This window comes from Aquiflexum lacus, from assembly GCF_015476655.1.
In the GTDB taxonomy this organism is placed as follows: domain Bacteria; phylum Bacteroidota; class Bacteroidia; order Cytophagales; family Cyclobacteriaceae; genus Aquiflexum; species Aquiflexum lacus.
The window spans coordinates 230,686-346,028 of the sequence record NZ_JABFHF010000002.1 but is presented as its reverse complement, the minus strand read 5'-3'; the positions used below and the strand labels follow the sequence as shown (position 1 = coordinate 346,028).

Annotated in this window: 119 protein-coding genes, 5 tRNA genes and 1 riboswitch (2 of these 125 only partly in view); of the genes, 35 read left to right on the top strand and 89 right to left on the bottom strand. The window is 40.0% G+C overall.

Annotated features, from left to right (window positions below; all coding sequences use genetic code 11):
* Window positions 1-641, bottom strand: partial view of an AraC family transcriptional regulator gene (locus tag HMJ38_RS03660; protein ID WP_194973007.1) — the 5' portion only. 208 nt of this gene lie to the left of the window's left edge; the window shows 641 of its 849 coding nt (coding positions 1-641); the start codon lies at window positions 639-641; the stop codon falls past the left edge of the window.
* 125 nt (window positions 642-766) lie between these two features.
* Here HMJ38_RS03660 and HMJ38_RS03655 point away from each other — a divergent pair, with 125 nt between their 5' ends.
* Together HMJ38_RS03655 and HMJ38_RS03650 are read left to right on the top strand one after the other, a co-directional pair.
* Window positions 767-1,570: a phytanoyl-CoA dioxygenase family protein gene (locus tag HMJ38_RS03655; RefSeq protein ID WP_194973006.1), complete on the top strand. Its 804-nt coding sequence runs from the start codon at window positions 767-769 to the stop codon at window positions 1,568-1,570.
* 53 nt (window positions 1,571-1,623) lie between these two features.
* A complete protein-coding gene (locus HMJ38_RS03650) occupies window positions 1,624-2,400 on the top strand; it encodes a phosphatidylinositol-specific phospholipase C/glycerophosphodiester phosphodiesterase family protein (RefSeq protein WP_194973005.1) in 777 nt (258 codons plus the stop codon).
* A 173-nt stretch (window positions 2,401-2,573) separates the two neighbouring features.
* On the opposite strand, the gene HMJ38_RS03645 is transcribed toward HMJ38_RS03650, so the two are convergent.
* Complete coding sequence (locus tag HMJ38_RS03645) at window positions 2,574-3,050, bottom strand: cupin domain-containing protein (protein WP_194973004.1); 477 nt, start codon at window positions 3,048-3,050, stop codon at window positions 2,574-2,576.
* Between the two features lie 658 nt (window positions 3,051-3,708).
* Complete coding sequence (locus tag HMJ38_RS03640) at window positions 3,709-4,356, bottom strand: peroxiredoxin (protein WP_194973003.1); 648 nt, start codon at window positions 4,354-4,356, stop codon at window positions 3,709-3,711.
* A gap of 577 nt (window positions 4,357-4,933) precedes the next feature.
* Between HMJ38_RS03640 and HMJ38_RS03635 the strand changes: the two genes are divergently transcribed.
* Entirely contained in the window at window positions 4,934-5,842 is a 909-nt protein-coding gene (locus HMJ38_RS03635; RefSeq protein ID WP_194973002.1) for an alpha/beta hydrolase, read from the top strand.
* A 194-nt stretch (window positions 5,843-6,036) separates the two neighbouring features.
* On the opposite strand, the gene HMJ38_RS03630 is transcribed toward HMJ38_RS03635, so the two are convergent.
* From HMJ38_RS03630 to HMJ38_RS03605, 6 genes are all read right to left on the bottom strand, one after another.
* Window positions 6,037-7,500: a sulfatase-like hydrolase/transferase gene (locus tag HMJ38_RS03630; protein ID WP_194973001.1), complete on the bottom strand. Its 1,464-nt coding sequence runs from the start codon at window positions 7,498-7,500 to the stop codon at window positions 6,037-6,039.
* A gap of 129 nt (window positions 7,501-7,629) precedes the next feature.
* Window positions 7,630-8,400, bottom strand: coding sequence for a 3-ketoacyl-ACP reductase (locus HMJ38_RS03625; RefSeq protein ID WP_194973000.1), 771 nt, complete (start codon window positions 8,398-8,400; stop codon window positions 7,630-7,632).
* A complete protein-coding gene (locus HMJ38_RS03620) occupies window positions 8,397-9,842 on the bottom strand; it encodes an oxidoreductase (RefSeq protein WP_194972999.1) in 1,446 nt (481 codons plus the stop codon). The genes HMJ38_RS03625 and HMJ38_RS03620 overlap by 4 nt, the downstream gene beginning before the upstream one ends.
* Complete coding sequence (locus tag HMJ38_RS03615) at window positions 9,839-11,218, bottom strand: glycoside hydrolase family 88 protein (RefSeq protein ID WP_194972998.1); 1,380 nt, start codon at window positions 11,216-11,218, stop codon at window positions 9,839-9,841. The genes HMJ38_RS03620 and HMJ38_RS03615 overlap by 4 nt, the downstream gene beginning before the upstream one ends.
* Complete coding sequence (locus HMJ38_RS03610) at window positions 11,215-12,621, bottom strand: sodium:solute symporter family transporter (protein ID WP_194972997.1); 1,407 nt, start codon at window positions 12,619-12,621, stop codon at window positions 11,215-11,217. Before HMJ38_RS03610 ends, HMJ38_RS03615 begins: the two co-directional genes overlap by 4 nt.
* Window positions 12,618-12,830 carry a hypothetical protein gene (locus HMJ38_RS03605; RefSeq protein ID WP_194972996.1) on the bottom strand — a complete coding sequence of 71 codons (213 nt, stop codon included), beginning with the start codon at window positions 12,828-12,830 and terminating at the stop codon, window positions 12,618-12,620. Before HMJ38_RS03605 ends, HMJ38_RS03610 begins: the two co-directional genes overlap by 4 nt.
* 223 nt (window positions 12,831-13,053) lie before the next feature.
* Here HMJ38_RS03605 and HMJ38_RS03600 point away from each other — a divergent pair, with 223 nt between their 5' ends.
* Entirely contained in the window at window positions 13,054-13,845 is a 792-nt protein-coding gene (locus tag HMJ38_RS03600) for a 3-keto-disaccharide hydrolase (protein ID WP_194972995.1), read from the top strand.
* Here the strand turns inward: HMJ38_RS03600 and HMJ38_RS03595 are convergent.
* A complete protein-coding gene (locus HMJ38_RS03595) occupies window positions 13,823-14,776 on the bottom strand; it encodes a DMT family transporter (RefSeq protein ID WP_194972994.1) in 954 nt (317 codons plus the stop codon). The genes HMJ38_RS03600 and HMJ38_RS03595 overlap by 23 nt on opposite strands.
* Before the next feature lie 307 nt (window positions 14,777-15,083).
* Between HMJ38_RS03595 and HMJ38_RS03590 the strand changes: the two genes are divergently transcribed.
* Window positions 15,084-15,692 carry an alpha-ketoglutarate-dependent dioxygenase AlkB family protein gene (locus HMJ38_RS03590; protein ID WP_194972993.1) on the top strand — a complete coding sequence of 203 codons (609 nt, stop codon included), beginning with the start codon at window positions 15,084-15,086 and terminating at the stop codon, window positions 15,690-15,692.
* Between the two features lie 119 nt (window positions 15,693-15,811).
* Here HMJ38_RS03590 and HMJ38_RS03585 read toward each other — a convergent pair whose 3' ends face one another.
* The 11 genes from HMJ38_RS03585 to HMJ38_RS03535 all read right to left on the bottom strand — a co-directional run bounded on the left by HMJ38_RS03585 (window position 15,812) and on the right by HMJ38_RS03535 (window position 25,487).
* Complete coding sequence (locus HMJ38_RS03585) at window positions 15,812-16,606, bottom strand: helix-turn-helix domain-containing protein (RefSeq protein ID WP_194972992.1); 795 nt, start codon at window positions 16,604-16,606, stop codon at window positions 15,812-15,814.
* 144 nt (window positions 16,607-16,750) lie between these two features.
* Window positions 16,751-17,458: a gluconate 2-dehydrogenase subunit 3 family protein gene (locus tag HMJ38_RS03580; protein WP_194972991.1), complete on the bottom strand. Its 708-nt coding sequence runs from the start codon at window positions 17,456-17,458 to the stop codon at window positions 16,751-16,753.
* A 10-nt stretch (window positions 17,459-17,468) separates the two neighbouring features.
* On the bottom strand, window positions 17,469-19,211 hold the full coding sequence (locus HMJ38_RS03575) for a GMC family oxidoreductase (protein ID WP_194972990.1): 1,743 nt from the start codon (window positions 19,209-19,211) through the stop codon (window positions 17,469-17,471).
* 231 nt (window positions 19,212-19,442) lie between these two features.
* Window positions 19,443-19,949 (bottom strand): DUF6398 domain-containing protein, encoded by a 507-nt coding sequence (locus HMJ38_RS03570; RefSeq protein WP_228779860.1) that lies wholly within the window; start codon window positions 19,947-19,949, stop codon window positions 19,443-19,445.
* A 65-nt stretch (window positions 19,950-20,014) separates the two neighbouring features.
* A complete protein-coding gene (locus HMJ38_RS03565) occupies window positions 20,015-20,854 on the bottom strand; it encodes an agmatine deiminase family protein (protein WP_194972989.1) in 840 nt (279 codons plus the stop codon).
* Window positions 20,855-21,047: 193 nt separating this feature from the next.
* Window positions 21,048-21,302, bottom strand: a complete 255-nt coding sequence (locus HMJ38_RS03560; RefSeq protein WP_228779859.1) for a nucleotidyltransferase family protein — start codon at window positions 21,300-21,302, stop codon at window positions 21,048-21,050.
* 141 nt (window positions 21,303-21,443) lie between these two features.
* Window positions 21,444-22,421 (bottom strand): ABC transporter ATP-binding protein, encoded by a 978-nt coding sequence (locus tag HMJ38_RS03555; RefSeq protein ID WP_194972987.1) that lies wholly within the window; start codon window positions 22,419-22,421, stop codon window positions 21,444-21,446.
* A 14-nt stretch (window positions 22,422-22,435) separates the two neighbouring features.
* Window positions 22,436-22,810: a DUF2442 domain-containing protein gene (locus tag HMJ38_RS03550; RefSeq protein ID WP_194972986.1), complete on the bottom strand. Its 375-nt coding sequence runs from the start codon at window positions 22,808-22,810 to the stop codon at window positions 22,436-22,438.
* 68 nt (window positions 22,811-22,878) lie between these two features.
* On the bottom strand, window positions 22,879-23,022 hold the full coding sequence (locus HMJ38_RS25740; RefSeq protein ID WP_194972985.1) for a DUF4160 domain-containing protein: 144 nt from the start codon (window positions 23,020-23,022) through the stop codon (window positions 22,879-22,881).
* Between the two features lie 295 nt (window positions 23,023-23,317).
* Window positions 23,318-24,352, bottom strand: coding sequence for an iron ABC transporter permease (locus HMJ38_RS03540; protein ID WP_194972984.1), 1,035 nt, complete (start codon window positions 24,350-24,352; stop codon window positions 23,318-23,320).
* Window positions 24,342-25,487: an ABC transporter substrate-binding protein gene (locus HMJ38_RS03535; RefSeq protein ID WP_194972983.1), complete on the bottom strand. Its 1,146-nt coding sequence runs from the start codon at window positions 25,485-25,487 to the stop codon at window positions 24,342-24,344. Before HMJ38_RS03535 ends, HMJ38_RS03540 begins: the two co-directional genes overlap by 11 nt.
* A 123-nt stretch (window positions 25,488-25,610) precedes the next feature.
* Window positions 25,611-25,830, top strand: a riboswitch (cobalamin riboswitch).
* A gap of 222 nt (window positions 25,831-26,052) precedes the next feature.
* Between HMJ38_RS03535 and HMJ38_RS03530 the strand changes: the two genes are divergently transcribed.
* The gene (locus tag HMJ38_RS03530) at window positions 26,053-27,963 is read left to right on the top strand and encodes a TonB-dependent receptor (protein WP_228779858.1); all 1,911 of its coding nucleotides are present in this window, start codon (window positions 26,053-26,055) and stop codon (window positions 27,961-27,963) included.
* Complete coding sequence (locus HMJ38_RS03525; RefSeq protein ID WP_194972982.1) at window positions 27,960-29,012, top strand: YncE family protein; 1,053 nt, start codon at window positions 27,960-27,962, stop codon at window positions 29,010-29,012. The genes HMJ38_RS03530 and HMJ38_RS03525 overlap by 4 nt, the downstream gene beginning before the upstream one ends.
* Window positions 29,013-29,184: 172 nt before the next feature.
* Here the strand turns inward: HMJ38_RS03525 and HMJ38_RS03520 are convergent, their stop codons facing one another.
* The 6 genes from HMJ38_RS03520 to HMJ38_RS03495 form a co-directional block, all read right to left on the bottom strand.
* Window positions 29,185-29,505, bottom strand: coding sequence for a nucleotidyltransferase domain-containing protein (locus tag HMJ38_RS03520; protein WP_194972981.1), 321 nt, complete (start codon window positions 29,503-29,505; stop codon window positions 29,185-29,187).
* Window positions 29,502-29,921, bottom strand: a complete 420-nt coding sequence (locus tag HMJ38_RS03515) for a nucleotidyltransferase substrate binding protein (protein ID WP_194972980.1) — start codon at window positions 29,919-29,921, stop codon at window positions 29,502-29,504. Before HMJ38_RS03515 ends, HMJ38_RS03520 begins: the two co-directional genes overlap by 4 nt.
* A 109-nt stretch (window positions 29,922-30,030) precedes the next feature.
* Window positions 30,031-30,954, bottom strand: coding sequence for an aspartate carbamoyltransferase catalytic subunit (locus HMJ38_RS03510; protein WP_194972979.1), 924 nt, complete (start codon window positions 30,952-30,954; stop codon window positions 30,031-30,033).
* A gap of 8 nt (window positions 30,955-30,962) precedes the next feature.
* Window positions 30,963-31,505, bottom strand: a complete 543-nt coding sequence (gene pyrR / locus HMJ38_RS03505) for a bifunctional pyr operon transcriptional regulator/uracil phosphoribosyltransferase PyrR (protein WP_194972978.1) — start codon at window positions 31,503-31,505, stop codon at window positions 30,963-30,965.
* An 80-nt stretch (window positions 31,506-31,585) separates the two neighbouring features.
* Window positions 31,586-33,205: a transcriptional regulator gene (locus HMJ38_RS03500; protein ID WP_194972977.1), complete on the bottom strand. Its 1,620-nt coding sequence runs from the start codon at window positions 33,203-33,205 to the stop codon at window positions 31,586-31,588.
* A complete protein-coding gene (locus HMJ38_RS03495; RefSeq protein ID WP_194972976.1) occupies window positions 33,202-33,609 on the bottom strand; it encodes an EVE domain-containing protein in 408 nt (135 codons plus the stop codon). Before HMJ38_RS03495 ends, HMJ38_RS03500 begins: the two co-directional genes overlap by 4 nt.
* Before the next feature lie 153 nt (window positions 33,610-33,762).
* Here HMJ38_RS03495 and polX point away from each other — a divergent pair, with 153 nt between their 5' ends.
* The 3 genes from polX (at window position 33,763) to HMJ38_RS03480 (ending at window position 36,520) form a co-directional block, all read left to right on the top strand.
* Complete coding sequence (gene polX / locus HMJ38_RS03490) at window positions 33,763-35,424, top strand: DNA polymerase/3'-5' exonuclease PolX (protein WP_228779869.1); 1,662 nt, start codon at window positions 33,763-33,765, stop codon at window positions 35,422-35,424.
* Window position 35,425: 1 nt separating this feature from the next.
* On the top strand, window positions 35,426-35,713 hold the full coding sequence (locus HMJ38_RS03485) for a hypothetical protein (protein ID WP_194972974.1): 288 nt from the start codon (window positions 35,426-35,428) through the stop codon (window positions 35,711-35,713).
* A gap of 138 nt (window positions 35,714-35,851) precedes the next feature.
* Window positions 35,852-36,520 carry a YiiX/YebB-like N1pC/P60 family cysteine hydrolase gene (locus HMJ38_RS03480; RefSeq protein ID WP_228779856.1) on the top strand — a complete coding sequence of 223 codons (669 nt, stop codon included), beginning with the start codon at window positions 35,852-35,854 and terminating at the stop codon, window positions 36,518-36,520.
* On the opposite strand, the gene HMJ38_RS03475 is transcribed toward HMJ38_RS03480, so the two are convergent.
* The 4 genes from HMJ38_RS03475 to HMJ38_RS03460 form a co-directional block, all read right to left on the bottom strand.
* Window positions 36,490-37,623 (bottom strand): ATP-binding protein, encoded by a 1,134-nt coding sequence (locus HMJ38_RS03475; protein WP_194972972.1) that lies wholly within the window; start codon window positions 37,621-37,623, stop codon window positions 36,490-36,492. The two genes, HMJ38_RS03480 and HMJ38_RS03475, sit on opposite strands and share 31 nt — an antisense overlap.
* 249 nt (window positions 37,624-37,872) lie before the next feature.
* Complete coding sequence (locus HMJ38_RS03470) at window positions 37,873-39,168, bottom strand: putative oxidoreductase C-terminal domain-containing protein (protein WP_228779854.1); 1,296 nt, start codon at window positions 39,166-39,168, stop codon at window positions 37,873-37,875.
* An 85-nt stretch (window positions 39,169-39,253) separates the two neighbouring features.
* The gene (locus HMJ38_RS03465; RefSeq protein ID WP_194972971.1) at window positions 39,254-40,624 is read right to left on the bottom strand and encodes a Gfo/Idh/MocA family protein; all 1,371 of its coding nucleotides are present in this window, start codon (window positions 40,622-40,624) and stop codon (window positions 39,254-39,256) included.
* 24 nt (window positions 40,625-40,648) lie between these two features.
* Window positions 40,649-41,620, bottom strand: a complete 972-nt coding sequence (locus tag HMJ38_RS03460) for a DUF6807 domain-containing protein (RefSeq protein ID WP_194972970.1) — start codon at window positions 41,618-41,620, stop codon at window positions 40,649-40,651.
* Window positions 41,621-41,785: 165 nt separating this feature from the next.
* Here HMJ38_RS03460 and HMJ38_RS03455 point away from each other — a divergent pair, with 165 nt between their 5' ends.
* The gene (locus tag HMJ38_RS03455) at window positions 41,786-42,631 is read left to right on the top strand and encodes a ThuA domain-containing protein (protein ID WP_228779853.1); all 846 of its coding nucleotides are present in this window, start codon (window positions 41,786-41,788) and stop codon (window positions 42,629-42,631) included.
* Between the two features lie 114 nt (window positions 42,632-42,745).
* Here the strand turns inward: HMJ38_RS03455 and HMJ38_RS03450 are convergent, their stop codons facing one another.
* The gene (locus HMJ38_RS03450) at window positions 42,746-45,025 is read right to left on the bottom strand and encodes a xanthine dehydrogenase family protein molybdopterin-binding subunit (RefSeq protein ID WP_194972968.1); all 2,280 of its coding nucleotides are present in this window, start codon (window positions 45,023-45,025) and stop codon (window positions 42,746-42,748) included.
* A gap of 29 nt (window positions 45,026-45,054) precedes the next feature.
* A complete protein-coding gene (locus tag HMJ38_RS03445; protein WP_194972967.1) occupies window positions 45,055-45,510 on the bottom strand; it encodes a (2Fe-2S)-binding protein in 456 nt (151 codons plus the stop codon).
* A gap of 243 nt (window positions 45,511-45,753) precedes the next feature.
* Between HMJ38_RS03445 and HMJ38_RS03440 the strand changes: the two genes are divergently transcribed.
* The 4 genes from HMJ38_RS03440 to HMJ38_RS03425 all read left to right on the top strand — a co-directional run bounded on the left by HMJ38_RS03440 (window position 45,754) and on the right by HMJ38_RS03425 (window position 49,395).
* A complete protein-coding gene (locus HMJ38_RS03440) occupies window positions 45,754-46,623 on the top strand; it encodes a hypothetical protein (RefSeq protein ID WP_194972966.1) in 870 nt (289 codons plus the stop codon).
* Between the two features lie 226 nt (window positions 46,624-46,849).
* Window positions 46,850-46,923 (top strand) — tRNA-Asn (locus HMJ38_RS03435).
* Between the two features lie 118 nt (window positions 46,924-47,041).
* Window positions 47,042-47,827, top strand: coding sequence for a Fic family protein (locus HMJ38_RS03430; protein WP_194972965.1), 786 nt, complete (start codon window positions 47,042-47,044; stop codon window positions 47,825-47,827).
* Between the two features lie 527 nt (window positions 47,828-48,354).
* Entirely contained in the window at window positions 48,355-49,395 is a 1,041-nt protein-coding gene (locus HMJ38_RS03425) for a Fic family protein (protein WP_194972964.1), read from the top strand.
* A 147-nt stretch (window positions 49,396-49,542) separates the two neighbouring features.
* Here HMJ38_RS03425 and HMJ38_RS03420 read toward each other — a convergent pair whose 3' ends face one another.
* On the bottom strand, window positions 49,543-51,636 hold the full coding sequence (locus HMJ38_RS03420; RefSeq protein WP_228779852.1) for a penicillin acylase family protein: 2,094 nt from the start codon (window positions 51,634-51,636) through the stop codon (window positions 49,543-49,545).
* Window positions 51,637-52,007: 371 nt separating this feature from the next.
* On the opposite strand from HMJ38_RS03420, the gene HMJ38_RS03415 reads away from it, so the two are divergent.
* The 4 genes from HMJ38_RS03415 to HMJ38_RS03400 all read left to right on the top strand — a co-directional run bounded on the left by HMJ38_RS03415 (window position 52,008) and on the right by HMJ38_RS03400 (window position 55,987).
* On the top strand, window positions 52,008-53,165 hold the full coding sequence (locus HMJ38_RS03415) for a Fic family protein (RefSeq protein WP_194972963.1): 1,158 nt from the start codon (window positions 52,008-52,010) through the stop codon (window positions 53,163-53,165).
* Window positions 53,166-53,615: 450 nt separating this feature from the next.
* Window positions 53,616-54,227 (top strand): ATP-binding protein, encoded by a 612-nt coding sequence (locus HMJ38_RS03410; protein ID WP_394355053.1) that lies wholly within the window; start codon window positions 53,616-53,618, stop codon window positions 54,225-54,227.
* Window positions 54,228-54,435: 208 nt separating this feature from the next.
* Window positions 54,436-54,879: a helix-turn-helix domain-containing protein gene (locus HMJ38_RS03405; protein WP_194972962.1), complete on the top strand. Its 444-nt coding sequence runs from the start codon at window positions 54,436-54,438 to the stop codon at window positions 54,877-54,879.
* A gap of 196 nt (window positions 54,880-55,075) precedes the next feature.
* Window positions 55,076-55,987 (top strand): Abi family protein, encoded by a 912-nt coding sequence (locus HMJ38_RS03400; protein WP_194972961.1) that lies wholly within the window; start codon window positions 55,076-55,078, stop codon window positions 55,985-55,987.
* A gap of 101 nt (window positions 55,988-56,088) precedes the next feature.
* Here the strand turns inward: HMJ38_RS03400 and HMJ38_RS03395 are convergent, their stop codons facing one another.
* Window positions 56,089-57,513: a Gfo/Idh/MocA family oxidoreductase gene (locus HMJ38_RS03395; protein ID WP_194972960.1), complete on the bottom strand. Its 1,425-nt coding sequence runs from the start codon at window positions 57,511-57,513 to the stop codon at window positions 56,089-56,091.
* 271 nt (window positions 57,514-57,784) lie between these two features.
* Between HMJ38_RS03395 and HMJ38_RS03390 the strand changes: the two genes are divergently transcribed.
* The 4 genes from HMJ38_RS03390 to HMJ38_RS03375 all read left to right on the top strand — a co-directional run bounded on the left by HMJ38_RS03390 (window position 57,785) and on the right by HMJ38_RS03375 (window position 61,982).
* Window positions 57,785-58,858 (top strand): metallophosphoesterase, encoded by a 1,074-nt coding sequence (locus tag HMJ38_RS03390; protein WP_194972959.1) that lies wholly within the window; start codon window positions 57,785-57,787, stop codon window positions 58,856-58,858.
* 31 nt (window positions 58,859-58,889) lie between these two features.
* Window positions 58,890-59,828: a metallophosphoesterase family protein gene (locus HMJ38_RS03385; protein ID WP_194972958.1), complete on the top strand. Its 939-nt coding sequence runs from the start codon at window positions 58,890-58,892 to the stop codon at window positions 59,826-59,828.
* A gap of 250 nt (window positions 59,829-60,078) precedes the next feature.
* Entirely contained in the window at window positions 60,079-61,017 is a 939-nt protein-coding gene (locus HMJ38_RS03380) for a phosphatase domain-containing protein (RefSeq protein ID WP_228779850.1), read from the top strand.
* 77 nt (window positions 61,018-61,094) lie between these two features.
* Window positions 61,095-61,982 carry a diacylglycerol/lipid kinase family protein gene (locus HMJ38_RS03375; RefSeq protein WP_194972956.1) on the top strand — a complete coding sequence of 296 codons (888 nt, stop codon included), beginning with the start codon at window positions 61,095-61,097 and terminating at the stop codon, window positions 61,980-61,982.
* A 31-nt stretch (window positions 61,983-62,013) separates the two neighbouring features.
* On the opposite strand, the gene HMJ38_RS03370 is transcribed toward HMJ38_RS03375, so the two are convergent.
* On the bottom strand, window positions 62,014-62,532 hold the full coding sequence (locus HMJ38_RS03370) for a hypothetical protein (protein ID WP_194972955.1): 519 nt from the start codon (window positions 62,530-62,532) through the stop codon (window positions 62,014-62,016).
* A 210-nt stretch (window positions 62,533-62,742) separates the two neighbouring features.
* On the opposite strand from HMJ38_RS03370, the gene HMJ38_RS03365 reads away from it, so the two are divergent.
* The 4 genes from HMJ38_RS03365 to HMJ38_RS03350 all read left to right on the top strand — a co-directional run bounded on the left by HMJ38_RS03365 (window position 62,743) and on the right by HMJ38_RS03350 (window position 65,676).
* Window positions 62,743-63,360 (top strand): TetR/AcrR family transcriptional regulator, encoded by a 618-nt coding sequence (locus HMJ38_RS03365; RefSeq protein ID WP_194972954.1) that lies wholly within the window; start codon window positions 62,743-62,745, stop codon window positions 63,358-63,360.
* Between the two features lie 122 nt (window positions 63,361-63,482).
* Window positions 63,483-64,262, top strand: coding sequence for an SDR family NAD(P)-dependent oxidoreductase (locus tag HMJ38_RS03360; protein ID WP_194972953.1), 780 nt, complete (start codon window positions 63,483-63,485; stop codon window positions 64,260-64,262).
* 4 nt (window positions 64,263-64,266) lie between these two features.
* Window positions 64,267-65,067 (top strand): hypothetical protein, encoded by an 801-nt coding sequence (locus tag HMJ38_RS03355; RefSeq protein WP_194972952.1) that lies wholly within the window; start codon window positions 64,267-64,269, stop codon window positions 65,065-65,067.
* A 12-nt stretch (window positions 65,068-65,079) separates the two neighbouring features.
* Window positions 65,080-65,676, top strand: coding sequence for an SRPBCC family protein (locus HMJ38_RS03350; RefSeq protein WP_194972951.1), 597 nt, complete (start codon window positions 65,080-65,082; stop codon window positions 65,674-65,676).
* Between the two features lie 32 nt (window positions 65,677-65,708).
* Here HMJ38_RS03350 and HMJ38_RS03345 read toward each other — a convergent pair whose 3' ends face one another.
* Window positions 65,709-65,960, bottom strand: coding sequence for a hypothetical protein (locus HMJ38_RS03345; RefSeq protein ID WP_194972950.1), 252 nt, complete (start codon window positions 65,958-65,960; stop codon window positions 65,709-65,711).
* Between the two features lie 302 nt (window positions 65,961-66,262).
* On the opposite strand from HMJ38_RS03345, the gene HMJ38_RS03340 reads away from it, so the two are divergent.
* The 3 genes from HMJ38_RS03340 (at window position 66,263) to katG (ending at window position 69,328) form a co-directional block, all read left to right on the top strand.
* The gene (locus HMJ38_RS03340; protein ID WP_194972949.1) at window positions 66,263-66,637 is read left to right on the top strand and encodes a hypothetical protein; all 375 of its coding nucleotides are present in this window, start codon (window positions 66,263-66,265) and stop codon (window positions 66,635-66,637) included.
* Window positions 66,638-66,748: 111 nt separating this feature from the next.
* Complete coding sequence (locus HMJ38_RS25505; protein ID WP_262892867.1) at window positions 66,749-66,874, top strand: hypothetical protein; 126 nt, start codon at window positions 66,749-66,751, stop codon at window positions 66,872-66,874.
* 201 nt (window positions 66,875-67,075) lie between these two features.
* Entirely contained in the window at window positions 67,076-69,328 is a 2,253-nt protein-coding gene (katG, locus tag HMJ38_RS03335; protein WP_194972948.1) for a catalase/peroxidase HPI, read from the top strand.
* A gap of 392 nt (window positions 69,329-69,720) precedes the next feature.
* Here the strand turns inward: katG and HMJ38_RS03330 are convergent, their stop codons facing one another.
* Entirely contained in the window at window positions 69,721-71,043 is a 1,323-nt protein-coding gene (locus HMJ38_RS03330) for a prolyl oligopeptidase family serine peptidase (protein WP_194972947.1), read from the bottom strand.
* A 306-nt stretch (window positions 71,044-71,349) separates the two neighbouring features.
* Between HMJ38_RS03330 and HMJ38_RS03325 the strand changes: the two genes are divergently transcribed.
* From HMJ38_RS03325 to HMJ38_RS03310, 5 genes are all read left to right on the top strand, one after another.
* Complete coding sequence (locus HMJ38_RS03325; protein ID WP_194972946.1) at window positions 71,350-72,672, top strand: aminotransferase class I/II-fold pyridoxal phosphate-dependent enzyme; 1,323 nt, start codon at window positions 71,350-71,352, stop codon at window positions 72,670-72,672.
* A gap of 90 nt (window positions 72,673-72,762) precedes the next feature.
* Window positions 72,763-73,923: a hypothetical protein gene (locus HMJ38_RS03320; protein ID WP_194972945.1), complete on the top strand. Its 1,161-nt coding sequence runs from the start codon at window positions 72,763-72,765 to the stop codon at window positions 73,921-73,923.
* Between the two features lie 70 nt (window positions 73,924-73,993).
* Window positions 73,994-74,833, top strand: a complete 840-nt coding sequence (locus tag HMJ38_RS03315) for a DUF6340 family protein (protein ID WP_228779849.1) — start codon at window positions 73,994-73,996, stop codon at window positions 74,831-74,833.
* Between the two features lie 3 nt (window positions 74,834-74,836).
* A complete protein-coding gene (locus HMJ38_RS25255; protein ID WP_228779848.1) occupies window positions 74,837-75,055 on the top strand; it encodes a hypothetical protein in 219 nt (72 codons plus the stop codon).
* Window positions 75,056-75,264: 209 nt separating this feature from the next.
* On the top strand, window positions 75,265-75,906 hold the full coding sequence (locus tag HMJ38_RS03310; protein ID WP_194972944.1) for a hypothetical protein: 642 nt from the start codon (window positions 75,265-75,267) through the stop codon (window positions 75,904-75,906).
* 61 nt (window positions 75,907-75,967) lie between these two features.
* Here HMJ38_RS03310 and HMJ38_RS03305 read toward each other — a convergent pair whose 3' ends face one another.
* The 51 genes from HMJ38_RS03305 to HMJ38_RS03055 all read right to left on the bottom strand — a co-directional run.
* The gene (locus HMJ38_RS03305; protein WP_194972943.1) at window positions 75,968-79,204 is read right to left on the bottom strand and encodes a S41 family peptidase; all 3,237 of its coding nucleotides are present in this window, start codon (window positions 79,202-79,204) and stop codon (window positions 75,968-75,970) included.
* Between the two features lie 158 nt (window positions 79,205-79,362).
* Window positions 79,363-80,640, bottom strand: coding sequence for a phosphopyruvate hydratase (gene eno / locus HMJ38_RS03300; RefSeq protein ID WP_194972942.1), 1,278 nt, complete (start codon window positions 80,638-80,640; stop codon window positions 79,363-79,365).
* A gap of 22 nt (window positions 80,641-80,662) precedes the next feature.
* Window positions 80,663-81,760 (bottom strand): glutamine-hydrolyzing carbamoyl-phosphate synthase small subunit, encoded by a 1,098-nt coding sequence (gene carA / locus HMJ38_RS03295; protein WP_194972941.1) that lies wholly within the window; start codon window positions 81,758-81,760, stop codon window positions 80,663-80,665.
* Window positions 81,761-81,889: 129 nt separating this feature from the next.
* Window positions 81,890-82,414, bottom strand: a complete 525-nt coding sequence (gene rplQ, locus HMJ38_RS03290; RefSeq protein ID WP_194972940.1) for a 50S ribosomal protein L17 — start codon at window positions 82,412-82,414, stop codon at window positions 81,890-81,892.
* A 5-nt stretch (window positions 82,415-82,419) separates the two neighbouring features.
* A complete protein-coding gene (locus tag HMJ38_RS03285) occupies window positions 82,420-83,409 on the bottom strand; it encodes a DNA-directed RNA polymerase subunit alpha (RefSeq protein WP_194972939.1) in 990 nt (329 codons plus the stop codon).
* A 31-nt stretch (window positions 83,410-83,440) separates the two neighbouring features.
* The gene (rpsD, locus tag HMJ38_RS03280; protein WP_194972938.1) at window positions 83,441-84,043 is read right to left on the bottom strand and encodes a 30S ribosomal protein S4; all 603 of its coding nucleotides are present in this window, start codon (window positions 84,041-84,043) and stop codon (window positions 83,441-83,443) included.
* Between the two features lie 20 nt (window positions 84,044-84,063).
* Window positions 84,064-84,462 (bottom strand): 30S ribosomal protein S11, encoded by a 399-nt coding sequence (rpsK, locus tag HMJ38_RS03275; RefSeq protein WP_194972937.1) that lies wholly within the window; start codon window positions 84,460-84,462, stop codon window positions 84,064-84,066.
* A 16-nt stretch (window positions 84,463-84,478) separates the two neighbouring features.
* Window positions 84,479-84,856: a 30S ribosomal protein S13 gene (rpsM, locus tag HMJ38_RS03270; RefSeq protein WP_084118501.1), complete on the bottom strand. Its 378-nt coding sequence runs from the start codon at window positions 84,854-84,856 to the stop codon at window positions 84,479-84,481.
* A 5-nt stretch (window positions 84,857-84,861) separates the two neighbouring features.
* The gene (rpmJ, locus tag HMJ38_RS03265) at window positions 84,862-84,978 is read right to left on the bottom strand and encodes a 50S ribosomal protein L36 (protein WP_014772314.1); all 117 of its coding nucleotides are present in this window, start codon (window positions 84,976-84,978) and stop codon (window positions 84,862-84,864) included.
* 94 nt (window positions 84,979-85,072) lie between these two features.
* Window positions 85,073-85,291 (bottom strand): translation initiation factor IF-1, encoded by a 219-nt coding sequence (gene infA / locus HMJ38_RS03260; RefSeq protein ID WP_040480068.1) that lies wholly within the window; start codon window positions 85,289-85,291, stop codon window positions 85,073-85,075.
* A gap of 2 nt (window positions 85,292-85,293) precedes the next feature.
* Window positions 85,294-86,067, bottom strand: a complete 774-nt coding sequence (gene map / locus HMJ38_RS03255; RefSeq protein WP_194972936.1) for a type I methionyl aminopeptidase — start codon at window positions 86,065-86,067, stop codon at window positions 85,294-85,296.
* Window positions 86,064-87,386: a preprotein translocase subunit SecY gene (gene secY, locus HMJ38_RS03250; protein ID WP_194972935.1), complete on the bottom strand. Its 1,323-nt coding sequence runs from the start codon at window positions 87,384-87,386 to the stop codon at window positions 86,064-86,066. Before secY ends, map begins: the two co-directional genes overlap by 4 nt.
* 4 nt (window positions 87,387-87,390) lie before the next feature.
* Window positions 87,391-87,837 (bottom strand): 50S ribosomal protein L15, encoded by a 447-nt coding sequence (gene rplO / locus HMJ38_RS03245; protein ID WP_194972934.1) that lies wholly within the window; start codon window positions 87,835-87,837, stop codon window positions 87,391-87,393.
* A 2-nt stretch (window positions 87,838-87,839) separates the two neighbouring features.
* Window positions 87,840-88,019, bottom strand: coding sequence for a 50S ribosomal protein L30 (rpmD, locus tag HMJ38_RS03240; RefSeq protein WP_194972933.1), 180 nt, complete (start codon window positions 88,017-88,019; stop codon window positions 87,840-87,842).
* Between the two features lie 4 nt (window positions 88,020-88,023).
* Entirely contained in the window at window positions 88,024-88,542 is a 519-nt protein-coding gene (gene rpsE / locus HMJ38_RS03235) for a 30S ribosomal protein S5 (RefSeq protein ID WP_194972932.1), read from the bottom strand.
* A 6-nt stretch (window positions 88,543-88,548) separates the two neighbouring features.
* Entirely contained in the window at window positions 88,549-88,899 is a 351-nt protein-coding gene (rplR, locus tag HMJ38_RS03230; protein WP_194972931.1) for a 50S ribosomal protein L18, read from the bottom strand.
* 5 nt (window positions 88,900-88,904) lie between these two features.
* Window positions 88,905-89,462 carry a 50S ribosomal protein L6 gene (gene rplF / locus HMJ38_RS03225; protein ID WP_194972930.1) on the bottom strand — a complete coding sequence of 186 codons (558 nt, stop codon included), beginning with the start codon at window positions 89,460-89,462 and terminating at the stop codon, window positions 88,905-88,907.
* Window positions 89,463-89,471: 9 nt separating this feature from the next.
* Window positions 89,472-89,867, bottom strand: a complete 396-nt coding sequence (gene rpsH, locus HMJ38_RS03220; protein ID WP_194972929.1) for a 30S ribosomal protein S8 — start codon at window positions 89,865-89,867, stop codon at window positions 89,472-89,474.
* A gap of 85 nt (window positions 89,868-89,952) precedes the next feature.
* On the bottom strand, window positions 89,953-90,222 hold the full coding sequence (gene rpsN / locus HMJ38_RS03215; protein WP_009183368.1) for a 30S ribosomal protein S14: 270 nt from the start codon (window positions 90,220-90,222) through the stop codon (window positions 89,953-89,955).
* 2 nt (window positions 90,223-90,224) lie between these two features.
* Entirely contained in the window at window positions 90,225-90,785 is a 561-nt protein-coding gene (gene rplE, locus HMJ38_RS03210) for a 50S ribosomal protein L5 (protein ID WP_194972928.1), read from the bottom strand.
* On the bottom strand, window positions 90,778-91,122 hold the full coding sequence (gene rplX, locus HMJ38_RS03205) for a 50S ribosomal protein L24 (protein WP_228779847.1): 345 nt from the start codon (window positions 91,120-91,122) through the stop codon (window positions 90,778-90,780). The genes rplE and rplX overlap by 8 nt, the downstream gene beginning before the upstream one ends.
* 2 nt (window positions 91,123-91,124) lie before the next feature.
* On the bottom strand, window positions 91,125-91,493 hold the full coding sequence (gene rplN, locus HMJ38_RS03200; RefSeq protein ID WP_084118513.1) for a 50S ribosomal protein L14: 369 nt from the start codon (window positions 91,491-91,493) through the stop codon (window positions 91,125-91,127).
* Window positions 91,494-91,495: 2 nt separating this feature from the next.
* Window positions 91,496-91,759: a 30S ribosomal protein S17 gene (gene rpsQ / locus HMJ38_RS03195; RefSeq protein WP_194972927.1), complete on the bottom strand. Its 264-nt coding sequence runs from the start codon at window positions 91,757-91,759 to the stop codon at window positions 91,496-91,498.
* An 8-nt stretch (window positions 91,760-91,767) separates the two neighbouring features.
* Window positions 91,768-91,962 carry a 50S ribosomal protein L29 gene (rpmC, locus tag HMJ38_RS03190; RefSeq protein WP_194972926.1) on the bottom strand — a complete coding sequence of 65 codons (195 nt, stop codon included), beginning with the start codon at window positions 91,960-91,962 and terminating at the stop codon, window positions 91,768-91,770.
* An 8-nt stretch (window positions 91,963-91,970) separates the two neighbouring features.
* Window positions 91,971-92,390: a 50S ribosomal protein L16 gene (gene rplP / locus HMJ38_RS03185; protein ID WP_194972925.1), complete on the bottom strand. Its 420-nt coding sequence runs from the start codon at window positions 92,388-92,390 to the stop codon at window positions 91,971-91,973.
* 22 nt (window positions 92,391-92,412) lie between these two features.
* A complete protein-coding gene (gene rpsC / locus HMJ38_RS03180) occupies window positions 92,413-93,150 on the bottom strand; it encodes a 30S ribosomal protein S3 (protein ID WP_194972924.1) in 738 nt (245 codons plus the stop codon).
* Window positions 93,151-93,159: 9 nt separating this feature from the next.
* Complete coding sequence (gene rplV, locus HMJ38_RS03175) at window positions 93,160-93,549, bottom strand: 50S ribosomal protein L22 (RefSeq protein WP_194972923.1); 390 nt, start codon at window positions 93,547-93,549, stop codon at window positions 93,160-93,162.
* 2 nt (window positions 93,550-93,551) lie between these two features.
* Window positions 93,552-93,830 (bottom strand): 30S ribosomal protein S19, encoded by a 279-nt coding sequence (gene rpsS / locus HMJ38_RS03170; protein ID WP_009034213.1) that lies wholly within the window; start codon window positions 93,828-93,830, stop codon window positions 93,552-93,554.
* A gap of 2 nt (window positions 93,831-93,832) precedes the next feature.
* The gene (rplB, locus tag HMJ38_RS03165) at window positions 93,833-94,657 is read right to left on the bottom strand and encodes a 50S ribosomal protein L2 (protein ID WP_194972922.1); all 825 of its coding nucleotides are present in this window, start codon (window positions 94,655-94,657) and stop codon (window positions 93,833-93,835) included.
* Between the two features lie 13 nt (window positions 94,658-94,670).
* Entirely contained in the window at window positions 94,671-94,958 is a 288-nt protein-coding gene (rplW, locus tag HMJ38_RS03160) for a 50S ribosomal protein L23 (RefSeq protein WP_194972921.1), read from the bottom strand.
* Window position 94,959: 1 nt separating this feature from the next.
* Complete coding sequence (gene rplD / locus HMJ38_RS03155; protein ID WP_194972920.1) at window positions 94,960-95,592, bottom strand: 50S ribosomal protein L4; 633 nt, start codon at window positions 95,590-95,592, stop codon at window positions 94,960-94,962.
* A 4-nt stretch (window positions 95,593-95,596) separates the two neighbouring features.
* On the bottom strand, window positions 95,597-96,229 hold the full coding sequence (gene rplC, locus HMJ38_RS03150; RefSeq protein WP_194972919.1) for a 50S ribosomal protein L3: 633 nt from the start codon (window positions 96,227-96,229) through the stop codon (window positions 95,597-95,599).
* Between the two features lie 254 nt (window positions 96,230-96,483).
* A complete protein-coding gene (gene rpsJ / locus HMJ38_RS03145) occupies window positions 96,484-96,789 on the bottom strand; it encodes a 30S ribosomal protein S10 (protein WP_009183381.1) in 306 nt (101 codons plus the stop codon).
* A 12-nt stretch (window positions 96,790-96,801) separates the two neighbouring features.
* Window positions 96,802-98,919 (bottom strand): elongation factor G, encoded by a 2,118-nt coding sequence (fusA, locus tag HMJ38_RS03140; RefSeq protein ID WP_194972918.1) that lies wholly within the window; start codon window positions 98,917-98,919, stop codon window positions 96,802-96,804.
* 6 nt (window positions 98,920-98,925) lie between these two features.
* Window positions 98,926-99,393: a 30S ribosomal protein S7 gene (rpsG, locus tag HMJ38_RS03135; protein WP_194972917.1), complete on the bottom strand. Its 468-nt coding sequence runs from the start codon at window positions 99,391-99,393 to the stop codon at window positions 98,926-98,928.
* A gap of 19 nt (window positions 99,394-99,412) precedes the next feature.
* Complete coding sequence (rpsL, locus tag HMJ38_RS03130; RefSeq protein ID WP_075349317.1) at window positions 99,413-99,823, bottom strand: 30S ribosomal protein S12; 411 nt, start codon at window positions 99,821-99,823, stop codon at window positions 99,413-99,415.
* A 100-nt stretch (window positions 99,824-99,923) separates the two neighbouring features.
* Window positions 99,924-100,247 (bottom strand): DUF3467 domain-containing protein, encoded by a 324-nt coding sequence (locus tag HMJ38_RS03125; protein WP_194972916.1) that lies wholly within the window; start codon window positions 100,245-100,247, stop codon window positions 99,924-99,926.
* 67 nt (window positions 100,248-100,314) lie between these two features.
* The gene (gene rpoC, locus HMJ38_RS03120; protein ID WP_194972915.1) at window positions 100,315-104,628 is read right to left on the bottom strand and encodes a DNA-directed RNA polymerase subunit beta'; all 4,314 of its coding nucleotides are present in this window, start codon (window positions 104,626-104,628) and stop codon (window positions 100,315-100,317) included.
* 48 nt (window positions 104,629-104,676) lie between these two features.
* Window positions 104,677-108,552 carry a DNA-directed RNA polymerase subunit beta gene (rpoB, locus tag HMJ38_RS03115; protein ID WP_194972914.1) on the bottom strand — a complete coding sequence of 1,292 codons (3,876 nt, stop codon included), beginning with the start codon at window positions 108,550-108,552 and terminating at the stop codon, window positions 104,677-104,679.
* A gap of 155 nt (window positions 108,553-108,707) precedes the next feature.
* A complete protein-coding gene (gene rplL / locus HMJ38_RS03110; RefSeq protein ID WP_194972913.1) occupies window positions 108,708-109,091 on the bottom strand; it encodes a 50S ribosomal protein L7/L12 in 384 nt (127 codons plus the stop codon).
* A gap of 48 nt (window positions 109,092-109,139) precedes the next feature.
* A complete protein-coding gene (gene rplJ / locus HMJ38_RS03105; protein ID WP_194972912.1) occupies window positions 109,140-109,676 on the bottom strand; it encodes a 50S ribosomal protein L10 in 537 nt (178 codons plus the stop codon).
* Between the two features lie 2 nt (window positions 109,677-109,678).
* The gene (gene rplA, locus HMJ38_RS03100) at window positions 109,679-110,377 is read right to left on the bottom strand and encodes a 50S ribosomal protein L1 (RefSeq protein ID WP_194972911.1); all 699 of its coding nucleotides are present in this window, start codon (window positions 110,375-110,377) and stop codon (window positions 109,679-109,681) included.
* Between the two features lie 12 nt (window positions 110,378-110,389).
* Window positions 110,390-110,833 carry a 50S ribosomal protein L11 gene (gene rplK, locus HMJ38_RS03095; protein WP_194972910.1) on the bottom strand — a complete coding sequence of 148 codons (444 nt, stop codon included), beginning with the start codon at window positions 110,831-110,833 and terminating at the stop codon, window positions 110,390-110,392.
* Window positions 110,834-110,836: 3 nt separating this feature from the next.
* The gene (gene nusG, locus HMJ38_RS03090) at window positions 110,837-111,394 is read right to left on the bottom strand and encodes a transcription termination/antitermination protein NusG (RefSeq protein WP_194972909.1); all 558 of its coding nucleotides are present in this window, start codon (window positions 111,392-111,394) and stop codon (window positions 110,837-110,839) included.
* 16 nt (window positions 111,395-111,410) lie between these two features.
* Entirely contained in the window at window positions 111,411-111,599 is a 189-nt protein-coding gene (gene secE / locus HMJ38_RS03085; RefSeq protein ID WP_194972908.1) for a preprotein translocase subunit SecE, read from the bottom strand.
* Between the two features lie 17 nt (window positions 111,600-111,616).
* Window positions 111,617-111,687 (bottom strand) — tRNA-Trp (locus HMJ38_RS03080).
* Window positions 111,688-111,800: 113 nt separating this feature from the next.
* Window positions 111,801-112,988 (bottom strand): elongation factor Tu, encoded by a 1,188-nt coding sequence (gene tuf, locus HMJ38_RS03075; protein WP_194972907.1) that lies wholly within the window; start codon window positions 112,986-112,988, stop codon window positions 111,801-111,803.
* Window positions 112,989-113,049: 61 nt separating this feature from the next.
* Window positions 113,050-113,121, bottom strand: a tRNA-Thr gene (locus HMJ38_RS03070).
* A gap of 32 nt (window positions 113,122-113,153) precedes the next feature.
* A tRNA-Gly gene (locus tag HMJ38_RS03065) sits at window positions 113,154-113,226 on the bottom strand.
* Between the two features lie 50 nt (window positions 113,227-113,276).
* Window positions 113,277-113,359: transfer RNA gene (locus HMJ38_RS03060), tRNA-Tyr, on the bottom strand.
* A 152-nt stretch (window positions 113,360-113,511) separates the two neighbouring features.
* On the bottom strand, window positions 113,512-115,343 hold the 3' portion of the coding sequence (locus HMJ38_RS03055) for a M1 family metallopeptidase (protein WP_194972906.1). 763 nt of this gene lie beyond the right edge of the window; only the last 1,832 of its 2,595 coding nucleotides appear in the window; its start codon lies off the right edge, out of view; the stop codon is at window positions 113,512-113,514.

The following is a 115,343-nucleotide window of genomic DNA, read 5'->3' as shown; positions in this document are numbered from 1 at the left end:
TTGCACCAACTGCAGAAATAGGTGGGAGTCATATGCATCATCATCGCCATGGTATCCAATTCCAAGTGCTCGTGATAATGTTCATGCAAAAACTTCTTTACCTGCTCCATCCTACCCAGTTCTTTGGAAATCGTATTTTGAGTTTGAATTTCAATATTTGATAAACGAACCTTTTCTGAAATGGCTAAAATTTCCAGAATTTCAAAAAGCAAATACAATTGCCGGTTGGAAGTTAAAAACTCAAATTCCATCATCCTTTTGACCAACCCATTATCCGGAGAAGGAAAATGAAAACCATTTTTAGCCTGATTCATAAATTCACTCAGATTTCTTAGTTCAGGAAAAAAGTTGGTCAGGAGAATTGGGAACTGAAAGACCAATGCTTTTTGAATTTTTCCAACTTGTTCTCCTTGGGAAACCCAAGAATGGGGCAAATTTTCACCCAACAATACCAAATCACCTTCTTTAAATGAGCTGATATTATCCCCGACATATCTGATACCCCTACCCTGAATGATATAGGTCAACTCTACTTCAGGATGATAATGCCATTGATGTGGAAATCCCTCAGTTTCCAGTTTCAGAAATTGAAATGATTTCTGAAGGGATAAATCCGGAATCAGTTCGAGTTTTGGTTTCATTGACTTATTTTACTATTATTTTTCAATAACCTCTCTACAATAGTGCAATATACGTTAACAAAAGCATAAAATCAGCTAAATAAAATTCTAGCAACTGTGGTAATTTTGTAAAAAAACAATCGACTATGAACTTTCCCCTTCTCCAAGAAACCTATCCTGTCTCAGACGAAGCCAAGGCTTTTTATCAGGAAAACCGCTTTATCAAGCTTAAAAATGTATTGAGTCCTGAGGTGATCGCCCATTTCAATAAGGTTATCAGCAAGGAGGTGGACAACCTGAACAAGCAGAAAGCGCCTTTAGATGAAAGGGACACTTACGGCAAAGCATTTTTGCAGATTTTTAACCTTTGGAGAGAAAATGAGGAAGTAGCCAAATTGGTCTTGAGCAAAAGGTTGGGACAGATCGCTGCAGACTTGATGGATTGTGAGAAAGTCAGGATTTACCACGATCAGGCATTGTTCAAAGAGCCGGGCGGGGGAATCACTCCCTGGCATGCAGACCAATATTATTGGCCGATCGATACGGACAGGACCATCACTGCTTGGATTCCTTTGCAAGAGACTCCTTTGGAAATGGGGGCATTGGAATTTTCTGCAAAAAGCCATCAGATTGTATTTGGAAGGGAATTGGCTATTGGGGACGAATCAGAGGTTCAGATCAAGAAAAATCTCCGCATCAATAATTTTGAGCATGTCATTGAGCCCTTTGATTTGGGCGAAGTGAGTTTCCATTCAGGCTGGGTATTTCACAGGGCCGGAGCCAATCAAACCGATCAGGTCAGAAAAGTAATGACCATTATCTACATGGATGCCAAATCCAAACTAAAAAACCCCGAGAACGACAATCAGATCAACGATTGGAATACTTGGTGCCCAGGGGCAGAGATAGGGAAGGAGATCAATAGTCCATTAAATCCAATTGTAGCATAAGTAGTAAATATTACTGATAATTAACTTTCAAAAGTATTTTCTCATTTTTGGATATGAAAAAAATCTATCTTCTTATCCTTTGCTCTTTTTTGAATTTTCATTTTTCAATAGCACAGGAATACAAACCCTTTAAACTCCATTCCCACAACGACTACCTTAGAAAGGTTCCGTTTTGGGAAGCATTCGGAGCGGGTTGTGCCTCCATCGAAGCTGACGTGATTCTTCAGGACGGAGAATTAATGGTAGCCCATGAAAGGGCAACAATTAAAAAAGAAAGAACTTTGAAAAGCTTATACCTTTCTCCTATCCAAAAGGCTAAGGAACTTGGTCTAGTAGATGAGTTTGGATTTCACTTAATGATTGACATCAAAACCGAAGCCTATGCTACTTTGGAGGTATTGATCAAACAGCTGAATGAATTTGAACCGATGTTATATTCACCCGCCAATCAAAACGGGTTGAAGATCATCGTGTCAGGAAACAGGCCGAAAGTGGAAGATTATAATGATTATCCCTCTTGGATACTTTTTGATTATCAAAGTAGAACCTTGAATGATCAACTTCCTTGGGAAAAGATCGGAATGGTCAGTTTGAATTTCCGGCAGTTTTCTGTTTGGAACGGAGAAGGAAGTATTGTCGAACGGGAAAAGGAAAAGCTGATTTCCTTTATTCAACAGGTACATAACTTTGGAAAACCGGTAAGATTTTGGGGTACTCCCGATTCACAATCAGCTTGGAAAGCATTTTATGACCTTGGCATAGACTATATCAATACGGACATGCCCTACGAAGCAAATCAATACCTGAGCAATCTGGATAAAAACATATGAAAGCCAATAAGAATTCAATGTACATTTCAAAGTTGCCGATTTCAGTGAATATCTATTAAATCAGTGTCATCTGCGTGCAATAAAATACGGATAAATTAGGCCAGACAGATAGTTTCAGAAAACAGTAGATTCGACCAAATCAATTGTCTTCACTTGTTTGACTCCTATGCCAATTAAGTTAATTTCTCAATTATGTTACCATGTTCCGGCCATTTTTCCAACAATTCCTCAGCACCATACAACTTAAAATCCCTGAAGTCAAAACCGGGGGCAACCATACAGGAAACCAAAGCATAAGAATTCTCCTCTTCCACAGATGAACCAAAAATTACACCTTCCGGAACCAATTGCTGGGGTTGGTGGCCTTCCTGATCAACCGGCCCAACCAATAATTTTTCATACCCATTGTCAGACAAGAGGTGGACAGTAAGCGGGCTTCCCTCATGGTGGAACCATATCTCTTCACCTGCAATGCTGTGGAACTTGGAAACATTTTCTGAAGTCAAGAGGAAGTAGATAGAAGTCATCAATGATCTTTGGCCATTCGGGGTTTCAATAGCTGATTTTGCCCGGTAAGTTTCTGAATAAAAACCTCCCTCAGGATGAGGTTTCATGTTCAATGTTTCAACAAGTTGTTGGATGCGATTCATATGCAAGTGTTTAAAGGTTGAAGATACCATAATTTCCAAAAAAGAACCCAAACTGTTTCCGACTGCATAAGACTCTAAACATGTGGATAACTTTGTGATTTTAACTTTAAAAAAGTGGAAAAATTGTGTGTAAATAAAGTGTGAAAATATTGCTAAGATTACTGGATATATAGTAGCTTTGACTATATCAAGTGAGAGATAAAAGACTGAAAGTAAAATTTCAGGCAATGATCCAAAACTCGTGATGAAAGTGCAAATGGGCTGATACTTCAAAGTTGAAAGTCTGAAATGGTTTACCACAGAAACACTGTAATCAAGGCGCAAAATCGAAAGGTGGAGATTGCTAGAGTTTGAAATCTAATGTTAAGTACTCGGGCAACTGAGGAAAAAGTCACAATAACTGCAGCTTGGCGTAATTTGAGGACTACGGTTTTCAATTTATGGAGCGGGAAAAATTCGAAAGGATTTTTCCCGCTTTTGTTTTCCTACCTACCTGATGCTTAAGCTTCAATAGCCCTTGTGAATAAGATAAGATCTCAAAAAAAGAAAAAAGGGCTATTATAGTCAAATAACATGTATTCCTTTGATGCGATAAGAGAAAATTGAAAAAGCCCCACAAACCATGGTTCGTGAGGCTTTTTTTTAAATCAATAGGAATCTAAATATCTTTTTTAGCGAGGTAGAAATCTACCATTTCGTAATCACTTGCTTCTCTTTCGATCATTTCGGCTACAGTTTTTGGCGGCGGAACAATCACTTTCTGACCAGGTCTCCAATCCAATGGCATGGCTACCTTATATTTATCTGCAGTCTGAAGGGCTATCAAAACTCTTTTGATTTCATCCATATTCCTACCAACATTCAAAGGATAGTACATGATCAGTCTTATTTTTCCGGTCGGATCTATAAAGAATACTGCTCTCACCGCAGCAGTTTCGCTTTCTCCAGGTTGCAACATACCGTAGAGTTTTGAAACTTTCATGTCGATATCAGCAATGATCGGAAATTCAAACAATACCCCTGTATTCTTCTTCACATTGTTTACCCAGGCAATATGAGAGTGAATGGAATCAATGCTCAATCCAATCAACTTGGCATCATGCTCATCAAAGAATTTTTGTTCCAAAGCAAAGCCGCTCATTTCAGTGGTACAAACAGGAGTGAAATCGGCGGGATGAGAAAACAGAACGGTCCAGCTGTCTTTAATGTATTCCGAAAACTGCTTTGGACCTGTTGTTGTCATCGCTTTAAAATCAGGTGCCTGATCCCCAATTCTTGGCATAGTAATTACTTCTTGTTCGTTCATGATTATATATTTTTTTATCCTTTACTAAAATTTTGATATACAAATATCAGAATAACTAATCTTTATAAAGGAGACAAAAGTCACAATGGGAATTAAAATTCCATAGATTAAATCTATGATTCATGCATGTGGACAACTATGTGATTTCAGCTGGATATTAGTGGGAAAGTTGTTGAAAAATAACTTTGTAATAAATAGTATTTCAGTCAATTAACATCTAAATTTGAATATATTAAGTGAGAGATAAAAGACTGAAAGTAAAATTTCAGACAATGATCCAAAACTCGTGATGAAAGTGCAAAGGGGCTGAAACTTTAGGGTTGAAAGTCTGAGACGGTTTACCGCAGAAGTACTGAATTCAAGCCTCGAAACCGAAAGGTGGAGATTGCTAGAGTTTGAAATCTAAAGTTAGGCACTCGGGCAACTGGGGAAAAGTCATAATAACTGTAGCTTGGCATGGTTTGAGGACTATGGTTTTCAAGTCATGAAGCGGGAAAAATTCGAAAGAGTTTTTCCCGTTTTTGTTTTATGACTACTTCATAAAGATTTGATCCATGCAAAAAGCCAACAATACTCCATGAAAATAAAGGCAATATCCCACTTCAAAGACGAAATCAAGGATAAACAATATTTTGAACAATGGGTAAAACAACTTGAACTAGCAAACCAAAGAAAGTATGAGCGCATCGAGGTCAAAACATCACTTGGAATCACCCAAGTCTGGGGTTTAAATTCCGCTGATCAGAAACTGGAGACTTTGGTGATTTTCCCCGGCGCCAGGACGACAGCTTTGATTTGGGATTTTGATAGAGGCTTAGATCACCTAAACCAAAAATTCAGAATCTTTTTAGTGGAAACCAATGGTTTGCCAAATCTGAGCGATGGGGCCACTCCGGATATCAAGTCTTTGGATTATGGCGCTTGGGCCAATGAAGTTTTTGACAAGTTAGAAATTGAAAAAGCATTTATTGCCGGGGCATCATTTGGAGGATTGATCTGTATGAAACTTGGAATTACAAATCCTGAAAAAATAAAAGCAGCATTTCTTCTTAACCCCGATTGCCTTCAATTTTTTTCTCTTGGAATGAAAAATCTCTACTATAACATTTTACCCATCCTGAACCCAAAACCACAAAATGTCCTGAAATTTTTGGACAAGGCCATTTTTGCAAAACCAAACCATCAACTCTCTCCTTATGCAGAAAAAATGCTGGTGGATTATGAGGTATTTGCCATCAGTCGCTATAAAGACAATACCCAGAAACCTTACTACATGAACCAAGAACTGGCAAAAGTAAAAGTTGACACTTACCTCCTTCTCAGTGACAAAGACTTATTATTTCCATATCAAAAATCCATTGAAAATGCCAAAAAACACATCAAACCTCTGAAAGACATTAAGATCTTTCAAAATGTGGGGCATGGCATAGAAACCTACCCCATGGCCATGCAGTATATCGGGGAAAGAATTAAGGAGATATCTTAGACCAAAGCTGTTTGTTGATTTTTTTAAAAGTCCGGACTATAAAACCCTACCATTAAAGCATCAATAATCTTATTAGCTTGAGCTTTCAAAATAAAGGGAAAGATTAACAGAAAAAAAATAGCTATGAACCGTATCCTAATTTTCATTTTTCAGTGTTTTGGATCAAGAGATTACCAAAGAAAATAGATTCTTCTCTACTTTGAATCAAAGTACTTCTCCAGTGTATAAGAGGGTTGCCATTGGTCAGGTTTTCTTTTCAATGTATCCGGATTATATTCTAATGGTAATATTTGGGATGCTTTCAATTTGGCAGTATCACCCGATTCTCTCTGCCAAACTTCCATTAGGTCCATTAACTCTCCAATTTTATTTTCATATTGAATGTTCCCAGCTAGATTTTTCATTTCGTGAGGATCATCCGACAAGTTGAATAATTGGGGATAATCCCTTTCAGGATACCTGATAAGCTTCCATTCTTTATCCCTTACAGCCCGTACCGTATGTCGGTATGCAGTAAATATGGAAGATCTAACTTCATTGATGGTTCCGTTTAAAACATCCACCAAACTGAACCCGTCAATCCCCTCCGGAGATGGAACTCCTGCCAATTCCGCCAAGGTAGGATATAAATCATATAAGTAAACAAATGCATCAAACTGCGCATTTTCGGGAATTCCAGGGCCTTTGAGTATGACCGGGACTTTGGTACTGTGTTCATAAAGATTCTGCTTGCCCAACAATCCATGGCTCCCTATCGCGAGGCCGTTATCGGCAGCATATACAATGATGGTATTGTCATATAGCCCATTCTTCTTCAATACCTCCACAATATCCCCGATCCGGTCATCCAAATGGTGGATCAACGCATAATAGTCAGCTAAGATATCCTGAATGACTTCGGGCTGCCTTGGCCACGAAGTCAGGTTCTCATCCCTCACAGTCAAGTCATCAAAAGCAAATGGATGGTAAGGCATATAATTGGCCGGCAGTGGCAGGGAATCTTTCAGGTACTTACCAACATATTCCGGTGCAGGAGAATATGGGTCATGGGGCACAGTAAAAGAAACATAACAGAAAAAGGGTTTTTCCTCACCTGAAGAAGAATACTCTTCTATAAATCCAATTGCTGCATCGGCAAATAGATCAGTTGAAAAACCCCTCTTGGTCGGTTCTGAAAGAATGCCATCTTCAGAAAGTTCTCTGACCGCAACATTGAAATGATCTGCCATGCCACCTAAATAGACCCGGCTGCCCTTTTGAAAGGAGGCCTCAAAAGCTTCTTTTTCATTATGCCATTTCCCGGTTCCAAAAGTTACATAGCCATGATTACCAAACCGCATCGGCATGGTCTCCACATCCTTGAGGCGGTCATATACATGAAATAGACTTTTCCCGCTCAAAAGCATTGCCCTACTAGGTGCACAGATGGCGCCATGATGACCTCCCATTACATAAGCATTGGTAAAATAACTTCCCTCCTTGGCCAATTGGTCAATATGGGGAGTTTGGATATGTTTGTTACCACTGATACCCAAGGCATCTGCCCTTTGGTCATCTGCAAAAAGAAATAAGACGTTTGGCTTGATAGTTTCTTTTTGGGTACAGGAAAACATCAAAATTAAAAGGGTAATGAGTATAGATCCGGTAAATGCTTTCATGGAATTATGTTTAGGGGCTCAGTCTTTGCCAATTTTGTTTTGTCCCTGCTAATATTGCTTAAAGAAACACATGTTTTGAGCGACATAAGACAGGGATTTTTTCAACGGTAAAAACAATGTCCTCCCCAATTACAACCGCTCCACCGTCAAGCCCCCATCCACTGAAATTACCTGTCCTGTGGCATAAGGCAAATCTCCTTTGGCAAGGGCAGCCACCACTCTCCCCACGTCATATGGTAAGCCCATCCGTTTTTCCAAGGTCAGACCATTTTGAATTCTTTCCTCATAAGAAGATTTAACTTTTTCAGTCATATCTGTTTCTATGACTCCAGGACGGACTTCATATACCGGAATATTTTTCTCAGCCATTCTGACTGCCATCAGTTTGGAAAACATGGACAAGCCTGCTTTGGAAATACAATAAGCTGCCCTATTGATCGATGCCATTGAAGCGGATACAGAAGTGATGTGGATAATGGAAAAGAAATCGGATGGATTTGTATGCTTTTGTTCCAGCATCCATTGGGCTAAAGATTGCGTCAGAAAAAAAGTGCCTCTCAGATTGATATCCATCAATTCATCAAAATCTTCAGGAGTGACTTCCAAAACGTCAGCCCGGACTTTTGGGGCTACTCCGGCATTATTGACCAAAATATTCAGCTTTCCAAATCGCTCCTTCGCTGTTTCGAGTATCCCTTTACGGTCAGCTTCCAAAGCTATATTTCCCTTAGCATAGCAAACCTCCACTTCCATTGATCGGAGATTTTCGAGAACTGGTTCTACTTCAATCTCTTCCCTCACCCCGTTCAAAATAAGATCATGTCCTTTGGCAGCAAGCTCCTTCGCAATACCCAAACCAATCCCTCTTGTTCCACCGGTTACCAATGCCACAGGCCTCATGACTCTTTGATTTTTTTAAGTTCCTCGTGTATTTCCATCTGCTTGTAATAAGGGTCTAAGGGGAAGCAACCTGAAATCATCCCGTTTCTGGGCGCTGTAGTACAATCGGAAAATGTCCTGCAAAGCTTTTGCCTTTTCAGTCCTTTTCCACTAAGGACATCATCGGGCAACTCAGGATAACTCAATACCATCCTGCCCAAACCAATAGAATCTGCCATTCCCCTGAGCAATACTTCCTGTGCCACCATAGGCAGCCATTCCTGTAAATAAGAATAAGCTGAACCTACCACATAAAAATCAGAGAAGGCTTTTTTGATTTTTCCCGTGACATCTATCTGCCTCGCTACGCCATGAAGTGGATCTTCGGGAGGGAGGTAACCATCAGAAGGAGGGAAAAGCGCTGGCCTCTGGATATGCGGATTGTAATATGGACTGCCTGCTGTGGTACAGACCAATTCTATGTCAAGTTTTTGAAGCACTTTCAGAAAATCATAGGGCTCCATAAGATTGATGTTTATTCCTGAGGAATCCGAACCAAAAGCAAAAGGATAAGGTGATTTCATGGCAGGCACACCCGTTCCATCCTCACTTTTTTGAAATGGCATCCAATCAAATATGCTTACCCTCACCCCTATGTCCAAGCCCGGTGCTTTGGCCCGTATGCCATTCACTACCTCGATCAGAAATCTGCTCCTGTTCTCTATACTTGTACCATAGTCTCCCTCCCTGTGGATTGCACTCAAAAATTCATGTCCCAAATAGCCATGGCAATGTTTGATATCTACAAAATGGAAACCTGCCTTTTGTGCCAACACAGCTGCCTTCACGTAATCATCCACCAACCTCTTAATCTCTGCATCTGTCATAACAGGATAGTCTTCGGGAAGCCCAAATTTCTGATTCAAAAAAGGATGAGGATAAAGTATCTTTGGCTCCATCTTATCCTGATGATTGGGTTTGGAAAATCTTCCTGAATGTGTCAGCTGTAAGCCTACTAAAAAATCGTCTGTGCTACCAAAGGCTTCCTGATGCTCTTGCATCAACAAATTATAAAGGCCCTCAAAATCTTTCAGGTTTTCTTCATTGAGCAGCAATTGGTGAGGATTGGCCCTTCCGTCATGACGCACAGCTACTGCCTCACAGCCCCATAGCAATTTGGCACCACTTCGGGCAAAATTCTGCCAGCGTCTCAGAGTATGTTCTGTAGGTTTGCCATCGGCAGTACCATCCCAACCTTCCATGGGCAGGATACAAAATGAATTGCCGATCAATCTTCCCGAACGAAGCCTGTGTCCTTTGGAAAGCGGGGTCTGATTTCCTGATAAGGGTTGATTTGGCAAAGGGAGATTAATTCCTTCTTTGTTGAGATATTCCCTAAACTGCTCCAATGTTTTCAATTGGGCAATCCTGGTGTATTTGGGTTTATTTTTACCTTCACTCATGGTGCGATGCAGTTAAAGTAACTGTAATATTTCTCTTCATTAACATTCCTTTGGATCAACAAGGCCAGTTCCCTAGCATGGAAATCCCCCCACATAGAAGATTCTCCGTAGGGGACTTTCCCTTTTTCCGGTACATAGTCCCAACCATTGGGCCTATGGTATATGGAATGTAAGACCAAACCCTGATGATCTGAGGCAATGGAAAGATAGGGTTCTTGAAACAAACCTTTTGCAATCTGATAGCCTGCCTTCAAGTATTTTTCTGACTTCTCTTTATCCTTAGATTTTAGCCAATTCCCAATCCTAAGCAATCCTTGGGCAGTAATACATGCCGCTGAACTGTCTACCGGTTCAAAGGCATTAAATGGATCAGATGGCCTGTTCAGGTAATCTCCCATTTGAAACAAATGAGGTGCTCCGGTATCCCAATAAGGAATGCCATCGGTTGGGGTATATTTCAGGTAAAAGTCTGCGGTGGCCAAAGCTGCATTTTCAAGAGTCTTGGTTAATTCTTCTTTGGAAATGATAGCCGCATAATCCTCTTCTGGAAGTCGATCCAATATTTCCAAAGTCTCCCCCAAACCACAAATAGCCCAAGCCAAGCCCCTTGTCCAGGTACTGAAGCCTGTATAGCCTTGTTGGGAATTGGGGCAGCGGTAGTTGCCATCGTTGGTATTGAATATGATCTCATGGGCAGTCCTGCCGGGAACATCATATTCATCTCGGCCTTCACCATAGTAAATGGAATACTTCACCGTGGCCAGCAAATGTTGGATAGCTCTTTGCAATAGGTTGATCTTTTTGTCATTTTCTCCCTGAAGCACATGCCCTAGCATATGGGAAAGAATAACAGCTCTGCAGGTCCTGATAGTATCTACAAAAAGAGAATGTGGGCCGTTAAAGGAATAAATATAGCCTCCCCCGGGAATCATCGTCCATCTTAAAGCCTGTACTGCGCCACTGACTTTAACGGCAAGTTTGTAATATTCTTTTTCCCAATTTGAAGCATCCAATTTCCCCTCCTCAATCATCCGCAGCAGACTGCCATAGGTACTGACATTGTTGAAACCATGGTCATGAACCCCTGTATGCGTTAGGTGAGGTGTCATTTTATGCAAAGTGTTTTGCCTTCCCAACTCTAGGAACTTATCATCCCCTGTAGCATCAAATTGTAGCAAAGCAGAACCAAACTGAAATCCCTGCGTCCATTCCGTCCAACCTCGGGTGACGTATTTTCCTTTTTCAGTAAAAACGGGAGCTCCTTTGGCGGTATCAAATGACTTTTCGATCATCAGGATTTTTTGTCCGGAGAGTTCCCAAAATCGATTCAGGTTGATTTCATTAATGGATTTTTCTATGCTTAGGTCAAGTTTCATTCGCCTCGGTTTACTTTGAGTTGATGCCTGATCATGATCAATGCTGTCAATATAAACAGCACACAATAGAGGAAGAAATCAAGGTTCATTCCCCAAAACTGATTAGGTACCAATTCAATAATTGAAAATATAAAATAAAGTAGTGCCAGAAAAGAAAGCCAAAGAAGTTCTTTCGGAGGTTTAGCGAAAATCACTGCACCCAAAATTGCCGGAGCGACCATGGAAGTACCCGTGAAACTCACTCTCGCCAACAAAACAAGCTCGTCACTCATATAGGTAGAAAACACCAATACGATCAAGGAAAACACAAAAACAGAACTTTTGGTAATCATCATAATCCGTCTATCCGAGCCTGTCAGGAGTGATCGGAGTTCTGTTCCCAATGCAAAAATCTGGGCATTGGTCGTAGAAAGACAGGCTGCAAACAGCCCTACCACTGCCAAAGCCGCTACGGGAACTGCCTGATCAAATAACAAGGCTTGGGAAAGAAATTCAGCAGTGCTGGCATCGGGATATTTGACCGCTCCATACAACCCAATTGAAGCAGTTGGTAAAATAACCAAAATGGCAAAGATCCCCACGGCATAAGCCATTTTATGTACAGATTTCAAGTCTTTCATTACGACCAACCTTGTGGTAAACTGAGGCTGGGAAACAGGAATCAATACGATAGCTATGGCAGATGCAATCAGAAACTGAGAACTGAACAATCCTTTGGGACCGGGCAGGGAGGTCAATGATGGATTGCGCTCAGCTACCGTGGCCATGGCGTTTTGTAGTCCTCCGCTCATCTCAAGGCATGCCGCACCAATGATCCAAATGACAGTTAACAAGATCACTCCCTGAATGGCATCGCTGTACATAATGGCTTTTAACCCCCCAATAGCCGCATAGGCCAACATGATGGCAACCATCATGGCTGACCATGACCAATCCGGCAGAAAATCGGGAAAAGCCGCATTTAAAAAGATCGAAATCCCACGAATCTGAATGGCCACATAAGGTATCAAAAAGATGAAAGCACTGGCAAATATCAGGTAACCGGCAAAGCTGCTGTCATAACAGGTTTTCATCAATCCGGCGACACCTTTATATCCTCTATTTGCCGCCCTTTGTCTCAACTTGTATCCAAACCAGATCAGGAAAAACACCATCAGCGCATCAGAAAAAGCCAAAAATACCCATGCTCCTACCCCATGTACCCTGAAGAAATCCGGCATGCCCATAAAGGTGAAGGCACTGAACAAGGCCGCAGAAAAGGTCAGGAAACCGAGAATTGCACCAATATTGGATCCCGCAAAGATAAATTCGTCAGATGTCCTATCCTTTCTGTATGATTTATAAGAAGCATAGACCAAGGAAGCCAAGAAGATGGCAAAGAAAAATATCAGCCAGCCTGTCATTGTTCTTTGGAGTCATGAAATGGGAAAAATCTTGAACCGAGGAATGTGGCCAATACCAGTAATACCGTCACCAAAAACCCTGTCCAAAAAACATAAGGAATGTTCCATAATTCCGGGCTGTGTTTGTTTTCACGAAAAAGAAAGGCAAATGAGCCAACTGTAATGAGCAATACAGCAAGCACAATAAGGTTCCAGATTTTGGGCTTCATAGGTTGGGGTTTATTGTTTGATTGAAGAGGTAAAATACTAAAGCGCTTTCAGATTCCTTTGATTTGGGTGGATATTTTTCATTTATCTTTGGGAATCTGAGATGTCTGTGAGAAATAAAACAGCCCAAACTTACTTCTTTGCACTTTTGATAAAAAAAGGTGACTTTTAAATCTTCAATTTTAAACTCATCGGTAACCTACTTTCGAAGCAACCTCTCAATTCATGAAGAAATCCTCCTCCTTAATTTGCTTATGCATACTTTTTGTTATAGGCTGTAGACCGGATTCCTCCCAATCAGACTCAAATGACGACTGGCAAATTCTCTTCAACGGCAAAGACCTTGATGATTGGGTAGTGAAAATCCACCATCACGAAGTGGGTGATAATTATGCCAATACATTCAGGGTAGTTGATGGTATCATTCAGGTTAATTATGATGATCATGACACATTCGACAACCGATATGGACACCTGTTTTACAAAGAACCTTTTTCATCATATCATTTGAAATTCCAATACCGATTTACCGACCAATGGATGGAAGACGCCCCAAGTTACACCTATAGAAATAGTGGTATTATGTTCCATTCCCAAGATCCAAACACTATTTTGAAGGAGCAAGATTGGCCGATATCTGTTGAGTATCAAATGCTGGCCCGTGAGGTGGATGGAGTGGCACGTCCGACGGGAAACATGTGTTCCCCTGGCACGGAAATATTCTATGAAGGAAAATTATATCCCGGGCATTGTCTCAATTCTTCCTCACCTACATTTGAATGGGATGAATGGGTCAAGGCAGATTTGATCGTTTATGGGGACTCTCTGATTATTCATATGGTCAATGGGGATACGGTGCTACGTTATTCCAAACCGCATATTGGAGGCGAGGTGGCCAACAGATATGATCCATATGTCAAAATTGATGGGAAAGCCCTGACATCAGGATATATCGGATTACAGGCTGAGGGACAAGGGGTAGAGTTTAAAGAAATCAAGTTACAGAAGCTGGATTGATATCAGTTGGATTGGCTTGCTTTTCTTCAGGTTTTTTTGACAAAGTCAAAATAGCAACGGTTATCAAAATAAAAAACGTTCCCAACCAATCCATAGCCGTAAAGGTCACTCCCAACCACGCCACAGCTACCAATGCCGCTGACAATGGTTCGACAGAACAGAGCAAACTTGCCGTCTGCGCACCGATGAGGGTCAAAGAATACAGAAAGATGGAAAATGAAATCACCGTCCCAAATACAATGATGTAGGAAAAAGCACCAATAGTTCCCATATCCCATGTTCCTGAAACCATCCACGGTTTGGTAAACAGCGAAAACAATATACCTCCGATGAACATGGCCCAACCTGTAACTGTGGGTGCAGAAAATTTTCGAAGCATTTGAACCGGCTGAATGGTATATACAGCCAAAGCTATCGCCGACAAAATCCCCCAAAACAAAGCCTTTTCAGAAATAACCAAAACCTGAAAACTTCCATGGGTGACCAATAAAAAAGTGCCTGCCAAGGCCAGAAACAAAGCCGAATATTCCATCAACGATGGCCACCTTCGGTTTTTGAGAGCATAAAAACCTACTACAAAGACAGGTCCTATGTACTGAATGACGGTAGCTGTGGCTGCGTTGGAAAGGTTGATACTGTAAAAATAGGTGTACTGTACTGTCACCATCCCAAATATGGCGAATATCAATAATTGGATGATATCTTTATGGTTTTTCCAGATCTGAAACGCATCGCTGTTCTTTCTGAATATGGCAAATAATATCAAGATGCTTCCTGCCAATAGCATGCGCCAAGAAACCAACCACGCAGGGTCCATGTCTTTTTGCTCAAAAAGATATTGGGCACACGTTCCTGAAATCCCCCAAAAGATGGCAGCCGAAAGGGCCATAATAAAACCTGAAACACTTCTGGAAGCAGTAAGTCGGGGCATAGGTTTGAGCGCTGATAATCAATGAAAAAGCGAATGTAGCGAACAGGATGATAATTTTTGAAAAAACCAGTATTCATTTTTTTTTATCTACCTTTTTTATTCAAAATACAATAAACCACATTTACAAAACTTTCGATGCCAAAATGGGTTTCTCTTATTCAAGGGTACAAGGTTCCTTGATACATAGAGTAGGCTTTAGCACCCCTTAATTCTTCTGGAGAAGCTTTGGTTCTTGGTTCTAAGATCTCGGCTCTCGCCTCTCGAATCTACAATTTCACCATTTCCAAAATCTCATTACCTTAGTACCATGGATCTATTTACCCCTCATTTAGACAAAACCAAAAACTGGCTACCCAAAGACGGCATTGTCAATTATTATGGAAAAACATTCAGCCAAATAGAGGCTGATTTTTACTACGAAAACCTTTTGAATACCATTGAATGGAAAAACGATGAGGCCTATATTTTTGGGAAAAAATATGTAACCAAACGGAAAGTCGCCTGGTATGGGGACCAGGATTTTGAATACACCTATTCCAATGCAACTAAGCGGGCACTGTCTTGGACCAAGGAACTTTTAGAACTTAAAAAAGCCATCGAAAAGGAAAGCGGAGAAACCTTTAACTCTTGTCTTCTCAATCTCTACCATACCGGCGAAGAGGGCATGGCTTGGCACAGCGATGGGGAAAAAGACCTAAAAAAAGACGGGGCTATCGCATCAGTGAGTTTTGGGGCAGAGCGTAAATTTTCCTTTAAGCACAAGGAAAGCAAAGAGAAAGTCGAATTGCTTTTAGAGCATGGAAGTTTGCTCGTGATGGCCGGCAAGACCCAAACCCATTGGCTCCACCGCCTTCCACCCACTAAGCTTGTCAAAAGACCAAGGGTTAATTTGACTTTTCGGACAATTGTAACCTGAATCTCAAAGGACATGAGCAGAATTAAATTTCAGTTCAGTCTAGCAAAAAACTAAAAAGATACTTGGCCAAAGGAGGGATATTTGTGATGAAGATCTTGGATGATACAAAGCGATAACATTTATCCTTTCAACTCGCCCTCTTCATCCACCTCAAAAACCCAAACATAGTCTTTGCAGTCGTTGGACACATTAGGAGTTTCACAAGATTGTTGGGTTCCTTCAATAACATATCCATTATCATCAGGTAGTTTTGAAATGGTTTTTCCATACTCATTGAAAAATCCACCATAAGTTTTTTGCCAAACAAGGCCCCCTTTTGAATCAATCTTCAATAGTAGCACATCATAATTCCCCGCTCCAAATGAACTGGTAGAACCTAACACCAAACATCCCCCATCTTCTGTGGAAACAATCTCTCCTGCCCTGTCATAGCTGGTACCACCAAATGTATTTTGCCAAAGAATTTCTCCATCCTTGTCTTTCTTGGTTACTTCGATGTCACAGACGGTTTCTGTACCGCAGTTTATGGTGGCTACGGAATACTGACCTTCATTTAGTGATAAGACTATATTTGATTTGGCAGGAAGCCATAGGTAGAGCATTAGCGCGATAATTGGCATCAAAGTAAATCCAATAATTTTTTTACTTGAAGAATTTCCCAATAATGGAATGAGCGTAGTCATAATAGATTTTGATAAATTGAAGTGAAAAGGTTTCTTATTCTGTGAATTCAAATCTTCCAAATCAATCTCCAAGGCCTTGCTTAACATTTTCAGTGAATAGGCACTTGGATTGACTTCTGTATTTTCTATTCGCTGCATGGTACGGATGGAAAGCCCGCTTTGCTCAGCGAGATCGGCTTGCGTGAGGCCTTTTTCTTTCCGTAAGGATTTGATTTTTTCTCCTAATTTCACTTTTCAAATATCAAACTAACCAACCAAAAAGTTAACGACAGAAAGACGTCATGTTTACGTCATCTTAACAATTTCAATTATGGAATCAGTAGAGATTGGGTTTTTTTGTAGAAAATAAAAGATTATTTGATATGGGTGATAAAATTACCCAATCAAATTGCCTTCATCATCCCATTCTGCAATTTTTCCCCTTTCATCAGGTTTCAAATATTGTGACAGGTACTTTTCTTCATAGGCAAAGCCATGTTTCTTCATAACTTCATCCGGCACACCATCCCATACATTTGGAGTATTTCCTTTGTAACCCAAATATTTGAAACCGATTTCTGAAGTGAAATATCCGGTAGATGTCAGGTTTCTCAGCATGTTGAAAAACTTCACCCCACCTTCCATTTCCGGTTTGGCTTTGTCAGGCCAGGCAATCAGATCTATGATTTCCATCCTTTCGGATTCTGAAAGTTCGAGAAACTTCTTTCCATAACTGTCATCGCTATAGTGGTCCAACCACATCAGTCCACCCCTCATAGGTGTCTGATAAGGGGTATAATCCTTCATCATAAATTCGATAAAGTCAGGAACACCGGCATCGGTAGCACTTCCGGATTCACTGTCAGCAGGCATGATGATATCTACCAATACATCCAGTTTTTTTCTTTCCTCTTCGGTAAAGAATGTTTCTGAAAGGAGGCGTTGATCATATGCTATTTCTTCTGCTGTTCTTCCTCCCGGCGTACCTCCGGCGATTTTTGGTGAAAAATCAGCTGTTTTGTCTTCAGGAGCACAATTGGTCAAAAGGAATCCTGATGCCAATGATCCGGTAAAAAGGAGTTTTAGATTTTCTCTTCTGTTCATGGCTACCTTATTAAATATTTTTCTTTTTCAATTCACTGACTATAAAATCGGAAGTCCTCCACGCAAGGGCCAAAATGGTCCATGTTGGGTTTTTGTCTGCTTGGGATACAAAAGGACCTGCATCAACCACAAAGAGATTATTGCAGTCATGCGCCTGACAGTTGCTGTTCAGGACTGAGGTGGCCGGATTGTCTCCCATCCTGGTGGTTCCTACCTCATGGATAATTCTACCAGGTCCAGCTAGACCATATTTGGATTCAGGTCCGGGCTTATTTCCTAACAAGACTGCACCGGCATTGGTGAGGATTTCCTCAAAAGTATCCTGCATGTGTTTGGCCTGCTTGATTTCCTGGTCAGTCCAATTGTAGGTAAATTTGAGTACAGGAATTCCGAATTTATCCACCACATTGGGGTCAATTTCGCAATAATTACTGTATTGCGGGATGCTTTCGCCTCTACCTGACATACCCAAAGTGGAACCATAATAACGTCGGATATCTTTTTTAAGACCCTCGCCGTAGCCGCCGTTTGGACTTGGATTGCCGAATTCATCTTTGATGTGTTTTCTCATGGTATCCATGGCAAAACCTATCCCATAGGATGGCATGGACATGCCGCCCCAATATTCAATATGGTATCCTCTTGCAAAATCAAGTTTTTTATTGTCCAGCCACCAAGGGGTATATACATGCATACCGCCGACACCATCCTCATTGTATCTTTCCCTGTCAATGAGGTCGGGCATGATGGCCATCCTATCCGCGCCGGTGGAGTCGTGAAGATACCTACCTACCATACCGCTGCTGTTTCCTACACCATTGGGATGGGTTTTGGATTTGGAGTTCATCATGATTCTGGCAGATTCGCAGGCAGACGCACCTAATACTACCACTCTTGCTCTGAGTTTATATTCCTTCATGTCAACCTTACTAACATAGGAAACGCCAGTCGCTTTTCCTGAATCATCAGTGGTGACAGCCCTTACCATGGCGTTTGTATAAAGTTCTACTTTGCCTTTGGCCATGGCTGGTTTGACCAATACAGTTCCTGAAGAAAAATCCGCATAGGCCTGACAGGCACGGTTGCATTGGTTGCAGAAAAAACAAACTCCTCTCTCATTGTTGACAGGACGAGTCAGCATGGAAAGGCGGGAAGGAATAACTGGGATATTGGCTTTTTTGGCTCCTTTTGCAACAAACATTTCATGAAGTCTGGGCTTGGGGGGAGGTAAGAAAAACCCATCAGGTTCGTTGTAAATACCTTCTTTGGTACCAAAAACTCCAATCAGTTTATCGACCTTATCATAATACGGCTTGACATCATCATAGCCTATGGGCCAGTCATCTCCCAAACCGTCGATGCTACTTCTTTTGAAATCATTGGGGCCAAACCTTAGGGAAATCCTCCCCCAGTGATTGGTGCGGCCCCCCAACATTCTGGAACGGAACCAATCGAAAGAGGTGCCACTTGACCTAGTATAGGGTTCTCCGGCTATATCCCATCCTCCAATGGCCTGATCAAAATCACCAAAGGGTCGGGTCGGTGTACCACTTCCTCTTCGGGGAGATTCCCACGGATATCGCAACTGCGTCCGGTCCTCTTCCTTGGCAGGGTCAAAATCACCACCTGCTTCCAATACCGCCACTGATAAACCTGCTTCCGAAAGAATCTTAGAAGCCATGCCCCCACCGGCACCGGAACCCACTATGATGACATCATAGGCCTCTCCGGATGATTTGATCTCAAAACTCATGTTTTTTAATTTTTTTAGGTTTGTACGACAAGTTAAATAAAAAAATTTAAAAGTTCCAAATTGGAAATTTAATCAAGTTAATAAACAATTGCGGTACTTTCCCTTGGCTTGGAAAATACTTTGATGATTGGTGTAGTGGAAAAGTTTTAGGCGAAAAGTTGGGGATAATATATCGATTTGAGGATTATCAGAGGATTACTACCGTAGGGTTGTTTATTATAATTTCTCACATTAGGGTTGCCTTATTTTAAATTCAATATCCCCACCTTTAGCTCTTGCCTCTCTGACCTTAAGTTGCAAATCATCGGGTAGAGAATCTATTGGTACAATAAATCCATCGAATTTGACCAGTTCATTAAATGGATTCGATTCCTTCATTCTTTGTGTAGAAAATTCCGGGCTGTAATGCCACATGCCAAACAAATCCTTGATTTCTCTCGCTTTATTGGATACTGTTGAATTTTTGGTTCCAAAGTATTCGCTGATTTGTTCAGCCGTCAAATAGGGTTCAAAGGATTTGTCAAATAAAAAATTTATCGAACCGATAGCATGAACAACTGCTGCTGCCCAAATCTCAGGTTTTCCTCTTTGGAAAGGTACATCTCTTTTTCGGCCAAGTTTTTTAATAAGCTTTTCGCACAACTGTAAATAGTCATCATTCAAATTTTGTCTGCAAAATGCTCCTGTCATTTCTAAGAGCTCTGCTTCTCTTTGTTTTATTTCTGGTTTAGTCATCATTTAATAATGAACAAATCGTTGAATATCGTTTATTTTGTCACTTTATCAATAATACGGATTTTAGTTTATTTTTTTATGTTCCACGTCAAGCAATTGATTATTCCAGTGTCCTTTGCAGGTTGATTACTTTTGATAGTAATTATGTCCTTATTGGGAAAAATCTCTTTTGCCTTTTCAATTGCTTGGTTGTTTGTTTTTTTATCAAAAATTGGCAGAAAAATGTGGTCTTTAAGTTCAAGGTAGTTGAGATAAAGTCCTGCGGCATCATTTACATCTTCATTGTCATAAATGTCAAACGGAAATACAGTCCATTTTAATCCTGCATTATTCAGCGCTCCCAAGAAGTCAATGTAATCCTTCTGCTCCTCTCTGCTAAAGTCATTAATCAAAACAGTGTCATTGGATATGAATCTTGCCATTCCGTCTGAATGCCCAAGCCAATCGTCTTTCTCTACTGGAACAAAAAGAATCTCATTTATTTCAAGTAAGTTTTTCAGTTGTTCAATAAGTTCGAGTTCTGGAATGCTCTTGTTTTCTATAAAAACCTTGGTGGTCATAAGAACTTTATTATCCCATTTTGAAATGTTTCCACCATCTAAAATAATGTCAGATTTGGTGGTTTCAATGCCAATCGCTTTACAAATTGCATCAGCGTCTGATATAGTCCTTGACCACTTTTTTGTTGAGGTTAAATAGTCAGGTCTATAAGTAAATCTCACAAACGTTTTATCCGACACCTGGATTGGCATATAATCCACAGCCCAAACATCTTTGGTGTTTGGAAGTATCCCAAACGGAATTTCAGCTTGTTCAAGTTTGAATACAAATTCTTTAGCAAACTCAGGGTACTTGTTTGATAGGGTGTCGGCTAAAAAGACGAAATTTGTTTGAGAATCGGTTATCATTGTTTCCAAATAATATTAGCTCGTTCAGTTGAATAACCTTGTTCAATCAGAGCATTATATATTTGGTCGGGGTTAATTGATAAGTCTAGTTTATTCATAATGTGATTTTTAAATAGCTCTTACTGTCAGGTATTTTATAGAATGGCCCTTAGAGATAGCTAAAATATAACTTGGAGTAGTGAAGTTTCTTGTTTCACTTCGCAAAATTAACTTGTTCTAGGATTTTGTCTTTAATCTGGGCTTTGAGGGCATTTTTGGTAAACAAATCAACTTTCTTATTGAAAATATTTTCCAAAAAAAGTTCAAGTGTGAAAAACTTCCATCCAATAGGTTTCTCAAATTCCACTAAAATGTCAATGTCACTTTCTTCTGAATTTGAATTGTCAGCATATGATCCAAATAAACCAATTTCTTTAACTGAAAAATCTTTGATTAGAATTGGTTTCAATTCAGCCAGTTTAGATAATATTTCGGCTTTTTTAACCATAGTCCAAATATAATTAATTTAGAATGCCTGTTTCTCTGTTTTTTAGGTTGTATTTGGCAATGGTGTTTATAATGTCGGGAATATCTACCCCAACTCCCCCTTCTAATCCAAAAACTCCAACAATCCCCCAATCCCCAAAAACTCCTTTTCCATCTCCCCCTGTTTCAATAAAATCCGCAATGGATTCTCCTCAACTCGGATTTGTACAGTTTGAAGCTTGTCGATTGAAATGTGCTTTTTCAGCGCAGCCTGAACCCATTGTACTGTGGCTTCAGGCCCTTCGATCTGAATAGCAAATTCGTCAATTTTAGGCTGTACTTTTCCGCTTTTGGGATTAAAAGAGAGTCGATCTGACGGCAGTAAAAGATTGATCTGACCATTGATTATCAGGTCTTCAGGCAGGCCTGTGACCAAGGGCTGTCCACACTGCATCAACCAAAAAACATCAGCTGCTTCTATAGCGATTTCCAGGTCATGGGTCACCACCAAGACGGCTTTTTTGGATTCCTTGGCGATTTTTCTGAGAAGGTGCATGATTTCAAATCGGTTGACCAAATCCAAGTGGGCAGTAGGTTCATCCAAAATGAGGATTTCCCCATCCTGGGCCATTGCCCGTGCAATCATCGTTTTTTGCAACTGTCCGTCACTACATTCACTCAAAGGCTGATTGCGGATATACCCGATATGGGTCTGGGAAATGGCCTGTTCCACCTTGTTTTGGTCTTCAATGGATAACTTCCCCAACCAACCTGTATGCGGAATCCGTCCCAAAGCCACCAATTGCCCAACGGTAAGATTTCCCGTGGTTATTTTCTCAGTCAGGACGACTGCGATTTTTTTTGCCAGGGCTTTTTGGGAATAGAATGTCAAAGGCTTCCCCTCCAAAAAAATCTCGCCACCCAGTGGAGACACCTGCCCCATAATGGTCTTGATCAAAGTTGATTTCCCCACCCCATTTGGACCTAGAAGGCAGGTCAGTTTTCCTTTTTCAAGGTTGAAATTCAAGTCTTCAGCAATTGCTTTAGACTTTTTGCCAGATTGATACCCTATATTAAGATTTTTACTTTGTAAATTAACCATGTTGGGGCATATAGCTAATAAGAAAGTGCCACATCAGAATGTGTCAGTTCATATTGTAAAAGTCCCCTCAAACTTAAATCTTCATCCAGTTTTTCCCAATGAACACCATCTTTGCTTATAAAGTATTTTTCCAAATCTTTCAATCCTGCATTTTTTAAGTTCTTGAAGTCAGAAATTTTTCTCTTCATGACTTTTTTATTGTTCAAAACAAAAAGTAAAAGATCCAAATCAGGATAAAAATTAAGCCCTACAATTTTCAGTTTGTGGTTTTGTATCAAAATATCCAAAGAATCAGGTTTGAAAATGTAATCTTCAATATCACCTTTTGTTTCTGTGGAACTCAATTGATCCAAATACTCAGTCGTATGTTTACTGATTGAACGTTTCATACCATTTCATTTTTTTTAGGTCATAGTTCTCATTTACCAATGCCAGGATTTTTCTTAGTTCATTCAATTTAAAACCATAATTTGATCAATATATCTGGTTCTAAAATAATTTTAGCCTCTGAATCTGCTTTTAATACATGAATTTGAATTGGAGGATGGTCATTGCTATAAATATAGAACCGATATCCATTATTTTCAAGAACCTTAACCATATTCAAAAATACATAAATACAACTAAAATCACGAACCTGAAGTTGTTATCCGATTTTAGAGGTAACCTAGTCATGGCTTTTTATGATTCTATATTTTCCAACTAAGTTATTTTCTTGAAAAGGCACTTTTGGTCTTCAGATGTCTCATCCGATAGCTATCGGATTCGACATGACAAGGATAGATCCAATCCATTATCTAACATTTCTTGATACGAAAGCATCTTTTATAAAATATCTTATGTCTTGCATCTTGTCTCTCTGTCTCAAATCTCACGTCTCACATCTAGCGTCTCCCCTAAAATTCCTTCGAAAAATTCCTCCTCAAGATCAACCAAATTACCATCGGGGCACCGACCAAGGAAGTCACCGCATTTATGGGCAGGGTTTGGGCACTTCCTGGCAGCTGACTGATGGCGTCACAGACCAATAGTACGATGGCACCTATTAGGGCAGAGGCAGGGAACAGTACGCTATGGTCGCCTGTTCGGAAGACCAATCTTGCCATGTGCGGCACTGCAATGCCAATAAAGGCAATCGGTCCACAAAAGGCCGTGGCAGAACCGGCAAGTATGCCTGTACTGATGATCATGGTCCAACGCAGTTTGTTGATATTGACACCCATACTTTCGGCATAGGCTTCACCAAGCAGCATGGCATTGTAAGACTTGAGCATCAGCATCATGGGTATGATTCCTATTAGGGACGCAATCAAAAAACCGATCAATTGATTGGTTTGGGTGCTACCCAAACTGCCCATGGACCAAACTGTAAACAGCTTCAATTGCTCGGCATTGGAAAAAAACGCCAAGAGGGATATCAATGCGGATACGGCAGAACCAAACATCAAACCAACGATCAACAAAGTCATGCTGTCTTTCACTTTCCATGCCGTCAGGCTCATCAACAATAAAACCAATACAGCGCCTGCACTTGCAGAAATAATGATTGCCCACAAGCCAAGCCCACCCGAATAAACCGACCAGCCAAAAGCCGAACCTGCCATAATCAACAACGCAACACCCAATCCGGCACCCGAACTGATTCCCAAAACAAATGGTCCAGCAAGAGGATTTCTGAAAAAGGTCTGCATTTGAAGACCACTGATAGATAAAGTGATTCCTGCCAAAATCGCAGTAAATGCTTTTGGAAGCCGATAACCTATTACAATGGTCTCCCAAGACCTTTTGGAAAATTCCTGCCCGAAAAATCTACCAATTACCTCCCCAACAGGAATAGCCACCGAGCCAATGGATAAATTGACCCAAAATACCAGAATGCATAGGAACAATCCGCTGGCAAACAAAATGGTATTTGGGGATTTATTTTTCATGCAGTTGGCTGTAAAAATAAAGCGAATAATCCGGTAAAATCTCCGGGTACAGTATTTTGATCAGATCCTGTAAAATCAGGTCAGGCCTCAAATATCCCAGCTCGAAATACGCTATTCCTCCTGTCGGACCTTTTTTGGAAGTGTAGGTATAAACATTCCCTCTTTGAAAAGGCTGGAAATGGGTGTACCTGGGATCGGCATTTTTCATATCATCAAGACTGCTGAAATCAGAGGCCCCTAACCAGTAATCGGCATCCTGTGCATTTTCCAGAACATATTCATAACTCAATTGCACACTTCCTGTTCCTTTTTGCTCTTTGAAAAGATAATCCCCTCCAGCCGCTTCCAGCAACCTTGCCCCCCAAGAATCACTGCCTGGGACATACCAGATATCTTTGTACATGACGCCTGCCATTACTTTTGGTTTGTCGCCGATATTTTTCGAAACCAGCTTTTCAGCTTCAATATAATTGGCTTCAATGTCTTTGAAGGCTTTCTCTGCATCTTCAAATTTCCCCAATAAGGCACCTGTAAACTTAATCCATTCGGCACGGCCTAAAGGATGTTGCTCTACATATTCTCCATTGAGCAAAGTCGGGATTTTGGCTTCTTTCAAGATCTCCAGGTTTTTGAGGTCATCACCCAAAGTTGAAATCATCACCCAATCCGGTTCTAGGTCAATGATCTTTTCGATATTGGCCTGAGCTCCCGAACCCAAATCCATCACTTTACCTGCATCTATCAATGTTCTTGTTTCTTTGGAAGAAATCAAATCCAAATTTGGAAAACCTGCCAGCATTTCTGAAACTCCAAGATAGTCCAAATGAGGAATGTGCGTGGTGGAAGTCATGACGACTTTGGAAATGGGCAATTCGACTACAGCATCAAAACCTGATTTGTCCAGTTCCAAATCTGCCTTTTCTACCACTAAATACCTGAAGGGTTTATGTTCACCCGGAAAAGCCTGATTGACTTCAATCACCCGAAATCCTTCCCCTTGAAATATAGCAAAGCCTTTGGCATATTGGTTGGGGAGCTCGATGAGCTCAGCTAAATCGCTTGATTTTTGGGATTCACAGGCTGAGTACAACAAGCTAAAAAAGAGTAGAATGAAAAGAGAAAATTTATTGGGCATAGAAATATTTCTGGGAGGCTAATTCCCCAAATATAGAAAGGATCAATCAATGATGTTAAACAAATCACCTTTTCACTTAAACAAAACCCCTCAATGATATAAATCCTTAGTGTTTCATTCACTATGTTTGCAACGGAAATTGGTTCCCGAACCTCAATCAGGCACTCGGGATTAAAAGGGAATCCGGTCAAAATCCGGAGCTGTCCCCGCAACTGTAACCCCATCCCGACTGATTCGGGATAGTAATTTACCCTCTTCAAATGCCATTGCCCCGAAATAATCGGGATGAGAAGGCCGGTAAATTCAGGGAAGCCAGGAGACCTGCCTTTTTTCTCAGTATTCAAAGCTTTCGGGTGAAAGGCTGGGATGGAAAATGGAACTCAAAGGCAGTTTTTGAACCTGATTCTCTATCATTTTGAGGACGCTTCAGCAGCTTGTAGGTTTTAAAATTTATCTCAATTCATTTCTCGTAATGGTTTTGGATTAAATAATTATCAGACATTATTTAATTCTCAAGGCATTGTATTTATTGATGGTTTATATTTTTCACAGCACCTTACTGTGGATGACAGACTCTATCCACTATCAAAAAGTGGATAGAGATAGTGCTATCTTACAGGTTTATCCAATGCTTGGACAATATCAAGTGCCTTGTACAGAATCGGATACCGTTCAGCTCCCTGAAGTGGAAATTTTTACTCCTGCCTTGGATAAATATACAATCGGCCAGCATGTGCAGGTCATATCTGAAAAAGAATTGGAACCCTTTCAGGGGCTTGCCTTGGCTGAATATCTTCAGCAAAGAACAGGTCTTTTCCTCAGACAATATGGCCCGGGAATGTTGGCTTCCTTAACAATGCGAGGTACCTCTGCTGGCCACAATGCTGTTTTTTGGAACGGATTGCCCATCAACAGTCCTTCCCTGGGGCAGGCGGATTTCTCTATTTTGCCAGTAGGAGGGTTTGATCAGGTAGCTGTCCATTTTGGAAGTGGAGGGGCTTTGTATGGGACTGATGCCATTGGGGGTGCCATACATTTGAACAGCAAACCAAAGTTTGGCGGTGGTCATCAGGTTCAGGTTGCTTCTTTAATTGGGAGTTTTGGCAGGTGGAACCAACAGGTTCAGTATGGCTATTCAAATGAGAAATTCTCTTCGAGAAGCAGATTTTATAGGAATTTTTCCCGGAATGATTTCCCATTCCGAAACCTTTCAAAAATGGGCACACCTGTGGAATTTCAGGAAAATGCCCAAGTCGAACAATGGGGCGTCATGCAGGATTTGGCTTGGAATTTAAATTCCAAAAACCAGATCAGCACTGCCGTTTGGTGGAACAAAACAGATAGACAGATCCAACCTGTCATCGGATCAAATACCAATGACACCCAGCAGGACCAAAACTTAAGATGGGTTTTGGACTATTTTCATTTTGGGAAAAACAAAATCTGGAATACCAAGACAGGATTGGTCAAAGATGAGCTGATTTTCAATATCAAGGCCATCAATAAAACCACCCAATATTTTATTGCCACTGATCTGGATTGGGATATACATCCGAAGTGGAAATCCAAAAGTGGCATAAGACATACCTACATTACAGGCGACCTTGATACTTATCAGGTTTCTGAATCCCGCCTGGAACTTTATCAATCCAACAATTTTCACCCGAATGAAAAGCTGTCTTTTTCCGTCAACCTCAGACAGTTGATTTATGAAAGAAATTGGGCACCATTTACTCCTAGTCTAGGTGGAGAATGGAATGTCTGGAAAAATAAGACACAATCTTTCCTGCTTAAAACATCCTTTGCAAGGAGCTTCAAAGTCCCAACATTGAATGATAGATTTTGGGTACCTGGCGGAAACCCTGATCTTGAATCTGAAAAAAGTTGGAGTGGTGAAATTGGCTTGAAGCATGTAATTGTCAAAAACAATTTTAACTTTGAACAGCAAATCACCCATTTCAGGATGAGCGTGGACAACTGGATCATCTGGTTGCCCAATGGTTCGTTTTGGAGCCCACAAAATATCCGTAAAGTCAATAATTCAGGCTTGGAATACTTTCTCGATGTCACCCAACAGTTTGGGGAATGGAAACTTGGCCTTTCAGGAAATTATGCATGGAACCAAGCCATCAACCAAACCAATATTTCTGAAAATGACAGAAGTAAAGGAAAGCAATTGCCCTATACTCCTGAGCACAAATTACAATCCATGTTTTTGGTAGAAAAAGGTGTCATCAGTTCATTTTTGAATACCCAAAGAGTAGGTGAACGTTTTGTTGCTACCGATAATGCCTCTAAACTCAACCCTTATCAGCTTTGGGATGTGGGAGTAAATTACCAGTGGACCCTAGGAGGAAAAGTCTCAGGAAATTTTGGGGCTCAAATCAATAACTTATTCAATACAGATTATCAAGTATTGCGGCTAAGGGCCATGCCTGGAAGAAATTTTCAATTCAATTTAAATATCACAATATGATTCGCTTTAGAATATTTACAGCTTTTTGGGTTTTGGCATTTATTGCTGTTTCCTGTACCGAAGACGTACCAGAGATCCCATTAGGGGAATTTGAAAAAGGGGTATTGATCATCAATGAGGGTGCTTTTGGTGCCAATGACGGGGAGGTTTACCATTATGACCCTGTATCAGGAGATATCAAGAACGATATTTTCGAATCAAAAAATGGAAGACCATTTGCCGGCCTGATTCAGGATTTGTTAGAAGCTGACGGAAAAATGTACCTAGTAGCCAATACTGGAAAGGTTGAGATAGTCGATCCCAAGGACTTTGCAAGTTTGGGTGCTGTGGATACTGACCTGAATATCAGCAGATCTATTGCAATTGCCAACCAAAAATTATATATCAGTGACTACGGGCCCTATGATGAAAACTTCAATAGCCCAAACTCTTATGTTGCGGTAGTCAATGGGCTCAATGGTGGCGCAGTTTCCAAAAAAATCCCTGTTCCAAGTCAACCGGAAGGGTTGATTGTAGCGGGTAATTTTCTTTATGTTGCTTGTTCTGCAGCCGAAAAACTCCAGGTTATTTCATTGGCTACAGATGCAGTCATAAGCAGTGAGGATGTGGAGGGAACTCCTGCCAAACTGAAGGTCATAGATGGCAGATTATATCTTTTTGCAAGGGATGCAGGTAACATTTATTTCCACGAGATCAACAGGAACAATTTTAATATCCAAAATACGATCAAGATTCCCTTGGCGAATGCCACATCTAATTTTGCAATTGGCGAAGGGGGTGATGCATATGTGATAACTTCAACAGGTTGGCCGGATTACAATGATGCTGTGGCCAAGGTTTCCATGAATTCCGCATCTGTGGTCAATCCATCTCTTTATACAGGTTCAGGACTCTATGGGATTGGTTTCCATCCCGTCAGTAAGGAAATCTATATTGGTGACAACAATGGTTGGCAGGGCAATGGTACTGTCATCGTAATCAATGGATCCGGGCAAACAGTTAAAACCATTGATGCAGGCAGGGGACCATCAGGATTTGTGTTTAAATAAAAATCTCTATATGCGCTATGTTTCTATGCGGTAAAATTAATTACCACATAAAAACATAGAACACAATAGTACTAGTATTAGCAGTTGTAAAATTTCAATTGAAGCTTTTAAATCTTTCTATTCGGGTTTAAAGAGAAGATTTTTAAAAAGCAGTGTGGTCTTCCAATAAAAATCAGGTGTTTTTGAGCTTTCTTTCAAAAAACACCTGACCATTGGTTTTGATGTGCTTAATCAATCCTTCATGGTTAATCTGATGGAAAATGGAAAGATCAATTTTGTAAGGTAATAATAGGTCATCCAGTTCATTTTCAATCTTTAAAAGTTCGGTCAAAGTCAGGTTCTCCCCAATAAGCGTTAAATCAATATCAGAACCGTTTCTGAAATTCCCGATAGCTCTTGAACCATAAACAACACATTTCTCAATGTTCGGATATTTTTTCAAAACACCTAAAATTGATTCTATAGTTTTATTTGAAAGTCCAAATTGATTCATTTTCTTTTATCCTTAATTTCCAGCATTTTCTCCTCAAATTCTTTGAACAGTTCAAAATACCTTTCGATAATTTTTTCAGTTATTTCAGAAGCAATGTCCTCATTATAGGTATGTGAAGTTTTATTACGGCTTTTGATCATTTCCATCCAACCCTCGCCATCCTGAACCAAACCAACCTTAAATGCTTCCCTTGAAGCATCTCTGGATCCGATAATTTCTGAGTTTCCTTGAAAGAAAAAATAATCTTTTATTACATTCCAGGCCAATTCATGGGTAAATTCAAATGCCTGTATCAAGCCTTGTTTTTCGAGGTCAGTCAATTCTCTTTCCTCCGCAAGCTTTACCGCATTTTCCGACTGGATTAAGGCTTTAAGGTAATTCTCAAACCTTTGTTCCCATCTTGTATTTTCCATCATAGAATTAGATATGAATTAAAGATAACCAAAATTAATGCATATTTGATGAAAAAAGAGGATGGAACCCAAATGGAGAAAAAATTCGGATTTATTGAAATGACTTAGGTTTCTACTTTGCCCCAGCAAGTAAATAAAGCACCGCCATCCTTATAGCTACCCCATTTTCAACCTGTTGGAGGATAATGGAATGCTCGCTGTCGGCCACATCAGAATTCAATTCCACACCTCTGTTGATGGGACCGGGGTGCATGACGACGATTTCTTTGTCCAATCGGTCCAGCATTTTTCTGTTTATTCCAAAATAGAGGGAATACTCTCTGAGCGAAGGAAAATACTTGATTTGCTGTCTTTCCAATTGGATCCGCAGGACATTGGCCACATCACACCATTGCAACGCTTTTTCCACATCATGCTCGATTTTCACACCAAGACTTCCGATATGCTTGGGTAATAAGGTAATAGGGCCACAGACCATCACTTCTGCCCCTAATTTTTGAAGGCAAAAGATATTGGAAAGCGCAACTCTGGAGTGAAGGATGTCTCCGATGATGGCTACTTTTTTTCCTGCGACATCTCCCAGTTTTTCGCGGATGGAGAATGCATCCAATAGGGCTTGAGTGGGGTGCTCATGCGTACCATCCCCAGCGTTGACGATATTGGCTTTGATATGTTTGGATAGGAAATGCGGAGCGCCTACACTGCTGTGTCTCATGACCACCATGTCCACTTTCATGGACAGGATGTTGTTGACGGTATCAATCAGGGTTTCCCCTTTTTTGACAGAGGAATTTGAGGAAGAAAAATTGATAACATCTGCAGAAAGTCTTTTTTCTGCCAATTCAAAGGAAAGTCTTGTTCGGGTGGAGTTTTCAAAAAATATATTGGCAATGGTAATGTCTCTCAGGGAGGGTACCTTTTTGATGGGTCTGTTAAGCACCTCCTTGAAATTATCCGCAGTTTCAAAAATGAGTTGAATGTCTTCTGTTGAGATGTCTTTGATTCCTAGAAGGTGGCGGGTGCTGAGTTGTGACATATTTTTGCTTATGCTTTTTCTGTAATCCAAATAGCGTCCTGTTCAAATCCATTTTCTTTCCATTCTACCGAGACGTATTGAGTTTCCAAGGTATTGACCTTAAAACCACAATAATCCGGCATAATGGGATAATCTCTTGTATATTTCCTGTCCACCAAAATCATCAGCTCCACTTTTTGAGGTCTGCCAAATGCAATCATCGCATCCAAAGCCGCTCTGACTGACCGGCCTTTATAAAGTACGTCATCGATAAGGATTACTTTTTTTCCTTCTATAAGGAAATCAATTTTGGTCTCATTGGCTTTCAGTGGGAAATCCCGTCGTCTAAAATCATCTCTGTGAAAAGTGGCATCCAAATACCCAAATGGTACTTTGATCCCAGAGATTTCTTCCAGTAAGTGTACGATCTTGTCCGAAACAATCGGACCGCGGGGCTGTAAACCCAATAAAACTGTATTCTCAAAAGTGTCGTGATTTTCTATCAACTGATGGCAGAAACGCTTGAGGATGATGGATATTTGCTGTTGGTCGAGGACAAGTCTTTTTTGCATGGCGTCGCTTTGGTTGCAAATATAAAAAGATTAAAGGTTTATGCGCCCAAAACTTGAAAACTGTTTGAACCCCATTTTTCCTACCCTTCCTCCTCCTCGGGTACGTAAAGATCTCCGTCTACTTTTATTTTAGTAATAAAAAAAACCTCCCTTGTTTCTTCCTGATTCTCTTCATTTAGAAACCGTATTCGCTGTTTTCCTGTCAAGATATAGTAATTGGCATACCACCAAGTAAGATTTAAGCTATAATCTTGGGTATCTCTTATTCTTTCATTTTCATCGATTAATTCAATGTCATAGGGTTGGCTTTCAAAAATAACCTCGCCATTTCTGATGTAACTCAAATACATTTTGATACCATTCAAGTACATGTAATGTAGCTTCTCTCCATCAAAACTTACCTCTCCGTATTTCCCTGGGATATTTGTTGATGTGTTATTCAGGTTAAAAGTATTATCCCAAATGACTTCTCCGTTTCTGTTCAGATACAGAAAATGGGCAGAAACAAAACGATATTCACCCTCGAGTTGCCACGAATTCATACCATATCTTGAGCCTGGGTATAGTTGGGATCCATAATTCATGCCATCAAAATACATGCGGTTGGGATTAAACCTATAGGCATCATTGGCATAAACACCATTCCTTGGAATATATCTAGGATTTGTAGCAGAAAAATGATCAGAGTAAATCAAAAAGCCAAAATCCGTCGGGTGGATTTCTCTCGTAGATAAAACAGGTCTTATGGATGGAACTTTTCCTTTTTCAAAATTACGCTCCAGTTCTTTTAATTTTCTTTCTCTTTGCTTTTCATTAAGATAGTTATAAAAATTCGGGAAATCCTCTAAGGTGTAATATTTGATGTCATACTCGCCAAATTCATTGATATCAGCAAGGTAAATCCCTTGATATGCTTCTCTACGTCTTTGGCCATAAGTTCCAATGAGTGATTGTTGATAATTTAAGATGGGGGTCAATATTCCCTCGACCAACTCTAAGCTATTATCACTCAATCTATCAATGTTCACTTCTCTGATCTTGCTACCTTTTTCATCAAAAGTCAACAGGGTAACCTGTTTCATTTTGTATTTGTCCCTGCGGCTGACCAATACATCCAACACCCCTAATTCGCTGTCCTTCCTTAGCTGTAAGATATGGGTTTCTTTGGAATAGATACCCTGAACCGTAAATACATTGTAAGCTTCTATATCAAGAATTTGAACTACCGGACGGAGATCAGCTGAACCCATAAAAATGGCATTACGATTTAAAACAAAAAATTCTTTTAATTCCATATTATAGATATTCTCCAATTGTATTTCTGTTGCCTTTTCATCTTTCAGATTGATTTCGATCATATACCTTTCCGAGGTGGCCGTAACACCCTTTTGCAGCAAGGCATAAAAATAATCTCCTTCTAAGTCATAACCGACAAGATCGTAATTGTCCTTTAATGGTATTTCATGAAAACTTTCTGATTTCAATTCAAAATCAGTCAAAAAATATTGGAGTTTTGATTTGAGATTAAATCCCTTTTCCGGATTGGCCCTAAACGCAATCAAACCGCCTGACCGGGTCATGACCTGAAAGTTATTTTCGGGATATTTGGCATCAACTTCTATCCTCTCCACAAACATCACTTGAGAAAATGTTTGTGGAAAAATAAGTAGGTAGAAGAAAAGGGATAATATTAATTTCATGTACTTAGTTTAACGATATGGTCAAATTGCGATTTTTCTACAGGCATGACCGAAAGTCTCGATTGCTTTATCAAAAGCATGGTACTTAATTCATCTTCATTTTTGATCTGTTCAAGAGTGATAGGCTTGGAAAGTGCTTTCAAAGGGTTGAGCTTCACAGCTACCCAACCTTTATCATCCTTGTCATTGGGATCGGGAAAGGACTCCTCGCTTACCTTCGCAATACCCACGATTTCTTTTGGTTTGCCACTGTGATAAAATAACACCTTTTCGCCCAATTTCATTTCTTTCAGATAATTTCTTGCCTGATAATTTCGGATACCATCCCAAATATCTTCTCCTTTGGATTGAAGGTCATCCCAACTGTAAGACTCCGGTTCTGATTTGACTAACCAATAATTCATGTGTATTTTATCCTTTTTGATTGGCTTAAGATAAGGCTTAAGATTTTATTTTAAAACAATAATTGATGACATTTGTCCTTATAGCAAATCAACCCTAATTCAGTTTTGGACCAAAAAAGCATACTTCGCAAACTCAAGCTCATCATCAAACTGATGGAGCTACATGATGAAAATACTTTTAAGATCAGAAGTTATCAATCAGCAGTTAACACCATTGACCGGGGTGATGTTTCTATAGAGGGAAAAAATCCCCAGGAACTCCAGGAAATTAATGGAATCGGGAAAAGCATAGCGGAGGTGATACATGCCTTGGATACCATCGGCACAAGCCCTTACATGGAAGAGCTGTTGGCAAAAACTCCAATCGGAATATTGGAGGTACTTGAAATAAAAGGATTGGGACCAAAGAAAGTAAAGGTGCTCTGGGAGGAATTGAATATTACCTCAATCCATGAACTGATGGAAGCCTGCCAATCCGGTCAAGTGGCAAAAACCAAAGGTTTTGGTGAAAAGACACAGGAAAGTATCATTCAGTCTTTGGAATTCATGGCCTCTAACCAAGGGAAATGGCTTTATGCAGATATTGAGGATTCCATGAGTCTGTTCCAAGAAAAAATCAAGTCCATCGAAGGCGTGGAAGCAGTTACTACTGTGGGTGAATTTGCCCGTAAATTAGAAATCATAGAGTCTGTTGAATGGTTAATCGCAACGACTGACCATTCGAATCTGATGGCAGCTTTATCTGCACTTGAAAATTTGGAGCAAAACAAAAAATCCTCAAGTCCATTTAAGTGGCGGGGTAAAATGCTGGATCCTGAGATTGCTCTATTCATACATTTTACCGAACCAACAGATTACATCAAAGAAAAAATTATCCGTACGGGAAGTAAAGCCCATTTGCTCCACCCAATAGGCGATGATAGCAAACCATTTATTGAATTGTTGAGGGAAGATGATGATTTTTACAATGAGGAGGAGGCTTATGACAAAGCAGGACTTCCTTGGATACCGGAAGAATTGAGAGAAGGGTTCTTCGAGTTTGATTGGGCAAAGGAAAACAAGATACCGACGCTATTGGAAGAGAAGGATCTCAAAGGCATTTTGCACAACCACTCCACATACAGTGATGGAAAGCATAGCCTGAGACAAATGGCGGAATACTGTAAAGAACTCGGCTATGAATATCTGGGCATTTCTGACCACAGCAGATCGGCTTTTTACGCAGGAGGACTCGAAATTGAAAAAGTTCAGCTACAGCAAAAAGAGATTGATGAACTGAATAAAGAACTGGCACCGTTCAAAATTTTTAAAGGGATTGAAAGTGATATTTTATTGGATGGGAGTCTGGATTATCCTGATGATGTTTTGAAAAGCTTTGATTTTATTGTTTCATCCATCCATTCCAGTTTGGGGATGGACAGAAAAAAAGCAACGGCAAGATTGTTGAAAGCCATTGAAAATCCCTATACCACGATACTTGGACACCCGACAGGAAGACTGTTGCTGAGAAGAGAGGGCTATCCGATTGACCATAAAGCCATCATTGATGCCTGCGCCAAATTCAATGTAATCATTGAAATCAATGCCAACCCCTGGCGACTGGACCTCGACTGGAGATGGATACAATATGCTATGGAAAAAGGAGTCAGGTTGTCCATCAATCCTGATGCCCATGAAATGGAAGGCTATGCTGACATGCGGTATGGGGTTTTAGTTGGAAGAAAAGGAGGTTTGACAAAAGACATGACTTTCAATACCCTAACCCTTGCCGAAATGGAAGATTATTTAATGAACAGGAAAAATAAAATCAGCTAAGATGAAGTGGATTGATAAAGATACCAACTTATTACTACAGCGCTCTTTTTTGTTTGGAGCGACAGGAATAGTGATTTGCCTGATTCCACTTTTTAACAATTATTTTCAGTTTTTGAATATCCCCATGGGTCCCATCAATGGCATTGGCATTTTGCTTCAGTTTTTCGGATTGAGCATTGCAGTGATGGTGCTAAGAAAAAGGAAAGTGGAAGAGGAATTAAAGGACAAGGCAAAGAAAATGATCCTGGTTTTGGCCGTAGCATTGATATTCTTTTTTATGGTGATTTGAGGGAGAGACGTGAGACACAAGAAGTGAGATTTTAGAGCCAAGAATCAAGACAATGAAAAGGAAAGGGAGCGTTGATCAAAACCTAAAAGTTTTGATTTTTTGCGACAAGTTCTAATAATGACAGAAATGGGTTCAAATATGTACATCAAAAAAAGTTTAGGGCTTCTCTTTTTATGGATGCTTTTTTCTTCTTGTACCCAAGAAAAAGAATTCTTTCATGAAGGTGATATCCTTTTTCAGGATGGGGATTGCGGGGATTTTTGTGATGCAATCAGAAAGGTTACAGAAGGATATGAGGGAATGGATTTTTCTCATAATGGGTTACTGATGCAGGAAAACGGCGATTGGTTTGTACTTGAAGCAATCGGAAAAGGTGTGAGCAAAACACCGATAGAAGACTTTTTATATCGGCATTTGAATGAACAGGGAAATCCAAAAGTAATGGTCGGAAGGTTAAAGCCGGAATTCAGGTCAATGATTCCCGCTGCTATACAGGAGGCAGAAAAACACCTGGGAAAACCTTACGACTATGCTTTTGATTTCGACAACGATGCTTTCTATTGTTCAGAATTGATACATTTTGCTTTTAAATCGGCTAATAATGGAAGATACTTTTTTACACCAAAACCTATGACTTACAATGATCCGGATACCGGAGTCCTATTTCCGGTTTGGGAAAGTTATTTCATGGAGTTAGGAATTCCTGTACCTGAAGGAGAATTGGGATTGAATCCCGGTGGGATGTCTTTGGAACCCGTGTTGGAGATGATTGAGATTCAACTTTCTTCAGACAATATCGAAAGGTAGTTTTCAGGATTGACCAAAGTGAAGGTGGAATTGGGATAAGCATCCTGAAATCCCAATGGAAAATTACTCCTTCTCTTTGGGTTCCATTTTGCTTCATAGGTATGAATTATACCGCCTCGTTCTTCCAACCAATCCAATTCCTTACCTGTAGTTGTCCTCCAAAAAAACACGTTAGCATTAATTCCACTGTAATGTAAATACTTCATCCTTTCGCTGATGATAAAATTCTCCCACAAAGCCCCCACATCACTTCTTAATGAAACCCCATTGAAATTATTGATCAATGCATTGCGTACACCATTGTCCCAGAAATAGATTTTTCGGCCCCTTTTGATCTCCCTCCTCAAATTCCTGCTAAAGGAATTCAATTTGAAAATCACATAACTCTTTTCCAAAAGGTCTATATATTTTTCGGCAGTTTCTTTGTCTATCCCTATGGTATTTCCAAGTTCATTGAATGTCACCTCAGACCCAACCTGAAGGGCTAAAGCCATCAGTAATTTTTGAAGTATTACAGGTTTTCTTACTTGGTCTAATGTCAAAATATCCTTGTAAAGATAACTGCTGGTAAGTTCCCTTAAAATTTCCTCCGCATCTGAGGGGTTGTTTATGACTTCGGGATAAAATCCATATACCAAACGATTTTCCAATAATCTTTTTTCTTCCCGTAAAGATGTGTGATGACCCAATTCCCCGGTAGAAAGGGGAAATAACCTCAACTCTCTTTTTCTGCCCGTCAAAGGTTCATTGATTGTATTTGCCAATTCAAGTGAAGAAGAACCCGATGCGATTATCTGGACTTGGGGAAAATTATCTGCCAATAATTTCAAGGTCAGCCCAATGTTTTTAACCCGTTGGGCTTCATCTATCATCACTAAGGTATATGAACCCACTAGCGCTTTTAATGAACTTAATGTTGCATTTTCAAGATCAATTCTGTCATCGGGATTGTCACAGTTAAGCCATAATGGTTCTTTATTCAAAGAAGCTGCTAATTGTCTCATCAGTGTGGTTTTGCCAACCTGCCTCGGTCCTGAGATAAGCAGAATTTTGCCTTGATATAGCTTTTTTGTTATTAATTTTTCTGCCTCACGAACAATCATATCTTTTTGCTTTTTACAAAAATATGCAATTTCTCGATTACGATCGATAAAAATTATGTTTATTTTCGATTATGATCGATAAAAATTATGTAATTTTTCGACTACGATCGAGATATTACATATTATTCTTCGATTACAATCGAGATATTTTATGCTATTTCTCGATTATGATCGAAATATTACATGTAATTTCTCGATTATAGGTTTCTTAAGATTGAATTAGGATTTAAATGAAGCCAATATCAATGGTTACTTCTTGGCCATTTCCAAGGCTTTTGTGGTAGTATAGTACTTCACAATCATATTTGGAACTTCCCATTCAGGCATTTTTCCGGTTTCATAATATTCCAAAAATTTCTCTGTAACCTGCGCAAAGTGCGCTTCATGTCCGACATGGTAACCATCAGGAATTTGAACTTTGTATTCTCCAAGAGGCAGTTTTTCAAGGCCAAGACCGGGGTATTTTTCTTGAAGTGTAATGGTTAAAGCCTTTTTTAATGCTTCATGCTGATCACCCAGAAGTTGCACATGCAACGTGGGAATATAATTTTCATCTTTTCCCTGCTTGATAATCAGGTTTGCTTTAGTTCCCCGCATCATGCTATAATGGGTGTCCCCTGCGCCTTCGGGAGCTTGGAAATTCCAGATGACACTTACTTTGGCATGTTTACCTTTCAAGGTATAATTCATTTCACCGTTGCAAAACACCTGCAGCGCTTCATCCTTCAGATCCTTTTTTAGGAATTCAGGGAATTCGGTTTTTCCGGTGACTGTTTTGAATTCTTCCAAAGACAAAGGTGTTGCCCACCTTTTCGCTGCAATCATTTTGATGTCTGTGGTGTCAAGCTCCATTTCAGGAAAAGCCTCCCATTGGATCAAATCCACCAAATGGGTAGTCACATCCACGATGCCTTCTCCTTCTACTTCCACATCAAAAAACCAGTCAGGCCTGACCAATGGTTGTCCGGAAACATATTTGAAGAAATGGTGGACACTTTCTTTGGTGATGGCAGGATTCTCGGGGGAACCATCTTGCAACTCACCAAAGACCTCCTTGATCATGGAAAGTTCCTTTTGCAATATGGAAGAGATTTCAAAACGCTCTGTCATGATATCATATAGCAACAAGTCCTTTTGCGAAGCCTCTTCAAATGCATGCTGTAATTTCCTAAAACCTCCCTGATTGATCACCAGAGGTTTATCGGCATAGACGTGGATGCCATTGGAAATAGCAGCAGTGATGTAATCAATTTTTCGGTCATTTTTTCCAGCTACTACCATCACATTACCAGGCTTCTTGGAAATCATTTTCTCCAAAAAATCATCACCCTTCATCAATTCCAACTTCCAGGCTGTAGAGGATTCATCCCGCATATTATAGCCATTGATTCTTTTAAGGTAATCATCCAATTCGGGTCCTTCTGGAGCGAATACCCAAACAGTCGAATCTACTTGTGGATACATGGTTTTGTGTATCAATCCGGCATGAAAGTGTCCGGGATCCAGACTCATAATGGTGACTTGCTCTTGTGGTCTCTCTGACATATTGTTTGATTTAGGGCTGGTACAAAACTGAAAAATCAACATTAAGACCAACACTACCGAAACCCTATTTTGAAACTTGGTGAGTTTAGATTTTGACATAATCTGTACCATAAGGTGCTCTTTGAGATCTGCTGAGATGGGTATTGGCTTCAGGGTCATTTACAAATTGCTCTTGGATCGGATCCCATTCCAATTTCCTGCCCAGCTTCATGGCAATATGACTGATCAAACAAACTGAGCAGCTTCTATGCCCTACTTCCACTGCTGAGATGGGTTCCTTTCCTGATTGTATGCACTCCAGCCAATTTCCATGTTGTTCTTCACTTTTATAAAGATGGATTTCGTCTGCACCGATTTTGGATTGGAGGATTTTTGGATCGGAGGCATCCAATGCTTTGGCATTTTTTCCCTGGGCTACCGGGTCACTGGCTGAGGCAACATAGCTTCCTCTTGAAACCCAAATCCATCCGTCTGATCCTTCGTATCGGATTCCATTAGGATAACTACCGCTGGTGAGCATAACGATGCCATTGTCATATTCTGCTTTTACCATGAAGTCGCCGTGGACGTTCCAAAGGCCTGATCTTGGGAATTCTGCAACTGCTTCGATATATCTCGGCCCGGACAGGTCAGTATCCATTCCCCATGCAGCGGAGTCAAAATGGTGCTGTCCCCAACCAGTAATCATGCCTGCCCCATAGTTTTCAAGCCTCAACCAACCAGGACGTCCATATCCATTTTGGGGATGAACACCAATCTCAGTGTATGGGACTTCTGGGGTAGACCCCAGCCACATATCATAATTAAGGTTTGATGGAACTTCCATTGCCGGGGCATCAGGACCGGAAGGGTCTCCGGGAAGTCCTATGCGAACGGTGTGTAATTTTCCAATTCTTCCATTTCTGACCAATTCAGCTGCAATTCTAAATTGCTCACTGGATCGCTGCTGGGTTCCCAATTGGAGAATTACCCCAGTTTTGTTGACTACTTCTACCAATTGTCTTCCTTCTTTAATGGTCAGTGAGGTAGGTTTTTGAAGATAAATATGTTTTCCTGCCAAAGCAGCTTCCATGGCTGGCTGTGAATGCCAATGGTCAGGTGTACTGATGATGACAGCATCAATGTCTTTATCGGCAAGCATCTCATGGTAATCAGCATATTGTTTGACATTCAGATATGGTGTGCCCATTTTTTTAGTGTAATATTTTTCAACCAATTCCTTCCCTTCTCCCATTCTCTTGCTATCTACATCGGAAACAGCTACGATACGGGCTACATCATGTTGCCAAGTCCCGGGAAGGTCGTGTTCCCGAGCGATCCTTCCACAGCCAATCTGACCAATATTGATTTTATTACTTGGGGCATTTTTCCCAAAAACAGAAGCCGGGACAATAGTAGGGAACCCTAAGAAAGTTGTTGCCATGGTGGTGTTTTTTATAAAATTTCTTCTTTTCATGAGGTTTTAAGGTTTGGTTTACGGTTATTTTTTGGAAAATTCCTTCCAATAATTTTCGGCTTCATTTGAGGACAATTCTCCATCAAAAACTACCATTCTGTATTTCAGGGTATATTTTCTTTTTGGAAGAATCTCCCATGATTCATGTCTGATCGGGCAGAATTCTATAAAAACATTTTCTTTTCCTTGGTTGGAGTCTTCCGGCCAAACCCGCATGGGTTCGGGATGGGACCTGTTATCAGGATGGCTGAGAAATAAAATACCGCTTCTTCCTGATGCCGCATCGCTCACACCTTCAACAATCACCCATTTGGCAAAACTTCCGTCTGCCTCCTTCCGGTCAAAGCCTTTTGATGTCAAAATGGTACTGTTTGAAGGGTCCCAAATTTCAGTTGCTCTGAAGCCAATTCCACCGCCATATCTGTAGGCCTCTAACATGACGCTAGAGGTCAGTGGTGTCGAGATGGTGGTAATATAATCCACCAAGTAATGGTCATCTTTTTTGGTCCAAATCCGAATACTCAAATCTTCCTCCAATGCCAGCTGTGGTCCCGAAGGAGCCAAAAGATCCATGTGATTTTGTCTGACCACTATCTCGGCAAAATCCTTATTGGCTTTCTTGGAGATGAGCTTTCCAAAATCCACCCTGCCTTTACCGTCTCCCAAATTCCAAAAATCCACTTCCCGACCTTCAATGGTCGTTTTGGTCCAAGGCCCCCAAATTCCATAATGATGATAATGATCCGGTGGCTGAATTCTGGTCAGTGTTAGACCTGAAGGAGAATTCAGAGGATGGATAAATCCGGATTTACTGAATTCAGCTTTAACACCCTCAGGGACACTTGCCATAGCTGTTTGATAGGTTAACAGAAGTTGATTTCCTGATTTGAAATCAAAGCCTGTGGCTGTTTCTTTCAAAGAAATTTTCTGGGAAAAAGCCATCACCGGGAGAATCAGCAGAATTAAGGTTTGATAGAAAAGTCTTTTGAATCTCATAGGTTTTTAGGTTATTGGGAAATAGGTTTCAACAATTTATAAAAATCTAATTAAACTCGCATGATTGCCACCGCTTTTATACCGTCGGGAAATAAAATTTTGCTTATAACGGCTCTTTTCTTTTATAGCCTTACACTCAGATCCCAAGATCTTCCTGAAGTAAAAATGGATAATTCATGGATTGAGAAAATCCATGCACTTGCCCCGGAAAGCACTTCTTTTCCTGCCAACAAAAAGAAAAGTATCCTTGTTTTTTCCCTTCACACCGGCTTTGAACATTGGGTAATCCCCCATACTGAAGAAATGCTGAAAATTATTTCAGAAAAAAGCGGGGCCTTTCAGGTCACTGGAAGTAAGGATATCAGCATGTTTGAACCCAAAAACCTCCTTCAATTTGATGCGGTGATATTGAACAATACCTGTTCGGAATCTGATCATAGAAACCTGTTTTGGGACAAGTTAAGGGCTGATTCAGATGCGGACAGTGTCCAATTGATGAAGCAGGCATTGGAAATGGAAAACAACCTTATTCAATATGTGGAAAAGGGTGGTGGACTGATGGTGGTCCATGGAGCAGTCACTACCCTAAACAAATCCAGGGCCTTCAGTCGCTTGGTCGGTGCCAGTTTTGACTATCACCCACCTCAACAACCCATTCAGGTCAGATTGGTGGACCCGGCCCATCCGCTCGTTCAATCATTTCCCAAAGAAGGATTCAACCATGTCGATGAACCCTATTTTTATAACAATGCTTATGGAGACATGGATTTTAGACCATTGCTTTATTTTGACAATGCAGAGATTAAAGATCAGAGAAAAAATGAACAGAGATCAGAAGGTAAAACTTATCTGGCATGGATCCGCTCCCAAGGAAAAGGTAAGGTCATGTACTGTTCCCCTTCACACAACGCCCAAAGTTTTGAAAACCCTGATCTCCTGACCTTTTTTCTAAATGGTCTTCAGTATGTGGTAGGGGATGTGGATTGTGATGATAGTCCGATAAACCTTTGAGGTCTTTTTCCAGACCTCGAAGGTTTTAATTCAAAAAAAAGGATCAAAGTTCTCTTTAGAGCGTACTTGTATCCTCAAGACCTTGGATACGCCACGGCACACCAAAGGTCGGGTCTACGCCTTAAAAGGCAGCTGATAAATCCTCTCACCTGTGAGTTTATAAATAGCATTACACAAAGCGGGAATGTATGGAGGCACAGGAGGTTCGCCTACCCCTGTTGGTTTTTCCATACTCTCCATGATATGCACATGAATCTTTTTTGGGGATTGGGGCATCCGGATGATCTGGTACCCATCAAAATTGTTTTGCTGCACTTTGCCATTTTCGAGGGTGATCGCAGAAGTCATAGCCAAACTTGTTGCAAATTGGGCTCCGCCCTCAAACTGGGATTTGATACGGTCAGTATTAACCCCAATGCCGCAATCCACAGCGTAGTGCACACTAGGGATAATGATCTGCCCATTGTTGCCTTTGGTCACTTCGACGATGCAGGCAACATAGGTGAGGAAACTTTTATGGACTGCAAATCCAACAGCTTTTCCTTCAGAAACCATTTTTTTCCAATCAGCTTCCAGGGCAACTTTTTCTATCACACCTCTCAGTCTTTTGGTATTCCACGGAAATTTTTCCAAAGGTTCCCCGTAATTCCCGAAATCACTCTTGATTTCATCGGAAAGATCAAGGTCTTTGTTTTCAGCCAAAATGCTTAAAATAAAATCCACAGGATCCATTTTTTTAGCTTCTGCTATTTCATCGAGCATACAACTGATGGCAAATGCATGATGGATATTGCTGACAGACCTGAGCCAACCAATTCGGGTATGTGCTTTGGACTCATGCGTTTCGATACGGATATTGGGCACTTCAAAAGGGAAATCGATACAGCCCAATTCCAATTCCCCGCTAGAAGGATGAAGTTCTGTGGCACTTGCGGTGGCTCCGATGGCAGGGAAGACAGTATGGTGATTCCAACCGGAAAAATTTCCGTTTTTATCCAAGGTGGCTCTGATTCTTTGGGCGCTTTGGGCATGGAAAAAATCATGGTGCAGGTCATCTTCCCGCGTCCATTGAACCCTTACAGGAGATTTGGCTGCTTTGGATAGGATGGCTGCTTCCACCACAAAATCCGGTTTTGATTTTCTACCAAAACCTCCGCCCAATAGGGTGACGTTCATCTTGATATTGTCCAAATCCATCTGCATGGCATCTGCTACAGCCTGCCTGGCCCACTGTGGGTGCTGTGTAGGGGCCCATATTTCACAGGTGCCATCTTCCCTAAAATCTGCTATTGCAGCAGGAGGCTCCAAAGTGGCATGGGCATAAAAGGGAGCCAAATATGTTCTTTCAAGTACTTGACCTGCTCCTTGTCTTGCCGAATTGAAATTTCCTCTTTCCCTCCTGACCTGACCATTTCCGGTAGTACTTTTCAGCATTTCATCCAACTGCTTTGCAGAACTGTACTGCTGATTTTCTCCCAGATCCCATTCTATTTCCAAGGCATCACGGCCTTTCATCGCTGCCCAGGTGTTGTCCGCAATGACCGCAACACCTTCCAAAGGCTTATCCAACCCTGGAGGAATGCCTGCTCCTTCAATCTTGTGGACACTGTTGACTCCAGGGATTGCCAATGCTTTTTCATCATTATAAGAAATGACTTTGGCACCGACAACAGGACTTCTTCTTACTACCGCAACTTGCATATTGGGTAGGTCCACATCGGCTCCGAAAATGGCTTTTCCGGTAGCGATATCTTTGTTGTCATAGATGGCGATATCCTTTCCGATAAGTTTGTAGCTGGAGAATTCTTTTAAGGTAATACTGGCCTCATCAGGCATTTCTTTATCTTTCAAACCTTCGACCAAGTCTCCAAAATTGATTTTCTTCCCTCCTGAAGAAAGAACCTGTCCCTTTTCAGTATGGCAATCTGAGGCATCTATTCCCCATTTTTCTGCCGCTGCAGCAATAAGCATGTATCTAGCTGTTGCGCCGGCTTTGCGCATGGGTTCGTAGAACATCCGGACAGAATAGGAACCATCAGTGTTTTGGTCACCGTATTTTTCCTCATTGCCTTCTGCCTGTACTATTTTCACTTTTTCCCAGTCAGCACCCAACTCATCTGCCACAATCATGGGAAGTGAAGTCCGGATACCTGTTCCCATTTCAGACCTATGGGCGATGATGGTCACCTGATTATCGGAATCAATGCTGATAAATACGTTAGGGGCAAATGTTACCAACTCCCCTTTGGGGCCGCTGCATTGGAAATTGACTCCCAAGAGAAAACCTCCTGATGCCAATGTGCTGATCTTCAGGAAATCTCTTCTGGAAGGGATAAAAACCTTGCTTTTATTTTCAGTTTCTTTGTTTTTGAGGAATGGAAATTTGGGCATCATAGCTTTTGGATGTCTAGGTCACAGGAAAATTAAGATTTGGAAGCGGTAAGAATGGCATCTTTGATCCGGTTATAGGTACCGCACCGACAAAGATTTCCGGCCATAGCGCTTTCAATTTCAGCTTCAGAGGGACTCGGGTTGCTTTTGAGCAGCGCAGCGGCATTCATAATCTGCCCCGTTTGACAATAACCGCATTGGGGCACAATATGCTCCACCCATGCTTTCTGCAACGGGTGATCCCCATTTTGGGACAAGCCTTCTATGGTGGTGATATTTTGGTTTCCGACAGCAGAGATGGGCAGGCTACAGGATCGAGTGGCTTCATCACCGACCAAAACTGTACAAGCGCCACATAAAGCCTGTCCGCAACCGAATTTTGTACCTTTCATGGAGAGCAGGTCTCTCAGCACCCATAGTAGTGGCATATCTTCGGAGGCTGTAACTTCCTGTTTCTTTCCGTTGACGGTTATTGTGTATTTTTCCATAATTCAGTTTTAACCTTTTGTTCAGTGATGTGATTTTTGTTGCAGGGGATCATTTACCGATTTCCTAAATTTAGAAAATTTTATGAAAATCATCGTAAGCAGAAACTTATTGAAATACATAAGGTTAAGAAAGCCTATGATTGGTGTTTAAATATTTTAAAAAGTATGGTTTGAAAATACCATTGATTAAATTTCATAAAACAATAGTCTTTAATTATCTAATTTCAAAAAACCGACAAACATATGATCAGGAAATTTTTTAAGTGGCAAATCAACATATTTGATATTTTGGATGAACATTGGGAAAGTCCTCCGGTGACCAAAGTGATCAGCAATATTGTGGTAGGTTTTTTTGTGGTCGGGCTTCTTTTCGGGTTGTTCTCTTATTTGAATATCCTTGATTTAGGAGAGAGTTTTACGGCATTTTTTGCTATCGAACTGGCTTTTAATGTGTTGCTTATATTTGAGGTTTTGGGATTGATTTTCCTGATCCCCAAATCTGTTGCGGATTCTGTGGGTAAGCAGTTTGAGATTATATCACTTTTGTTGCTGCGAGATGCATTTAAGGAATTTGGGCATTATTTGGGTGATCTGACTTGGGATGTGGGGTTTTTATATGAGCTCTTGCCGATAGTATCCGATGCATTTGGAGCGATTTTGATTTTCTTGATTACAGGGTTGTTTTACCGTGCACAGAGACATATCCGGATTACCCAAAGTTATGAAGAGCAAAAGGGCTTTGTTGCCATCAAAAAACTGATTTCCATTTACCTTACTGTTTCATTTATAGGCTTGGGAATTTTTGATATCATTTCAGCTTATCAGACCCATGAGTTTATTTATAGCATCAAATTGTTTTACACCCTCCTGATTTTTACTGATGTATTTATTTTGTTGTTTTCACTGCGGTACACATCCAAATATTACAACTTGTTTCGATATTCATCATTTGCACTGGCAACCATATTTCTTAGGCTAACATTGAGTGCTCCGCCCTATTATAACGTGTTATTGGCGGTTATTGCCGGATTGATGGTGCTTGGGGTAACTTACATTTACAATAAGCTGTTGTCCAAGCAGGCCAAACCTTTGGAAGTCCAAGCAGAGGTTTAAAAGAAAATTTAAAAAAATAACTTCCTGATTTATAGAGTTGATATTGATGTTACTGGATGAAATCCTATATTTTTTAGAAATGCATTTGGAAAAAATGGCACAACCTACTAAGTTTGCGACACGTTAACCAAAAGGGGTTGGCAAAACAATTAAAATTCCTCCTTAGCTCATCCCGATAGCTATCGGGAGGTTAGAGTACAGAGATAAAAATAAATTAAAATAATATTCCTCCTTAGCTCAGTTGGTTAGAGCACATGACTGTTAATCATGGGGTCCTAGGTTCAAGCCCTAGAGGGGGAGCGAAAGCCTTGCAGAAATGCAAGGTTTTTTTGTTTTAGGCAACTCTACAAACCATTTATTTTTTTCAACACATATGTTGACTAACTTGAACTTTTATTAAGCTTAAGCTGTAAAAGTGATGAACGAAAAATTACTAATTCTAAGCAATGATTTACTTTCAGAGTACTTGGAAAAAGCACCGAAAGGTTTAAATTTTGCTTTTGAAGCCTTGCAAGACGCGGAAATCTCCACAGACAGTTTCAGTTTTTACACTTCTGTTTCCTCTGTTTACAGTAGCAAAATAGAAGGAGAAGCCATTGAGTTGGACAGCTACATTAAGCATAAAAAATTTGGAATTGAATTTTCGCCCGATTATACCAAAAAAATAGATGACCTTTATGACGCCTACAGCTTTGCAAAGGTCAATGAGCTCAATAAGGAAACCGTTGCCCAAGCCCATTCCTTGCTCAGCAAAAATATCCTTACTAAAAACAGGCAGGGAAAGTACCGCACACAAAACATGTATGTCTCCACTCCTGATGGCCGTATTGAATATGTAGCGGCCTCACCTTTTGAATTAGAGGCAGAAATGGAAAAGTTTTATACCGATTTGACGCTACTACTCAAAACAGAAATGTCTATTGAGGAAGTTTTTTTTTATGCCTCAATGATTCATTTGGTTTTTGTTAAAATACACCCTTGGAATGATGGAAACGGCAGAAGTGCCAGATTATATGAAAAATGGTTTTTAGCAGAAAAATTAGGCGATAAGGCCTGGTTTGTACAAAGTGAAAAAATGTATTACAACCAACATCAAACCTACTACTCAAACATCAGACTTTTAGGCTTAGAATACCCTACCTTGGATTATAATAAAGCGCTTCCTTTTTTACTGATGCTTCCATCTTCTGTTTTAAATGGATAGAAAAACAGGAGTTCTTCGACAATTGGCTAAGAAAATATTTTCAAGTAGAAATACAGTATTATCCATTTAAAACTATCATTTATTTTAATGAAGTCAATTGAAGGAGAACTCTAAATAATTTCATTGAAAACTCTCTTCAAAATCAAATAAACCCTACTCCGGTTGCAACTATCGTTGATAGGGGGAGCCAATTCAAAAAAGAGGTCAGAAACGACCTCTTTTTTATTTTTATACCCCTCCAGTTTCGTTTAAACAAAGTTTTTGAACAGTTGCAGCTATTTTAAACACGAGTATCACGAAAAAGGACCGAGCTGCAGCTGATAATTCTAACTGATTGATATTCAATTAGTATTGCTGGTTCAACCGTTAGTAACAAGATCTAACGAACTCGACCGCAAAATAATTTAACATTTGTAAAACAATTACACTTTTCGTATCATTATTAAATCTAAACGTATCAAATCGTATCAAAATATACTTACGATTTCAAATCATAATCGTATCTTTGCGTATCAAAACGTATCAAAATGGATAACGAAGTATATAATTTTAAACTGAATATTGATTGGAAGCTGATCAACTTAATCAGTGAAATAGACCGCTTTGATGCAAATTGGACAGCAATTGAACGAAAAGAAGGACAAAGCCTCAAAGAGTTGAAAAGTATTGCTACGGTGCGAAGCGTTGGAGCTTCAAACCGGATTGAAGGCAACAAAATGAGCGATGAAGAGGTAGACGTTTTACTCCAAAAAATTGACATAACAAAACTTACCGACAGAGATTCACAGGAAGTAGTCGGTTATTTTGAAGTCTTGGATTTGATTTCGGAATCTTTCGAAAACATCGATCTTACAGAAAGCCACATCAAAAGTTTACACAATAGTTTGATGAAATATAGTGCCAAAGACCAATGGCATAAAGGGAATTATAATAAACATAGCAACGCAGTTGAAGTTTCATTTCCTGTCGGGACACGGCAAATGATCTTTCAAACAACCGAGCCGGGAATTGCTACCGATTATGCCATAAGAGAGTTGCTCAATTGGTATAATTCAGAAACGGAAATTCACCCCTTAATTAGAATAGCAGCTTTCGTTTATGATTTTTTGAGTGTCCACCCTTTCCAAGACGGTAATGGAAGGTTAAGTCGTTTAATTTCAACGCTATTATTACTCAAAAACGGATATAAATGGATACAATACGTAAGTTTTGAACACGAAATTGAAAACCGGAAAAACGAATACTATCAGGCCCTAAGAAGTTGTCAGGCACAACGCCCTAAAGAAAATGTTTCCGTTTGGATGCAGTTCTTTTTGAGTTGCCTGTCAAATATTCAATCTCAACTTTTGATTAAATTGAATAAAAGCGGAGTGGAAACCCAACTTTCACCCAAGGAAAAATCAATCTTTACGATTATCCAAAATCGCCCAAACATAAAGTCGGGCGGAATTTCCGAAAAATTGGCGATACCATTACCTACCGTAAAACGTATGCTTTCAGGGTTAATCAATAAAGGATTGATAGAAAAACAAGGTAGGGGCCGAAGTGTGAGTTACACGATAAAATAGATAAAAGTTAAAAGTAATAGGGTCAATAGAAAAGAAATCGCTCAGCTATTAGCAATTATAAATTACCTGACTCTCCACCACTATTTCACTGAAAACTTTGTTTCATTTGTTTAGATTAGGGTCTTCACCTGAAGGCTAAAAATCAAATCACTTCTTACCTCCCGGATTATAAATCTCTGCTGCTGTTTTCAACACCTCAGCCTTATCCAAACTCATTGGTTTCAATTTTTGATCGAGGAAGAGTTCAATTTGATCATCAAAGTGGGGGCTGTCAGGGTCATTGCTTGCTCCGAAGACATTGATCGTTTCGATCTTTGGGAGGCCTTCCCCAAAGCGGACCATCATGATATAGGACTCTCCCTGTGTCCCTTTCCGCATCCCGTTTTCCCAAGGTAATGAACGCATGGCTGTAATCACATCATCAATTCCCTGCAAAGGCAGCGCTTTGTCGCCCCTTACCAGTTTTTGATATTCTCCCAATGTCACCAATTCCTTTCCAAAATGGGCTGTAAAATGATTTTTGGCAGCTAGGAGACTTTCTACAGATTCTTCTTCAGTAAGTGTGGTTTCCCAACTCCTCCCATTTTCAGCAAATTTGTCCCACCAATAATAGTAGACAAAGGCAAAAACTGCCGCACCTTCACTCTCAGTTCCTGAGCGTTTGTCCCAGTAGTTGATGGCTTCGATCTGCTTGGTGATTTCTGGGTATTTGCTTGGGTTTAGTCCAAAAAGGGATTCCATATTGGTGCGGAAAGCTAATTTTTCGGGTAACTGTCCATCGTACTTGATTTCTTTGAAACGCTCATAAGAAATCGTCCCCGAGTCGGGCATCAATTCGCGGAATCGGGCCGATCTGTTATTGTCCCGCAACAGGTAATCCATGGATTTTGGGTAATTGTCCGGATGTAGATTGTCCGCCAATCCACTTGCCTTAAAAGGGGAATGATTGGTGTTGAATAAAAATCCCGAAGCAGGATTGTATTGTTGTGGCAGATCCTCAAAGTCATGGTAGCTTGTCCACAGGGCTTTTTTGGTATTTCCGGCTACCGTCCCGGTGAAATCAATGGATGGTTCTCTGATGGGGATCAGGCCATTGCTCACATAAAAAATCGTATCATACTTGTCTGCATACACCGTGTTGAAACTGGTCAATTCCATCCGCGACATGGCTTCACTGAATTCTTTAAAATTCCTGGATTTGTTCATTCGCCACCATTGCTCAGGTGCAGCGATCCGCTCCAAGGCACCCAAGCGGATTGAAAATGTTCCTTGTTCAGTAACCAAGGTAGGGCCATAGATGCTCTTCCAGATTTTCTTTGGAAAGGGAATAGTGACCAAATCCCAAAGTTTCACCCGAAGCCAAACTGTTTCTTCCTCCAATTCCAACCATTCTCCATCTACTTGGTATTGATCTTCATTTTCAGGATTCATGTCCAATTGGTACAGATCCAAAAGATCAGGGAAATTGACCGTGTGTGCCCATCCAAGGTTTTCATTTACTCCGTGAAAAATCATCGCTGCGCCGGGGAAAAGTCCCCCAAGAATATTCCATCCTTCCTCTGAATGGAGGTGTGCCTCATACCAAGCTACAGGTCCGTCTAGGGGTTGGTGGGAATTGATGGCTAGAAATGCCTCACCGGAGTCTGTTCGGGAAGGGTGAATGGCAATTGCATTAGAGCCTTTGGGATCGGCATCAAATGGTACGGTTTCTACTTTTCCGGAGACAATTTGTTGGACCGCACGATCTGCTCCGGACATCTGGGCAAGGGAGAGAATATATGCCGCCGTTATTTCTTTGGTATTGACAGGAAAGGCCTTTTCCAGTAAAACTTCTTCCGGATGTGCCAATGCAAAGTCATTCATTCCTGCCGCATAGGCTTCCAAAATTGCTTTGAATTCCTCTGAATAGGCCGATTCATATTTGGCATCTGCGATTTCAACGGTCTGCAGTAAATGTCCAAAGAAATCCACGGCAGCTCCATCTTGTCCATATTTCCGTCCCAGCATTCGCTTCCCGGCAAGCAATGCTTTTTGGATGGTTTCAAAATCATCTTCAGCATGCGCCCAAGCCAAACCATAAGCGACATCTGGATCTGTTTGTCCAAAAATATGCGGCACTCCAAATTCGTCACGTGCTATTTGGACTTTTGAAGTATCCCAACCAGAATGGTTATAGGTGGAGTCACAAGAAAAAATAAGAAAAGAAAAGAGCAGGAAAAGCCCGGTTCGGATGATTTTCATAGGGTGTTAATCGGTGGTAAGAATTGATTGCAAAATGCGTTTTTATTCTAAACAAAAAAAACTGTTGTTTGTCTGGTCTCAAGGGGAGAAAAAAGGCTTGCTTGATTAATTTTGTATTCATTTCTTTCCCCACAAATACAATTACTTCAGGATCAATGCTGGGAAAAAATGAGCTAATCCGTGTCGGTGAGATCAATGACAACCTGGCCATAAACAACAGCCATCAGATATTTTTAATTCTTGGACATATTCACAAGTGCAAATACACAAACCTATAATTGCGAAAATATAAAAAAATGCAATTATAAAATTATATATTTGCAGAAACATTAGTTTTTCGCAAATATAAAAATCTATAAATGCAGGGGGACATGAAAACCAAAGACTTCAAAGACTTCAAAGCTGGTACCTGGATCAAGCGAACGGAATACCAAAGCTTCAGTCCAGAAAAAATCAATTACGAATGGGTAATTTCAGATCCAAAGCTGGCAAATTTACTTAGTCAGGCTGATAGAAGCTTGGGCAAACTTGATGCATTTTCTGAGCTGATTCCTGATATTGACTTCTTCATCATGATGCACATCACTAAGGAGGCTACTGTTTCCAGCAAAATTGAAGGTACCCAAACATCTTTTCAAGAGGCTTTGATCAAGGAGCAAGACCTTGATCCAGAGCGTAGAGAGGACTGGAAAGAGGTGCGGAGCTATATTGAAGCCATGAACCAAGCCATTGGGGAAATGGAAAAACTCCCCATCTCAACACGATTGATCAAACAGACCCATTCAACACTATTAAAAGGTACTCGCGGGAAAGAAAAACTACCGGGAGAGCTTAGAACCAGTCAGAATTGGATTGGACCAAGTCTGAAAAATGCCATATTTGTTCCTCCTACACACACTGAAATTTCTGAACTAATGGGTGATTTAGAGCAGTTTATCCATGCAGATATCAGTGAAAGCCCTACCCATGTACCCCACTTAGTGAAGATTGCATTGATTCATTATCAGTTTGAAACTATCCATCCATTTCTTGATGGGAACGGAAGAATAGGGAGATTACTGATCACTTTGTACCTACTTGACAAAGGGCTTTTAAAGCGCCCTGTTTTGTATCTGTCAGATTTCTTTGAAAAAAACAGGAGGGATTATTATGACAACCTGATGCGTGTCCGTGAAAAAGACGACATCAACTCTTGGCTCAGCTTCTTCCTGATCGGTGTGATCGAAACCGCAGAGGCCAGTATAAGCACATTCCAGCAAATCTTGAAACTGAGGGAAAAAATCGAGTTCACACAAATTCTTGAACTTGGCAAGCGTCAACAGGATGCAAAGAAAATCTTAAAATTCCTCTATGGAAACCCGATCATAGACAGTGCAAAGGTTGCGGAAATCCTTGACGTACACGCCTCGACAGCGAACCGCTTGATCAAGGACCTCATTGAATTGGGTATCCTAGAAGAACTCACAGGATTCAAGAGGAACAGAATCTTCGCCTTTCAAGCCTACATTGATTTGTTCAATAAACCTTAAATTGAAAAATAAAGACCTCATCGGCAAAGTAGGGAGCAAAAGTTATGTGTCCATGATTCTGAACCGCAAAAAGCCTCTGCCTTTTCTTGAACTAAAGTTCTATCGATTAATAAACACGACAAATCCAAAATCCTCGGTTTTGTTGAGACCTTTATTAATGTGATTTCGGAGGCAGCTAAGGGTCGAGGGGTGCGAGAACTGCCACTGATATCAAGTATACTGAAAAGGGCTCTTAGATTTTTTTGCACTTGTTTGCATCCGAGGTTAACAAAAAAGGAATTGCAAATTCGGCGGAGCAGGGTGTCATTCAAGCTTGTGATTTGTTTATAAAACTGAATGTCTATTAATTGTTACTTTTATTTTTCATGATATTTTGAAGTATTACTTCAAAATATCATGATAATTGTAAGTAAATTGTATGGTGGTTCCTTAGAAAGCAAGTTTTAGAAGATTAGAAATATCAATGCTTTTTCGCAATTTTTGGAGGCTGCCGCATTTTCAAATGGTGAAATGGTGAATTATTCCAATATCTCTTCTGAGTGTGGTGTAAGCAATAACACTGTTAAGGAATACTTTCAAATCTTACAAGATACATTAATCGGTCGCTTTGTTCCTTCCTTCCAGAAAAAACCAAAACGCAGGGTTATTCTGTCACCCAAGTTTTATTATTTTGATATTGGGATTGCCAATAAATTAATGAAAAGAGGGAGAATTGAAGCAGGAAGCGAGTCTTTTGGACATGCATTTGAGCATTTCATTTACCATGAACTATATGCACACAGTAAATATTCGGAAAAAGACTATGCTATTTCATATTGGAGAACAACTTCCCAATTAGAAGTGGATTTTATTTTAGGGGATCATGAAGTAGCCGTTGAGGTCAAAGGAACATCTAATGTTCAGTTGCGGCACCTAAAAGGTTTAAAAAGCTTTGCAGAAGAATACGCGGTAAAAAGGCTGATCGTTGTGAGTGATGATCCTTTAGAGCGAAAAATCGGTGAAATTTCAGTTATTCCCTGGAAGCGATTTCTGGAACAGCTTTGGAACGATGAGATTTTATAAAAAGGAAGGGTAAATCCAAGAAAGATTTGAGAACAGAGCAATATGTCCATATCATATAGCTGTACATATTTCCTACTTGGGGTCTTTTCCTTCTACCATTCCATCCAGCCATCGAATATTGAACGACTTGCGCCAACTTTTTACCCAAAACTTTGTTTCGTTTGTTTCGTTCAGTATCTTCACAGAACAAAATCAAATATCCGTTATCATGGCCACAACCATCAAAAAAACAATGGCAAAAGATCAGAAAGATGCCAGACAATCGGTGGAAGTATTAAAAAGAATCACTGGGGGTGCAAAGCCTCAAGATGCTGTTGTTTTTCAGGTAGAAGGGACATCCATTTCAGTCCCAAGAAAAGCTGTATTGCTTCTGGAAAAAGTTTTGGATGAAATGGCAGATGGAAGAAGCGTGGAAATTGCTTCCTATTCCAAGGAACTAAGTACTCAGGAAGCGGCTGATTTGCTGAAAGTTTCCCGCCCGCATTTAGTCAAACTTTTGGAAACTGGAAAGATCCCCTATAAAAAGGTTGGACCACGCCGTAGGGTTCTTCTTGAAGATGTCAAAAAATATGACTCATTACTCCGGGAAACAAGGAATAGTGCATTGGATAAACTTGTTAGGGAAGCGCAGGAAATGGGCTTGGGTTATTAATCAGAAAGTTAAGTAAGGTGAGAAATCCTGAACTGGTGATGAACTTCCGCTAAAGAAAATATAATTATTTGTTATACTTTTCGTAATTATTTACGTAAATTCGCACTAACAGTACACGCCACGCTACCCACTTGAACAGCGTCCCAGGGCGTGTCTTTTGCTTTTTAGGGGCTTTCACAGTATTTTGTGTGATCATATGTTTGAAAAGAAACCCACCACCATAGAAGAACAAATCGCTTTACTCAAAAGCCGAGGGCTTGAGATTTCTTCAGATTCGGAAGCCACCCACTTTCTAGCCCACATCAGCTACTACCGTCTTGGGGAATATTGGCACTCTATGCAGTCTGACAAAGAAAACCATGTATTTAAACCCAACAGCAATTTCGAAGATGTGATAGCACTTTACAGTTTTGATAGAGAGCTTAGACTTCTGATCTTCGACACGATCGAAAAAATAGAAATCAGCCTTAGAACTAAACTGACATACCACCTCTCTCACGAGTACGATCCTTGGTGGTTTCAGAATTTTGAACATTTTACAGATAGTCGTGCTTTGGTCAAAACTTTAGCAAGTATAGAGGAAGAACTAAGTAGGAGTAAGGATCCAGTTTTGAAAAACCACTTCAACAAACACAAAGATGACACCAGGTTTCCGCCTGCTTGGAAAACCTTGGAACATACAAGTTTTGGATCTCTTTCAAAACTTTATGGCAATTTGAAACACACCGTTAAATCCAAGGATTTGATCGCTTTTGAATATGGGGCGGTTAACCATACTTATTTGCCAAGTTGGCTTCAGTCTATAGCACAAATCAGAAATTATTGTGCCCACCATGCAAGGCTTTGGAACAGAAACCTTCCTGGTACAGTGAAGCTATTGTCAAAACCTCCTCATGACTGGATTGAAGAAGTTCCAAAACCACATGAATTTCAAAAACTTTATGTTCATCTATGCATCATGAAGTATTTACTTAATATCGTTGCTCCGGGAAATCACATGACACAAAAGCTAAATTCACTTTTTGAAAAATATCCCAACGTGGATCCAAATGCACTAGGAATGAGGCAATCGTGGCAAGAGGAAGCTTTGTGGAAGAATTTTATTTAAGCCTGATCTAATAGGTGAAATATTTATTTTTTAGATCAATAGCGGGAAACAAAAAAGCCACCGGAATCCCCCCAGTGGCTCTAATTATTTAAGTTCAAGTACTAAACCCTATAAAACTCCTCCCAACCTTTCCTCGGCGGCATACCTGCCAAGACCTGATTGGCAAGCGGGTTGTTGATAATCTGTCTTGTTTCCCTGTCAAATTCCAATTTTACTCCCATTTGTTGGGCCATTACACCCAGGCAGAATACCTGACTCAGTGGTCCTGCAATTTCAATTGGAGATCTTGTTTTTTCCTCACCTTTGCAAGCTTTGAGGAAATTGGCAAAGTGGTTGGAAGGGCTTTGGGGCACCTCAGGAAGTTTGGACTCCCATTCCTTCGCCTTCTCCTCGGGGATAATGGACAGCGTGCTTCCATGTGACCCGCCTTTGAAGGTCAAATCCTTGCTATAAATGATTTTTCCCGGGTTGAGTTTGGCAGGTTGAATCTGACCCGTACTTGGTGGAGGGATGTTGGGGTCAAGTTCGGAGACACCATAACCTTCCGGCACAGCCGGGATATTATCCAGGCCATCATACCAGGTGATGGTCAGCGGAGGCATTGCCCCACGTTCGGGGAATTTAAATTCCAGTGTGGTGGACATGGGGAAAAAGAAGGGGTTATGACCGCTTAATTTCACGGGATTGACTTCATAGGGTAAGCCAAGATCCAAAAATTCATGGGCAGTGTCGATGATATGTGCCCCCCAATCTCCTAAAGCGCCCATGCCGAAATCATACCAGCAGCGCCACTGTCCATTGTGCAAGTCTTTGTGGTATCCCTGAGGCTGTGCCTGACTCAACCAAACATCCCAATCCATAGTGGAAGGAACAGGTTGGCTTGCAGGATAACGGGAAATATTGGGGTCCCATCCATGCCAGCGACGTCTGCTGTTCATGTGTGCCGTAATGGCCGTGACATCCTTGATTATGCCAGCTTCTTTCCAGGTTTTAAATTGAAAATAGTTGGCCTCTGAATGTCCTTGGTTGCCCATTTGGGTCGCAATTTTTGGGTATTTACTCGCAGCGGCGATCATCAGATCCACCTCCTGGAATGTGCGTGCCATGGGTTTTTCCACATACACATGCTTTCCTTCCGCCAATGCCATCATGGTCACAGGAAAGTGGGAAAAGTCCGGCGTGGCAATGCTTACCGCATCAAAACTTCCACCTATTTCACCAAACATTTTTCGAAAGTCCTGATACTTCTTTGCATTTGGAAACATATTCATGATTTCCAATGTCTGTTCTGCCCCCATATCAACATCACAAAGAGCCACAATATTACAGAGGCCGGTATTATTCAGTGCCTTGATGATTTCTTTTCCCCGGTTGCCGATTCCTACACAGGCCAGGTTGACCTTGTCAGAGGGTGCGACATAGCCCATGGATTTGCCTAAGACATTGGGGGAAATCAAGGTGAATCCGGATAGGCCTAAAGCAGCAGTGGCTCCGGTTTTCAGAAAGTCTCTACGATTGGTGGACATATTTTGGTTATTAAGGTGTTTTATGATGGGTTTTGACTATCCAAATGCTTTAATCTGAAGTCATTTTAACCTTCAAGGATCTGGCTTTTGAAATTATTCTATTAATGTAACTTTCTTATCCAAAATATCGGAAAGAAGCTTGGAAAATCAACGGAAAGGTTTGCATAAATAAAATTCACTTAGATTCTTAAAGCAGAAACACTCATTTTACATGAAGACAAGGATTTATTTTCATCAAAGATTATATTTAAGCATCTAAATAAAATATAATGTGAAAAGAAGAATAATATTAAGCTTATGTCTGTCTTTCCTGTGGCTGGGATTAACTGTCTCAGCCCAAGACAAAACCTATGTTGCCCCGAACCTCGAAAGTGAGAACGCTTGGACTTTGGTCTTGTTTCCGGACACCCAGACTTATGTGAAGTTCAAGAGAAACCAACCTATTGTGGACCTAATGGTAAATTGGGTTGATGAACACATTTCATCCTTGAATATCAAGTTGGTTTTGCATGTGGGTGATTTGGTGGAGCATAATGGGCTGGTGAACCCTGATGGAATCGTGGGGAATCAGACGGGAACGCAGCAATGGGAGGCCATTTCCCGTTCATTATCAACTTTGGACACAAAAGTACCAGTAATCGCCACGACAGGAAATCATGATTTTGGCATTGCCAATATCGAAAACCGCCAGACTTTCTATAACAAGTATTTCCCCATTGAAAAAAATCACCATAATAAAGAGATGATAAGGGATGTTGCTATTGATGACGATGGCATGCCCAGCTTAACAAATGCTTTATATGAATTTATTGCACCAGATGAAAGAAAGTTTTTGATTCTTGTACTGGAATTTGCTCCAAGAGAGTCCAATTTGCAATGGGCCATTCGAATGGTCAATCAGGAAAAATATCTGGACCATACCGTGATTTTGCTGGCACATTCCTATCTGGACAGCAATAGTAATCATATTGAAACAGAAAATTATCCCATAACAGATAGAAACTATGGCAAAGCTATTTGGGAAAAATTGGTAAAGCCCTCCAGAAATATTCAAATGGTTTTTTCAGGACATATCGGAGTTCCGGATCAAAAAAGTGGCCATGTCGGATTCAGAACAGACACCAATGCAGGAGGAAAAAAAGTTCATCAGATGACTTTCAATGCTCAAGCAATGGGAGGTGGGTGGCATGGAAACGGCGGAGATGGCTGGTTGAGGATGTTGGAATTTCAGGGAAACCGGGTTTCAGTCCGAACTTTTTCACCCTTATTTGCCATCTCTCCCAGTACAAGGCATCTTGCTTGGGGAACCGAAGCTTATCAGCCCTTTACCTTTGACTTAGATTAATTTTCCCAGCAAAATAAACTCAACTCCAGAGATGATATCCAGAAGAAAACTCTTAAAACTATTCGGCATGGGCACTGTTGGTGCCGGAATGCTTCCAATAAGCTGTGCAGTGCCCAATGCCACAGATGAAACAAAACGAAAGCCGGTTCTAAGGTTTGCACATGTGACAGATATGCATCTTTTGCCGGAAGTTTCGGCAGAGGAAGGGGTAAAGAAATGCATAGACTATATCCTTGATAAGGAAGAATCCATCGATTTTTTTGTGAATGGCGGAGACCTGATTATGGATGCTTTGGATAAAACTGAAGCGGAAACCGAAGCACAATGGGCAGTATGGCGGAAAATCAGAGCAACCTATCCTGATCTGAAATTTCATCATTGTATTGGCAATCATGATGTCTGGGGCAAAACTCCTCATGAAGAAAAATATCCCGGAAAGGCCTGGGTATTGAAAGAACATGGTATAGATAGTCCTTATTATTCTTTTGAGTCAAATGGCTGGTATTTTATAGTTTTGGACAGTACCCACCTGAAAGAGGATGGTACTTGGTATACCGCCAAACTCGACACCCTTCAGCGGGAATGGTTGGAGCAAACCCTTAAAGACATCCCTTCTGAGAAACCCATTATGATCATTTCACATATACCCATTTTGGGAGCGACGCCATTCTTGGATGGGGACAATGCCAAAACAGGCAACTGGGTTGTTCCCGGGGCATGGATGCACACGGATGCCAAATCATTGGTCAATTTGTTTTATAACCACAAGAATGTAAAAGTCTGTATCAGTGGACATATTCATTTGGTAGAAACTTTGGTTTACCATGATGTTCATTACCATTGCAGCGGTGCCGTCTGTGGCAATTGGTGGAATGAGGAACCCTATGAGTTGACCAAAAAAGGCTATGCACTATTTGAACTTTTTGAGGATGGTACCCATAGATTCAAGTATGTGGAATATGATGTGTGAAAAACGATGGGTAAAGAGTTGTCTTTTCTACTCAAGTGGGGCGAAATAGTCACAATCAAAGGCTTTCAAATTAAGTGATAAAAATAATCCATAAATTAGATTTCTCTTTCATGTGCAATATCCTTCAAAAAGGATTTGAAACCATGCAAAACAAATATGTCAGATGAACATCATTCGATGGTTAACATTCCCGTTTCGCTATTCTTTTTCAAAATTCAAAAGGAAGATAGGTAAACTGGGCCAAGCCCGAATGGAACTCTTTCTTGCTTTTGGCAATGAGAGGGAAATATTTATTAAAGGCAGGGTCATCGAAGCCTATAAGCAAAGTAAGCCCTCAGATAAAAAAAATGCTTTGCAAAATATACTAGCATCCATAAGAAGGTATGCGGGAAGCAGCATCTCGGGAGCGCGGATTAAGTTGGTATATCAGGGGATGGAGGAAATTTTGGTCAGCAACGAAGAGGGGCTGTTTGAAAAGCGATTGATCAAAGATGCTCCCAAAAAGGGCCAATCAGACATTGCCTACCTTACGCTTTTGGAAGATGAAGGTCTTAAGGCGGAGGAAAAAACCGCTTTTGCGGAAATATCCCGCATATCAGCTCATCATACAACTGGCATTATTTCAGATATTGATGATACAATCATAATTTCTCACGCCACATCATTGGGCAAAAAGCTGTGGCTATCGGTATCAAAAAACGCATATACCCGCAGGCCATTTCCCGGAGTAAGTGAGTTTTATGAACATTTAACGCAACAGGGGCAACATCCGGTATTTTATGTTTCCAGCAGTGATTGGAATCTTTTCGACCTTATTCAGGATTTTTTAAAATATAGAAATATTCCTGAAGGTCCCCTATTGTTAAAAGACCCCCATGTCAACCTTAGAAATATCTGGAAATCCGGTGGAGGTAACCATGACCATAAACTGGAGAAGATATCATTGATTATGTCCCTGTTTCCTCAGATGAAATTCATCCTGACTGGAGATAGCGGTCAGCATGATCCAGAACTTTATACTGAAATAATTGAAAAGTTTCCGGATAGGGTAAAAGCAGTATACATCCGGAGGATTAAAAAAGAAGATGAAGAAAGGGAAAATCTATTGAATCAATACAACCCTGAAATCCCTATTGCATGGGTACAGCATTCCTCCGAAGCAATAGCGCATGCAAAAAATTTCCTATGAACCTTTTGTCTCCTGACTTGAATATTAGGAACGGCATTTGATAATTCATTTTTAAAATTTAGCCTCAAAAGTTATATATGGGTAAACGTGCCTTATTGATCGTAAATCCAAATGCCGGAAATTTGGACAATCAACCTGAACTGGTTGACAATATTTATCGGAGCATAACAGCATATGATATAAAAGTTTGGAATACTACCGGACATGGGGATGAACAAAAGATAACGCAATTATTAAAAGAGAATACCTACGACCTCATCTTGGTAGGCGGTGGAGATGGAACCATCAAGCTGGTGGCTTCTCAACTCGGTGACTTACAAATCCCCCTGCTTCCCATACCTTTCGGATCTGCAAACGGCCTGTCTTCCTGTCTCGGCATTCAGACTTGGGAGGACAGTATCAAGGCATTAAATGCTGGAAAAACCATTCAGATGGATGTTTTGGATGTCAATGGAGATATTTGTTTGCATATATGTGATTTCGGATTCAATGCGGGTCTGATTAAGAAATTTGAGGAAAGTGATGAAAGAGGCATGGGCAGTTATTTTAGAAGTTCAGTTGCTCAGATATTTGAAGACAACAAATACAGCTTTACCTTGGATCTGAATGGTGAAAAAATACTTGTCAATGCAAAAATGCTCGTCATAGCCAACGGTGATAGATATGGTACCGGTGCAAAAATAAACCCGACAGGAATAATGAATGACGGCAAATTTGAGATAATTGTTCTCAATCCAAGCAGCCTTAAGGAATGGATGGCATTGACAGTTGGGTTTATTCGGGAGGACTTTTCAAAGTTGAATTTTGTGCAGACATTAAGCGGAGAAAAAGTCATTATTGAAAATCTGGATAAAGCCGAATTTCATATAGACGGTGAAATTAGGGAAGATCATGGAACCGTGGAAATCATTATGGATAAGAAGAAAATCGTGTTTTACACCAATTTTGAAATAGTAAGTCAATAAATAAATTCCATTCAGATAAGGTCCAGATTTGTCAATGACCACCTTTGAGTTGACTTTTGACGGCAATCAACCTTTCTTTTAGGTTTTTGTCTTTCGTCATTGGCGAAGAAAAAATAACGTCATTTATTTTCCATCCTTTTTCATTTACCAAAACAACTTTGTCCTGCCACTTTTCTACAGGATCAGAAGGATATATAAATTCCACCATAACTTCAGCAGAGGAATCTTCTATAGAAATTCCTTTTATAGCATACTCAGTGTAACCATCCATAAGACTTGAAAAAAAACTCCCTTCAATCATGATAGGTTTATCACCGGGGTGTTCACTTCTGCGGATTCTTTCTTCATCCATTTTTCGGACCCTTTTCAAGTTATTGAGCTCCTCAACAAGATCCTTGGAAAACAGGCTTGTATCCACGACCACTTCATAGATACTTTCCTTCATGGCGTAAAGGCTGTGTATCTTATTTTCAATTTCTTTTTGATCAGGAACTATTCTATTGCAGGAAATTATTGCCAAAAGAATGAGAAGATTAATGTGCTTTTTCATGTGAACTCTAATTTGAAATATCTGAACCTACATTTCACATAAATTACAGCAATGTTTATGATTTATCTCCATTTTTTTTCCATATAGCTTATCGAACTATAAAAGAAATTGACGTGAAGAGCGAATCATCCCTTTTGATTTAAAATATTTCATCAAAAATTTGGATTATTGAACACTGTTCATTTATATTTAAATAATATTTTAAAATCAATGGGTACTTCCGAACGCAAAGCCAAAGAAAAAGAGGAGATCAAAACTTTGATTCTGAATGCGGCCAAAAAATTATTTGTCAAAAAGGGTATAGATCAAGTTACGATCAGGAAAATTGCTGAAGAAATCGAATATAGCGTTGGAACGGTGTATGTATATTTTAGGGACAAAAATGACATACTCCATGAACTGCACACACAGGGATTCGGTCATTTGGGAGGCGCCATGAGGATCTTGAACAACGTATCCGATCCAATGGAAAGGCTTAAGGCACTTGGGAGAGTTTACTTACAGTTTGCAATGGACAATCCCGATATGTATGACCTGATGTTCAACATGAAGGCACCTATGGATTTTCTGGAGTCTATGCACAAAGAAGAATGGAATGAGGGAAAGGCTACCTTTGATGTCTTGCTGAAAAACGTGGCTCAGTGTATTCAAAAGGGTCATTTTGAAGGGCATCAATTGGAACCGCTATCCTTTGTCATCTGGAGCACGGTTCACGGCATGTGTTCCTTACATATTAGCCAAAGAGTAAAAGGCGTAAATCTAGAAAACCCTGATAGTATGATGGGAAAAGCCTACGAAGAGTTTGTGACATTAATCGATAAGAAATAATTTTTTTATTCATTAATGAACAACGTCCATAATTTAAACAATATTCATATTTTAAAATCAACTTTAATTTTTGGGAGATCAGAAACTTGGACAAGAATCAAATAATCAAACTATAAAATATCATGAAAGAATACATCCTAATTACAGGCGCTTCATCAGGCATCGGTTATGAAATGGCCAAAATCTTGGCACAAAAGAAATACAATCTGATTTTGGTGGCAAGAAGCATCCAAAAATTGGAACAGCTTCAAAAATACCTGGTTGAACGGGATCAAGTTGAAGTTCAATTTATACCAAAGGACCTGTCAAATCCCCAAAATGCCATGGAACTATATGATGAAATCAAATTTAAAAATCTTATAGTAACCCACTTGGTCAATAATGCCGGTTTTGGAGGATATGGGGATTTTGTGGAAACCTCTTTGGACCATGAATTGGATATGGTAAACCTGAATATCAGTAGCCTGATGGTTCTGAACAAGTTGTTTGGTAGGGATATGTCAAAGCGAAAATCAGGCAGAATCATGAATGTAGCCTCCATTCTATCCTTTTTGCCGTTTCCTTATTATTCCGTGTACTCTGCCACCAAATCCTTTGTGTTGGCATTTTCTCAAACAGTAGCTGCGGAATTGGAAGACAGCGGTGTCATCGTGACCACCCTTTGTCCCGGAACGGTGGAGACACCTTTTCATACACCGGAAATGAGAAAAACCAACGCCATGAGTGCCAATAAGCCGTTTCCGCCGGAAGAAGTGGCCAAGGAAGGGGTCCAACTTTTATTGCATGGAAAGGGTAAGAAAGTGGTAGGGAAAATGAACTGGTTTTTGACCAATCTCCCCAGAATTACCCCAGGGGTAATCATGATGCGAATTAAAAAGAACTTGGCAAGTATACCCTCCTAATCTTATGAAAGCCTTTCTCTTGGAATTGAAATTCAGAAATGAAACTTTGTTCAGTTTTGGATTGGTCTGTCTTGTTTTTGCCCTGGTCTTTTTATTGATGACACGAATCTCACAAACTCAACTTTATCAGGTAAATGCCTGGTACAAGCCTTTCAAATTTGCATTTTCAACCTTTTTGTTTGCTTGGGCCATGGCTTGGTACTGCCATTATTTACCCTCATTCAATGTGCAAGTATTCAATTGGGTGGTCATCATTTTGTTAGGTTTTGAGATTGTGTATATCACGTGGAAGGCAAGTCAGGGACAGCCATCCCATTTTAATATCAGTAGTCCGTTTCATTCAATGATGTTTTCCATGATGGCGTTCGCAGCCACAGTTGTCACCATATACACTGCCTATATCGGAATCCTATTTTTTATTCAGGATATTCCTGACTTGCCCACCAACTACCTTTGGGGCATCAGACTGGGAATTGTCATCTTTGTGATTTTTGCCTTTGAGGGCTTTTTGATGGGAAGTAGAATGAGCCATTCTGTGGGACTTGAAAATGACAATTCCCATCTCCTTATTGTGGGATGGAGCAGAAAAGTGGGAGACTTAAGGGTGTCTCATTTTATAGGCATGCATGCATTACAGGTGCTGCCTGTTTTATCTTTTTATGTCCTTAGAAGTTCCAAAGCGGTTTTACTGACAGGAGTACTCTATGGGGCATTGGCCACATTTACCTTGCTTCAGGCAGTCAAAGGAAAGCCATTCTGGCCCGAACGAATTGAAAAAGAAATTAAAGAAATTCCTCATCAATAAAGAAAGCAGAAAATGAAAACAATTATCCCCACACTTATCCTCAGCCTTTTGGCACATTTTGTATTGGGCCAAAGCAGTTCAAAGAAATACAATGAGGCAGAAAACCTGATCAATTGGCCTGCTGAATTTGATCCCAAAATTAGTGACTTCTATGTACATAATGAGATCGAAATCTATGCTTCTCCTGAAATAGTCTGGGTCTTATTGATCAATGCCAAGGATTGGCCTGAATGGTATGATGGTATCCAAAGTATACGGTTTGAGGATGAAACCCAATCAGCATTATCGCCAAATACCAAGGTGTTCTGGAATTCGATGGGACAATCACTGAACAATGAAATTATGGATTTTGAACCGTACCAAGCACTTTCCTGGCAATTCAAGGAAAAGAAAATACAAGGCATTCATGCTTGGGTAATTTTTCGCACTGCAACAGGATGCAAAGTCATCACCGATGAGTCCCAAACAGGCTCCTTGGCAAAACTTCAAAAGATTTTCTTGCCCAATAAGTTGAGAAAGCAACATGACAAATGGCTGATTTTGCTGAAACAGGAGGCGGAGTTGATTGCTGTAGGAAATGATAACAGTAATCTGTCAAAAATCCGATGAGAAAAAAATATGTAAAAATTCTGAAAAGCAACCTATATCACCCTCGTCTCAGAATATAGGTCATAAGCAGCCACCAAAAGCTGATGGTCCGGCGCCTGACCATAGCGGGCATAATTATGCAATTCACTTCTCTCCTCAACATATACGGGCGTGTATAATCCATCCAATTCATCCCAAATGACAATCAGGTAAGCATAGGGAATTTTGCTTGAACGGCCCTTTTCCAGCCAATCGTCAAAAAGAGATTCATCTAAGGTTTTGGGATAGTTGGGGCCTTCGAACATGTTTTGCTTCGTTTTGTGTGATGGTCAAAGATAAGGGGAAGTTTCATTCTATGGTGAGGTAAGTCCATCCAATGATTTAATCATTAGCCCGAATAGTTCGGCTTACCCCCTTTTTAATTTATTTATTAGCTGGAACTACAAGCATTTGATTTGCCTCCATTGTTCTACTGGAAAAGATACCTAAGCTATAAAAAAAATTATCCTTTGATCAAAAAACATATCTTTGGCTGTACGGCTCAATTCTTGAATGCGAATTTCTAAGAATGAGTCATGCCTTTTAGAAATGCACGGTAAAAAATTTCATGCATAGATTTGTAAAAATTATTTCTTTCCTCATACTCTCCGTAATTAGTTTTCCAGAAGTCAAAGCGCAAAATGGATACGGCTCAGGATACTTGATCAAGCATGATTTTGATACTCTTACAGGTAAGGTCAAAGACCGGAGGGGGGACCCCTTTGCTAGGTTGTACAAGAAAATTCGATTTAAAAGAAATGGAGTCTTTGTGAAAAAATATGGGCCACGTAAGATTAAGGGGTATGCGATGGGAGAAAATATTTTTGAAAGCCATTGGATTCAGGTGAATTCTATTTTATTCAGGACAGAATATTTAAGTCAGGAGAACCTCGGGAAGAAATATTTTTTGAAAGTCAAAGAAAATGGTTATTTGACTTATTAACAATGGGAATTCATTGATCAGGAGTCTTCTATAATTGAAGCAATAGACCTTTTCAAACGCGAGGATGAGGATTTCTTTATCCGTGTTACCCAAGGTATCTTTGGCTTAAAAATGAAGACATTAGAAAAATACTTTGAAGACTGCCCGGAGTTGATAGAGCATATTCAAAATGGTAAACTTCGTAGCCCCAAGGAAATTGCAGTTTTTTATAATGATTGGTTTGAAGTGTCTAAATAGAAATTTTTCTAAAAACCAGAGTCATAAACCACCCAATCTAAATAGCTATCCTAAAGATATTGCATATGCTTTTCCCTTTTTACCGATCAAATATTCAATCTCTCAATGCCTAATAGATAATATCAATTTAATTTACAACGTCATAGAGAGTATCTTTGATTTCGAAGTTAATTCCCCAAAAAATTACTAAATCAGAAATAAATGAAAAAAATTATGTTAGCATTTGCCCTTTTGGCAGGTGCTTTACTTACCGGTTGCAAACAGGAACAACCTGAAGTGGAAGCGTGGTCTGGGGCGACCAAGAAAAGTCTCAGCAACGCGATAGCTACCCAAAATGCTGATTGGTGGCCAAACCAATTAAATCTCAGTATTCTGCGGCAGAATTCTGAACGATCCAATCCATTAGGAGAAGATTTTAATTATATCGAAGAATTCAGAAGCTTGGATTATGAAGCGTTAAAAAATGACATCCGTGCCGTCATGACTGATTCCCAGGATTGGTGGCCAGCGGATTTTGGTCATTATGGTGGATTGTTTATCAGAATGGCATGGCACAGTGCAGGTACTTACCGGTCAGCTGATGGCCGTGGCGGTTCGCGTTCTGGTCAGCAGCGTTTTGCTCCATTGAACAGTTGGCCGGACAATGGCAACTTGGACAAAGCCAGGAGATTGCTTTGGCCTATCAAGCAGAAATATGGAAATAAGATTTCTTGGGCGGATTTGATGGTTTTGACCGGAAACGTTGCCTTGGAATCCATGGGATTTGAGACCTTCGGATTTGCAGGAGGAAGAGAAGATGTGTATGAACCGGAGTTGGATGTGTATTGGGGCAAGGAGACCAAATGGTTGGATGACGAGCGTTATTCCGGTGACCGTGATTTGGAAAATCCGCTTGCGGCTGTACAGATGGGCTTGATCTATGTAAATCCTGAAGGTCCTAACGGAAATCCTGACCCGGTTTTGGCGGCACATGATATCCGTGAGACATTTGGCAGAATGGGGATGAACGATGAAGAAACCGTAGCCTTGATTGCAGGTGGTCATACTTTGGGTAAAACCCATGGTGCAGGTCCTGCTTCCAATGTTGGTGCAGAGCCGGAAGCTGCTGATATCGAAGAGCAGGGATTTGGTTGGAAGAGTACTTACAAATCCGGTAAAGGCCAAGATGCCATTACTTCCGGTCTTGAAGTAACCTGGACATCTACTCCGGCACAATGGAGTCATGATTATTTGACTTTCCTTTTCAAATACGAATGGGAACTGATGAAAAGTCCTGCAGGTGCACATCAGTGGGTGGCAAAGGATGCAGAGAAGATTATTCCTGATGCATTTGATGCCAACAAAAAGCAGCCACCTTACATGCTGACTACAGATTTGTCTTTGAGATTTGACCCTGAGTACGAGAAAATATCCAGAAGATTTTTGGAAGACCAGGATGCCTTCAATGAGGCTTTTGCCCGGGCTTGGTTTAAGTTGACCCACAGAGATATGGGTCCAAAAACAACCTACTTAGGCCCTGAGGCACCTACGGAAGATTTGATCTGGCAAGATCCTATCCCTGCTGTGAACCATACTTTGGTCAATTCACAAGATATCGCCAGCTTGAAGACTAGTATTTTGAATTCAGGATTATCCATCAATGAAATGGTATCCACGGCCTGGGCTTCTGCTTCTACTTACAGAGGTTCTGACAGACGTGGCGGAGCGAATGGTGCTAGAATCAGATTGGCTCCACAGAAAGATTGGGAGGTAAACAATCCCAAGCAACTACAAAAAGTCTTATCTACCTTGGAGAAAATTCAAAATGACTTCAATGCTAAATCCAATACCAAAAAAGTTTCCATGGCTGACCTGATTGTCCTTGCCGGAAATGCCGGAGTGGAAAAAGCGGCTGCCAATGCGGGATACAAGATCCAAGTTCCGTTCAATCCAGGTAGAATGGATGCATCTCAGGAACAAACTGATATGGAATCCTTTGAACTTTTGGAACCTATGGCTGATGGATTCAGAAATTATTTGAAAACAAGATATAAACTATCTACTGAGGAATTATTGGTGGACAAAGCGCAGCTTATGACTTTGACTGCTCCAGAAATGACTGTGCTAGTTGGCGGTATGCGTTCCTTGAATGCAAACTTTGACGGGTCAAACCATGGTGTTTTTACTGATAAAAAAGACGCTTTGAGCAATGACTTCTTTGTCAATCTATTGGATATGAGCACGGAATGGAAAGCTGCTGATGAGACCAAAGAGCAGTTTGAAGGTAGAGATAGAAAATCAGGAGAACTTAAATTCACTGCTACCAGAGCCGATCTGATATTTGGTTCCCATTCTGAGTTGAGGGCTTTGGCTGAAGTCTATGCCCAGGAAGATTATAAAGAAAAGTTTGTCAAAGACTTTGCCGCTGCCTGGAATAAAGTGATGAACTTGGATAGGTTTGATTTGATTTATTAAGATCGCTTGTCTTAAATGTTACAAACAGGTAAGCTAAAAATAAATTTATTGAATTTCGAAAAATCGAGATGATGGTAGATGTAGATTGATAAGATGAGCATCATTCGGCTATTTTAAGAAAAGTTTTATTTTTTCGGAATTTTCGGAAAATCAATTGAAAATATAGAGAGCCGGTCCAAAATGGCCGGCTCTTTTTTGATTTTTACTGTCAACATCTTTTTACAGGATTCGTTGGTTTGCCAACATTCGAAAACTGTTCAGATATTTCTATCATTTCCCTTTGTCAAATGATATCCGTAATTTAAAGTTCCAAAAAAAATTCCAAAAAATCACACATCTTTTCCCCTCTTTTAACCTCTCTGCAAATTAGAATTTATTTCAAATTCATTCCCTCATTTTTTCTTTTGGGCTGCTAACCACTCCATAATGGTAACCGGGCGGCCATTGAGTAATACAGGAGAACCGTCGTAGTCGGTCTTGGCTACATTGGCATGGCTGTATATCCAAGACCAATGGCCATTGTAATGGTAATTTTCCCCTCCGAAAAAACCCGTGATATCCGTCACATGATCGTACAAGGTAAATACAACATTTTTTGCACCTGCAGCTTTTAATCTATTGTGAAGTGGAATAGCGGTCAGGGCCGCTTCGGTAGTCGTATCATCTTTGGAGTGTACAAACCACATCGGTACATTTTTTATCTTTTTGATTTGTTCATCACTGATAAATTCATTGTGGTAGGCCAATGCACTGATAAAGCCTGCGGCAAAGTAATCCGGATGCTCAATGATCAATTTGAGGGACATATAGCCTCCATTCGAACATCCACCCACATATATTCTTTTTGGATCGATATTCGGATTTTTGGATACATATTCCTGTATCAAAGCAAAAAGAGCTTCGTTATAAATGTCATTTTCCTGTCCCCTTGTCATTCCCCCCTCAGAGGCCTGCATCCAGAAAGTGGGGGCTTGGGGTACCAAAACATGGGCATCTCCAAACAGGACTTGGATTTCTGGGGAAGCATAGTTGACAGCCTTATTGCCCAGTAATGCCACAGTCGGGTCATAGCCACCTTCTCCCCCTCCATGGAGCCAGATAATCAGGGGAACTTTTGTATTATTGGCTGGTGGGTTATAAACCGCATAGGACATACTGTGATTATTTCCATATTTATATTGTTGGCTGAGGTCAAACTGATCCACGAGGGGCATGATTTTACCGACCGGATTATTCCATACTTGACCTGACTTGGTATCAATCACAGTCAGTTTGTAGTCCACCCAATAATTCCCTCCACGGTTGTTGATTCTGGTATATTGAAAAGGAGACCCTAATGGTAATTCTGGACTAACTCCGAGCACTAAAGCAATGTGCTTCCCCTCTTCAATTCTGTTGCCCATTTCATCAGACACATAGGCATAGACTACTGAACGACTTCCCGAGGCACTTTCCTCTGCAATCTGCACTCCTTCCAAGCTTCGCGTTGCATAGACTTGGTATTGGTTGGCTTGGGCTTCCTTGACACTTTCCTCTAATGACAAGATTACTTTATTGACAGCAGGTCCCCAATCAAAGCCTTCCACCACCCAGTAGTAGTCACCTTGATCATCAGGGAGGTATTTATCGGTTTCTGAAGCATTTACATTATATCCGCTATGGCCAATAAGGCTGAGAAATATAACCAATAAGGTGAATAGGTTTATCTTTTTCATAGGAGTTTAAAAGGAATTAATTCGTATGAAAAAGATAAAAACAATGAGTGGAATTCCTTTAAAGAATTACAGGAACGGAAATAATCCAGACTGTGATCCTAACTGCAAAAAATAAATTCCCCCAAAAGAATAAAGTCAAAAATAGAATCTATTAAAAAGTTTTGATGATGGATTTCAATCATTTGAAACAAATATTTTTTTAGAAAAGAAAAATACCGTTAGAATGACTTTGAAATCCTATATTCAATTTAATCTTTTGGTTAATGAAACTTTCTTTAAATTAAGATATTAATAATTGAACATATCATGCAAAGTCAAAATAGTCTTTCTCACAGAGGATCTCAGGCAGCAGATAAACCCATGAGGGTTGACCTGGAAATTTATAACCAAGCGCTAGAAAACAAATATGATGAAATAGAAAATCCAAAAGGTACTTTCCCAATGAATGTAGCAGAAAATCATCTCTGCTGGGAAATGCTTCGTGAAAAAATACAGTCCATTACCAAAGCAAAAGATATCCCTGATTGGGTTTCCAGTTATGGGGACCCTGCGGGGGTATTGTCATTTAGGGAAGCCGCGGCCAAGTTCCTATCTGAATTTTTAATCAAAAAAGAAATCCCGGGGGACTCGCTCGCATTTTCGGCAGGTGCCACTTCTGTGATTGAGATGACATCATTTTTATTGGCTGACCATGGGGATACTGCTGTGATACCCGCACCTAGTTATCCGGTCTATACAGCCGATATAGGGGTGGTTCCAGGAATAAAGCGTTTTGATTTACAAACCCATACTGAAATTAACGAACTGAAAGATGGAATACCACTTTCCATTGATCAATTGGAAAAGGCCAAAAAAGAGATTCAAGCCTTGGGAAGTCGGTTCAGGATGTTGATTTTAACTTCTCCTGATAATCCCACGGGAGGCATTTATTCGGCATCACAGCTAAGCCTATTAGCTTCCTGGTGCATCGAAAATGAAATCCACCTGATTGTTAATGAAATTTATGGATTGTCCCCCATCGATATCCATCATCCTGAAATCAAATCTGATTATCCAAACCCCATTGAGTTTGTATCCTTTGGGCAATTGATGGCTAAAAAGAAAAACCCATATCTTCACTTTTGGTATTCTTTTTCCAAAGACTTGGGTATTTCAGGCTTTCGGGTTGGATTACTGCATTCTTATAATGAAGAATTGATCAATGGCTATCGAAATGCAGGACTTTCCCACGCTGTTTCCAATTACACCCAATGGGTTTTACAGGAGTTGTTGGAAGACCTTGATTTTATGGGAAAGTATATAGCTGCCAACCAAAAGGCTTTGGCTGAATCCTATGTGATTGTAGTGAGTTGCTTGAAGGAACTTCGTATTCCCTTTAACCCCTCCTACGGTAGTCTGTTTGTATGGATGGATATGTCGGAGTTCTTGCCAGAAAATTCTGATCCCGGCCAAGATGCATTATGGTTGGAAATTTTTGAAAAAACAGGAATATTATTGACTCCAGGGAATGGATTTGGCCACGAAAAGAAAGGGTTGTTTAGGATGGTTATTTCCAGTATTGGACATCAGGCCTTGCATGTGGCAATGGGACGGCTGAAAAAATATATTCTGAAGAAAAAGTATACATAGTCCATTTGATCTACCTCAATTCTTAAATTTTCATAAAATACATTAACCTGATAAGGAAATAGTTTTACTTTGTGGAATTCTTGTAACTATATGAATAATAGATTTAAAATTACACTTTCCATTCTTTTCCTGACAGTTTTGGCAAGCTGCAATAAGGAACAAGACCAAAAAACGAGCGGAACCAATACTATTTTTTCTGTTGAAATCCTTGACTCTCTTGTTGTAGACTATATTGGTGCCATGGCATGGTCTCATATCAGTCCAGATGGTCAGCACTTTCTGGCTTTGGACCAACAAAAAACCGATATGCTTCTTATAGACCGGAAGGGAGAAATTAAGATTGTGATCAATAAAACCGGTGACCAACCTGAGTCTATAGGACCAAACCTATCAGGCCGTCCTCAGTTCAGAAATAATGAGGAAATTGCTTTGTTGGGAAGCAAGGGGATGTTTGTTTTTGGATTTGATGGGAATTTAATAAAAAGCATCAAACCTGAATTTGACCCCATATCTAACTTAATCATCCAAAATGCTGATCAGTTTCAATTTATAGATGAAAACAATGCTGTAGCAGTATATGGCACAAGAAATCCTGAAGGTGCAGGTTTTTTCACTGAAGCAACAGGTACTAAATTGGAAGCAATTGATGTTGGCCAAAGAACCTTTACGGGTATCTTGCCTTACCCAACCACATCGAGGTTTAATACAAAAGAAACCTTCCCTATCGCCAATTCTATACCTGTGTTTAGGGCAAATAAAAAGGGGATTTACCTTGCCTTCAAAAATGATCCAAAGGTTTATCATTATGATTGGGAAAACCTTGAAATCCCCAAAAATGAAATCAAATTAAAAATTGAACCTTTTCACTTGATGGATGGAAAAGACCCCAAAGCAGTCGATAAGGAGGTTATCCGTTTCGATGTAAGGGATTTTGCATACGGTTCTATTAACAATATTTTTATATCGGGTGATCAAATAGTGCTATCCTATAATCAAGGTTTATCCGATGAGGAATACCAAAATATCACAGAAGGTATCACTGATTTTCAAGAATCCTTTAGAGTAGTAGGACAAAATAACAAGTCTGTTCTGGCGGTTTTTAATGAAGAAGGCCTTCCGATAAACATAGATGTTCCTGATTTTTTGGGTCGACTGGAATTTGTGGATCAAGAGGGACATCTTTGGTTTTCACCCAATAAAAATGAAGTCGAAAGAGATTATGAAGTGCTGTTTAAAACAAAGTTAAAGTAGTTGTCAATTTCCCTCTTTAATGCAACCTTTAATATCTGATTGTAATCATTACAATAGTTGAAATGATTTTATGAAACTAAAAATCCCAATTCTTTTGATCATTTTTGGGTCCATGCTATTTGGCTCTTGCAGCAAGACTGTAACCCTTAATAGAATGGTTCCCGCAGAAATAAGTGTTCCCACTTATGTTCAACGCCTATTATTGGTGGATAGAACAGCACCACAAAGTGAAGGACTGGCCATTATCGAGGGAATACTTACCGGAGAGGCACCCTTTGAAGTAAAGAATGCGGCCGAAGCAACCCTTACCACTGTCCAACAAGAATTGAATACTTCCCCGAGGTATGAAGTCATCCGGGCAAGGGAGAGATTACGAGGTGGACTTTTTGCACAGACTTTCCCGACACCTTTGACCTGGGAACAGATCAAAGGTTTTTGCAGACAATATGAAGTCGATGCCGTCTTGGTATTGGAAAAATTCTCCTCTGACTTTGTGATTACAGACAAAAGGAAAATGGTCAAAAAAACCGTGGGGACCGGAAAGGATTCCAAAGAGATTGAAGTAGAGGGAATCTACTTGGAAGGCATGGCTTCTGTCAGTGCTGGCTTCAGACTATATGAACCTAAAACCAGAAATATTTTTGATCAGGTAAATTATGACAGGACCAACCTATGGTCAGCAGAAGCTGAAACACGTACTCAGGCCGCAGCCATGCTGATAGATAAAGTCCGGGCAACGCAGTATGTCGGAAGAATGGCAGGCGCAAGTTATGCAAAAAGGATTGCCCCCATGAATGTATCCATTAGCCGTACCATGTACGAAAAACCAAAGTCCAATCCAGCCCTTGCAAGAGGATCACGATTGGCTCAGGTAGGTCAATGGGAGGAAGCAATTGAAACCTGGCAATAAGGTTTGACCTTAATTAATGATCGCAAAACCGGAGGTAGGCTAGCCTATAACATCGCTCTGGGCAATGAGGTCATGGGAGATTTGCAAGAGGCGAGTATTTGGGCAGGAAAAGCTTTTACGGATTATGGTTACAAGAAAGGCAGGACCTATGCCCAAGAATTATCCAGAAGAATGATACAGGAGGATATTGTCAGGGAACAATTGATAAGGGATAATGATTAATGACGGGTTTATATCTGAAAAGAGGAGCCCATAAACCCTAATTTTTTTATCAGCCAAGTAGTAAACAAGTTAAGTTTATAAAAATTTGTCAATGAATTTTTTCAACTAAAATTCATGCAGCATCATGGAACTTTGACTAGTTGACCTCGTTACTAGACTAAGTTATTAATCTTTTTTCAAAAAAAATTACCTATGAAAAAACAATACTGTTGCTTGCTTTGACATTAGTTTGGAACGTATCATTTGCTCAAATAGACAGGTATATAAAAATTGAGAATTATACAAATCCTGATGAAATTGAGGTCATAACTGATTCTGAGATTACTGAAGACATGAAAAAAGTCGGGACTATTTTTGCAAAGGCAAAAGGGGTTACAATAATTGCCGCAATCAATAACGTTAATAACCGGGCTTTGAGGAAATTGAGAACAGAAGCTTCAATGCGGGGAGGAAGCCATATATTAGTAACCCATGAGACTCAGGAGAATACTATACTTTCAAAAACATCTGCCTATTCCGCAATTATCTATAGATCCAATCAGTCTGATGTCAATGAAATCACAGAACTATTGGAATCCAAAGAATTTTCTTACCGCTTTGAACGCACCTACAACAGGAACAAATTCAACCATAAAGACAAATTACTCAATCAACCACTTCAAAAGGATCAATGGAACCAACCCTATGAAAAAAACGGGGAAATAATTTTGGAGATAAATGAATTCTTAGGTAGTAAAAACCAACTTGTTAAATATATAGTCACCACTTATTCTGATTCGCAAATTTTACTTTTTAAAGAAGATATTCCAGGCAAAAAGATGAGTTTGATCAGTCTGGAGGCTTTAAAATGATCAATGAAAAAGCGATCCAAAATCTGGATAGCTTTTTCATTGAAACTAGAATCTACTGACTTTACTTGATCTCCTTCAATAGCGCTTTTACAGCTGCCTCAATCTGTGCATCTTTCCCGTAAAGTATTTCTTCAAATGGTGTCGCCACCTTGATATCCGGTTCTAATTGAAGGTTTTCCAAAGGCCTATCTTCTTCAACACCGTAAAAGGCTATCATCGGAATCCCAAATACAATGGTAGGGTCAATCTGGGCTTCCCACCAAACAGCTGTACTGGTACCCGGTACAGGCATACCAATCAACTTTCCAATTCCCTTGGCTCGATATGCGTAAGGAAAAGCATGGGCATCAGAATAGTTACTTTCGCTCATCAACACCACGCTGGGTTTGGACCACTTGTCTCTTGGTTCTCCTCCTTTGGATACTAATCCGTAAGGCCTAAAAGTAGCATAGGGCTTTCCGTCTAAAAACGTGGAAAGATCCTCATGCAGCCATCCACCACCATTAAAGCGGGTATCTACAATCAGTGCTTCTTTGTCAGCATTTCTTCCCAAAACCTCATCAAAAACCACCCTGTAACTGCCATCATTCATGCCTTGAACATGTACATACCCGATTTTACCATCACTGAGCTCATCTACCATTTCCCTCATAGACTTAACCCATCTTTTATATACCAGGGCATTTTCAGCACCGATTGCAATGGGTTTAACGGTCTCGTCATATCTGGATTTAGTGCCCGGGTCATAAAGACTTAACAGCACGTTTTTATCAGCTTTCCTATTGAGCAACAAATTCCAATCCATGGCATCATTGATTTCAATGCCGTCAATTTTTTCTAGCACATGACCGGCTTTGACTTTGCTCTGTGCTTTATCCATTGGACCGCCGGGAATTACTTCTTCTATTTTTAACCCTGCGCCTAAAGCTGTTTCATCATAAAATAGCCCTAAGGAAGCGGTAGCGTCTCCATTTTCAGGTCTATGGGAATATCTCCCACCTGTATGCGATCCGTTGAGTTCTCCCAGGATTTCGCTCAACAATTCCTGAAAATCATAATTATTGTTGATATGGGGTAAAAATCTGGCATAATTTGCCCTATACATATCCCAATCAATGCCATGCAGTTTGGGATCGTAGAATTTCTTTTTCACCTGCCTCCATGCGTGATGGAAAATATATTCCCTTTCACCGGAAGAATTTAAAACCATTTCAGCATTGATCCCCACATTTGAGATTTTTCCGGTTGCTGTCTCTACTTTGGAAATTTTTCCATTGGCCAATACAAAAAGGTTTTTGCCTTCTTTATCCAATTTTATCGTACCCGGACCTGAATTGGTTTTGGCCAATGATTTTAATTCCTTGGTTCTGGTATCCAGTGACCAAACATCATACTTATCTTCGAAACTGGCCATGAAAAAAAGTTTGTCGCCGTCAGGTGACAATTCAAAAGAAGATAAATTGACTGAACCAGTCGTCAGTCTAAGTTTTCTGTCTTCTATATTTTCAACATCAAGAACCAAAGGCTCCATCACTTTGTCCTTATCATTTTCTTGACTTTTATCTTTCTCTTTGTTTTTACCTTTTTCTTTATCTTCTATTTCTTTGGTCAATTCATACTCATCTTTGCTCAAGCGGAATCTATCATACGCTTCTTTATCGAAGAACATGGCATAAATATCCAATTCTCTGGAGCCTTGAAATGCCAATGGCTTTTTCCCATCCTTATCATTTGCCCAGATAAAGGCCTTTCCTTTCATGGCAAACTTTCCGCCTCCATCAGAAAATCCGCTATTGGTCAAATTAACACCTTCTTGAGTACCCAAAGCATCATATAACACCATATGACTTCCTCCGAAATAACCCAAAGCATTTTTTGCAATAATCCATTTGCTGTCCGGGCTCCAGGTAAAGTCCTGGTCACCATCACTGTATGAAAAATTCTGTCCTTCAGGAATTATCGTTCTAGAGGTCTTTGTTCCTAAGTTGAAAATTTTTAAAGTATTTCTTTCTTCCAAATAAGCTATTTCCTTCCCGTCAGGGGACACCAAAGGTTGAAATTCATCCTTATCAGAAGCTATCACAGGCTCCTCTTTGATCAGTGTAGCTGTATAGAAATATGGCTCTTCACTTCTCACAATACTGGCTTTGTAGATATCCCAACTGTCTCCCCTTTCTGTGGAATAAAAAAGAGTTCTTCCATCTTCTGACCAACTGAGCATTCTTTCCTGTGCAGCAGTATTGGTAATCCGTTTGGTAAGGTTGTTATCTGCTGAGGTAACAAAAATCTCACCTCTGAATACAAAGGCTATTTCTTTTCCATTTGGAGAAAGCGCCATTTCGGTGGCGCCACCATTGACGGACACTATTTTCTCTTCATTTCCTCTGAAATCAGCAAAAATTGAAATGTTTACTTTTTGGGGTTCTCCTCCTTCTTTGAGCGTATAAATCTCTCCGTTCCAAGAAAAACTCAACAGATCCTTATCTGATCTGCTCAGATGTCTTACGGGATGGTCTTTAAAGTTGGTCAATTGCTCTTCTTGACCGGAAGCAATTTCACGTTTAAAAATATTCTGAGCACCATTTTTCTCACTTAGATAAAATGCAGATTTTCCATCAGATGAAAAAATTGGTTCTCTGTCCTCCCCTTCAAAATCACTGATTTGCGTAAATTTCTTGGTATTCAAATCATAAATCCAGATATCCCTGGTTACTGATGAGGTATGCCGTTTTCTCCATTCATCTTCATATCCCTTTCTATCCTGAAAAATAATTTTGCTTCCATCTAGATCATAGTTCGCAGACTGAAAACCTGCAGTAGAAAGCAATGTGCTGCGCCCTCCTGCTACGGGAACTTGGTAGAGTTTTCCAAATAACCCTTTATTAGGAAAACGTACAGAGGATTGTAAATCATTTCTTGGAGAACTGAATATGATATGTTTGCCATCAGGACTGAAATCCCAAGGGATATCATTTCCTGAATGGAAAGTCAATCTTCTGGCTTCTCCGCCATATGAAGGAATGACATACACATCAAAATTCCCATATCTGTCACTGGCAAAGGCTATCTGCTTGCCATCAGGACTCCATACGGGCATTTGATCATGGGCTTCGTGAAGCGTAAGTGGCAGGGCTGTACCTCCATCCGTACTGACTTTGAACAAGTCTCCTTTATATCCAAACACAATTTCATTTCCATCAGGAGAAATGGCTGGGTATCTTAGCCAAAGAGGGTTATTTTGGGATAAAACCGGTAAGGTTAATCCCAAAAAAACCAAAAAGGTATATATAATTTTCATATAGGTAGTTGATTTAGTTTCGGTATCAATTTACGGAAAAACCCGCATTTTTAAAGAAAACAGTTACCGATGGATTGATGAATAAAGGTTTGGTGTTAAAATAAAAAAAGACAGCCCGAAGACTGCCTTTTAAATCATAATTTCATTTGATCATTTCATTACTTTCCATTAAAAATAGCTGACTCCCCCAGTTGCTCCTCAATTCTTAGCAACTGATTGTATTTAGCCATTCTGTCAGATCTTGAAGCTGAACCTGTTTTGATCTGACCGCAGTTGGTTGCAACAGCCAAATCAGCTATTGTTGAATCCTCAGTTTCACCCGATCTATGAGACATTACGGCGGTATAACCAGCCTTATGCGCCATTGCAACTGCTTTGAGGGTTTCTGTCAAGGTACCGATTTGGTTTACTTTGACTAGGATTGAATTGGCAGATTTTTCTTCAATACCTCTCTTGAGGAATTTGACATTTGTAACGAACAAATCATCCCCAACTATTTGGATCTTGTCGCCGATTTTGGCAGTAAGCATCGCCCAACCCTTCCAATCATCTTCAGCAAAACCATCTTCAATAGAATCAATTGGATACTTTTGAGTCAATTCAGCCAAATATTCTACCTGCTCTTCCCTAGTCCTTATTTTTCCATTAGGTCCTTCAAATTTAGTATAGTCATATTTCCCATCTTTGTAAAATTCTGTAGCAGCACAATCCAAAGCAATGGTGACTTGATCACCTGCCTTATAGCCTGCATTTTTGATTGCATCCAATACACAGGCCAAAGCTTCCTCTGTGCCTCCAGAAAAATTAGGTGCAAAACCACCTTCATCACCTACGGCGGTACTTAAGCCTTTATCATGAAGTATTTTTTTCAAATGATGAAAAATTTCAGCACCCATTCTGATAGCTTCCGAAAAACTTGAAGCTCCAACAGGTCTTACCATAAATTCCTGAAAAGCAATTGGGGCATCTGAATGAGATCCACCATTGATGATATTCAGCATGGGAACTGGAAGTGTATTTGCATTGACACCACCAATGTATCTGTATAGGGGCTGACCGGATTCCATAGCTGCTGCTTTGGCCACCGCCAAAGAAACGCCTAGGATTGCATTTGCACCTAATTTACTTTTAGTAGAAGTGCCATCAAGATCAATCATGATTTGGTCAATCAGATTTTGCTCAAAAACATCCATTCCAAGCAACTCAGACGCAATGATATCATTCACATTGGAAACGGCTTTTAAAACACCTTTTCCAAGATATTTGGATTTATCTCCGTCACGAAGTTCAACTGCTTCGTTTACTCCGGTTGAGGCCCCACTAGGTACAGCTGCTCTTCCAAAAGCTCCGTTTTCAGTCACTACATCAACTTCCACAGTAGGATTCCCTCTGGAGTCTAAAATTTGTCTAGCGTGAATTGATTGAATCAATGTCATAATTTAAAAGGTTTAAGGTTGTTTAATTATTGTTCATTAAAGATATAAAGTCATCAAATAAATACCTCGAGTCATGTGGGCCTGGAGAGGATTCAGGATGATACTGTACTGAAAATGCAGGTTTGTTTTTCAATTTTATTCCCGCAACAGTTTGGTCATTCAAATGAATATGTGTCATTTCCACAGTGTCACTGTTTTCCACATCTTCTTTTTTTACCACGAAGCCATGGTTTTGAGAAGTGATTTCACTCTTTCCTGAAAGCAGGTTTTTGATCGGGTGATTCAAGCCTCTGTGGCCATGATGCATCTTAAAGGTAGAAATACCACATGCTTCTGCTAAAATCTGATGTCCTAAGCAGATTCCAAACACAGGCTTATTTGTGTCCAAAATATCTTTTGTAGTTTTCACAGCGTATTCCATAACCGCAGGGTCCCCGGGACCATTGGAAAGGAAATAACCATCTGGATTCCATTTTTCCATTTCAGCCAAAGAAGTCTTAGCTGGAAAAACCTTACAATAGACTCCTCTTTCTGAAAGGCTTCTAAGAATATTATATTTTATCCCAAAATCCAGGCAGGCTACTTTATAATTTGAATTTTCATCCCCGAAAAAGAAAGGTTCTTTTGTACAAACTTTTGAAGAAAGTTCAAGGCCGTTCATATCCGGAATCTTATTGAGTTCAGCTTTTAGACCCGCAAGGTCATCTTCAAACTCAGAGCTGATGATGGCATTCATCGCGCCTTTAGCCCGTATATGTCTTACCAGCTTTCTGGTATCGAGGTCGGCAATACCGGTGATACCATATTTGACGAGATAATCCTGCAATGAACCACTGGCATCAATCCTACTGAAAATCTCTGAAAATGAGTTTACTACAATTCCAGCTATGGTTGGATGATCAGATTCTATTTCTGTGTTGATAACACCATAATTACCGATATGCGAGGTTGTGGTGACAATAATCTGACCTGTATAGGATGGATCAGTATAGATTTCCTGATATCCGGTCATTCCTGTATTGAAACAAATTTCACCGCCGTTGGTACCTGGGCTGCCTATTAAAGTCCCATTAAATAATGTTCCATCGGCTAAAAGAAGGGTTGCTTTTTGTTTGTTCATCTTTATATTTTGGACTTGCCAAAGTTAGTGATTTTTAAAGTATAAGACACGGGAAAATGGTTTGGATATAAAAAAAGGGATCGAACCTAAGTCCAATCCCTTTCATATTTAAAATCTAACCAACATCAATTATTCGGCAGATTTTTCTTCTTCATTGTTGTCATCAGCTTGATCAGCTGCCTCTTCTGCTTTTGCAGTAGGAGCGGTCTCAGCTACAGCACCTTCAGTTTTACCTGAACTTCTTCTGCTTCTTCGGGTTGTTTTCTTGGCTGGCTTGGCATCTTTCAACATCAATTCGTTGAAATCAACCAATTCAATGATACACATTTCAGCATTATCTCCCAAACGGAATCCGGTTTTGATAATCCTGGTGTATCCACCTGTTCTGTCTCCGACTTTAACTACTACTTCACCGAAAAGCTCTTTTATCCCTTCTTTGCTTTGAAGGTAGGAAAAGGCAATTCTTCTATTGTGGGTAATATCCTCTTTTGCTCTGGTAATCAGAGGCTCTACATATTTTCTTAGTTCCTTAGCCTTGGCAAGCGTAGTAGAAATACGCTTGTGAAGAATCAGGGAAGTAGCCATGTTAGAAAGCATTGCCTTCCTGTGGCTGGCAGTCCTGCCAAGGTGATTGAATTTCTTACCGTGTCTCATTTTAATTATTCTTCATCAAGTTTATACTTAGACAGATCCATCCCGAAGGTCAAACCTTTCTCTTGGATAAGTTGCTCAAGTTCAGCCAAAGATTTCTTTCCAAAATTCCTGAATTTCATCATGTCAGAAATTTCAAGTTTGGCAAGATCTCCGAGCGTTTTCACATCTGCTGCTTTTAGGCAATTGAAAGCACGAACAGAAAGGTCAAGATCACTCAAAGGAGTTTTCAATAACTTTCTCATGTGCAAAAATTCCTCATCAATAGGTTCCGGTTCTGAAATGCCAGTGGAATCAAGTACCATTGTCTGATCAGAGAACAGCATAAAGTGTTGAATAAGGATTTTCGCAGATTCCTGTAAAGCTTTTTCAGGGTGGATAGATCCATCTGTGGATACTTCCAAGATCAACTTTTCAAAATCTGTCTTTTGTTCAACCCTTGTATTTTCAACACTGTATTTCACATTCTTAATTGGAGTGAAAACAGCGTCAATTGGAATTACTCCAAATACTTGCTCTTTTGGTTTGGATTCTTCAGCGGGAAGGTATCCTCTTCCTTTTTCAACTGTCAATTCAATTTCAAAACCCTTTGAATCATCCAAGTGGCAAATTACCAACTCAGGATTCAAAACTTCGAAAGAAGAAGTGAACTTGGCGATATCTCCAGCAGTGAAAACAGATTGATTCTTTATTTCAACAGTGATTTTTCCGTCTATGGCATCATGGACTTTTTTAAATCTAACCTGCTTAAGATTAAGAATGATATCTGTCACATCTTCAACAACGCCCTCGACAGTGGAAAATTCATGTACTACACCTGGAAGCTTCACTGATGTGATGGCATAGCCTTCTAGAGAAGATAACAAAATCCTTCTCAAGGCATTACCTATGGTGACCCCATAGCCCTTTTCAAGTGGCTTGAAGGTGAACAAACCGTGAAAATCATCGGCTTTTTCCATCACCACTTTCTCGGGCATTTGAAATGCTAATATGGACATATCAATAGTTCTATTTAAGTCTGAAAGTTTATTATTTAGAGTAAAGTTCGACAATCAACTGTTCCTTGATATTCTCAGGAATATCATCTCTGGTTGGTATTGAAACGAACTTACCTACTAAAGAGGTATTATCCCACTCTAACCAAGGATAACGGTTGCTTTTGCCTGCCAAACTGTTAGTGATAGCTTCAAGAGATTTAGAACGTTCTCTAACTGCCACTACATCACCCGGCTTCAAAGTATATGAAGGTATATTTACCAACTCACCATTAACAAGAATATGTTTGTGAGAAACAAGTTGCCTTGCACCTCTTCTTGTTGGAGCTATTCCCAATCTGTACACTACATTGTCCAATCTGGACTCTAGTAACTGAAGGAGATTTTCTCCAGTGATACCTTGTTTTCTGGAAGCAATACCGAACATTTTAGCGAATTGTCTTTCCAATACACCATAGATGTATTTTGCTTTTTGCTTTTCAGCAAGCTGAATAGCATATTCGGATTGTTTTTTTCTTCTACCCCTTCCGTGTTGTCCTGGAGGGTAATTTTTTTTCTGGAGAGCTTTGCTGTATCCTTCGATAGGCTCACCGAATCTTCTGGCGATTTTTGCCTTTGGACCTGTATATCTTGCCATTCTATATCTTCTTTAAGAAATTAAACTCTTCTACGTTTTGGAGGACGGCATCCATTATGTGGAAGCGGAGTCACATCAACAATTGTAGTGACATCTAAACCTACATTTTGCAAAGTTCTGATAGCAGACTCACGTCCTGCACCAGGTCCTTTTACAAAAACCTCAATTTTTCTCAATCCCAAGTCATAAGCTACTTGACCACAATTTTGTGCGGCCATTTGTGCAGCGTAAGGAGTGTTTTTCTTTGATCCTCTGAATCCCATTTTACCGGCAGAAGCCCAAGAAATCACCTGACCCGAATTATTGGTAATAGAGATGATTATGTTGTTGAAAGAAGCTTTAATATGCGCTTGGCCTACTGCTTCAATTTTAACAACTCTCTTTTTACTCTTAGCTTTATCGTTTCTTTTCTGAGCCATAATCTAATTCAAGATTTTATTTAGTTGCTTTCTTCTTGTTAGCAACAGTTTTTCTCTTACCTTTTCTAGTTCTAGCGTTATTCTTGGTTTTTTGACCTCTAACAGGAAGACCTTTTCTGTGTCTCAAACCTCTATAACAACCGATATCCATCAATCTCTTGATATTCAACTGAATCTCTGACTTGAGAGCTCCTTCAGTACGGAACTCTTCAGTAATGATGGTTCTGATAGCGGTTGATTCATCATCATCCCACTCCCCGGCTTTCTTGTCATAAGAAATTCCCGCTTTTTCCAGGATCGCTCTGGCTGAACTCCTACCTATACCGAATATGTAGGTCAAGCCGATTTCACCACGTTTGTTGTCTGGTATGTCAACACCTGCAATTCTTGCCATAATGATTAACCTTGTCTTTGTTTAAACTTAGGATTCTTCTTGTTGATGACGTAAAGCTTTCCGTTTCTACGGATCACTTTGCAATCAACACTTCTTTTCTTAATTGATGCCTTTACTTTCATGTGTTTTAAATTTATAATAAACCGCCACATGTAATAATCTTTAGAAAAACCATTGATAAATCTCTGATTTTCTCAAAGTCCATTAAATGACATTTTATTTGTATCTGTAAACGATTCTACCTTTTGAAAGATCATAAGGTGACAACTCCAATTTGACTTTGTCCCCTGGAAGGATCTTTATGTAATTCATTCTCATTTTACCGGAAATGTGTGCAATCAACTGGTGACCGTTTTCCAATTCCACTTTAAACATTGCGTTGGACAATGCTTCTATTATTGTTCCATCTTGTTCAATAGATGTCTGTTTAGCCATATTTAGAATTTAAAATTTTCTTCTATGTACTGATGCGTAGTCAAGATTTCTGTTCTGTCCTCAAAGATAGCTACTGTATGTTCATAATGAGCAGATGCTTTCCTATCTGCAGTTCTGATTGTCCAACCATCTCTTTCCTGAACAATATTTCTTGTTCCCAAATTGATCATCGGTTCAATTGCAATCACCAATCCATCTTTCATTAAGGGACCACTACCCTTTTTTCCGTAATTTGGAACTTCAGGGGCTTCGTGTAAATTTTTACCAAGACCATGACCTACAAGTTCACGGACTACAGTATAACCTTTTGCTTCAACAAACTTTTGAATAGCAAAACCAATGTCACCTATCCTATTTCCAAATACGGCACTTTCAATGCCAAGATAAAGAGATGCTTTGGTTGTCTTAAGCAATGACAAAACTTGTGGGGAGACTTCACCGACAGGGTAAGTATAAGCGGAATCGCTATGAAAACCTTGGTGAAAGACTCCACAATCCACTGAGATTATATCGCCATCTTTCAAAACATAATTACTAGGAAAACCATGTACTATGACCTCATTTACTGAAATACACAGTGACGAAGGAAATCCATTGTAACCTTTAAATGAAGGTACACCACTGAAATCCCTGATGTATTCTTCTGCAACCTTATCCAGAAATGAGGTCTTTACCCCTTCTTTAACATATTTTGCTACTTCTCCGTGAGCTTTTCCTAATATCTGTGCACCTTCCTTGATTATTTGAACTTCCTCAGAAGTCTTATAATGAATCATATCGCGGCAGCGTAGTTAGAAGGATTATTTTTCATATTCCCACTTTTCATCATTCCTTCATAGTGTCTCATCAATAGATAACTTTCAATTTGTCTCAAGGTATCCATGATTACGCCAACCATGATCAATAAAGAAGTCCCACCATAAAACTGAGCAAATTCTCCACCAACACCCGCTATGATTGCAAATGCAGGAAGGATCGCAACTACTGCCAAGAGTATGGAGCCTGGAAGTGTAATTCTGGAAATGATATTGTCTATGAAATCTGAGGTAGGAGCACCGGGTTTGATTCCAGGAACAAATCCACCATTTCTTTTAAGATCTTCCGCAATCTGTTCAGGATTAACCGTAATAGCAGTATAAAAGAACGTAAATAAGATAATCATAAGTGCAAACACGAGATTGTATTGCCAAGATGTGAAATCACTGAATGTACTTCCTATGTAGTTCGCAATATCACTTTCTGATGACCATATCTGAGCAATTAAGGCAGGTAAGAACATCAAAGACTGTGCGAAGATAATAGGCATTACACCTGAAGCATTTACTTTAATTGGAATGTATTGTCTTTGTCCCCCGTACACTTTTCCTCCTACTACCTGCTTTGCATATTGAACAGGTATTCTTCTCGTCGCCTCTGTCAAGGCAACAACACAAAGCACTACCAAGAACAATAATCCTGCTTCTATCAAAAGCAACAACATTCCGGAAGTACCTTTGGACAGGACTTCAGCGATGATCGCACCTGGAAATCTTGAAATGATCCCGATCATGATCAGCATCGAAATACCATTACCAATACCTTTCTCTGTAATTTTTTCACCTAACCACATACAGAACATCGTTCCTGCTGAAAGCAAAACTAGGGAACTGAACATGAAAAGGGAAGTACTTACCATTACAGCACCTGTAGGCAATATGGTAGCAGTAATATAACCGACACCCTGAGCAACAGTAATCGCAATAGTCAGAACTCTAGTGATCTGATTTATTCTCTTTCTACCAGACTCACCTTCTTTTTGTAATTTCTGAAAATATGGTACACCAACAGTTAATAGCTGCAACACGATCGATGCAGATATATAAGGCATAATTCCCAAACCAAAGATAGAGGCATTACTGAACGCCCCTCCAAGGAAAGTATCAATCAAACCGAATATACCTTCTGGTGCTTCACTCAATTTTGAAGGATCTACACCAGGCAATACGATAAAAGAACCCAACCTAAATATTATCAGAAAACCGATAGTATTTAGAATACGGATTCTTAAATCTTCAATAGAAAAGATATTCTTAACTGTTGAGATAAACTTTTTCATTTAATTAGAGCTTGTTTACTGTTCCGCCAACTTTTTCGATTGCTTCAATAGCTGAAGCCGAGAATAAGTGTGCACTAACATTTAATTTGGCTGTAAGTTCGCCTCTACCCAACACTTTTACAACATCTTTCTTAGAAACTAATCCATGCTCTACCATTGCATCAAATGAAATGGTATCTAAATTGAATTCTGTCGCTAATGCTTGAATTGCATCCAAGTTGATGGGCTTACAAATTGTCTTGTTAAGGCTTTTAAAACCAAATTTCGGAACTCTTCTTTGTAGGGGCATTTGACCACCTTCAAAACCTAGTTTAGATTTATAACCGGACCTTGATTTAGCTCCTTTATGTCCTCTGGTAGAAGTACCACCTCTACCTGAACCTGTACCTCTACCGATTCTCTTTCTGGATTTTATGGAACCTTCTGCGGGTTTTAATGTATGTAATTTCATGATTAAACTTCCTCCACTTTTACAAGGTGACTCACTTTTCTAACCATACCAGCAATTGCAGGATTACTTTCAATCTCTACAGTTCTGTTGATTTTACCAAGACCTAGGGCAATAATAGTTGCCTTTTGGTCTTTTGGTCTTTTTATAGTACTCTTTACTTGAGTAATTTTAATTTTAGCCATCTTCTTAACCGTTAAAAACTTTTGACATTTTCACGCTTCTTTGTTGGGAAACGGCAATCGCATCTCTTAGTTGAACCAAGGCATCAATCGTTGCTTTTACAACGTTGTGTGGATTAGAAGATCCTTTGGATTTAGCCAAAACGTCCGTTACGCCGGCACTTTCCAAAACAGCACGCATCGCACCACCGGCAATTACTCCGGTACCTGCCGCAGCTGGCTTGATCAATACGAAACCACCGCCAAATTTTCCGAGTTGTTCGTGAGGAATAGTACCTTTCAAAACCGGAACTCTTACCAAATTTTTCTTCGCATCTTCGATACCTTTGGTAATTGCATCAGTAACTTCGTTCGCTTTTCCAAGGCCATAACCTACGACACCTTGTCCGTCACCTACTACAACTATTGCTGAGAAGGAGAATCTTCTACCACCTTTCACCACTTTGGCAACACGGTTGATAGCTACTACTTTCTCTTTTAATTCTGTATCTGTTGCCCTAATGGGTTTTCTTCTTATTTGAGACATAATCAATTAAAATTTAAGGCCTCCTTCTCTTGCACCATCGGCAAGAGCTTTAACATTACCATGATATAGGTATCCACTTCTGTCGAAAACAACTTCAGTAAATCCATTTGCGACTGCTTTCTCAGCAAGTTTTTTACCCACTTCTTTGGAAACAGAAATGGTTGTGTTACTAATAACACCGAGTTCTTTGGAAGAAGCCGTAGCCAAAGTATGACCTTTGAGATCATCCACTAATTGGGCATAAATACCAGTATTGCTTTTAAATACTGCCAAACGAGGTCTAGAATCAGTACCGGAGATTTTTCTACGGATACTTTTCTTGATTCTAAGTCTTCTTAAATTCTTGTTAAAAGCCATCTTAATTATTTTTTACCAGCAGTTTTACCAGCTTTACGTCTAACAATTTCACCGACAAAACGTACACCTTTACCTTTGTACGGTTCAACTTTACGCAAGCCCTTGATTTTAGCAGCTATTTGACCAACCAATTCCTTATCTATACCTTCCAACGTTACCAAAGGATTTTTACCTTTAGGTGTCTCAGTTTTGAGACTGATGGACTCGGGCAATGCAAAGAAAATATTGTGTGAATATCCTAGGGCCAGCTCAAGAACTTGACCCTGATTTGATGCTTTATAACCTACACCTACCAATTCCAATTCTTTTTTGTATCCTTCAGATACACCAATAACCATGTTATTGATCAAGGAACGATAAAGGCCGTGTAGTGATTTATGTCTCTTTGATTCTGTGGGTCTTTCGACAATAATATCATTACCGTCTACTTTCACAGCTATGTCGGGATTGATTTCCCGGCTTAGCGTACCTTTGGGACCTTTAACAGTGACAACATTATGTGCTGTCACGTCTACAGTAACACCCGAGGGTATATTTATTGGTTTTTTACCTATTCTAGACATAATAGTATATTAATAAACGTAACAAAGTACTTCTCCACCGACTCCTTCAGTTCTTGCTTCTTTATCGGTCATTACGCCTTTGGAAGTAGAAAGAATAGCGATACCCAAGCCATTGATGACTCTTGGGAGATCTTCGTGTTTTACATATTTTCTCAAACCTGGCTTACTAATTCTGCTCAGGCTAACGATGGCGTTCTGCTTGGTGGCGGGATTATATTTCAAAGCTATTTTGATAGTTCCCTGAGGACCTTCTTCTTCAAATTTATAGTTTTGGATATATCCTTTATCATGAAGCACCTTAGTCATTTCCCTCTTGATATTAGAAGCAGGTATCTCAACGATTCTATGAGTAGCCTTGATGGCATTTCTCAATCTTGTTAGATAATCAGCTATTGGATCAGTCATATTTATATAAGTCTAACTGCACTGTCCCGTAATGGGCGTGCAAAGTTACACAATGATTTTCAGAATTAAAACTCTTGCTTAAATTTTACCAGCTAGACTTGGTTACACCTGGGATCTTGCCCGCGGAGGCCATTTCTCGGAAGGTTACCCTATTGATACCAAACTTTCTCATGTAGCCCTTAGGTCGACCAGTAAGTTTGCATCTATTGTGCAATCTAACAGGAGATGAATTCTTAGGAAGTTTATCCAAAGCTTCGAAATCACCTGCAGCTTTCAATTCAGCTCTTTTCTTAGCATACTTTGCTACAAGGCGTTCTCTTTTTCTCTCACGAGCTTTTAATGACTCTCTTGCCATAATTATTCTTGGTTATTTTTATTAATGAAAGGCATACCTAAAGATTTTAAAAGCGCAAGGCTCTCTTCATCGGTTTCTGCGGAAGTCACAAATGTGATATCCATACCTGAGATTCTATTCACTTTTTCAATACTGATTTCAGGGAAGATAATCTGCTCGGTAACACCAAGTGTATAATTACCTCTTCCATCAAAACCTTTATCACTGATACCTTTAAAATCACGTACTCGAGGGAGTGCAACAGTCATTAATCTGTCAAGAAATTCATACATTATATCCCCTCTCAAAGTCACCTTTGCACCTATCGGCATACCTTCTCTCAACTTGAAGTTGGAAACTGAAGTTTTGGCAATAGTAGCGACAGCTTTCTGACCCGTAATCAATGAAAGTTCATCAACTCCTTGATCAACAAGCTTCTTGTCCGCAACTGCTGCTCCTATACCTCTATTGATAACAATCTTAGTCAACTTAGGAACTTGCATTACCGAACTATACTGGAATCTTTCCTTTAATGCAGGAACGATTTCGGCGTTATATCTATCTTTAACTCTAGGTTTAGCCATTGATTACCTCCCCTGTTTTTTTAGAATACCTAACTAATTTACCGTTCTCTCCAAGCTTTCTACCGATTCTTGTTGCTTCTCCGGTTTTTGGATCAACCAACATCAGGTTACTTACGTGAATAGAAGCTTCTTTCTTTTCAATTCCACCTTGTGGATTTGAGGCTGTAGGTTTAACATGTTTTGTTACCATGTTTAATCCTTCAACAATGGCCCTTCTTTTTTGAAGGTTAACAGAAAGGATTTTGCCAGTCTTGCCTTTGTCATTTCCCGAAATTACCTTAACGGTATCACCGGTCTTGATATGCAATTTTGGTTGTTTATTAAATTTTCTTTCCATGATTACAATACTTCTGGGGCCAAGGATACGATTTTCATAAACTGCTTTTCTCTCAACTCTCTTGCCACGGGACCGAAAATACGGGTACCTCTAGGCTCGTCGTTATTGTTTAAAAGTACCGCCGCATTATCTTCAAATCTGATATATGAACCGTCTTTTCTCCTTATTTCTTTTTTCGTTCTCACGATAACCGCCTTAGATACGGTACCTTTTTTCATGTTGCTGGAAGAAATAGCCGATTTAACAGTTACAACGACCTTGTCACCGATGGAAGCATACCTTTTTTTAGTACCTCCCAGAACACGGATGACCAGCACCTCTTTGGCGCCTGAATTGTCAGCCACACCTAGTCTTGATTCTTGTTGTATCATGATTACTTAGCCCTTTCTATAATTTCTACTAATCTCCAACGCTTATTCTTACTCAGCGGACGAGTTTCACTTATGCGGACGACATCGCCCTCATGAGCATCATTTTTCTCGTCATGAACCATAAATTTGGTAGTCTTAGCAACAAATTTGCCATAGATTGGATGTTTTACTCTCCTTTCGATAGCAACGGTAATGGATTTTTCCATTTTGTTGCTGACTACTTTTCCTATTCTTTCTTTACGAAGATTTCTCTCAGTAGTAGCCATCTTATTTCTTATTTAGCTAGTTGTTTTGCCCTCAAGGCTGTTTTCAATCTCGCGATGAAACGTCTTGATTCCTTTAATTTATTCGGATTCTCTATTGGAGAGATAGCATGAGCAAAGCGTAATTTTGTCAAATTAGCTTGTTCAGAGGCTATGCGCTCTGCGATTTCACTTTCTGAAAGTGCTCTGATTTCTGTATTTTTCATAGTTCTAATTATCCAACGTAATCTCTACGTACTACGAATCTTGTGCTTACCGGAAGTTTCTGCTGTGCAAGTCTCAAAGCTTCTTCAGCTGTTTCAAGGTTTACACCGGTTGCTTCAAATAGAATTGTTCCCGGCTTGATCACAGCAACCCAATATTCAGGTGCTCCTTTACCCTTACCCATACGAACCTCAGCAGGTTTTTTGGTAATAGGCTTATCAGGGAAAATTCTAATCCAAACCTGACCTTCTCTTTTCATTGCTCTCGTCATCGCAATACGTGCTGCTTCAATCTGACGGGAGGTTATCCATCCAGCTTCAAGGGATTTGATGCCAAAGTTGCCAAAGGAAAGCGTATGCCCCCTTTGAGCCAAACCTTTGACTCTTCCCTTATGCATTTTTCTATATTTAGTTCTCTTAGGCTGTAACATGATTTCTCACTTAAAGGTGAAGTTAGTTGTTTCTCTTTCTTCTCTTTGGACCACCTTCTCTTCTCTTTCCTCTTGCACCAGCATTGTTGGATTTTGGCTCATTGGCTGCACCTACGTTTGGAGATAAATCTCTTTTACCGTAAACTTCACCTTTGAAGATCCAAACTTTGATACCAATGATACCATAAATAGTATTTGCTTCGGAAACAGCATAGTCGATGTCAGCTCTCAAAGTATGCAGAGGAATTCTTCCTTCTTTATACATTTCTGACCTGGCCATTTCAGCACCACCCAATCTTCCTGAAAGTTTTACTTTGATACCTTCGGCACCAACCCTCATGGTAGCAGCAATGGATTGCTTCATAGCTCTCCTGAAAGAAATACGGGCTTGAAGTTGTTGTGCAATTGATTCTCCGACCAATTTTGCATCCATTTCTGGACGCTTAATTTCAAAAATGTTAATCTGAACATCTTTGCTGGTCAATTTTTTCAATTCTTCTTTCAACTTATCCACTTCAGCTCCTCCCTTACCAATTACTACACCCGGGCGGGCTGTATGTATAGTAAGGGTGATTCTTTTCAAAGTTCTTTCGATAATTACTTTGGATATTCCTCCTTTTGGAATCCTGGCATTGACGTATTTTCTGATCTGTTGATCTTCATACAACTTCTCAGCGAAGTCTTTGCCTCCGTACCAGTTGGAATCCCATCCTTTGATTACACCAAGCCTAAAACCAATTGGGTTTACTTTTTGTCCCATAGTCTGATTTTAATTAGATTTTTCTGTTGTTTCTACTTCATCAGCGGTAACTTCTGTGCTGTAAGAATCTACAACCAAGGTTACATGATTTGATCTTTTACGTATTCTGTGTGCTCTTCCCTGTGGAGCAGGTCTCAATCTTTTCAACATACGTCCGCCATCTACAAAGATGGTTTTCACAAAAAGATCAGCATCCTCTAATTTCTCATCAGGGTTTTTTGCCTGCCAGTTGGCCACAGCAGAAAGAAGAAGTTTTTCTAACTTAATAGCTCCGTGATTGGGAGTAAACTTCAAAATACTTAATGCTTGCCCTACTCTTTTACCTCTTACGAGGTCAGCTACCAATCGCATTTTGCGGGGAGAAGTAGGAACATTGTTTAATCTTGCTATTGCTTCCATGATTATCTCTTTCCTTTATCTTTTTTGGCAATATGACCTCTAAAGTTTCTAGTAGGTGCAAATTCTCCAAGCTTATGACCAACCATATTGTCTGTTACAAAAACAGGAATAAATTTGTTTCCGTTATGCACAGCAAAGGTATGTCCCACGAAATCCGGCGAAATCATTGATCTTCTTGACCAAGTCTTGATGACAGACTTCTTGCCTGATTCGTTCATAACATCCACTTTTTTGGCCAAATGGTGTTCTATATAAGGGCCTTTTTTTAATGAACGTGCCATAATTATTTAGATCTTTTACTAATGATGAATTTGTTCGAATACTTCTTGGAAGATCTGGTTTTCTTACCTTTTGCAAGCAATCCATTTCTAGACCTTGGATGTCCACCAGAAGAACGTCCTTCACCACCACCCATTGGGTGATCGACAGGGTTCATGGCTACACCTCTTGTTCTCGGTCTTCTACCTAACCAACGCTTTCTACCAGCTTTTCCCAATACCACATTCATGTGATCACCATTAGAAACAGTCCCCACAGTAGCAATACAAGTTCCAAGTACCAATCTCATTTCCCCTGAAGGCAACTTGATGGTAACATATTTTCCTTCTCTTGCTACTACTTGTCCGTATCCACCGGCACTTCTAGCTAAAGCTCCGCCTTTACCAGGCTTAAGTTCAATGTTGTGCACGATTGTACCAAGTGGTACATTGATCAAATGCATCGCATTTCCAACTTCAGGAGCAACGCTCTCCCCGGAAATCACCGTTTGCCCGACTTGCAAACCTTCCGCGGCAATAATGTAGGTTTTTGCACCATCCGCATAGAATAACAAAGCTATGCGGGCAGTTCTGTTTGGATCGTATTCAATAGTTTTCACTACTGCCGGAACGCCAAACTTGTCTCTCTTAAAATCAATGACTCTAAGTCTTCTCTTGTGACCTCCACCGATATATCGGTTGGTCATTTTACCTGCACTATTTCTACCACCTGTTTTCTTTAACGGAGCCAATAGAGACTTCTCTGGTTTTGATGCTGTAAGTTCATCAAACGCCGGAGCTACTCTGAATCTGGTTCCTGGGGTTACAGGTTTTAATTTTTTAACTGCCATGATTATGATTCAATTAAATTTCTCCGTAAAAATCAATAATTTCTCCTTCAGCTACTTTTACAATTGCTTTTTTGTAAGCGTTGCTAAATCCGGAAACGATTTTAGTCTTGGTGTATCTTGTTTTTGGTTTACCTGCGTATCTCATCGTACGCACATCTTCAACCTTTACGCCATACACTTTCTCTATAGCTCTTTTGATTTCTGGCTTCGTAGCAGTTTTTTCCACTACAAATCCATAAACCCCTTGCTCATTCATCGCAGAGATTTTTTCCGTAATCAAAGGTTTCTTAAGTATCTGCATCTTATTGTTTCAATAAAAGGGTTTCTAACTTACTTACTGAACCTTCGCACAAAACCAGGTTTTCAGCGTCCAATACATCATAGGTATTCACACTGTCAACTGTAGTTACTTTTGTCTTGGGCAAATTTCTGCTTGATAAATAAACATTCTTATTTACCTCCGGAAGAACCAATAAGGTCTTCTTACCTGATAGAGAAAGTCCATTCAGCAATGCGATGTAGTTTTTAGTCTTTGGGCTATCAAATGACAAGTTTTCCAAAATCATCAAACCGTTATCCTTCACTTTATATGATAAAGCAGATTTTCTAGCCAATTGCTTCAATTTCTTGTTCAATTTGAAAGAATAATCTCTGGGTCTTGGACCAAATACTCTACCTCCTCCTCTGAAAACCGGGGATTTGATAGAGCCAGCTCTAGCACCACCGGTACCCTTTTGCTTTTTAATCTTTTTGGTAGATCCAGCAATTTCATTTCTTTCCTTGGATTTGTGAGTTCCCTGTCTTTGGTTAGCCAAATACTGCTTTACGTCAAGATAGATCGCATGATCATTTGGTTCGATCGCGAAAATGTCGTCTGAAAGACTGACTGTTCTACCTGTCTCTTCACCGTTATGTTTAAATACTGCTAATTCCATTTTCCTACTTCTCTATAATGACGAAAGAATTTTTTGGACCAGGGACTGAACCACTTACCACTAACAGGTTCTTTTCAGGGTAGATTTTGAGCACCCGAAGATTGACAATCTTCACTCTGTCTCCACCCATTCTACCTGCCATTCTCATACCTTTAAATACTCTGGAAGGCCAGGAACAGGCACCAATTGATCCAGGGTGTCTCTGTCTGTTGTGCTGACCGTGGGTTTGACCACCAACACCTCCAAAGCCATGTCTTTTGACAACGCCTTGGAATCCTTTACCTTTTGAGGTTCCGATGGCATCCACGAAGTCTCCTTCGATAAATACTTGACCGGCTTCTACGGTTTTACCAAGATCAACTTGGCCTTCGAATTCGACCCTAAAGTCTCTGAATTCAACAACTTTCTGTTTTGGCGTCGTACCGGCCTTTTTAAAGTGACCGATCAATGGCTTGGGAGTGTTTTTCTCCTTCCGCTCACCGAATGCCAACTGCACAGCGTTGTACCCGTCTGTTTCTACATTTTTTACTTGCGTCACTACGCAAGGACCAGCTTCTATTAACGTGCATGCGACATTTCGCCCATCGGCACTGAAAATACTAGTCATTCCAACTTTTTTACCTATTATTCCAGACATCTTCTGTTGTATAATAACTTTATCACTCAAGCAATTAAGTGCTTGGGCGGATTTTAAGGACTGCAAAGTTAGGAATTTATACCCAGCATACAAATCCCAACTTTAATATTTTCAATTAATTACAAAAATATATTTGGCAATCAGGCAACATTTAAGGCAATAGCACTCAAATATATTTTTAAGTCAATTGAAGGCAAAAGAAAAACCCGTCGGCCGGGGCGGACAGGTTTTTCAAATTCTATATAATTTGGACGTCAGACTTTGATTTCTACATCTACTCCACTAGGAAGTTCGATCTTCATCAATGCATCAACAGTCTTGGAACTATTGCTGTAGATATCTACCAATCTTTTGTAAGTGCAAAGCTGATATTGATCTCTGGCTTTCTTATTTACGTGTGGTGATTTCAACACAGTAAATTTCTCCTTCTTAGTAGGCAAAGGGATTGGCCCAACCACAATAGCTCCGGTTGCTTTTACCGCTTTCACAATCTTCTCTGATGACTTATCCACCAGGCTATGATCGTATGATTTTAGTTTTATTCTGATTTTCTGATTCATTTCAATTAGAATTTAGGCCTTTTCACCTTTAACTTTAGCAATCACAGTTTCTGCAATATTGTTTGGCACAGGCTCATAATGTGAGAAAGTCAAGGATGCAGAAGCTCTTCCTGAGGAATTGGTTCTTAAGTCAGTCACATAGCCAAACAATTCTGACAACGGTACTGCTGCTTTGATGACGGATGAAGTACCTTTGGTATCCATTCCCTTCATCACTCCTCTTCTTCTGTTCAAGTCTCCTGTGATCGGTCCAGTATACTCATCAGGAGTCACAACTTCCACAGACATGATAGGCTCCAAAAGTTGTGGCCTACATTTCTTGGCAGCTTCTTTGAAACCGATCCTTGCAGCCAATTCAAAAGACAAAGCATCTGAATCGACATCGTGGAATGATCCGTGGAACAACCTTACTTTCATGGCTTCAACAGGATATCCTGCCAATGGGCCATTTTTCATAGCTTCATTAAAACCTTTCTGGATGGCAGGAATGAATTCCCTTGGAATCACACCACCAACTATACCATTGACAAAGTCAAGGCCTGCTTTGATCTCGTTTGTCTCAGGATCAGGATCCTTAGGTCCAAGTTCGAATACGATATCTGCAAATTTACCTTTACCACCGGTTTGCTTTTTGTAAACTTCTTTGTGTTCAACTGAACCAAACAAAGCTTCTTTATAAGCAACCTGAGGAGCACCTTGATTGATTTCAACTTTGAATTCTCTTTTCAGACGGTCAATGATGATTTCAAGGTGAAGTTCACCCATACCTCTTAAGATGGTCTGACCTGTTTCCTGATCAGTGTGCACTTGTAGTGTAGGATCTTCTTCAACCAATTTAGAAATTGCCATTCCCAATTTATCAACATCTGCCTGTTTTTTGGGCTCAATTGCATATCCGATAACCGGCTCAGGGAATACCATTGATTCTAATACAACCTTTCTTTTCTCATCACAAAGTGTATCTCCAGTCTTGATGTCTTTGAAACCAACCACAGCACCAATATCTCCCGCTACCAATCTTTCGATTTGGTTTTGTTTGTTGGCGTGCATTTGAAACACCCTGGAAATTCGCTCTTTGTTACCAGATCGGCTATTGAATACATAAGAACCTGAATCAAGAATACCTGAATAAGCTCTTACAAAACAAAGACGACCTACGAATGGGTCAGTAGCAATTTTAAAGGCCAAACCAGCAAATGGTTCTGTTTCATCAGGCTTGATGGCTACCTCTTCTTCTGAATCCAATCCAGTAGCGATGATATCATCTTTGTCCAATGGAGAAGGAAGCAATTCCATCACCAAATCCAACATGGTCTGAACACCTTTGTTTTTGAAAGAAGAACCACACACCATTGGTACGATTTTCATATCGATGGTCGCCGCTCTCAAGGCTTTCAAAATTTCAGCTTCTGTAATAGAGTCTGGATCATCAAAGAATTTCTCCATCAATGACTCATCGTAATCAGCTACAGCCTCCAACAAATGCTCTCTATATTCAGCAACTTCTTCCAGCATATCTTCAGGAATAGGAACTTCTTGGAATGTCATTCCAAAATCTTCTTCATTCCAAACGATAGCCCTGTTGTTGATCAAATCAACCACACCTCTGAATTTATCTTCAGCACCAATCGGAAGTTGCAATGGAACAGCGTAGCTGCCCAGCATTTCTTTTACTTGTTTACAAACTTCAAGGAAATTCGCTCCGGCACGGTCCATTTTGTTAACGAATCCGATACGGGCAACTTTATAATTATCAGCCAAACGCCAGTTGGTTTCAGACTGTGGCTCAACACCGTCCACAGCACTAAAAAGAAAAACCAACCCATCAAGAACCCTCAAAGACCTGTTTACCTCAACGGTAAAATCCACGTGTCCCGGAGTATCAATGATGTTGATCTGGTATTTTTGCTCTCTATAATTCCAGAATACAGTAGTAGCAGCAGATGTAATGGTAATACCTCTTTCCTGCTCTTGCGCCATCCAGTCCATAGTAGCTGCACCATCGTGCACCTCACCTATTTTGTGGCTAACTCCTGAATAAAAAAGAATACGCTCTGTTGTTGTTGTTTTACCTGCATCAATGTGTGCAGCAATACCGATGTTTCTGGTATATTTTAAATCTCTTGCCATTATCAATTAAAATCTAAAGTGTGAGAATGCTTTATTGGCTTCAGCCATTCTATGGGTGTCGTCTTTTTTCTTTACAGCAGCACCTTCACCTTTGGCAGCAGAGATGATCTCACCCGCAAGTCTGTCCATCATAGTTTTCTCACCCCTTCTCCTTGAATAAGTGATCATCCACTTAATCCCTAGGGATACTTTTCTTTCAGGTCTAACTTCCATTGGGACCTGGAAAGTAGCACCACCCACCCTACGACTCTTCACTTCTACAGCGGGAGTAATATTGTTAAGCGCCTTTTTCCAAACCTCAAGACCGTTCTCACCTACTTTTTGTTCAACCTTCTCAACTGCGTCGTAGAAGATTTTGTAAGCAATACTCTTCTTGCCATCTACCATAAGACAGTTCACGAACTTTGTTACCAAAGTATCGCCAAACTTAGGATCGGGAAGAATGTACCTCTTTTTTGGTTTCGATTTTCTCATTTTTTCTGAATGATTTTAATTATTTTTTCTTTGCCGGGGCTGCTGGGGCACCTTTGCCTGCCTTCGGTCTTTTTGCACCGTACTTGGAACGACCTTGCTTACGGTCCTTAACTCCTGCAGTATCCAATGCACCTCTGATAATGTGGTAACGTACACCTGGTAGATCTTTCACACGACCACCTCTGATCAATACGATAGAGTGCTCTTGCAAATTGTGACCTTCTCCGGGAATGTAGGCATTCACCTCTTTACCATTCGTCAATCTTACCCTGGCCACTTTTCTCATTGCTGAGTTTGGCTTCTTGGGTGTGGTAGTGTATACCCTGGTACACACACCCCTCCTTTGAGGACAAGAATCCAAAGCTCTCGATTTGGACTTGGTCTCTAGAGTGGTTCTACCTTTTCTTACTAACTGTTGTATAGTAGGCATTAACTGATAAAATTTATTTGACTTCCTTAAACTTGTAAATTTTGGACTGCAAAGGTATGGAAATAGGTAAAACAAACAAAATTAAGATGTTATATTTTTATTAAGCCTCCCCAAATGTCCCCCCAAAGTTCATTGGGAAACTAGGCCCTTCAGAACCCCCTTCGATTTTGCCGAAAGCCTGTTCATATTTCCCAATATTATCCTTCAATGCAGCCAACAATCTTTTGGCATGATCTGGGGTCATGATGATTCGTGATTTCACTTTGGCCTTGGGCACGCCCGGCATCAACCGGATGAAATCTATGACAAATTCAGAATTGGAGTGGGCTATCATAGCCAAGTTGGAATAAATCCCTTCTGCAACTTCTTCTGAGAGCTCAACATTGATCTGTTGGTCCTGATTTGGTTTTTTTCCGTCTTCCATGTTGATTTGGTTTGATGAAAAAAGGCCTGTATTGGATACAGGCCTTTTAATTTATCCGTTTCAAAGATTATTTTACGGCTTCTCTGGATTTGCTGATAGATCTTTCCTTTTCACCGGAAAGTCTGTCATATTCTTCCATTGAACCGATAATGATATTCTTAAGGTGTCTTTGACCCGTACCTGCCGGGATCAAATGACCTACAATTACGTTTTCTTTCAATCCTAACAGTTCATCTCGCTTACCTCTGATAGCGGCTTCACTCAATACCTTGGTAGTCTCCTGGAAGGAAGCAGCTGAGATAAAGCTTTCAGTACCCAAAGAGGCGGCAGTGATACCTTGAAGTGTTGGCTGGGAAACAGCAGTTTCTGCATCTCTTACCTGAACCAATTTAAGATCCTTACGCTTCAGACTTGAATTTTCATCCCTCAATCTTCTTGAAGTAATGATCATACCAGGTTTTAATGTAGAGGAGTCACCCGCATCCATCACAACCTTTTTGTCAAGGATGGTGTCATTTTCTTCTCTGAATGCCCACTTGTCAACAATCTGATTTTGTAGGAAACCTGTGTCTCCGGCATCAAGGATTTCAACTTTCTGCATCATTTGGCTTACAATCACCTCAATGTGCTTGTCATTGATTTTTACACCTTGAAGTCTGTAAACTTCTTGGATCTCATTTACAAGATATTCCTGTACTGCAGTTGGTCCTTTGATAGAAAGGATATCGCTTGGTGTAATGGCTCCATCTGACAAGGCTTCCCCTGCTCTGATAAAGTCATTTTCCTGAACAAGAATATGCTTGGAAAGAGAAACCATGTATCTTTTCTTCACTCCATCCTTAGATTCAATGAAGATTTCACGGTTACCTCTCTTGATGCCACCATAAGTAACTACACCGTCAATTTCAGAAACCACAGCCGGGTTGGAAGGATTTCTTGCTTCGAACAATTCGGTTACCCTTGGAAGACCACCAGTAATATCCCTGGTTTTACCAACAGATCTTGGGATTTTAACCAATATCTGACCTGATTTTACAGTCTCTCCTTGTTCTACGGCAAGGTGGGCACCAACAGGGATGTTGTATGATTTAGTTTCGTCCCCATTGTAATTTACCATAACAGCAGGGTTTTTGGTCTTATCTTTTGTATCGATGATTACCTTCTCCCTGTATCCAGTCTGATCATCTGCCACTTCTTTGAAAGTGATACCTTCAATAATGGAGTCAAATTCAATTTCACCATCGAACTCAGAAAGAATAACAGCATTATATGGATCCCAAGTACAAAGAGAATCACCTTTTGCTATCTTCTGGCCATCCTTGACATTCAACAATGCACCGTAAGGAACATGGTTTGAAACAAGGATTTTTCCTGATTTGGCATCGTTGATTTTGATTTCACCTGATCTACCCATTACCACAGAGACTTTCTCTCCATCTTTGTTGGTGGTATCGATCCATCTCAATTCTTCTTCGAATTCGATAACACCATCAAATTTGGCATTGATGCTCGCTTCAACAGAAATGTTGGAAGCTGTACCACCTACGTGGAAAGTTCTCAATGTAAGCTGAGTACCAGGCTCACCGATTGACTGAGCCGCGATGACACCTACAGATTCGCCCGCCTGTACCATGTTGCCAGTAGTGAGGTTACGTCCATAACACTTAGCACAAACCCCTCTTCTGGTTTCACAGGTCAATACAGATCTGATTTCAACCTCTTCAATAGAAGATTCATCAACCTTTTTAGCGACATCTTCTGTGATTTCAACTCCAGAGAGTACAATCAATTCTTCTGAGACAGGATCATATACATCATGTACTGAAACCCTTCCCAAAATCCTTTCAGATAGTGGCTCTACGATTTCGTCATTGTCTTTCAATGCCTGAACAACAAGACCTCTCAAAGTACCGCAATCCTCTTCAGAAACGATCATGTCCTGCGCCACATCAACCAATCTTCTGGTCAAGTAACCAGCATCAGCAGTTTTCAAGGCAGTATCGGCAAGACCTTTACGGGCACCGTGAGTAGAGATAAAATACTCCAATACATCCAGTCCTTCTTTGAAGTTGGAAAGAATCGGGTTTTCGATGATCTCACCGACAGAACCTTGAAGGTTTTTCTGTGGCTTGGCCATCAGACCTCTCATACCACCCAACTGACGAATCTGTTCCCTGGAACCTCTAGCTCCGGAGTGCATCATCATATAGATTGCGTTGAAGCCTTGCTTATCTTCCTCCATCTGCTTCATCAGTACGTTGGTCAGATGCGAGTTGGTCCTTGTCCAAATATCAATTACCTGGTTGTATCTTTCGTTGTCTGTTATCAGACCCATTAAATAGTTGTTCCAAACCTGGTCAACTTCCTCTTTGGCTTTATTGATAAACGGTTCTTTTTCCTCTGGAATAATGACATCATTCAGACCCATAGACAAACCACCGGTATATGCCATTTGGAATCCTAAATTCTTGATATCATCCAAGAACTGTGCTGTTCTAGCTACACCACATATTTTCACTACATCAGAAATGATCTGTTGTAATTTTTTCTTGGTCAATAATTCGTTGACAAATCCTACCTGCTCTGGAACAAACTGATTGAAAATCAATCTCCCCGCAACAGTTTCAACTATCTCCTCAAACAATTCACCATCTTCATTCCTTGAAGAAACTTTGCATTTGATGAAAGCGTGTTGAGAAACAAGACCTTCATTCATGGCAATAATAACCTCTTCTTCTCCGTAGAAAGTCATTCCTTCACCAAGAACAATTTCTTCGGGAGTAGATTTTTTACCCTTGGTCACATAATACAGGCCAAGAACCATATCCTGGGAAGGAACAGTTATAGGTGCACCATTGGCAGGGTTTAGGATATTGTGAGAGGAAAGCATCAAGGTTGAGGCTTCCAAAATAGCTTCATGTCCCAAGGGAACGTGAACGGCCATCTGGTCACCGTCAAAATCAGCATTGAATGCAGTACATACCAATGGGTGTAACTGTATCGCTTTTCCTTCAATCAATTTTGGCTGGAAAGCCTGAATACCTAATCTGTGAAGTGTTGGAGCACGGTTTAGCAATACAGGGTGTCCTTTCAATACATTTTCTAGGATATCCCAAACTACAGGATCTTTTCTGTCTACAATCTTTTTGGCAGATTTTACTGTCTTTACAATACCTCTTTCAATCAGTTTCCTGATGATAAAAGGTTTGAAAAGTTCTGCTGCCATATTTTTGGGAAGACCACACTCATGGAGTTTCAATTCAGGACCAACGACAATAACCGAACGTCCAGAATAATCCACCCTTTTCCCGAGCAGGTTTTGACGGAATCGGCCTTGCTTACCTTTCAACATATCGGAAAGGGATTTCAAAGCACGGTTACCATCTGATCTTACCGCATTTACTTTTCTTGAATTATCGAATAAGGAATCAACAGCTTCCTGAAGCATCCTTTTCTCATTTCTCAAGATAACCTCAGGAGCTTTGATATCTATCAATCTCTTCAAACGGTTGTTTCTGATAATCACCCTTCTATACAGGTCATTCAAATCAGAGGTAGCAAATCTACCACCATCCAAAGGAACCAAAGGTCTCAACTCAGGCGGAATGACAGGTACCATTCTGACAACCATCCATTCAGGTCTGTTCTCAATCCTGGTTCTTGCCTCTCTGAATGCTTCCACTACTTTCAAACGTTTCAAAGCTTCTGCTTTTCTTTGCTGGGAAGTATCGGTAGCTGCCTGATGTCTCAAGCTGTAAGAAAGATCATCCAAATCCAATCTGGCCAAAAGCATTTCGATTGCTTCTGCGCCCATTTTGGCAATAAATTTACCTGGATCTTCGTCATCGAGCATATGGTTCTCTTTTGGAAGCTTGTCCATGATATCCAAATACTCGTCTTCAGTCAAAAAGTCCAGATACTGCACACCATCTTCGGCTTTGATACCAGCTTGGATGACTGCATATCTTTCATAATATACAATCTGATCCAATTTTTTGGTAGGTAAGCCAAGAAGGTAACCAATCTTGTTTGGTAGAGACTTAAAGTACCAGATATGAGCAACAGGAACAACCAATTCGATATGTCCCATTCTCTCTCTTCTGACTTTCTTTTCAGTCACTTCAACACCACATCGGTCACAAATGATGCCTTTATATCTTATGCGCTTATATTTTCCACAATGACATTCCCAATCTTTGACAGGACCGAAAATCCTCTCACAAAACAAACCGCCCATTTCAGGCTTATATGTTCTGTAATTGATGGTTTCGGGCTGCGTCACTTCACCATGTGAACTATCCAGGATTGATTCTGGAGAGGCCAAACTAATAGTGACTCTGGAAAAGTCGTTGTTTAGTTTTTTATTTTTTCTGAACGCCATAATTGTTGAAGAAATATGTGAAGGGTCTTTCGACCCATTTTTTTAGAATTAGTCAAGTGTGATTTCGAGTGCAAGGCCTCTCAGTTCATGAACCAATACGTTGAAAGATTCCGGAATATTCGGTTTAGGAAGATTCTCACCTTTAACAATTGCTTCATAAGCTTTTGCCCTACCTACCACGTCATCAGACTTCACAGTAAGGATTTCCTGAAGTACATGGGATGCACCAAATGCTTCCAATGCCCACACTTCCATCTCTCCAAAACGCTGACCACCAAACTGGGCTTTACCACCCAAAGGCTGCTGCGTAATCAATGAGTATGGTCCGATAGATCTCGCGTGCATCTTATCATCTACTAGATGACCCAATTTCAGCATGTAAGAAATACCAACAGTAATAGGCTGATCAAACTTCTTACCGGTCAAGCCATCATATAGATAGGTTCTACCGTAAGGTGGAAGTCCTGCATCCTCAAGTTCTTTGGAAACTTCTTCCATAGTAGCACCATCAAATATAGGAGTAGCATATTTCTTGCCTAATTTATAACCTGCCCATGCTAGAACAGTTTCATAAATCTGACCTATGTTCATCCTTGAAGGTACACCTAGTGGGTTAAGAACAATATCCATAGGAGTTCCATCTTCCAAGAAAGGCATGTCTTCATCTCTTACGATTCTTGCAACAATACCTTTATTACCATGACGGCCTGCCATTTTATCTCCCACTTTAAGTTTACGTTTCTTAGCGATGTAAACTTTAGCAAGCTGAACAATACCTGCAGGTAATTCATCACCTACTTCAAGGGTGAACTTATCCCTTTTGAACCTGCCTGAAATCTCATTTCTTGAATTGATGTAGTTTTTCACCAATTTAATTATCAGATCATTGGTATGGGCATCTTCGGACCAATCATCCAAAATGATATCCGAGATTAGATTGGCTTCCTCTGGAACGTTATAATTTGATTCGTCTCTGTAAGGGTTTTTGGCTGGGAATAAATTTTGTTCAATATTTTTCAAGTTGAACTTTACTCCTTTGCTGATAATTTCATCACCGAACTTATGCTTTACACCTTGCGAAGTTTTTCCATCAAGGATTGAAACAAGTTTGTTGATCATCTTAGCCCTTATTCCCAAAAGGTCTTTTGCATATTTACCTTTTAGTTTTTCTACCTCTGCCTTAGACTTAGCCCTAAGATCTTTATCTTTCTTTGGTCTAGAGAAAAGCTTGGTTTCGATCACGACACCATTCAAAGATGGAGATGCTTTCAAAGATGCATCTTTCACATCACCTGCCTTATCACCAAAAATCGCTCTTAGCAATTTCTCTTCAGGAGTCGGATCCGTTTCACCTTTTGGTGTGATTTTACCTATGATGATGTCACCTTCTTTTACTTCAGCTCCAGTTCTTATTATTCCGTTTTCATCAAGATTTTTGACAGCTTCTTCAGAAACGTTTGGAATCTCAGAAGTTAACTCTTCTTCACCACGCTTTGTATCCCTTACTTCTAATTGGAATTCTTCGATATGGATGGAGGTAAATATATCCTCCCGTACTACTCTTTCAGAAATTACAATTGCATCTTCAAAGTTATATCCCTGCCAAGGCATGTAGGCTACACGAAGATTTTTACCAAGAGCCAATTCACCATTGTTGGTAGAATATCCTTCAACGAGCACCTGTCCTTTCAATACTTTTTCTCCTTTCAATACTAAGGGCGAAAGATTGATTGTAGTATCTTGGTTTGTTCTCCTAAATTTGATCAGGTCATAGGTAACATATTCATCACTGAAATTGACCAGCAACTCATCATCAGTAAGATCATATTTGATAGTGATACTCTTCGCATCTACATAATCGACGACACCGTTTGCCTGTGCAATGATCAGTGTCCTAGAGTCTGTCGCTGCTTTTGCTTCCAGACCCGTACCGACTATCGGTGATTCAGGTTTCAGCAATGGAACAGCCTGACGCTGCATGTTAGATCCCATCAAAGCACGGTTGGCATCATCATGTTCCAAGAAAGGAATCAAGGAAGCTGCCACGGATACAATTTGGTTTGGCGCAACATCCATATAGCTGATTTCTTTTGGTTCTAAAACCGGGAAATCACCTTCAAATCTTGCTTTTACTTTATCATTGATAAAGGTTCCCTTATCATCCAAAGGTGCATTTGCTTGGGCTATATTGTTATCATCTTCTTCTTCTGCGGTCAAAAAGACGATATCCTTTAGTTCCATACTTACTTTTCCATCCTTCACTTTCCTATATGGTGTCTCAAGGAATCCCATAGAGTTGACCTTTGCATGTACGCAAAGTGAGGAAATCAAACCAATATTCGGACCTTCCGGAGTCTCAATGGTACAAAGACGACCATAGTGGGTATAGTGAACATCCCGAACTTCAAAACCTGCTCTTTCTCTCGAAAGACCACCTGGACCCAATGCAGACAACCTTCTTTTATGCGTCAATTCCGCAAGAGGGTTGGTTTGATCCATAAATTGAGAAAGTTGGTTTGTTCCAAAGAATGAATTGATAACTGAAGATAGGGTCCTTGCATTGATCAAATCAACCGGTTTGAAATCTTCATTATCCCTTACATTCATTCTTTCTCTGATTGTTCTTGCCATTCTGGCAAGTCCAACTCCAAACTGACTGTAAAGCTGTTCGCCTACAGTTCTAACTCGTCTGTTACTCAAGTGATCAATATCATCAACTACGGCTTTTGAATTGATTAATCCAATGAGGTATTTAACGATACTGATAATGTCTTGGGTAGTAAGAACAATTTTCTCAGGATCGATATCCAATCCCAATTTTTTATTGATTCTATATCTACCTACTTCTCCAAGATCATACCTCTTATCCGAGAAAAACAATCCATGGATTACTTCGCGGGCTGTAGCTTCATCAGGAGCTTCTGTGTTTCTCAGCTGACGGTAAATAACCTCAACAGCTTCCTTCTCGGAGTTGGAGTTATCTTTTTGTAGCGTATTATATATAATAGAGTAATCGGCAACGTTGACATCTTCTCTATGAAGAATGATGGATTTCGCTCCGGACTCCAATATCAATTCAATATCTTCATCTGTAAGGATGGAGTCCCTTTCCAAAAGGACTTCATTTCTATCAATGGAAACAACCTCACCAGTATCCTCATCCACAAAATCTTCTACCCAAGTTCTAAGGACACGGGCTGCCAATTTTCTTCCCGTTACTTTTTTCAGGTTATTTTTGGTGGAATCAATTTCCTCAGAAAGACCAAAAAGATCAAGAATTTCTTTATCAGACCCAAAACCTATAGCCCTTAATAAAGTGGTAACAGGAAATTTTTTCTTTCGGTCTATATAAGCGTACATGACATTATTAATGTCAGTAGCAAATTCTATCCAGCTACCTTTGAAAGGAATAATTCTAGCTGAATATAACTTCGTACCATTGGTATGCTTACTTTGAGCAAAAAATACACCTGGAGACCTGTGCAATTGAGAAACAATAACCCTTTCGGCACCATTGATGACAAAGGAGCCTTTTTCGGTCATGTAAGGCAGGTTGCCAAGAAAAACTTCTTGTTCGATGGTTTCAAAATCTTCATTATCTTCATCAGAACATAATAAACGAAGTTTTGCTTTCAAAGGAACAGAATAAGTCAATCCCCTATCGATGCATTCTTCAACGCTGTATTTTGGAGGATCTACTGTGTAGTCAATAAATTCAAGTGTGAAATTTTCTCTGGAATCAGAAATTGGGAAATTCTCAGAAAACACTTTGAAAAGACCATCTTGTCTCCTTTTTTCAGCGGGAGTATCCAGTTGGAAAAAGTCCTTGAAGGACTGTAACTGAATATCTAAGAAATCAGGATAGTCTTTGACCACCTTTATAGATGAGAAACTTTTCCTTTCGGTTTGATTCTGGATAGCCAAGGCAGTATAAGTTTATAGTGATAATAATTAATGGAAAGCGACAAATTTCGCTTGAAATAATGCAATTTTTTACCTGAGCATAAACAGGAAAAGACCTGACTAATAAAGTCAGGTCTAATAGAATAACCTTTACCTAAAGGGAAAGGTTATTCAAATTATTTGATTTCTACTTCAGCACCAGCTTCTTCAAGAGACTTTTTCAAACCTTCAGCCTCGTCTTTAGCGATACCTTCTTTTACTGCTTTTGGTGCGCTATCAACCAATTCTTTAGCTTCTTTCAAGCCAAGTCCGGTCAATTCTTTCACCAATTTAACCACAGCAAGTTTAGCACCTCCTGGAGCTTTCAAAATAACATCAAAAGATGTTTTTTCTTCTTCAGCAGCACCAGCATCACCGGCACCAGCACCTGATGCAGCAACAGCTACTGCAGCAGCTGCAGGTTCAATGCCATACTCGTCTTTAAGTATATCAGCCAATTCTTTTACTTCTTTTACAGTCAAGTTTACCAACTGATCAGCAAGTTGTTTAAGATCTGCCATTGTATTAATATTTAGATTGTTGTTTTAAATTAAAATTTTTGAAATTGATTATTCTTTTTCAGAAAGGGCTTTAACAAGCCCAGCGATGGTATTCTGTCCACTTTGCAGTGCTGAAATAAGATTTTTGGCGGGTGATTGGAGCAATCCAATAACATCTCCCAAAAGTTCCTGCTTCGACTTCAGAGTTGACAACATCTCGAGCTGATTTTCTCCAACAAAAATGTCAGAGTCAATTGAAGCTCCCTTAAAAACCGGTCTGGTTTCTTTTTTACCTAGCTTTTTTCTAAAATCCAAAAGAACTTTTGCAGGAAGGTTACCAACTTCTTTGGTGAAGATGATTCCTGAAAATCCTTTTAGAGCCTTATCAGTGAGTTCAGTGTAATCAGCATCAAGATTTTCTAAAGCTTTCGCAATAAGCGTATTTTTATAAACCTTGTACTCCACACCTTTCTCATAGCATGTTCTTCTGAAAGAATTTACCTGAGCCACATTGAATCCAGATGCATCTGTAATGTAGAAATAAGGGTTTTCCTTAAATTTCTCGGTAAGACTTTCGATTATTTCTAATTTTTCTTCTCTAGTCATAATTAGATACCTTGAATACTTCCTTTATCTACTTTGATTCCAGGAGACATTGTGCTGGACAAATGAATACTCTTGAAATAAGTACCTTTTGATGAAGATGGCTTCAACTTAGAAATAGTGTTTATAAGTTCTTGAACGTTATCCTGAATTTTTTCAGGGTCGAAAGAAACCTTTCCAACACTAGCGTGAATAATACCGAATTTATCTACTTTGAAATCGATCTTACCAGCCTTTACTTCTTTTACAGCTTTTCCAACATCTAAAGTAACTGTTCCTGATTTAGGATTAGGCATCAAGCCTCTTGGTCCTAAAACTCTACCTAGTCTACCAACTTTTGCCATTACGTTTGGCATTGTGATGATGACATCAATGTCAGTCCATCCGCCTTCGATTTTAGCAATATAGTCGTCAAGACCTACATAATCTGCACCAGCTTCTTTAGCCTCTTCTTGTTTGTCAGGAGTACAAAGGACCAATACCTTTACATCCTTGCCTGTACCGTGAGGTAAGGCAACGACACCTCTTACCATTTGATCCGCTTTTCGAGGATCGACACCCAAACGGACATCGATATCGACAGAAGCATCAAATTTGGTCAAAGAAATATCCTTAACGATTGAAGAAGCATCCTCCAGGGAGTACTGCTGGCTTGGGTCGTACTTAGAAAGAGCTTCTTTTTGCTTTTTTGTTAACTTAGCCATAGTGTTTTTAAATTATTCCTCCCAAGGAGCTTTACCGGATACAGTGATACCCATACTTCTAGCAGTACCTGCAATCATTTTCATGGCAGATTCCACTTTGAAAGCGTTTAAGTCAGGCATTTTCACCTGAGCAATTTCCTTTACCTGATCCCAGGTAACTGATCCTACTTTTTTCCTGTTTGGCTCTGCTGAACCACCTTTTATTTTTGCTGCCTCGATCAGCATATTTGCAGCTGGCGGAGTTTTTACAACAAATTCAAAAGATTTATCAGAGAAAACAGTAATCAAAACAGGCAACACCTGACCCATTTTGTCTTGGGTACGGGCATTAAACTGCTTACAGAACTCCATGATGTTCAAGCCCTTGGAACCAAGAGCCGGACCTACCGGAGGTGATGGATTTGCCTGGCCACCTTTCACCTGTAATTTCACATAACCAGTGATTTCCTTAGCCATTTCTTAATCTTGTTTTTCTACTTGTATAAAGTTTAATTCAACAGGTGTGTTCCTACCAAAGATCTTGACCATAACATTCAATTTCTTCTTGTCCTCAAACACCTCTTCTATTGTACCCGAGAAACCACTGAAAGGACCGTCCATTACTTTAACGGTCTCTCCAACTATAAATGGCGTATCAAGTTTTTCGGCAAACTCATCAATCTCTTCAACACGACCTAAGATCCTATTGATTTCTGATTGTCGTAATGGTTCAGGGGTTTTGGAAGCTCCCCCTGTGCTTGACCCTAAAAACCCGATGACACCCGGGATACTTGTAATTACGTGATTGGCCTCACCGTAAGTAATATCCGCATTGACCAAAACATAGCCCGGAAAGAAATTTCTTTCCCTGACTCTTTTTTTACCATTGCGCATTTCGTAAACTTTTTCTGAGGGTATCAATACTTCAGGAATATAATCCTCAAGTTTTTGACGGACAATTTCATTATCCAAGTAAACCTTGGTTTTTTTCTCTTGTCCAGCTACCACCCTAAGTACGTACCACTTATGTTCAGCCATCAGTAATAAAATTCAATTAGAATAAATCGTAAAACCACTTCATTAAATTCTCGAATCCTAAATCAATCACCCCAATTACAAGGGCAAAAATGAGAGATGCAACAATAACCAATACAGCACTGTTCTGCAGAAATGAATAAGAAGGCCAAGTGACCTTATTTTTCATTTCATCAATGGATTCGACTACAAAACTTTTAATATTCATGATTCACTTATTTTGTGCACGGGCAGAGAGATTCGAACTCCCATCAACGGTTTTGGAGACCGCTATTCTGCCATTGAACTATGCCCGTAGAGAATTTTGGTTCTCAAAAGGAACGCAAAATTAGTTAGAATAGGGTTAAGAAACAAATGCGATCCCAAAAATATTTGGGATCGCATTTGAAATATATTGAACTCTTGATTGTTAGTCAAGAATTTCAGTCACCTGACCTGCACCTACAGTTCTACCACCCTCACGGATAGCGAATCGTAGACCCTTCTCAAGTGCTACTGCATTCAATAAGTTTACTTCAATGGTGATGTTATCACCTGGCATAACCATTTCAACATTCTCAGGAAGTTTGATTTCGCCTGTTACGTCAGTGGTTCTTAAATAGAACTGAGGACGATATTTGTTGAAGAATGGCGTGTGACGACCACCTTCTTCTTTTGAAAGAACGTAGACTTCAGCCTTAAAGTGGGAATGAGGCTTAACAGAACCTGGTTTACAGATAATCATACCTCTTCTGATTTGAGATTTTTCAATACCTCTCAATAAAAGACCTACGTTATCACCTGCTTCACCTCTGTCAAGGATTTTACGGAACATCTCAACACCGGTAACGGTTGATTTGAGACCTTCAGCACCCATACCAATAATATCTACAGGATCACCTGAATTGATTACTCCTCTTTCAATTCTACCTGTCGCAACTGTACCACGACCTGTAATCGAGAACACATCTTCAACAGGCATCAAGAAATCTTTGTCAATCAAACGCTCTGGAATTGGAATGAACTCATCGACTGCATTCATCAATTCCATTACTGTATCTTCCCATTTTGCTTCACCATTAAGTGCACCAAGAGCAGATCCAGAAATTACTGGAATATTATCTCCATCGAAATCATAGAAAGAAAGAAGTTCTCTAACTTCCATCTCTACCAATTCAAGAAGCTCAGGGTCATCGACCATGTCCACTTTGTTTAGGAATACTACTAGAGCTGGAACACCTACTTGACGTGCAAGAAGAATGTGTTCTCTAGTCTGTGGCATTGGTCCATCAGTTGCAGCTACCACTAGGATAGCGCCATCCATCTGAGCGGCACCAGTTACCATGTTCTTTACATAATCTGCGTGACCAGGACAGTCAACGTGAGCGTAGTGTCTCTTTTCAGTTTGATACTCTACGTGTGAAGTATTGATAGTGATACCTCTTTCTTTTTCTTCAGGAGCGTTGTCAATTGAAGAAAAATCTCTTAATTCAGAAAGACCTTTTTTCGCCAAAACTGTGGTAATGGCAGCAGTCAAAGTTGTCTTTCCATGGTCTACGTGACCAATCGTACCGATATTAACGTGCGGTTTGGAACGGTCAAAGGTTGCTTTTGCCATGCGTGAAAATCCTCTGTTTTAGTTTTAAGATATGAATAATTTAATTTTTACAATGTTTCAGAGCCAACGACGGGATTTGAACCCGTGACCCCTTCCTTACCAAGGAAGTACTCTACCACTGAGCTACGTCGGCTGGTAACATTCGCTCTGCTTATAAAAGCATAGAGCGGGAGACGAGGCTCGAACCCGCGACCTGCAGCTTGGAAGGCTGCCGCTCTACCAACTGAGCTACTCCCGCTTTTTGAAACGTTGTGCAAAACTACGAAAATATTTCGCATTTCACATTCGTGGGGGAAACAGGATTCGAACCTGTGAAGACATAAGTCAACGGATTTACAGTCCGTCCCAGTTGGCCGCTTTGGTATTCCCCCAACTGTTACCTGCTAAGAATCAGCTAATTTTGGTCTATTATCTTTCTTAACGGATGGCAAAATTATACCCTTTTCCTAAACATTCAAAATAATGTCAAAAAATTTCAAAGTTATTTTTGAAGACCTAATTTAACCCTATAAAAATCAAGTATTTAATTTTCTTCAATGTATGTGGAAAGGAAAAATTCCTTGTACCTCTTTGCAAAATCATCGCTTTCTTCTTCATAGCTTTTTTTAGCCATTTCCAAAACCCCTGGTTCATCTATAAAACCAAAAAGTCCCATAAATGCTGCAATTCTGACATAACTGGCATGGTGCTTTGAAGCAAGGTTGGAAAGATTCTTAATCGCACTGCCTGTATCTTCATTGGTGTTTTTGGCAAAATAATCTCCATAATATCCCAGAAAGTAATACAATGACTGACCGCTCAATATTTCCAATTTGTCATTGAACCAATTACTCTTTTCTCCTACACTTTCTGAAATATAATAATCGGCAAGAGCGACCAATAGCCTGATGTTCTTTTCATCTTCAAATCTTGAAGCAATCGCTTCCCTGTTTAAATTACCTGCGTTTTCAAGATATGCCCCTAAAGCCGCTCCTGCAACATAGTAAGAAGGGTGGTTCATCCACCTTAAAAAGGCAGGAGAATACTTGTCAGGATCTATGGCGGACAATAATTCGATAGCCCCCAGTCTAACTGTATTTTTGGGATCATTTTCTGCTATTTCAAAAAGCATATCTTCCAAATTGGTAATTAATTCCATCCACTCGGGATTTTCAGCTATTTTCATTAGAGATAGTTCTCTTATTGCCCAAAAATCATCCTTCAAACCGATTCCAATTAAATCGATGACATCCTCAGCATCCGCAAACATGGTTCCTAAACTATCAATAGCTTCATATCTTGCTACGCCCAGGGTTGAGTTACGGTATTGATCTAAAAAAAATTCCTTCCCCCTATAGGATTTCTTTTCAGCCAAAATCTCAGATGCTTCATCAAAATATAGGGATTTCACAAGCGTCACATTTTCAATTGCAAATTGTTGCCAAGCTTTATCTAATACCAATTCCTTTTCAAATCGCTGTCCCCCATCGTACCAGCTTACCTTAAAAGGTATTTTGTACAAAGGCGTAATTTCAAAATCCTGTCTCTGAGCTACCGTGAGAAGAAGGTTGTCCGGTTGGCTGTAATCCACCTCGTATTCCAATATGGGATGCCCGGAATCCAAAAACCACTGATTAAAAAACCAGTTCAAATCCTGACCTGTAACTTGCTCAAAAGCCAGCCTTAAATCATGCACTTCTACTGAGGAAAAAGCATGATTATTTAAATAATGATTAAAAGATGCAAAAAAAGCTTCATCACCAAGATACCTTCTTAACATATGAAGAATCCTTCCGCCTTTGGCGTAGGAATGACTGTCAAACATATCTTCATTGTTATCATAATAGAATCTGATCAGATCCTCTTGTTTGGTTTTGGCTTCATCGAAATACTGTTCCATCTCCGATATATGATGCATGTCCGCATCATCTTTACCTTCCTTGTGCTCATACCACAGATATTCCGAATAGTTGGCAAAGGCTTCATTCAGGGTAAGGTTGGACCAAGATTCTGTTGTCACCAGATTCCCAAACCATTGATGAAACAATTCATGGGCAATAATCCCATCCCATTCAGAATCTATAGCCCCACGTTCATCCAAGTTAAGTTCTTCCATGAATACCGTGATAGTGGTATTTTCCATAGCGCCTGATACAAAATCACGAACAACAACCTGATCATATTTCTGCCAAGGATACCTGACTCCCAAGAGATCAGAAAAAAATCCGATCATTTCAGGAGTATTTTTAAATACTGTTTTCGCCCCTTCTTCAAATTCTTTCTCGACATAATAATTGACCTGCATTCCCTCCCAACTGTCCTCTATTTCCACATAATCACCTACGATTACAGCTGCCAGGTAAGGCGCATGGGGCA

Coding starts and splice junctions, on each gene's coding strand:
- HMJ38_RS03655 (WP_194973006.1), top strand. CDS start 767: ATGAACTTTCCCCTTCTCCAAGAAACCTATCCTGTCTCAGACGAAGCC.
- HMJ38_RS03650 (WP_194973005.1), top strand. CDS start 1,624: ATGAAAAAAATCTATCTTCTTATCCTTTGCTCTTTTTTGAATTTTCAT.
- HMJ38_RS03645 (WP_194973004.1), bottom strand. CDS start 3,050: ATGAATCGCATCCAACAACTTGTTGAAACATTGAACATGAAACCTCAT.
- HMJ38_RS03640 (WP_194973003.1), bottom strand. CDS start 4,356: ATGAACGAACAAGAAGTAATTACTATGCCAAGAATTGGGGATCAGGCA.
- HMJ38_RS03635 (WP_194973002.1), top strand. CDS start 4,934: ATGAAAATAAAGGCAATATCCCACTTCAAAGACGAAATCAAGGATAAA.
- HMJ38_RS03630 (WP_194973001.1), bottom strand. CDS start 7,500: ATGAAAGCATTTACCGGATCTATACTCATTACCCTTTTAATTTTGATG.
- HMJ38_RS03625 (WP_194973000.1), bottom strand. CDS start 8,400: ATGAGGCCTGTGGCATTGGTAACCGGTGGAACAAGAGGGATTGGTTTG.
- HMJ38_RS03620 (WP_194972999.1), bottom strand. CDS start 9,842: ATGAGTGAAGGTAAAAATAAACCCAAATACACCAGGATTGCCCAATTG.
- HMJ38_RS03615 (WP_194972998.1), bottom strand. CDS start 11,218: ATGAAACTTGACCTAAGCATAGAAAAATCCATTAATGAAATCAACCTG.
- HMJ38_RS03610 (WP_194972997.1), bottom strand. CDS start 12,621: ATGACAGGCTGGCTGATATTTTTCTTTGCCATCTTCTTGGCTTCCTTG.
- HMJ38_RS03605 (WP_194972996.1), bottom strand. CDS start 12,830: ATGAAGCCCAAAATCTGGAACCTTATTGTGCTTGCTGTATTGCTCATT.
- HMJ38_RS03600 (WP_194972995.1), top strand. CDS start 13,054: ATGAAGAAATCCTCCTCCTTAATTTGCTTATGCATACTTTTTGTTATA.
- HMJ38_RS03595 (WP_194972994.1), bottom strand. CDS start 14,776: ATGCCCCGACTTACTGCTTCCAGAAGTGTTTCAGGTTTTATTATGGCC.
- HMJ38_RS03590 (WP_194972993.1), top strand. CDS start 15,084: ATGGATCTATTTACCCCTCATTTAGACAAAACCAAAAACTGGCTACCC.
- HMJ38_RS03580 (WP_194972991.1), bottom strand. CDS start 17,458: ATGAACAGAAGAGAAAATCTAAAACTCCTTTTTACCGGATCATTGGCA.
- HMJ38_RS03575 (WP_194972990.1), bottom strand. CDS start 19,211: ATGAGTTTTGAGATCAAATCATCCGGAGAGGCCTATGATGTCATCATA.
- HMJ38_RS03570 (WP_228779860.1), bottom strand. CDS start 19,949: ATGATGACTAAACCAGAAATAAAACAAAGAGAAGCAGAGCTCTTAGAA.
- HMJ38_RS03565 (WP_194972989.1), bottom strand. CDS start 20,854: ATGATAACCGATTCTCAAACAAATTTCGTCTTTTTAGCCGACACCCTA.
- HMJ38_RS03555 (WP_194972987.1), bottom strand. CDS start 22,421: ATGGTTAATTTACAAAGTAAAAATCTTAATATAGGGTATCAATCTGGC.
- HMJ38_RS03550 (WP_194972986.1), bottom strand. CDS start 22,810: ATGAAACGTTCAATCAGTAAACATACGACTGAGTATTTGGATCAATTG.
- HMJ38_RS25740 (WP_194972985.1), bottom strand. CDS start 23,022: ATGGTTAAGGTTCTTGAAAATAATGGATATCGGTTCTATATTTATAGC.
- HMJ38_RS03540 (WP_194972984.1), bottom strand. CDS start 24,352: ATGAAAAATAAATCCCCAAATACCATTTTGTTTGCCAGCGGATTGTTC.
- HMJ38_RS03535 (WP_194972983.1), bottom strand. CDS start 25,487: ATGCCCAATAAATTTTCTCTTTTCATTCTACTCTTTTTTAGCTTGTTG.
- HMJ38_RS03530 (WP_228779858.1), top strand. CDS start 26,053: ATGACAGACTCTATCCACTATCAAAAAGTGGATAGAGATAGTGCTATC.
- HMJ38_RS03525 (WP_194972982.1), top strand. CDS start 27,960: ATGATTCGCTTTAGAATATTTACAGCTTTTTGGGTTTTGGCATTTATT.
- HMJ38_RS03520 (WP_194972981.1), bottom strand. CDS start 29,505: ATGAATCAATTTGGACTTTCAAATAAAACTATAGAATCAATTTTAGGT.
- HMJ38_RS03515 (WP_194972980.1), bottom strand. CDS start 29,921: ATGATGGAAAATACAAGATGGGAACAAAGGTTTGAGAATTACCTTAAA.
- HMJ38_RS03510 (WP_194972979.1), bottom strand. CDS start 30,954: ATGTCACAACTCAGCACCCGCCACCTTCTAGGAATCAAAGACATCTCA.
- pyrR (WP_194972978.1), bottom strand. CDS start 31,505: ATGCAAAAAAGACTTGTCCTCGACCAACAGCAAATATCCATCATCCTC.
- HMJ38_RS03500 (WP_194972977.1), bottom strand. CDS start 33,205: ATGAAATTAATATTATCCCTTTTCTTCTACCTACTTATTTTTCCACAA.
- HMJ38_RS03495 (WP_194972976.1), bottom strand. CDS start 33,609: ATGAATTATTGGTTAGTCAAATCAGAACCGGAGTCTTACAGTTGGGAT.
- polX (WP_228779869.1), top strand. CDS start 33,763: ATGGAGCTACATGATGAAAATACTTTTAAGATCAGAAGTTATCAATCA.
- HMJ38_RS03485 (WP_194972974.1), top strand. CDS start 35,426: ATGAAGTGGATTGATAAAGATACCAACTTATTACTACAGCGCTCTTTT.
- HMJ38_RS03480 (WP_228779856.1), top strand. CDS start 35,852: ATGTACATCAAAAAAAGTTTAGGGCTTCTCTTTTTATGGATGCTTTTT.
- HMJ38_RS03475 (WP_194972972.1), bottom strand. CDS start 37,623: ATGATTGTTCGTGAGGCAGAAAAATTAATAACAAAAAAGCTATATCAA.
- HMJ38_RS03470 (WP_228779854.1), bottom strand. CDS start 39,168: ATGTCAGAGAGACCACAAGAGCAAGTCACCATTATGAGTCTGGATCCC.
- HMJ38_RS03465 (WP_194972971.1), bottom strand. CDS start 40,624: ATGAAAAGAAGAAATTTTATAAAAAACACCACCATGGCAACAACTTTC.
- HMJ38_RS03460 (WP_194972970.1), bottom strand. CDS start 41,620: ATGAGATTCAAAAGACTTTTCTATCAAACCTTAATTCTGCTGATTCTC.
- HMJ38_RS03455 (WP_228779853.1), top strand. CDS start 41,786: ATGGATAATTCATGGATTGAGAAAATCCATGCACTTGCCCCGGAAAGC.
- HMJ38_RS03450 (WP_194972968.1), bottom strand. CDS start 45,025: ATGATGCCCAAATTTCCATTCCTCAAAAACAAAGAAACTGAAAATAAA.
- HMJ38_RS03445 (WP_194972967.1), bottom strand. CDS start 45,510: ATGGAAAAATACACAATAACCGTCAACGGAAAGAAACAGGAAGTTACA.
- HMJ38_RS03440 (WP_194972966.1), top strand. CDS start 45,754: ATGATCAGGAAATTTTTTAAGTGGCAAATCAACATATTTGATATTTTG.
- HMJ38_RS03430 (WP_194972965.1), top strand. CDS start 47,042: ATGAACGAAAAATTACTAATTCTAAGCAATGATTTACTTTCAGAGTAC.
- HMJ38_RS03425 (WP_194972964.1), top strand. CDS start 48,355: ATGGATAACGAAGTATATAATTTTAAACTGAATATTGATTGGAAGCTG.
- HMJ38_RS03420 (WP_228779852.1), bottom strand. CDS start 51,636: ATGAAAATCATCCGAACCGGGCTTTTCCTGCTCTTTTCTTTTCTTATT.
- HMJ38_RS03415 (WP_194972963.1), top strand. CDS start 52,008: ATGAAAACCAAAGACTTCAAAGACTTCAAAGCTGGTACCTGGATCAAG.
- HMJ38_RS03405 (WP_194972962.1), top strand. CDS start 54,436: ATGGCCACAACCATCAAAAAAACAATGGCAAAAGATCAGAAAGATGCC.
- HMJ38_RS03400 (WP_194972961.1), top strand. CDS start 55,076: ATGTTTGAAAAGAAACCCACCACCATAGAAGAACAAATCGCTTTACTC.
- HMJ38_RS03395 (WP_194972960.1), bottom strand. CDS start 57,513: ATGTCCACCAATCGTAGAGACTTTCTGAAAACCGGAGCCACTGCTGCT.
- HMJ38_RS03385 (WP_194972958.1), top strand. CDS start 58,890: ATGATATCCAGAAGAAAACTCTTAAAACTATTCGGCATGGGCACTGTT.
- HMJ38_RS03380 (WP_228779850.1), top strand. CDS start 60,079: ATGGAACTCTTTCTTGCTTTTGGCAATGAGAGGGAAATATTTATTAAA.
- HMJ38_RS03375 (WP_194972956.1), top strand. CDS start 61,095: ATGGGTAAACGTGCCTTATTGATCGTAAATCCAAATGCCGGAAATTTG.
- HMJ38_RS03370 (WP_194972955.1), bottom strand. CDS start 62,532: ATGAAAAAGCACATTAATCTTCTCATTCTTTTGGCAATAATTTCCTGC.
- HMJ38_RS03365 (WP_194972954.1), top strand. CDS start 62,743: ATGGGTACTTCCGAACGCAAAGCCAAAGAAAAAGAGGAGATCAAAACT.
- HMJ38_RS03360 (WP_194972953.1), top strand. CDS start 63,483: ATGAAAGAATACATCCTAATTACAGGCGCTTCATCAGGCATCGGTTAT.
- HMJ38_RS03355 (WP_194972952.1), top strand. CDS start 64,267: ATGAAAGCCTTTCTCTTGGAATTGAAATTCAGAAATGAAACTTTGTTC.
- HMJ38_RS03350 (WP_194972951.1), top strand. CDS start 65,080: ATGAAAACAATTATCCCCACACTTATCCTCAGCCTTTTGGCACATTTT.
- HMJ38_RS03345 (WP_194972950.1), bottom strand. CDS start 65,960: ATGTTCGAAGGCCCCAACTATCCCAAAACCTTAGATGAATCTCTTTTT.
- HMJ38_RS03340 (WP_194972949.1), top strand. CDS start 66,263: ATGCATAGATTTGTAAAAATTATTTCTTTCCTCATACTCTCCGTAATT.
- HMJ38_RS25505 (WP_262892867.1), top strand. CDS start 66,749: ATGAAGACATTAGAAAAATACTTTGAAGACTGCCCGGAGTTGATAGAG.
- katG (WP_194972948.1), top strand. CDS start 67,076: ATGAAAAAAATTATGTTAGCATTTGCCCTTTTGGCAGGTGCTTTACTT.
- HMJ38_RS03330 (WP_194972947.1), bottom strand. CDS start 71,043: ATGAAAAAGATAAACCTATTCACCTTATTGGTTATATTTCTCAGCCTT.
- HMJ38_RS03325 (WP_194972946.1), top strand. CDS start 71,350: ATGCAAAGTCAAAATAGTCTTTCTCACAGAGGATCTCAGGCAGCAGAT.
- HMJ38_RS03320 (WP_194972945.1), top strand. CDS start 72,763: ATGAATAATAGATTTAAAATTACACTTTCCATTCTTTTCCTGACAGTT.
- HMJ38_RS03315 (WP_228779849.1), top strand. CDS start 73,994: ATGAAACTAAAAATCCCAATTCTTTTGATCATTTTTGGGTCCATGCTA.
- HMJ38_RS03305 (WP_194972943.1), bottom strand. CDS start 79,204: ATGAAAATTATATATACCTTTTTGGTTTTTTTGGGATTAACCTTACCG.
- eno (WP_194972942.1), bottom strand. CDS start 80,640: ATGACATTGATTCAATCAATTCACGCTAGACAAATTTTAGACTCCAGA.
- carA (WP_194972941.1), bottom strand. CDS start 81,760: ATGAACAAACAAAAAGCAACCCTTCTTTTAGCCGATGGAACATTATTT.
- rplQ (WP_194972940.1), bottom strand. CDS start 82,414: ATGAGACACGGTAAGAAATTCAATCACCTTGGCAGGACTGCCAGCCAC.
- HMJ38_RS03285 (WP_194972939.1), bottom strand. CDS start 83,409: ATGTCCATATTAGCATTTCAAATGCCCGAGAAAGTGGTGATGGAAAAA.
- rpsD (WP_194972938.1), bottom strand. CDS start 84,043: ATGGCAAGATATACAGGTCCAAAGGCAAAAATCGCCAGAAGATTCGGT.
- rpsK (WP_194972937.1), bottom strand. CDS start 84,462: ATGGCTCAGAAAAGAAACGATAAAGCTAAGAGTAAAAAGAGAGTTGTT.
- rpsM (WP_084118501.1), bottom strand. CDS start 84,856: ATGGCAAGAATTGCAGGTGTTGACATACCAGACAACAAACGTGGTGAA.
- rpmJ (WP_014772314.1), bottom strand. CDS start 84,978: ATGAAAGTAAAGGCATCAATTAAGAAAAGAAGTGTTGATTGCAAAGTG.
- infA (WP_040480068.1), bottom strand. CDS start 85,291: ATGGCTAAACAGACATCTATTGAACAAGATGGAACAATAATAGAAGCA.
- map (WP_194972936.1), bottom strand. CDS start 86,067: ATGATTCATTATAAGACTTCTGAGGAAGTTCAAATAATCAAGGAAGGT.
- secY (WP_194972935.1), bottom strand. CDS start 87,386: ATGAAAAAGTTTATCTCAACAGTTAAGAATATCTTTTCTATTGAAGAT.
- rplO (WP_194972934.1), bottom strand. CDS start 87,837: ATGAAATTACATACATTAAAACCCGCAGAAGGTTCCATAAAATCCAGA.
- rpmD (WP_194972933.1), bottom strand. CDS start 88,019: ATGGCTAAAATTAAAATTACTCAAGTAAAGAGTACTATAAAAAGACCA.
- rpsE (WP_194972932.1), bottom strand. CDS start 88,542: ATGTCTCAAATAAGAAGAAAACCCATTAGGGCAACAGATACAGAATTA.
- rplR (WP_194972931.1), bottom strand. CDS start 88,899: ATGGCTTTTAACAAGAATTTAAGAAGACTTAGAATCAAGAAAAGTATC.
- rplF (WP_194972930.1), bottom strand. CDS start 89,462: ATGTCTAGAATAGGTAAAAAACCAATAAATATACCCTCGGGTGTTACT.
- rpsH (WP_194972929.1), bottom strand. CDS start 89,867: ATGACTGATCCAATAGCTGATTATCTAACAAGATTGAGAAATGCCATC.
- rpsN (WP_009183368.1), bottom strand. CDS start 90,222: ATGGCAAGAGAGTCATTAAAAGCTCGTGAGAGAAAAAGAGAACGCCTT.
- rplE (WP_194972928.1), bottom strand. CDS start 90,785: ATGGCTAAACCTAGAGTTAAAGATAGATATAACGCCGAAATCGTTCCT.
- rplX (WP_228779847.1), bottom strand. CDS start 91,122: ATGGAAAGAAAATTTAATAAACAACCAAAATTGCATATCAAGACCGGT.
- rplN (WP_084118513.1), bottom strand. CDS start 91,493: ATGATACAACAAGAATCAAGACTAGGTGTGGCTGACAATTCAGGCGCC.
- rpsQ (WP_194972927.1), bottom strand. CDS start 91,759: ATGGCTACTACTGAGAGAAATCTTCGTAAAGAAAGAATAGGAAAAGTA.
- rpmC (WP_194972926.1), bottom strand. CDS start 91,962: ATGAAAAATACAGAAATCAGAGCACTTTCAGAAAGTGAAATCGCAGAG.
- rplP (WP_194972925.1), bottom strand. CDS start 92,390: ATGTTACAGCCTAAGAGAACTAAATATAGAAAAATGCATAAGGGAAGA.
- rpsC (WP_194972924.1), bottom strand. CDS start 93,150: ATGGGACAAAAAGTAAACCCAATTGGTTTTAGGCTTGGTGTAATCAAA.
- rplV (WP_194972923.1), bottom strand. CDS start 93,549: ATGGAAGCAATAGCAAGATTAAACAATGTTCCTACTTCTCCCCGCAAA.
- rpsS (WP_009034213.1), bottom strand. CDS start 93,830: ATGGCACGTTCATTAAAAAAAGGCCCTTATATAGAACACCATTTGGCC.
- rplB (WP_194972922.1), bottom strand. CDS start 94,657: ATGGCAGTTAAAAAATTAAAACCTGTAACCCCAGGAACCAGATTCAGA.
- rplW (WP_194972921.1), bottom strand. CDS start 94,958: ATGCAGATACTTAAGAAACCTTTGATTACGGAAAAAATCTCTGCGATG.
- rplD (WP_194972920.1), bottom strand. CDS start 95,592: ATGGAATTAGCAGTATTTAAACATAACGGTGAAGAGACAGGTAGAACA.
- rplC (WP_194972919.1), bottom strand. CDS start 96,229: ATGTCTGGAATAATAGGTAAAAAAGTTGGAATGACTAGTATTTTCAGT.
- rpsJ (WP_009183381.1), bottom strand. CDS start 96,789: ATGAATCAGAAAATCAGAATAAAACTAAAATCATACGATCATAGCCTG.
- fusA (WP_194972918.1), bottom strand. CDS start 98,919: ATGGCAAGAGATTTAAAATATACCAGAAACATCGGTATTGCTGCACAC.
- rpsG (WP_194972917.1), bottom strand. CDS start 99,393: ATGAGAAAATCGAAACCAAAAAAGAGGTACATTCTTCCCGATCCTAAG.
- rpsL (WP_075349317.1), bottom strand. CDS start 99,823: ATGCCTACTATACAACAGTTAGTAAGAAAAGGTAGAACCACTCTAGAG.
- HMJ38_RS03125 (WP_194972916.1), bottom strand. CDS start 100,247: ATGGAAGACGGAAAAAAACCAAATCAGGACCAACAGATCAATGTTGAG.
- rpoC (WP_194972915.1), bottom strand. CDS start 104,628: ATGGCGTTCAGAAAAAATAAAAAACTAAACAACGACTTTTCCAGAGTC.
- rplL (WP_194972913.1), bottom strand. CDS start 109,091: ATGGCAGATCTTAAACAACTTGCTGATCAGTTGGTAAACTTGACTGTA.
- rplJ (WP_194972912.1), bottom strand. CDS start 109,676: ATGACTAGAGAAGAAAAATTAGAAATAATCGAAAGTCTTACCGAGAAA.
- rplA (WP_194972911.1), bottom strand. CDS start 110,377: ATGGCTAAGTTAACAAAAAAGCAAAAAGAAGCTCTTTCTAAGTACGAC.
- rplK (WP_194972910.1), bottom strand. CDS start 110,833: ATGGCTAAGGAAATCACTGGTTATGTGAAATTACAGGTGAAAGGTGGC.
- nusG (WP_194972909.1), bottom strand. CDS start 111,394: ATGGCTGAACATAAGTGGTACGTACTTAGGGTGGTAGCTGGACAAGAG.
- secE (WP_194972908.1), bottom strand. CDS start 111,599: ATGAATATTAAAAGTTTTGTAGTCGAATCCATTGATGAAATGAAAAAT.
- tuf (WP_194972907.1), bottom strand. CDS start 112,988: ATGGCAAAAGCAACCTTTGACCGTTCCAAACCGCACGTTAATATCGGT.